The following is a 115,343-nucleotide window of genomic DNA, read 5'->3' on the forward strand; positions in this document are numbered from 1 at the left end:
CGCATCATCCTCAACATCAGCTATCGGGTCTACCGTTACAACAACCGTAGCAGTCTGAGTAGAAGTCGAGCCATCTCCATTGGTTACAACAACCGTATAATCAAAAGTATCCGTGCCATTAAAATCAGGATCCGGAGTATAAGTCACCGTACCATCAGCCTCGATAGTCACCGTTCCATTGGCTGGATTGGTTACCTCAGTCACTAATGGATTAGTAGCTTCAAATGTATCATTATCTAATACATCTATATTTATAGGACTATCCTCATCTGTGCTTGCTGTATCACCTGTAAGATCAAGGCAAGCAGAATTATCATTCTCATCAGCATAAGCAGTTGTCGTGTTTTGAGTTCCTACAGAAGGAATTCCCGTCACACTATCAACACCACCTAAGAGCTCTCCATTGCCATTAACCTGAATTAAAGTAAAAGAACCGTCTCCTTCGATTGCATCAAAACACCCATCACCATCACTGTCTTCATCTAAATGATTAGGTATTCCATCTCCATCTGTATCAATACCTGCACAAGTAGGTCCACTAGTTTCGTTAGCCAATACAACAGAAAGGCTAAATCCACCTATAGATAATCCATTTGTTAAACGGAATTCAACTACATCTCCAGGAGATACATTTTCAGATATTACATCTCCTGAGGGTAAATTGCTTGTAAATTCATTAATAGAATCAACTAAAATGCCGTTTATATATAATTCCACCCAATCATCTACGTATGATCCTGGTGCTCCTATAGTTATAGTTCCTGAGTTTTCAACAGTTCTTTTGTATATTAAAGACCAAACTCCACTATTAGATGTTGTAAAAGGAATTATTGTTGTTAAAGCTACTCCTGATGCAGTAACACTAGGTGTAGGGTCTTGATTTCCTACAATATTCTGATCATCAAATGAGTATGTTACAGCATTTGCTGTATAAAATCCATGAGAGCTTAATACTGGCGTTCCTCCTGAAACACCATCTGCTCCATATGATGGTCTATCAATAGGATTTGTAGCATTAGGCACTGCAAAATGGCCATCATATACAAACACTTCCCATGCTCCAACTGGAGGATTAGCTAAAACAGTTCCAGAAACTAAATTTGGACAACCCTCATTAATATCCAAAATCCCATCATTATCATCATCCTGATCACATATATTATTAATCCCGTCTGCATCTGGATCATTTGTTGTTGGCGTACCTACTACTGCTCCATCAGTACAAGGATCTACAACTGTTAATGTTGCTGATTCAATTAGTCTTATACATTCATTGTCATCATGTGTGACGACTACAAAGTACTGATTCCCATCATCGGCCAAACTTACATTAAAGGTAAGATTTGGATTTGTTTCCCCTGCAATAGGAGCTCCTCCTGCATCTGGATTTCCTAGATACCATTGATAGTTAACTCCAATATTTGCGTTACCAGATGTTCCGTATACTGGTGTTCCATTTGCATAGCTAGTTGCCTGATTCCCTGTAGCTGTAACGCTAAAAGTTACAGATTCTCCATCATTTATTGTTTGACTAGATGGAGATGTATTTATTAATACTTGTGTAGCTTGAGTGACACCTGCTGTTGTATTTTGTTGTTGAGAAGTACCAGAAGAGTTTTCAGGAATACCATTTGCATCTACCTGTCCTTCATCATCATCTGCAAGATTATCTGAAGTTGTCAGGTCTGATTGTTCAAATACTCCTGCGCCTTCTACGGCATCAGGACATCCATCACCATCACTGTCTTCATCTGCACAATCAGGAATTCCATCATTATCAGTATCAAAAGGAGCAACTATAGAATATCTAAAACTGTCTATTCCATGAAGATCCTCACCTGTAGTAACGCCTCCTGAGAACGTAGAATTTCTACGTATTTCTAACTGAGATACCGTCACAGGGCTTATAAAGCCAAAGAAAGATTCGATATCCTGTCCTGCAATAATATTACCTAAAGCATTACCTGAACCATCACTAATTTGAAAAGTACCTGTAACACCTGCTCCAACAGCAGTATTAGGTCCTATTCTATAAACAAGGTTACCATCAATAAATAACTCCCAAGTATCTGTATATGCTGCCGCTCCATGATCGAAAAAATCTATCAGATCAAAACCAAAACTATATACAGGTGTTGTAAAGTTTATAAATGTTGAAAATTCAAGATTATTATCTGTTTCAAGATCTGCTGCTCCAGGCGTGATACTTAATCCAGATCCTGTAGCTCCAGAAATAAAAGCCCCATTAGTTGTCGCTGCAATGACATAATCATTTGTAATAGGATTTACTGCATCATTAGAACCCGTTACTGTCCCATTAGAAAAGGTTGCTGAACTAAAATTTAAATCAGACACAATTGTTCCTCCTGTAGCGACTACAGTTGCATCCCATCCAGATTCTGAAAAGCCTAATCCATTAGTATTTCCTGCAATTGTAAAAAATTGTCTGGATGCAGCATCAGAATAAAATACGGCGTCTGGCTGAACATTTCCTCCTGTTGGGGCAACTATTGGACATTCTATAATATCTAAAATTCCATCATTATCATCATCTTGATCACAAGAATCTGGAATATCATCATCATCATTATCTGCTGTATCATCAAAACCTTCACAGACATCTACATTATTTAATACCCCATCATTATCAGTATCTGCATCTACTGTCATTCCCCCTATTAGTAATGATTGTTGACCTGCATTACCAACTCCTGTTCTATATGTAACTGTTAGTATTTTTATTTGTTGACCGTTTGAACTCCAAGTCACTTGACTCTCTACATCGTCCCAACCTAAACCACCGCTCGTTCCATTTGTGGTATTATAATCGGCTGTTGCTGTTTGAGCTACATTATTAATAACAATAGTACTTGCTCCACTAACTAATGTTCCAGTAAGAGGTACATTGGCTCCTAATTCATCTACTGCAGTTATCTCAACAACGTCGCGCCATCTTCCAGCAACACCATTATTTTGCCAATCAATATCTGCTGTTAAAAATTCAGTTAACCCAACTGGCATTGAAAAATCGAAGGTAAACGAAGCTTCCTCACCTAACGTCATTGCGTTGGTATCGAAAAGATTTTCATTATTATCCAACCACATTGTTAATCCACCAGGAGCAAATAGTCCAGAAGTACTATTTCCACCATTTTGCGTACCGTTATAATATACATTATCAGTATCAACAACATCTATATCTACTGTAATATTTGTTGAACAATCAGTAAGCACATCATTACCCGTATTTTGACCAGCCGCCCAAACTAGTTGATTTCCGGTAGCTGCTCCACTCCAGGTAAATTCGGTTTCTCCATTAACGCATTGGGCAACAGCGTTACTAGATAAAATCAGGAATAAGCCAAATAAAATAAATGGTAATTGGTGATGTATAAACGAGAATCTTGTAATGATTTTCATACGCTTCTTCTTTTATTTCTTGATCTTAATCAAGAATATCTTTGGGTTGGGATTAATCTATATGTATGGGTACTCAAATAAGTTACTAGTAGGGAGCTAGTAACATATGTATGTGTGTGTTTTGAAAAGAATAGGAAACTATTTATCAGCTTATTACAAACTGACACTAAAGAATAAACATAAGCCTCAACCGTACATATAAAACACAAGACTACACGTCTTATGCTTCTCAACATTCTAAAGAAAATAACCATTGTTATAGCAATAAATGCTATGAACAACGTGGAGGTAGTTTTTTTCATAGGGCATTCAAACTTTAGGGGCTCTTAGTATAACATACTAAGGAGTGATGATTTGAATTTGCGAGCTAAAATAATATTCGCATTTTAAATGTACTTGTAACAAATTATTCTTATTAAAATAATCGCTAAAGTACACAAAAGTATCGATGAAATGCATAGTGTTGTATTTTTTTTTGTAGGAAATGCATAAATATTGTACGGAAATACCGTAATTTCAGGCAAATAGCACTTTTTTAAAAAGTTTAAAAAATCTAATTTTTACCGTAAAAATTGAAGATAATTGCTACAAAAACACAAGTGATTGACTTTAAATAAGTTAGATAACCTAATCTATTTGATTTGTTTTTTAATTACGAAGACAGTCAAGAATACGTTCTATTTATTATAGAATAGAATTAAAAATCTATACAGTTTTCATAATACACTACGCATCAAAATACTATGGATTAAAAATACCATATAACAGATATTAATCTAAAAAAGGCATTTCTATAGCAGGCACCTCTTCTGAAGAAAAAATTAAAATTAAAGCATTAAGAGAGCTTCAAAAATTAAAAACAAACAAGTTATAAGTCACACCCAAAAAAAGAGCATAGGCATGCTTAAAAAGAGTTAGTTTGGAGACGATTATAACAATGCGTTATTAAAATAATACATCGTTATAAATTTTATTTATGATACGCTTTCGCGAAAGCGCAAAAAGAATTATTACTTAAATAAGTTCCAAATATCATTTCCAAAAATAACAAGCATAAGTCCCATCACTATTACAAATCCTATAATCTGACCACGCTCTAATGTTTTTTCTGAAGGTTTTTTCCCAGAAATCATTTCGTATAGTAAAAACATAACGTGTCCACCATCTAGTGCAGGAATAGGTAGAATATTTACAAATGCAAGCCATACAGAAAACATAGCCGTAAATGACCAAAACTTATACCAATCCCATGTTGGGGACATCATCTCGACAATTCCAATAGGTCCTTTTACATTCTTATATCCTTGAACTTCTTTATTAAAGATCAATTTGAATTGCTTAACTTGTTTCTTAAGAACTCCAATCGTTTGAGTCCAAGCTTTTGGTATTGCAGCAAACACTGAATACTCATCCTTTACAGCAAACTTTTCTGCTTTTGGTAAAACTCCAAGGTTTTTATCATTTGGAACAAATGTGGTAATCGTACTCACACTACCATTACTTTGATATGTAATATGCAAAGAATCTTTATTAGTTCGCGCAAGGGCAATTTGTTCTTTTATATCAGACCAAAATGGGGTTTGCGTATTATTTATAGAAGTAATAACCTCTCCTCCTCTAAAACCGCTAGAATAGGCTATTGTCGTGTCTGCTACTTTATGTAATATATTACTCCTATCTGTATCAATAAAAGGGCTTCCCTTTTTATCATTATTAAGGATTAATTTTTTCCCTTGATCACTTATAGGAAAACTTACTTCCTTACCATCTCTACGTACTGTTGCTTCATCTCCTAATAATACATCAAACAATAAGTCAGAATTGAATTTCTTAACAGGTTTTCCATCTATAGATAAAATTTGATCTCCATCCATAAACCCTAATGCTTCTCCTTCGGTGGTAACATCAATCCCATACTTAAGATTACCGGCAGGTGTATACACATCTCCATACACAACAAGCATTGTACTATAAATTGCCCAAGCAAGTAATACATTTACTGTAACTCCCCCAACCATGACTATCAATCGTTGCCATGCTGGTTTTGATCTAAATTCCCAAGGTTCTGCAGGTTTTGCCATTTGCTCTTTATCCATACTCTCATCAATCATTCCCGCAATTTTCACATATCCTCCTAAAGGCAACCAACCTACTCCGTATACAGTCTCTCCTATTTTCTTTTTAAAAAGGGCAAACTTCACATCAAAAAATAAGAAAAACTTTTCTACTTTAATTCCAAACCAGCGTGCTGGTAAGAAATGACCAAACTCGTGTAAGACCACTAAAATAGAAATAGAAAGAATGAATTGTGATATCTGTATAAATAGCTCCATGGCTGTTGTGTGTCAAAATTTAAAACGCACAAAAGTAACCTTTTCACATGGCATAATAAAGCAATTAAAGACTTGTCGGTTTCTTTTCACTTTTTTTTAAGGGAAAAAGACTCATCAACTCAATTTCCAGTTGTAATTTTGCAGAAATTGCTCCTATGTTACAATTTTTCAAGCGATATAAAATTTTAATTATAACAATGACTGTATTATCAGTCATTATAATGACATTAATATATAGTCAGCTTAAACCTCAACCAAGACTAGCATATATAAAAGCCAAAGATTTAAATCGTGCTTTAGTAGATTCTACGTTACAAGACAGTAAAAGAAAACAACGTATAGGCGATTTTTCTCTTATTAATCAAAATAACGATACTATTACTCAAGATTATTATAAAGGAAAAATTTATATCGCAGATTTTTTCTTTACTACTTGCCAAACTATCTGCCCTATCATGACGGAACACATGGTAGAAATTCAACAAGAACTTAAAAATGATCCTGAAATAAAATTACTTTCCCATTCTGTCATACCAACTTATGACACTCCAGAAATACTTAAACAATATGCGACACAAAAAGGAGTAGATGATAATCGCTGGAATTTAGTAACTGGTTCTCAAAAAGAGATATTTACGCTTGCGCGAAAACACTATCTCGCAGTACAAGATATTCCAGGCACTGAAGATGATCTTGATATGGTACATACAGAAAATTTTATGCTCATAGATAAAAAAGGATACATTCGAGGATATTATGATGGAACAAAAGATGAAGCTATTCTAAACTTATTAAAAGACATTGAGGTTTTAAAAATGGAATACGAACCAAAAAAAGGATGGTTGGAAAATTTATTAAATTAATCATATTGAAAGTCAATTAATTCTTTTAACAAAAAAATATCTTTCCCCTTTAAGCTAAATGCTGTATTTTTGTCTTGTTTAAATTTAATCTAAATAAGCATTGAATAGAACTGTTGCTGATTTACAGAAAGGAGAAAAAGCTATTATCAAGGATATAGCTACAGACGAGGTTCCTCTAAAGCTCTTAGAGATGGGGTGTCTTCCCGGGAATGAAGTAGAGCTTTTACAACTAGCTCCTTTTGCAGATCCTATGTATATTAATGTAAATGGAAGCCATCTTGCCATACGTAAAGAAACTGCATTGCACATTCAAATAGAAACGTCATTATAAATTATGGCAAAGCAACTCAATGTAGCGCTTATAGGAAATCCTAACACAGGAAAAACATCTGTCTTTAATCATCTTACTGGACTTAATCAACAAGTTGGGAACTACCCAGGAATTACTGTAGAAAAAAAGGAAGGAATCTGTAAATTAAAAAGAGGTGTAAAAGCTCATATTCTTGACTTACCTGGCACCTATAGCCTTAATGCTTCTTCCCTTGATGAAAATGTTGTTATTGAATTATTACTCAATAAGAACGATAAAGATTTCCCAGATGTCGCTGTTGTCGTCTCTGACGTAGAAAACTTAAAACGAAATTTACTTCTCTTTACCCAAATAAAAGATTTAGGCATTCCTACGATTCTAGCCATTAATATGGCAGATCGTATGAAACGCAAAGCAATTAGCTTAGACATTGCCGCAATGGAAGAGCGACTTCATACAAAAATTGCTCTTATAAGCAGCCGAAAAAACCAAGGAATTGACTACCTAAAACAACTTATTACAGATCATAAAACGATCTCTACAACTCCTTGTGTAAATGCCTCTGTTATTGCCCCAGAGTATTTTGACAGATTACGTAAAGCATTCCCTAACCAAGACCTTTATAAACTATGGTTAGTAATTACTCAAGATGTAAATTTTGGAAAAGTCGAACGTAACGAGATGAATACAATAGCTTCGTTTAAAACCGAATCTATAAGCAATCTTAAACGTCTCCAACAAAAGGAGACTATCATACGCTATAAGTTTATCAATGAAGTTTTAAAAGAAACACAAACCATTGATACTGCAAATGCAAAAGATTTACGATCTCGTTTGGACCGTGTCCTTACCCATAAGATATGGGGATATGTGATTTTCTTCTCCATATTAATGCTCATTTTTCAAGTGATTTTTAACTGGTCTCAATATCCTATGGATTTTATTGACGCTAGTTTTGCCTCTTTAAGTGAATGGGTTAAAAACACATTACCAGATGGAGCGCTCACAAACCTTTTGGCCGAGGGTATTATAGCTGGCCTAGGAGGAATCGTTATTTTTATTCCTCAAATTGCATTTCTATTTTTATTCATATCAATCCTTGAAGAAAGTGGTTATATGAGTCGTGTTGTATTTCTTATGGATCGTGCGATGCGACGTTTTGGTTTAAGTGGCAAAAGTGTTGTTCCGCTTGTTTCTGGGACTGCTTGTGCCATACCAGCTGTGATGGCAACTCGAAATATAGAAAGCTGGAAAGAACGATTAATTACCATATTAGTCACCCCTTTTACCACCTGCTCGGCGAGGCTTCCTGTATATCTTATTATTATAGAATTAGTCATCCCTGACACTGAGTTTTTAATATTTAATGTACAAGGACTCACATTAATGTTATTATACTTTATTGGATTTGCAACCGCCATTGGATCTGCATGGATACTCAATAAAATTTTAAAGATCAAAAGCAAGTCATTTTTTGTTATAGAAATGCCTAATTACAAATTGCCCTTGTTTAAAAATGTTGCTATCAATGTAGTAGAAAAAACAAGATCATTTATTGTAGATGCTGGTAAGATCATTCTTGCCATCTCTATTGTATTATGGGTACTAGCGTCCTATGGGCCAACAAAAGATTTTTCTAATGCAGAAGCTATTGTAACGGCACGTATGGAAGATGGCGCTTTCGCGAAAACGGACTTAGAACAACAAATTGCTTCCTATCGACTAGAGAAAAGTTATATAGGCCATTTAGGTAAATTTATAGAACCTGCCGTAGAACCTTTAGGATATGATTGGAAAATAGGAATTGCCTTAATTACTTCTTTTGCTGCCAGAGAAGTTTTTGTAGGAACACTTGCTACCATATACAGTGTAGGTGATGATGAAGAAGAAACTATTAAAAATCGAATGGCGAGCGAGGTACATCCCGTCTCCAAAAAACCTAGATTTAATTTTGCCAGCGGCATTTCTCTATTATTATTTTATGCATTTGCCATGCAATGCATGAGTACACTTGCCATTGTAAAACGGGAAACAAATAGCTGGAAGTGGCCTATGCTACAACTAGGAGTAATGAGTGGTTTTGCGTATCTTGTAGCTTTGGTAGCTTATCAACTTTTAAAGTAAAGAAAGTATATTATATACGACTAGTTAAAGACCGTTTTAAATTATAACATACCATGGATCAAATTCAAAATATCATCGTCTTAACTATATTCTTAGTAGCTGTAGGATATTTAATCACAAAGTTTGTCTGGACTCCCTCATTTCTAAAGAAGAAATCAAAAGGTGGGTGTGGAGATGGAAAATGCGGTTGCTAGATGGGAATTATATTTGTAATCATAGGGTATTTTTTTGATTACAAATCTGACAAAGAAAACTTCTTTAAAGATCTAGCTATAGGACTTGGTTATTTTATTGGGAATTTTATCCTTGCGATGATTCTCAATCAAGTATTTCACATCTCTTTACTGTATTGCATTTTTGGTTTTGGGATAGAAATCATCTTACTTTTTGCACTAAAAGCATATGTGCAAAACAAAACAAATTAACTTTTTTAGGCTTGCAATTCTAAATAATACACACGTTTCTTTATAGCCAAGCTTGTTTTTGGATAAGGAGATAAGCGCAACGCTTTTATAGCTATTGTTTCAGATTTATATATAAAAACATTTTTACCAGAAGCATCAAAGATGAATTCTTTTTCGACAGGAGCTGTATCTTTTTCTTGAATAAGAACTTTTATTTTGGCTTGCCCTGCCCACACACAACTCACATCTTTAGGACACCTAGAATCTTCAAGCACTTCAAGAAATGTAATCTCAACTGTATTAATTTCCTGACGTTCGCCTAGTTCAAGTTTAATTTCTAAACGATCTACTACTACTGAGGTATCTGATGCTATATTTTGTGCTTTCGCGAAAGCGCAAAAACAAACAAGAACTATAAACAAATTAAAGATTTTCATATGGTGTGTACTTTAACTTAAATACGACAAAAAAGATTCTGTGTTACACAATCACCCTCTAAAGAGGAAGAAATCATCTTTCATGTGTTCTATTTTCTCATCTTTATTAGTCACTATATATTCTAAAGCTAGGTCTGTAAATTCTTTCCCTTTAGATGTAAGTGTTACAATACTATTGGTAATTGTAATCATATTATTTTTCTCAGCAAGATTTAACACTGTTTCCGACCGTACTCTTTGCCAATTAATATGCTCCTGCAAATGATTAATATGGCGTTCACTTTCTTCTGTATGATTATTTAAATGTAATAAAAACGTAAGTAACGAAACTTCTGTACGTTGCTGTCTTTGTCTATACATAACGGCAATTAATCCTTTACTAGGCGCAAATAGATATACCATTAAAAAAACAATTCCCAACACGGTAGTCATAGATCCAGAAATAGATGCATCCAGCAAATGCGCTACCCAATATCCAGCAATCGCCGAGCCTACTCCAAAAATAATAGAGAGCACTATCATCTTTTTTAGATCTGATGTTAGTAGATATGCTGTGGCTGCTGGAGCTATCATTAATGCCACTACAAGAACGGCTCCCACTGCATCAAAAGCGCCTACTACAGTTATAGACGATATGGACATTAATCCATAATGTAATACCACTGGAGAAAACCCTAGCGCAGAAGATAAGCCTGCATCAAAAGTACTCACCTTTAATTCTTTAAAAAATGCAATTAAAAGTCCTATTGTAACACTTAAAATAACACCCATCACCCATAAAGATTTTGGTCCTACATCTGCACCAGCAATCAAGAGTCGATCAAAAGGCGCAAAAGCAAGTTCTCCTAGCAAAACAGCATCTACATCTAGGTGCACATCATTTGCATTTTTGGCAATAAGTATGACCCCTATACTAAACAATGCTGGAAACACAAGTCCAATGGCTGTATCTTCTTTTACCAATCCTGTTTTTTGAATAGCTTCTACCAGAATCACTGTAATCACTCCTGTAACAGCCGCAAGTAAAATAAGCCATGGAGAATTTAAATCTTCTGTCAAGAAAAAACCTATAACAATCCCAGGTAAAATAGAATGACTTATCGCATCACTGATAAGTGCCATTTTACGCAGTACCAAAAATACTCCAGGAATAGCACACGCTATCGCTACGACTGCTGCGATTAATTGTATTTCTATTTGAGGTGCAGACATTATTCTTGTGTATATAAATTTTTGGCAGCATCGTACCCTTCATGGGTTAATGACCATTTCTGACCTTGTACTTCTACCCAATTTTTCTCTTCCATTTTTTTTAATGACCCTTTAGTATATCCTTGAAAGTTATTTAATATCTTAATGGCGTGAGGGTGTGATATATCTTCATGATCCTTCGCAATATCAAACATAAATTGCAATGTTTTTTGAAGCTTTAAATCTCTCCTGTTTTGCCAGAATCTAATTTGTTTAAAAAGGATCCCTCTTCCTGGAGAGAAAATAAATGAAAACAACACAAATACTGCTGCAACAAGTACAATGACTGGTCCTGTAGAAAGATTATTTTGGCTTGCACTTATAGCGGTTCCAAATACTCCCGAAAAAGCACCAAAAACAGCAGCAAGAAAAATCATAACGCTTAATTTATTTGTCCATTGCCTGGCAGCGGCGGCTGGAGCTAACAACATAGCACTCATTAAAACAACGCCTACTGTTTGGAGTCCTAATACTATTGCCAACACAATAAAAAATGTAATCAAAACATCTATAAATCGCGTATTAAATCCTAACGTTTTTGTATAGTCTGCGTCAAAAAGTAAAATCTTAAACTCTTTCCAAAAAAGCAACATGATCACTAGACATATTCCAGTTACAATAGCCATAAGCATGACATCCTTCTCTACCAATGTCGCTGCCTGTCCAAATAAATACTTATCAAGTCCTGCCTGATTTGCATTGGGTTGCTTTTGAATAAACGTAAGTAACAACATCCCAAATCCAAAAAATAAAGACAAAACTAATCCTAACGCTGTATCACTTTTAAGGTGTGTTTTTGTAATCATCCCTCGTATCCAAAATGTTCCTATAAGTCCACTTATCAATGCCCCAATAAGCAACAGGTTTGTATCCTTTGTCCCAGTAATAATAAATGCCAATGCAATACCTGGTAATGCCGCATGAGATATAGCATCACCCAATAGACTTTGTTTACGAAGTACAGCAAAACTTCCCAACATGCCACAAATAGCACCAAGAATAGCAGTACCTAACGTAATAGTACGTAAGGTATAATCTGTAAATACTAAACTAAAATAGTCTTTGATATCCATTATTTATTTACTGCCACTTTATAGTTAATTCCGTACGTCTTCGTTAAATTATCATCATTAAAAATATCTTTTACAGGTCCTGTTGCAATTTTTTTTACATTTAAAAAAGTAACCCAATCAAAATATTCAGGTACTGTTTGTAAATCATGGTGTACTACAATAACTGTTTTTCCAGCTTTACGAAGCTCTTTTAAGATATTTATAATTGCTATTTCTGTTGTAGCATCTACTCCCTGAAAAGGCTCATCCATAAAGTATATTGCTGCATTTTGCACTAAGGCTCTTGCTAAGAATACACGTTGTTGTTGTCCCCCACTCAACTGACTAATCTGTCTATTCTTAAATGGCAACATTCCTACTTTCTCTAACGCTTCAAGAGATGCCTTTTTCTCTTTTTGACCTGGTCGCTTTATCCACCCTAACTTCCCATAGGTTCCCATCATGACAACATCAAGAGCTGTCGTAGGAAAATCCCAATCTACACTCCCTTTTTGTGGCACATATGCCACAAGCTTACGTTGTTTCTCGTAAGGTTTATCATATATAGTAACACTTCCCGCAATAGGATCTATGATACCTAGTATTGATTTTATAAGTGTAGATTTACCAGCTCCATTAGGTCCTACAATAGCCATTAATACACCTTCAGGAATTGTTAAGTCAATATCCCACAATACAGGCTTATAGTTATATGCAACTGTCAAGTCATCTACACGAATGGCTATTTTCTCTTTCATACTAATTATTTAAGTGAGTTTACAATGGTGTTGACATTATAAGTAAACATCCCAATATAAGTACCCTCTACCGTACCAGCATTTCCTAAAGCATCACTATATAAAGAGCCTCCTATGATGACTTCGTGGTCTTTTGCTTTTACAGCTGCTTCTAGAGCTTCAATGGTTCGTCTTGGTACAGAACTTTCTATAAAAATAGCTTTTACATTATTATCTATTATAAATTGAGATAAACGTTGTACGTCTTGCACTCCAGCTTCTGTAGCTGTAGACAAACCTTGCAATCCTACCACATTAAAATCATAACTCTTTCCAAAATAATTAAAAGCATCATGAGCCGTCACAAGAATACGCTTCTCTTTTGGCAACGTTTCTATAATTCCTTTTATCTCTTTTTCAAGCGCATCTAGCTTCTGTATATAAGCTTCTCCATTTGCGCTGTAATTTGCGCTATTATTTGGATCTTTTTCTGACAATGTATTCACTACAGCAGTCACAAATTGTTTAAAATACTGGATATTAAACCAAACATGTGGATCATAATTTGAAGCAAAATAATCCGATCCTATCAATGTCTTTTTATCCAGACGTTCTCCTAATGCAACTTGTTCTTTTGTAGCAGAATGCATCTTCTCAAAAACCTCTACAAGTTTTCCTTCTAGGTGAAGTCCATTATAAAATATAATATCTGCGCCAGTAAGTTTGGTCACATCGCCTGCACTTGCTTTATACAAATGCGGATCTACTCCAGCTCCCATAAGTCCCTGTAACTCTATCATATCTCCTCCTACATTCTTCACAAGATCTGTAATCATAGACGTTGTAGTCACTACATTAAGTTTTCCACTTTTTGCTGCTGTATCATTTTTACAACTTAGTACGCTTAAAGCGAAAAGGAATATTACTATATATTTTAATCCTGATTCTTTCATCATTTACTTTTTATCTATTCTAAAACTTACTCCAACTGCCAGCAACAAATCCTGACCATCTGTAATACTTTGCCCTATAGTAGCATCTAGCTGCACAAGAGGGGCAATAGTATATGTAAGTCCTGCATCCCAAAAATGGTTTGCACTACTATCTTCTGGCAAATCTCCATATAACTCTACATAAGCTCCTAGTCTTCCTGTAATTGCATACCCGTATACAAATGTATAGATGTATGAAAATGCTGCAGTTTCTCCCCCTAGTTGCCCACCTATATTATACGCAATACCTGAACGCTCACTTAAGGTATGATTAAATGCAAATCGGAAATCAGCACTAGTAAATTCTGGCTTAAAATCTGAACTTGCAGTAAAAGGTAAAAAGATATGTCCGATAAGGCCTATTTCTGGAAACCATTCATTTTCTTTTGCGATAGCCACTTTTGCACCAAATAATAATGGAGAGAATCCACTAGCTACATCATTAGACTCTATTCCGTTAGTAGTCGTTTGAACTTCTTCAAAATTCCATCCTACTCTTAATTCAAGGTTATTAAGAATACCATAACGTAATAAGGTTGTATTATATCCAAATACTTCTTCCTTAAATTCATTTTCCTCAAACGTAGTTGTAAACGCACCTGTTTCTACCTGTAAACTTCCTACAGACACTGTTGTAGGAGATTCTGTAGCATCTGGACGATCGGTAACAAGATCGGCTTTAGGTGTTAAATTTGCTTCTTGGGCCGATAATTTTAAAGATAAACCTAGAAGAAATACTAATGTAATTGACTTTTTCAAAAAATTGATTTTAGATTGTTTTATTAAACTTGTATGTATAAATTTTCTGCGATTTTTTTTGATATAAAAAACTGTTCGCGTTTTACTTGAATGATCATAGATCCATCAAAAAATTCTTTCCCAAGTACTTTTATCTTCGTTCCAATGGCAATATTTCTTTTATCTAGATATTGCAAAAACTCGCCACTTGTTTCTCTCACTCCTACCAAAATTCCATGCTGTCCTTTATTCATTTCAGAGAGTACCTTTTTTTCGGTTCTCTTTATGTTTCCGTCTTTGTCGGGAATGGGATCACCATGAGGATCATAATCAGGATGGTCTAGAAATTTATCCAGACGTGTGATTAATTCTTCAGATTGAATATGTTCTAATTGCTCTGCAATTACATGAACCTCATCCCACTGAAAATTGAGTTTTTCTACTAGAAATACTTCCCAAAGTCTATGCTTACGTATCACAGCTACAGCTACTGCAGCACCTGCTTTTGTAAGTGTCGTTCCTTTATATCTTCGGTAAGAAACTAGCTCTTTATCTGCCAGTCGCTGTATCATATCTGTTGCAGATGATGCTTTGGTGTTCATCATTTGAGCAATAGCGTTTGTAGAGATTGCACCCTTATGTTCTTGTTCTAAATGAAAGATACATTTAAGATAATTTTCTTCTGCTCTCGTATACATAAGGCAAAAGTAAATTAATTATGTCGGGTTGTAAAAAACTTATTTTAGATTAGACTAAAAATATTAATTTACGGAACTAATTCTTTTACTTTTTCATACACAAGGTCTCCTTCCCAACCTCTGTATAGTAAGTAATTGGCTAGTTTTTTTCGTTTTTTATATTTGTCTTTTTCTAGTGAAAGCTGCTCATATCGTTTTCGCGAAAGCGTATTAAAAGTAGTATAATAGTCTTCTTCTGAAATTTCTAAAAGAGCCGTTTTAATATTATAAGAAGAAATCTGGCGTTGTTTTAACTCTCTTACTATACGTTGTTTTCCCCAAGATTTATGATTAAATTTTCCTCTAACAAATGCTTTGGAAAAACGTTCTTCATTTAAAAAATTATGCTCGATCAAATGCCCTATCACAATATCAATAGCATCTGGGATCATGCGCATTTCTTTAAGTTTTGTACGCACTTCTTTATGACAACGATCTTGGTACACACAATAGCGTTCTAATGCACGTTTTGCTTCTTCTAGGGTATATACTTTTATCGAGTTTTGCACAGCTTGCAAAGTTACTATTTTAACATGGTTTACGCTTATATGCTTTCGCAAAAGCGCATAAAAAAACCCCATTCCTTTATAGGAACAGGGTTTTTAATTCTATGTTTTAATTTCTTTACCGCTTTGATCTGTAAAGCGATATTCAAGATACGTGTAAGCGTCTCTGGGCATTATTTTTACCCATTTTTTGTGTTCTAAAAACCATTTAGAACGTATAGATGGAAATCCTTTGGTTAGAAAAGCTGCAACAAAAGGGTGCGCATGAAGCGTTACTTTTTTATTGCCGTTTTTAAGAATTTTGTCAAGTTTACCTTCTAATTTTTGCACCATTACAATAGGCGCTTCTATCTCACCGCTAGATCCGTTAGGATTAATCTCTCGGGTTTTGATATTCATCTCTGGTCGTACTCGTTGCCTTGTTATTTGGATTAAACCAAATTTACTAGGCGGTAATATTTTATGCTTTGCTCGATCGTCCTTCATTTCATCCTTAAGATGATTAAAGAGTTTTCTGCGATTGTCTGCATTATTCATATCGATAAAATCGATTACAATAATACCTCCCATATCTCTAAGACTTAGTTGGCGTGCAATTTCTGAGGCAGCGATCATATTTACTTCTAGCGCAGTGTCTTCTTGACTCTTTGCTTTATTTGATCTATTACCACTATTTACATCTACCACATGAAGTGCTTCTGTATGTTCGATAACAAGATAAGCTCCTTTGCTCATTGAAACGGTTTTTCCGAAAGAAGTCTTAATCTGACGTTCTATACCGAATTTTTCAAAAACTGGCGTTGGATTCTTGTGCAATTTTACAATGCTCTCTTTTTTGGGAGCAATCTCACTTAAATATTCTTTGATTTGATAATAGAGCGTTTCATCATCTACAGTAATTCCTGTAAAGCTATCATTAAAGATATCTCTTAATATAGAAGATGCTCGGTTCATTTCACCAAGCACTTTACTAGGATGATGTGCTCCTTGAATTTTTTTACTCATGGTAGCCCATTTGTCTACCAAACTTTGCAGGTCTTTGTCTAGTTCTGCAACCTTTACTCCTTGTGCAACTGTGCGTACTATAACACCAAATCCTTTAGGACGGATGCTTTGCACTAATCGTTTAAGACGCGCTTTTTCTTCTTTGCTTTCTATCTTTTGTGAGATAGAAATTCGGTCAGAGAAAGGCACGAGAACAATATATCTACCAGCTATGGAAAGCTCACTGCTTATCCTTGGCCCTTTTGTAGAAATAGGTTCTTTTGCGATTTGTACAAGTACACTTTGTTTAGACTTTAAGACATCGGCTATTTTTCCGTTTTTGTCTATGTCTTTTTCAAAAGGAAAGTTTTTTAAAGAATAGTCTTTTAATTTACCTGTGCTTACACGTTTTATGTAACTTAGAAGGGTTGGAAGTTTAGGACCTAAATCATGATAATGCAAAAAAGCATCTTTTTCATAACCTACATTTACAAATGCAGCATTTAGACCTGAAACTGTTTTTCTAATATTTGCGATATATACATCACCTACATTAAACTTATTTCCATCTTCTTCTTTATGAAGTTCTATAAGTCTTCCATCTTTTAGTAAGGCAAAATCAACTACTGAGGAACTAGATCTTATAATTAATTCTTTATTCACTCTTTAGTAATTTTTATTTATGATGTCATTTTTTAGGACATCATAAATGAATTATACAATAATTTATCACAGGTATGATACGTATACAATTAATGTATACAAAATGTAATAAATACGTTGTAACATAATAAACTCCTCAAGGTATAAGGGATGTATGTTACGATGTCAAAGAACTTAAAATTATACGTTAGATCTTAGATCACATAACTAAAACGTTGTGTATATAAAAAGAGGTATACCAAAAACTAAGAATCACTGTATTTTATTATTTAATCATAGTGATTGTACTATGCCAAACCAAGTGAAGCTATTCTAGCTACGCACTTTAATATCTCTGTACCAAAGCTTTAATTATCATGTATAATTCAAAAGAAAAAGTAGTCTAAGACTACTTTTTCTTTTTGTGACGGTTTGCTCTACGTCTCTTTTTACGTTTGTGCGTTGCTACCTTGTGTCTTTTTCTTTTTTTACCACTTGGCATAAAATGATTCTTTTATTAGGTTACTTAATTATACAGAAACGTTCGTTTTCACACCTTCTACAAATACTTTAGCAGGCTTGAACGCTGGTATGTTATGAGCTGGTATTTTGATAGTGGTATTTTTAGAAATATTCCTACCGGTTTTTTCTGCTCTGGTTTTAATAATAAAGCTACCAAATCCTCGAAGGTAAACATTGTCTCCTCCTTCCAAAGAAGTTTTTACCTCGCTCATAAACGATTCGATAGTTGCTTGTACGTCATTCTTTTCGATACCTAATTTTTCAGATACCTTTGCTACAATATCAGCTTTTGTCATTTTAATAATTGTTTAGGGGTTAAAATTTCAAGTTCGCAAATATAAGCATTAAAAACTCAAACTTTCAAGCATAATGTTTTAAATTATAAGAAGATAAGTATATATTTTAGCAGAAACCTCTATTTTAAATTGGAATTATCTAATAAACTCATATCGTGGTATTTAGAAAACAAGCGTGAAATGCCTTGGAGACAAACCACGGATCCATACTACATTTGGCTCTCAGAAATCATCCTTCAGCAAACTCGAGTAGCTCAAGGATTACCCTATTATTTAAAGTTTACAGAGGCATTTCCGACGGTAAAAGATTTAGCCAATGCTTCTGAAGAAGAAGTGCTAAAATTATGGCAAGGACTTGGTTATTATTCTCGCGGAAGGAATTTACATACTGCCGCAAAATATATCATGGATGAATATAATGGTGTGTTTCCAAACACTTATGAAAAACTTCTCGAATTAAAAGGAGTTGGCGATTATACCGCTAGTGCTATTGCAAGTATTAGTTTTAACAAACCCACTGCTGTTGTTGATGGAAATGTATATAGAGTCCTTTCTCGCATTTTTGGGATTGAAACCCCTATCAATAGTACTTTGGGCATAAAAGAGTTTAAAAAGCTTGCTCAGGAGCTCATAGACGCTAAGCAACCTGCAAATTTCAATCAAGCGATTATGGAGTTTGGAGCCATACAATGCAAACCTCAAAATCCATATTGCTTACATTGCATTTTTAATGATTCCTGTGTTGCCTTACAAAAAAATAGTATCAACAAGCTTCCTGTAAAACTTAAAAAAACAAAAGTCAAACATCGACATTTACAATACCTAGTATTTCGTTCAAAAGATGGAAGGACAATGCTCCATAGACGTTCTGGAAAAGGGATATGGCAAGGTTTATATGAATTTCCAGTAATAGAAGGTGCGTTTGAAGATATACGCTTTCGCGAAAGCGAACTATTCCTAAAAAAAACAGCGTCCTATACTATCTACCAGGTACAACAATACAATACAAAGCCTATTGTACACAAACTATCACATCAACATCTACACACTACTTTTTGGGTTATAGATGTAGATAAACTTCCCGAAAATGCTATTATCATTCCAGATATTAAATCATATCCTGTTCCAGTACTTATTGAAAAATTTATAGATGCCTATTTCTAATCCAGAATCGTTTTAATTTGTTTTCTATACGCAGAAGGACTCTGTCCTGTAAAGGCTTTAAATTTTTTATTGAAGTGTGAAAAGTTATTAAATCCACTTTCATAACATACATCTGTAATACTTATAGCTTTCTCTGAAAGCAACTTAGAAGCGTACACTAACCGATATTCATTTACAAACTGTGTAAATGTTTTATTCGTTATTTTTTTAAAATAACGACAAAAAGAAGGAACCGTCATATGTGTTAATTGTGACATCTGCTCTAGAGGGATTTCTTCTTTAAAATGGGTTTTCACATGATTAAAAACCTGATTAATTCGATCATTATCATTTATATTTGATAATAGGGTAAAGCCATCTGCATTAAGAATTCTAAATTCTTTTGTAGTAGCAAGTCTATTAAGGATATTTAAAAAAGATAATAATCTCTCACAATCACCCTGTTCTTTCATGCCCTCCATAAGAGCACCTACTTCTGTTTTTGTGACTCCTGAAAATACTATACCCCGTTTTGAAACTTGTAACAATCTTTTAATATTGGACATTTCTGGTATATTAAAAAAATGATCTCCAAGAAAATCAGGCTTCATTTGTATTACAGTTTCAAACTTATTACCTGTTTGATCATCTGTAAATCCACAATGCGGCAAATTACTTCCTACTAAAATCAGAGTCCCCCACGTATAATATGAAAGATTACTTCCAACTAATCTTCTTCCTGTACCTTCATTCACATACACCAGTTCTAACTCAGGATGGTAATGCCACACCGTATTATCATTTCTATTTTCTCTATCAAATTTTTGATATAAAAAAGAATTTCCAAAATTGGGAGTAATAGATTCTAACGTTGGTCTTTGTAAAATCATATCAAGCTTTTTATGCATAAAGTTAAAAACGCTTTAGCAGTTAAATCATTAGAAATTTACCACAAATATGTGCTAAATTAACATGATGGCGATCTATAAATTCAACAGCAGGTAATTTAGCACATTAATTTGAAAATAATGCAATAGAATTACGTGCATTTCGAGTGTATGTTTGCATCATAATAAATTAGTCATCAATCATTTAAATTGAATATTATGAAAAACACTTTTAAATTACCACTGTTATTTATACTTCTAATAGCAAGTGTACGTGTAAATGCTACAAGTTTTGAAACATTTACAAAAACAGAAAAAACAAACGCTACAAATATTACTGATGATTTAGTAATAAGAGAAAAAGATGAAAAAGTTTCAGTTATCCTTTTAAACTTAGACTTAAATCCCGTAAAAATTATCATTAGAGATGGTTTAGGACGTATTGTTTTTTCTGAAACAATTAATGATAAAACCATTCACAAATCATTCAACTTTAAAAATGCTTATAAAGGAAATTACCGTATTAAAGTAAAAAATGGTGTAACCACTTACAATAAAGAGATAAAAATCATCTAACCATTATTTTTTTATTTACAAATTTTAGTTTGCTTAGTAAGGTCTCTGTTAGAAAATTCTATATAGAGACCTTTCTTTTGATATTATATTTCTTGCCTTTAAAACTAAAAGTATTGCAATACTGGTTTATCTATAAGTTTATAGATTACGGCTTAATATTTTCTTATATTTGATATTATGGCAGGCACTATAAATAAAGTAATACTTATTGGTCACACTGGAGACGAAGTAAAAATGCACTATTTTGAAGGTGGTAACAGCATAGGACGCTTCCCTCTAGCTACTAATGAAGAATACACCAATCGTACTACTGGTGAACGTGTAAGCAATACTGAGTGGCATAATATTGTTGTAAGAAATAAAGCTGCCGAAATATGTGAAAAATACCTCAAAAAAGGTGATAAAGTATATATAGAAGGTCGCCTTAAAACGCGTAAATGGACAGATGACAAAGGTCTAGAGCGTTACAGTACCGAAATACAATGTGTGGACTTTACATTTCTTACTCCAAAAGGAGAAGGACAGCAAACTCCAAACACTCCAGCTGTGCAATCGCCACAGCAACCTGAACAATCTCAAGGAACAACAGCTACTACTCCACAAACAGGAGGTGAAGATGATCTTCCTTTTTAATACTACGTTTAACAAACCTGAATACGATTGGACCCTGGCCCTGAACCCTTATTTATTGCAATATCAACACTAGATAGCACTACCCTTATCAGTATTATTATATTACTGATTTTATTAACATGTTCTGCTCTTATAAGTGGCGCGGAGGTCGCTTTTTTCTCACTTACTCCTATGGATCTTGAAGATCCTGAAATAGCTAGTAAAAAAAATACTAAATTAAAAATAGTTACAAAGCTATTAAAGACTCCCAAAAAATTACTAGCTACTATTCTAGTCGCAAACAACACGATTAATATTGCCATTGTACTTCTTTTTGCTAATATTGGAGAAACACTTTTTGATTCTATTCAATCTAAATTTCTAGGAATTCCAGTACGTTTTATTTTAGAAATTGTAGTCATTACATTCTTAATATTACTATTTGGAGAAATACTTCCTAAAATATACGCGAGTCGTAACAACAAAAAATTTGCAAGTTTTATGGCATACCCTCTACGCTTTTTTGATGTGATTTTCACTCCTTTAAGCGGTCCTATGCGATATATTACGTTACTAATACACAACAAATTAGGAGATCAAAAATCCAACTTTAATGTAGATCAATTATCACAAGCCTTAAAGCTCACTAGCGAAGAAGACACCACAAAAGAAGAGCAAAAAATTCTAAAAGGAATTGTTGCCTTTGGAAATACTGACACAAAACAAGTAATGCGACCTCGTATGGATGTTTTTGCCTTAAATCAAGAAGACTCATACACGACAATACTTTCTCTTATAACAAATAAAGGATATTCCCGTATTCCTGTGTATAAAGACAGTATAGACACGATAACAGGTATTTTATACGTCAAAGATTTATTACCACACTTATCAGACACAGATTTTGACTGGGTATCATTAATACGAGAGCCTAATTTTGTGCCAGAAAATAAAAAGCTAGACGATCTCCTTGCCGAGTTTAAAGAAAAGAAAAATCACCTTGCCATTGTTGTAGATGAATACGGCGGAACTAGCGGAATTATTACCTTAGAAGATATTATAGAAGAGATTGTAGGTGATATAAGTGATGAATTTGATGATGAGGACATCATTTATTCAAAAATTGATGATTCTAATTATGTATTTGATGGCAAGACTTCATTAAAAGATTTTTACCGTATCATACATATTGAAGATGATAGTATTTTTGAAAATCAAAAAGGAGAAGCCGAAACAATCGCTGGCTTTATTTTGGAAATATCCGGAGGGTTTCCAAAAAAGAATGAAGTAATAAATTACAATCAATATACGTTTACCGTAGAAGCTATTGACAAAAAACGCATTAAACAAATTAAATTTACCATACGATCTTGAGCATCCGATTTTACATATTTCTCCTAAGCAGTTGCATCCTTTTTATTTCTTGCGATAGTGATGTGCTTCCTAAACCTGAAGCTTTTTTAAGTCTTGAATATCCTAAAGCAGATTATGCAACCATATTCTCTGAATGTAATTACGGTTTTGAAAAAAACAATGTAGGCACAGTATATTTTAAAAATAACTGCTCTGCCGTTATAGAGTATCCAGCATTAGATGGCACTCTTTTTCTAACATATCGAAAAGTCAACAATAACATTAATTCTTTGTTGCGAGATGCACAAAAACTCACTTATGAACATGTGATTAAAGCAGACGATATTATTGAAGAAAAATATGTTAATGAGCAACAAAATGCCTACGGTATGTTCTATGAAGTAAAAGGAAATGCTGCCTCACAATCTCAGTTTTATGTAACCGATAGTGTACAGCATTTTATTACAGGTTCTATCTATTTTAATGCAAAACCTAATTACGATAGCATCTATCCTGCTGCTGTATACCTTAAAAATGATATACGCCATTTAATGGAAACCATTTCTTGGAATGAGAATTAAACTATAACGAACATATCTTTTCTTTTTTCCCTATTCTTTTATCTAAAATATCCTCAACTTTGTGTACCTAATTTTTTGCTATGCAAAACAGTACATTAAAGTGGATTTACCTCATTGTTTTATCCATTATTTGGGGAAGCTCTTTTATTCTTATTAAGAAAGGGCTTGTAGGGCTCACACCTATCCAACTTGGAGCTTTACGTATTCTATTCACATCATTTTTTTTATTACTTATAGGTTGGAAAAGTCTACGTACTATTAAAAAACAAGATTGGAAGTGGATTATCATTTCTGGAGTGTTAGGAACTGGACTCCCTGTATTCCTTTTTGCATATGCCGAGACTGAAATAGATAGTGCCATTGCCGCTATTCTCAATTCTAGTGTCCCTTTACTTACACTTTTATTAGGATTGACAATATTTGGCGCACGCTTCTTAAAACGTCAACTAGCGGGTGTTTTAGTAGGTTTAGCTGGAGCAACAGCACTTATTCTTATAGGCGCCAGCATTAACCCTTCTCAAAACTATTGGTATGCATTACTCGTTATTCTCGCTGGAGTTATGTATGCTTTTAACGTCAATATTATAAAGCGTTATATGCAAGATATATCTGCTATCGCAATTGCTACTGGAAACTTTATTTTCTTAATTCCTCCAGCGCTTATCTTATTGATATATTCTGATTTCTTCAATCAAGAAATATTGAATTCACAAGAAGTTCAAGTATCAGCAGGATATGTTATAATATTAGCTCTTTTTGGAACAGCTATGGCAAAAGTTATGTTTAATAAATTAGTACAAATAAGCAATCCTGTGTTTGCTTCTTCCGTAACCTATCTTATGCCTATTATATCTGTCATTTGGGGACTTCTAGATGATGAAAAGTTTACTATCATGCAGCTTTTCGCATCTTTAGTAATTATAGCTGGCGTATACCTAGTGAATAAGAAAGCAAAGGCTCAAAAAAAGAAAATTATTTAATCTCAATCTTATCTCCTAAAAATTTAGGTTTCACATGAAATAAAATATCCAGAAACACTTTTGTTCGCGCAAGATATTCTCTTACCTGTACTTTAAATCCATATCTTCTGGATACATCTCGAGCATTATACCCAACGGCTTCTATGTCATGTTTTTCAGCGAGATAAATAGCACGCTCATTATGAAATTCTTGAGATATAATTGTAATCTCTTCTTGTCCAAATATTTCTTTTGCTCGAATCACAGAATCCAATGTTCTAAACCCTGCATAGTCTAAAAATATTTTCTCAGAAGGGATTCCCCTCTTAATAAGCTCTTCTTTAAAATCTGTAGGTTCGTCATAGCCTTTTGTGCTATTATCACCACTCACCAATACAAATGAAATTTTCCCTTCTTTATACAACGCTACTGTTGCCTCTATTCTATACTTAAAATACAGATTTATACGACCATTGACTAACGTTTTTGCTGTACCTAAAACAAGCCCTACTTTATTCTTCTTAATTAAAGTTACATTAGAATACGTTTTACCTTTTGCAAATGACTCTATAGAATAATTTGAGACAAATACCACCAACAAGGGCAAACAGAATAGTACCAGAAATATTTTTATTTTTTTATGTAATTTCATACGGTCTTAAGTAAGTAATTTAAAAGATACAATAACTCTTATAAACAGAAAGCGATTGTTTTACAACAACCGCTTTTCATCCCTAAACAAACTATCAAGAATATCTTAACAGTTTACAGATAAGAGAATATCTCTCTTAGTATTTTTAAAAATAGCAACCTAGCCTAGTGGCGGTTGTCCATTCATAATTTCTTCATTTGCATATGATTCAAACTGCTTAAAGTTTTCTTTAAATGACTTAGCTAGTTTATGAGCAGTCTCATAATATCCTTCATCATTATTCCAAGTTGCTCTAGATGAAAGCACTTCGGTAGGTACTCCTGGACACGTACGCGGTTGTGCCACTCCAAATACAGAGTGCACGTGGTAATTGTCTGCCGTAACTTCTGATGGCAATTCACCATTCATTGCTGCAGAGATCATAGCTCGTGTATATTTTAATTTCATACGAGACCCTACGCCGTAAGGTCCACCAGTCCAACCTGTGTTAACCAACCATACATTCACATTTGCCTCTTTCATTTTTTCGCTCAACATCTCTGCATATTTTGTAGGATGTAAAGGCATAAATGGCGCTCCAAAACAAGCAGAAAAAGAAGGTACCGGCTCTGTTACTCCTGCTTCTGTACCTGCTACTTTTGCAGTATATCCACTTATAAAATGATATGCTGCTTGCCCTGGTGTCAATTTTGAAATTGGAGGCAACACCCCAAATGCATCTGCTGTTAAAAAGAAAATGTTTTTAGGATTAGTCGCAAGTGAAGGCACTTGGATATTATTTATATGGTCAATAGGATAACTTACACGTGTATTTTGAGTGATAGAAATATCTTCAAAATCAACATTCCCATCTGCATCCATAACGATATTCTCTAAAATTGCCCCAGGCTTTATAGCATTATAAATATCTGGTTCATTCTCGGCAGAAAGATTAATCACTTTTGCATAACACCCTCCTTCAAAATTAAAGATCGTGTTTTCGGCAGTCCATCCATGCTCATCATCTCCAATTAATTTACGTTCCGGATCTGCAGAAAGTGTTGTTTTTCCAGTTCCAGAAAGTCCAAAAAAGATAGCAGTTTCACCATTATCACCCACATTTGCAGAACAGTGCATAGGCAACGTGTTTTTCTCTACAGGAAGTATAAAGTTTAATGCAGAAAAAATACCTTTTTTTATCTCTCCAGTATATCCTGTCCCACCTATAATAATTGTTTTTTCTGTAAAGCTTAAGATTGCAAAATTAGATTGACGTGTTCCGTCTACTTCTGGGTCTGCAAGAAAACCAGGAGCATTAAGAATGGTCCATTCTGGATCAAAACTTTTCAACTCTTGATCTGTTGGACGTAAAAACATATTATACGCAAACATATTTGACCAAGGATATTCGTTAATCACACGAATATTAAGTCTATAATTATCATCTGCACACGCATAACTATCTCTTACGTATAACTCCTTTTCAGAAAGATACTCTGTGATTTTTGTTTTCAATTTTGTAAAAGCATCAGCTTCAAATGGGAGGTTAATAGACCCCCACCACACTAATTCTTCGGTTTTTTCATCTTTTACAATAAAACGATCCAGTGGTGATCGTCCAGTAAACTTTCCTGTATTCACAGCAAGAGCTCCACTAGAGACAGTTTTCCCCATGTCATTCTTCACAGAAATATTATGTAACTCTTGAGGTTCTAATTGGTAATGAGCGATTGCGTTGTTGATTCCATAAGGTTTTAACGAAATCGTTTTCGTAACTGAAGTATCAGAAGCCATAAAAATGGTATTTGTTGTGTTGTTTTAATGTGCAAATGTAAAAAATACCTTAGAGTTCAACGGCATATTTATATTATTTCTGACCCTTCATTTGTAAGAATTTAACAATAAGGACTCCCCAGCCCGCAATTAACAAGGTTCCCCCTATTGGAGTGATCAATGCAATCTTTGTAAAATCAAATCCTGTAAGTGCATTTGTCGCAAGTCCGTAGATAGATCCTGAAAAAAACAGAATGCCTACAGTAAGCAAAATTAGTACTGTCTTTTTTGTTTTTTCGCTTAAAGCGAAAGAAGCCACCAATAGAAGCAATAATGCATGGTACATTTGATACTTTACACCCGTTTCAAATGTTGCAAGCGCTTCGGCATCTAGTGATTTTTCTAACCCATGGGCTCCAAAAGCACCAATAATAACTCCTAAAAGCCCAAAAACACCTCCTGTAAATAAAAGTCGTTTGTTCATAAAATTTATTGTTGAATAGTGATTCAAATAACTACATTCGTATTCTACAAATTTACAACCAAATGTCTACAAGAACTATCTTAGTTATAGGAGCCGGAAAATCGACTTCACAATTAGTAAACTACCTACTTAATAAAGCAGCCGCAGAACATCTAGAAATCATCATAGGAGATATTTCCCTAGAAAACGCACAAAAACTCGTTGGAGATCATCCCAAAGGGAAAGCTATTGCTCTTGATGTTTTTAATGAATCACAACGTGCAGAAGCTATTCAAAATGCAACTATTGTTATTTCTATGCTGCCAGCTCGCTTTCATATCGAAGTGGCTCGTGATTGTATCACCTACAATAAATCTATGGTTACTGCCTCTTATATTTCTAAAGAAATGCAAGAATTAGACGAAGCTGCAAAAGAGAAAGGGCTCATTTTTATGAATGAAATAGGTCTTGATCCTGGTATTGATCATATGAGCGCTATGCAAGTTATAGATCGCATACGTGACAATGGAGGAAAAATGATCCTTTTTGAAAGTTTTACAGGAGGACTTGTCGCTCCAGAAAGTGATACTAACTTATGGAACTATAAATTTACTTGGAATCCTCGCAATGTAGTGCTTGCGGGACAAGGTGGCGCAGCCGAGTTTATTCAAGAAGGTGCTTATAAGTATATTCCTTATCAACGTCTTTTTAGAAGAACAGAGTTCTTAGAAATAGAAGAATATGGCCGTTTTGAAGGTTATGCAAATAGAAATTCTCTAAAATACAGATCAGTTTATGGGCTTGATGATATAGACACGCTATATCGAGGCACTATACGACGTGTTGGCTTTTCAAAAGCTTGGCATATTTTTGTGATGATGGGTATGACCGATGATAGCTATACACTTCAAGAAACTGAAAACATGAGCTATAGAGATTTCTTAAATTTATTTTTACCATACTCTCCTACCGATTCTGTAGAGTTAAAACTACGTCATTACCTTAAAATTGATCAAGATGACTTACTCTGGGATAAACTCATTGAACTAGATATTTTTAATCCAAACAAAAAACTAGGTCTTGTTAATGCAACACCTGCAAAATGTTTACAGCGTATTTTAGAAGATAAATGGACGCTAGCTCCTGAAGACAAAGATATGATTGTGATGTATCACAAATTTGGATATGAACTAAACGGTAAACGTAAGCAAATAGACGCTACTATGGTAAATATAGGAAACGATCAAGTCGAAACTGCTATGGCAAGAACAGTAGGACTACCTGTAGCAATGGCTACTCTTCGTATCCTAAATGGGGACATTACAACTCCTGGCGTACAACTTCCTATACAGAAAGAAGTATATACTCCCATCCTTAAAGAATTAGAAGAATATGGAATTACCTTCAAAGAATACCAAGTACCCTATTTAGGATATAACCCTAATAATGTTGGAGGATAACCCAGATTTAAATTACATCTGTTGTTTTAAAAAAAGTTTTAGTACTTTGAGTTGCTAAAAACAACTCGAAATGAATAAGTTATTCTTCTTTGTTATTCTAATTGCTCAACATGGCTTTAGTCAAGTTGAGTTCAGAAATGACGAATCATTACTTTTTGATCAAGAGACTATTTATGGAAACAGTGTCCTCGGCCCAAGTATTTCATTCTTTGATTATGACAATGATGGATGGGATGATATTACCATACCAGCATCTTCAACTCGAGATTTTCAGTTCTTCAAAAATGTAGCAGGAAGTTTTGAGAAAGTAAATCTACCTATTAGTAGTAATGGTATACAAGCTAGACATGCTATTTGGGTAGATTATGATAATGATGGAGATCATGATTTTTTTGCAACAAGTGATTTAGGGCATCTTTGGTTATACAGAAATGATGGAGGGAATGTCTTTATTGATATTACAGATACATCAGGTTTACCAAGTACAGATATTCCATACTGGGGGAGTTCTTGGGGAGATTATGATAATGATGGAATCTTAGATGTTTTTATAAGCATAAGAGATGCAGATCAAATACAAGGAAACTTACTTTATAAAGGAAATGGAGATGGCACTTTTATCAATGTAACAGTAAGTGCAGGTATAAGTCCTGATGGATTTATTACATTTTGTTCTTCTTTTTTTGATTATGATAATGACGGAGATCAAGATGTGTATACCGCAAATGACAAATGCACAACTCCAAATACACTGTATAGAAATAATGGAGATGGCACTTTTACCGATGTGAGCATAACCACTGGAACAAATCTATATATGAGTGCTATGTCTACAACTATAGACGACTTTAATAATGATGGTTGGTTAGACATTTATGTGACAAATTTTTACCCTCCTTTTGAAGATGACGCAACGGTAGGGAATGCTTATTTATTAAATAATGGAGATGGCACTTTTAGTAATATTGCTCTAGAAAACGGAACTCGCTTTGACAGTATTGGATGGGGTACAGTTTGCATAGATGCGTCTAATGATACATACAAAGACCTATACGTAAGTGGTAGCGTAGATGGTGATGACGGAAGACTTTCTAATGCATTATATATTAATGATGGCCTAGGTAATTACAACGTTGCAACAGAGAGCGGATTTGAAGACGATGATAAAATAAGTTACTCTAATGCCGTAGGTGATATTGAAAATGATGGCCTTCAAGATATTGTCGTTGTTAATGCAGAAAATGCACCTGTCTCATTATGGAGTAATAAAACAGTTACAGACAATAACTGGCTTAAAATTAAATTACAAGGAACTACAAGTAACCGTATGGGCATAGGCTCAAGAATAAAAATAGGAGAAGATGATAATATATACCACGGATATACATTATGTGGCGAAGGATATATGAATCAAAATAGTAGTGCTGAGTTTTTTGGAATAGGGCAAGCATCTAATGTAGATTACATCGAAATCCATTGGTTAAGTGGTATGATTGATCGTATTGAAAACATTACCGCAAATCAAACAATTACTATTGTAGAAGGTTCAAATCCATTAAGTACGGAATCTTTTAATACTACTAACTTTAGTGTATATCCTAATCCTGCAACTCTTAATATCAATTTCACATATACTAGTAATCAACAGATAATAACAGCTTATATTATTGATATACAAGGAAAAGTGATTAAAGAAAGAAACCTTGACACACTTGATCAAGAACAACGTATAGATGTCTCTGATATAGCCTCTGGCGTCTATTTTTTATCTCTTAGTGAAGAAGACAAAACAACAGTTAAAAAAATAGTTATTCAATAAAATATAGCATTCTTAATTTATACTATAATTGTTTTCATTAAATAGCATATTTAGTAGCTTGCGTATCTATTTATGATTGTAGAAAAAGACACCTTACACACACTTCTTAAAACTCATTTTGGGTATGATTCTTTTCGAGATAATCAGCTTGAAATTATTCAAGACATTATTTCTGGAAAAGATGCTTTGGTTATTATGCCTACTGGAGGAGGAAAATCAATGTGTTTTCAGCTTCCAGCATTAGCATTACCCGGTACTGCGCTTGTAATTTCTCCTCTTATTGCTCTTATGAAAGACCAAGTAGATGCTTTAAAAGCACATGGTATTAAAGCAGCTTATTACAATAGCACACAACCCTCTGAAGAAATACAACGTGTTACAGAAGACCTGCTCCAAGATAATCTAGATCTCATATATGTAGCGCCAGAAAGTTTGCAATTACTAGACAGTACATTACAAGAAGCAACGATAAATCTAATAGCTATAGACGAGGCACATTGTATCTCATCTTGGGGTCATGATTTTAGACCAGCCTACACACAATTAGGGTATCTAAAAAAACGCTACCCTAACACACCTCTTATTGCACTTACTGCAACTGCAGATACCTCAACACAGGATGACATTGCAGAACAGCTTACGATTACAAATGCAAAAAGACATATCTCTTCTTTTGATAGACCCAATTTATTTCTAGATGTACGACCAGGTCAAAACCGCATACAACAGATTCTTCGGTTTTTAGATAATCATCCTTTTGAAAGTGGTATTATTTATTGCTTAAGTAGGAAAAGCACAGAACAACTCGCTCAAAAATTACAGGCAGCAAATCATACTGCAAAAGCATATCATGCAGGACTCAATGCACAAGATCGTGCTCAAATACAAGAAGATTTTGTAAGTGATAAAACACCTATTATTGTTGCAACAATAGCCTTTGGAATGGGTATAGACAAGAGCAATGTACGATGGGTCATTCACTACAATATGCCTAAAAATATTGAAGGATATTATCAAGAAATAGGACGTGCAGGACGTGATGGATTACCTGCTCATACGGTACTTTTTTACAGTTATGCAGATACAATCCAACTACGCAAGTTTATAGAAAATAGTGCAAATATAGAATACCAAACGGCAAAACTAGAGCGTATGCAACAATATGCAGAAGCTTTGAGTTGTCGTAGAAAAGTACTTTTAAACTACTTTGGCGAATTTCTGATAGAAGATTGTGGCAACTGTGATATTTGTAAAAATAATCCTGAGTATTTTGATGGTACTATTCTAACACAAAAAGTGCTTTCTGGTGTTACACGCTTAAAAGAACAAGAAGCATTAGGAACCTTAATAGATGTATTACGTGGATCTCAAAATGCTGTCATTTATGACAAAGGATATCAACATATCAAAACCTATGGTCTAGCAAAAGATGTTGCTTGGAGAGACTTGCAACAATATATTATACAAATGATTAATCAAGGGCTGTTAGAAATACGCTTTCGCGAAAGCGGAAGACTTCTCCTCACCCCACTCTCTAAAGAAGTATTATTTAATAATAAAAAAGTACAACTAGCAAATCTTACTCAGCCTGTTGTTGAAGTAGTAAAAGAACGAAAACCTAAAAAGCCCAAAGGCACTTTATTTGAAAAACTACGTGAATTACGTAATGAATTGGCTCGGGACGAGAACGTACCTGCTTATATTATTTTTAGTGATGCCAGTCTTAAAGATATGGAAAATCAAGAACCTACTACAGAAACAGAATTTCTTCAGATAAGTGGTGTAGGTCAAGCAAAATTAGAAAAATATGCTGTAGGCTTTCTTAAAGTTATCAACGCACATATTGCAAAACCAAAGCCACAGAAAAAGAGCAAAACTTTTGAAGAAACTCGCAAACTCATAGAAGAAGGACTCTCTTTAGAAGAAATTGCAGAAGCAAGAAATCTTACCTTAGGATCTATACATAATCACATTATGAAACTTCATGAAGAAGGCATGGAGTTTGATTTTCATCAGTTTATCACATCACAAGAAATTGAGCAAATTAAGCTCGCTCAAAATAAAGTAGAAAGTCCAACTAGCTTAAAGTCCTTTTTTATATTTTTTGACGAACAAATTCCATATTGGAAAATTAAAATGGGCCTCTATTTACTACAAAAAAACAAAGAATAATTACTATCCTATTCACCAATTATACCTTTTTTATATTAAAAATTAGTATACTCGCCGAAAATATTTTAAAAAACACACAGTAAGTGTCGCCCGAAGTAAGTTATCCTTTTTAAAAACTATAACCAGATGTATCATTTATTTATTTTTGGTGAATCTTAATTATCAAACTATTGAAAACACTCACTAAATATTGGTTTTTAGAAGAGTTTAATCTCTTTAAAAAATTAGGCATTGCCACTATGATGCTTATCTGCAAAGTTTTGGAAATGGAAAATATAGACAAAGGGTCTATTATCAACCTTCAAAACTCTGATAAAAAAAATGTTTTCTTCCTTAAAAAAGGATCTGTAAAGATTGTCGATAAGTCTACACACACTGTAAAATATGTCGTAAAGCGAGGTAATATTTTTGGAGAGCTTGCGCTTTATGATGAAAAAATGGCATTAGAAGAAGTTGCTTATGCTCTGGAAGATTGTATTATTTGTTATATAGAAGCAGATCAAATGGAGGAGCTTATGCAAAGGCATAAGTCTCTTAAAAATGGTGTCTTAAAAATTTACGGAAGACGTATTAAACGCTTAGAAAGAAAACTTCACGATTTAGTATATAAAGACAGTACCGTTCGTATTAAAGAATTTATAGCAGACTATCTAAAGCAATTTGGAGAGATTGATGAACAAGGGAATCTTGTTGCAAAAAATCTACTTACTCATAAAGACATTGCTGGTCTTACGAGTACATCTAGACAAACCGTTAGTAATATTTTAAGTTCTATGCGTAAAGATGGGGAAATTGAATATGATACAAAGTTTATTACAAGACTTAAGGAATAGGTTAGAGCTAGGAGTTAAGAATAAGTAAATGACAGTAATAGCTATAGGGTTAATTATAGCAAGTTCTATTTTTGGATATTTTTTTATTTTCTGATGAAAGGAACTTTAGAACACTTCGACAGATGCAGGAACTACAACCAATTACCACATGAAACTAACCAAAACACTAGGACATCTAGGACTTGTTGCGTCGTTATTAGTAGGTTTAGGTGAATATTTTTTACATTACTCACCAGAAATTCTAGGGAATTCTGACAATTACAAATTTTTTAAATTTGTTCCTTTAGATAATTTGACAATAGGTCATTTCCTGGCTGTTATTGGTCTTCCATTATATTTTGCGGGTTATATTCATATTTATAGAATGCTAAAATCTGGCAACGAATCTTTAGCTAGAACTGTCTTAGCTATAGGTTTTATTGCTTTTGCTGTAGGAGGCATTTGGATAGGATCTCGCGCTACTATAGGAAATATTGTACATTTAAAAGATAAAATAGATACCTCTACATACCAAACCCTTCTTGACCACTATACAAGTCACATGGAAATACTTGTTCAAGCTCTTAGGGTTGTTATCGCTGTACTATCTGTGTTTTTTGCAATAACTATATTAAAAGGAGGAACTTATTATAAAAAATGGATGGCTATATTTAATCCTATTAGCATCCTTATCCTATTAGTAATTATAGGAAAGATAGTACCATCTATAGGAAAACACATGCTACCTATTTTAATGAACGTAACACACTTTATTTTATTTATGCTTTCATTATACCAGTTAAACACTTACCAAAAACGAATGCACAATGATTAAAAAAATAATGAAATTCATAGGAGTTATTATTGTACTTCTCCTGATTGTTGTTATAGGGTACTTATGGAGTGATGCCAATATAGATAAATATGATGTATCTATAGAGGCAAGTAAGATTCCCGTTTTTGATGAGGTCGCTTTAGATTTTCAACATATTTACAATAGAGATGTTTCCCTACCTATAGCTCCTGCAGCGTTAATAGATATTGATAACGACAATATAGATGAAGTGTTTTTTGGAGGAGGATTAGATCAAGAAGATGCACTATTTGCTTTTCGCGAAAGCGGGTTTGTAAATATCTCGTCAGAAGTACAGCTTCCTAAAAAAGGGACAGCAGCAACTTCTTCTGGAGTGATCTCTGCAGATATGGATAACAATGGTTTTTCAGATCTTATTATTGGGCGAGAAGATGGACTTGTCATCTATTATAACACTCATGGAAAATTTACAGCTCAAAAAATAGCAACCCCTATTAATTCTAAATCAAATCCTGCAGGAATTACTGTAGGAGATATTGATAAAGATGGGGATTTAGACATCTTCCTTTCTACATATCTCAAAAAAGAACTTATGGAAGGGCAAACTATTTTTGAAGATTACACATATGGCTCTACTAGTGAATTATTAGAAAACAATGGCGACAACACATTTACGAGTATTACAAAACAAGCAGGTTTAGATTATATACATAATACATTCCAAGGAGTATTTGTAGACATTGATAATGACACTTGGCTAGATCTTGTCGTAGTATATGACACGGGAGAAGCACGTACTTATAAAAACAATGGAAATAGTACGTTTGCCATGAAGGAGAACCCACTTACAAATAAATTTGCATACCCTATGGGGCTTGCTGTCGGAGATTACAACAATGATGGACTTGTAGATTTTATGTTTTCAAATACGGGAAGCTCACTTCCAAGGGCATTAGCCAAAGGAGATATAAAAGATGCTTCCAAGTTTAACGAAAAATGGATCTTATTTAAGAATGAAGGGGATTTTAAATTCTCTGATGCTGCCGAAGAAACAAAGATTGCAGATTATGAATTCTCATGGGGTTGCACCTTTGCCGACATGAATAATGATGGGCTTCAAGATCTTATGGTCGCAGAAAATTATGTAGATCTTGTCACTACAAAGTTATTTAGGTTACCTAGTCGTTTTCTTATTCAAAAAGAAGATCACACATTTGTGCCTACAGAAAAAGAGAGTGGTGTTGTAAACCCACATTTTGCTATCACTTCGTTAGTAAGTGATTTTAATAAAGATGGATATTTAGATATGATTTGGGTGAATATAGACACCCCTTCTCTAGCTTATATAAATAAAGGGGGCGATAATAATTACTTAAATATTGATCTCGGTGAGAGTGTTTATGTACAAGGCGCCAGTATACAAATCCAAACTCCTACAAAAACATTAACCGAATACTTGGTAACCGGAGAGGGACTTGCAAGTGATCAAACAGCTTTAGTTCATTTTGGACTAGGCAAAGAAACTAGCGTTTCAAAAATAGAAGTTCGCCTAACCAATGGTCAAAACATTTACCTAAACAATCCAAAAATAAATACTTTAATTGACCTTAAGGATGCTGTTAAAAACAGCAATAGTGTAGAAATAACAGATCAAGAAGAAATATAAATAATAGCAACCTAACAACTCAATGAACTTTCTTACAAGAAGAATAAGCTCAAAAAAACAAACGGCAGAATTAACAAAAGGTATTTGTCCAAACTGTTGGGGAGATCAGGAATACGAAAATGTAGTACGTGAGAAGTATAAAGACCCACAGATTGATGTAAATAATCATGAAGCAAATTATGCTTTTGTTCAAGATTTTATTGTGACTCATCTTAACGGAATTAAATTAAAAAGTACAACCACAGGTAGACAATGTCCAAGTTGTAGGTCTATTTATAAATAGTAAATCGTGTTGGTAATTTCTACCCCTAGAATTACCGATAATTAATGCAACATCATTGCATATTTCTACTGGAAGAGTACCTACTCACTTTTCCATAAAGGATATTTATTTTTTAGATTTAAATAACACATATAGAACTGAAAGAAATGACATTAAAAAAAATTACAAATCTTATAATAACACTCCTTCTTTTTGTAGGTGTTTGGGGTGCCGGAGGTCTTGTAATAGATGAGATACAGACAGGAAATGGTTGTCCAAAAATATGGATAATACCAGCATGCCTTATTATCTTGATTTGTTTCTTAATCCCACTAATTGTACATCTCTTAAAAAGATACACTCCTTTGTATTTTATTTTTACAGGGCTCGCCGCTTCTATTGCAATCATTGCTTCTATTATGCAATACACAGGAAATGGATCTTGTCCTAAACTTGATGGAGGCACTCCGATGTGTTATCTTTCATTTATACTATTCACCACACTAATTATTTTAAAAATAACCAATCACAAACCAAAAACTCAGAAATAATGAATCTAAAAAATCATATTCATAAAGTGCTCTTTTGCCTTATACTATGTATAACATCGTATACCTATAGCCAAGAGAAAGAAGTTTCTGTATATATCACAGGAAACACAAATACTCCTGGAGCTGAGACTACACTACAAAACATTGTAGACGATGCTTCTGAAGAATCTATGCTATTACTCTTAGGAAATGCTACTCCAAAAACAGGATTTAATGATCAAGCAAAACCTAGTATAGATCAGCAACTTAAAACAACATCATCATTTAAAGGGAAGGTTATTTTTACATCTGGAAATAATGAATGGCAAGACCGAGGATATAAAGGCGTAAAAGCCTTTGAAAAGTACATCCAAAAAAATAGTGATGCAAAATTTTATCCAGACAAAGGTTGTCCAATTAAAAAGACAGATCTTTCTGATAACGCTGTTCTTATTACAATAGATTCTCAATGGTTTCTAGAGAACTGGGATAAGCAAACTTATCTTAATGAAGATTGCGATATCAAAAACAGAAATGATTTCTTTTTAGAATTTGAGAGCCTATTAAAGAAATCGCAAACTAAAACAAAAATTATTGCAATACATCATCCGATGCTCTCACTATCTAAAGCTGGATTTTTTGCAAGAACTGGTGGATTTTCTCAGGAAGATTTTCAACATACGCAATACAGAAGTTTACGTAATAGATTGCTTACACTAGCACAAGAGAATGAAAGAATCTTATTTGTTTCTGGTAGTGACAAAAATTTGCAATACATCAATGATTTTGGAGTACCACAAATCGTAAGTGGAGCTGCTGGAGAAACTAAGAAGGTTCAAAAAGTGGCTACAGGTAGTGGTAATTTCGCTTTAAGCGAAAAAGGATATACACGCCTAGATATAGGTGCAAATGGAAGTGTAACTGTACATTTCAAAAATCAAACTGGAGTATTATTTACCACCACTCTTTTTAAAGAGATAGAACAAACAGCTTCTATAACACTTGAACCAAAAAACACTTACCCGGAAAACAAAAAAGCTTCTGTATATTCAAATGACGAAACTAAGAAGAGCAAAGTTTATAAAGGATTATGGGGAGATCACTATCGCGAGTTTTACAGTAAAGAAGTAAATGCTCCTGTTGCATTTTTAGACACTTTAAAAGGCGGTCTGACTCCTGTAAGAGCTGGTGGAGGACATCAATCTAAATCTTTGCGTTTAGAAGATAAAAATGGAAAAGAATATGTGATGCGTGCTTTACGCAAAAGTGCCATAAAGTTTTTACAATCTACTGCATTTAAAGACACCTATGTAGAGGAAGACCTCGAAGGCAGTTTTGCCGATACTTTTCTACTTGATTTTTACACAACAGCGCATCCATATACAGCCACTACGATAGGAACACTTTCTGATGCTGCAGATGTATACCATACCAATCCTGCACTTTACTACATTCCAAAACAGGAAGCGTTAGGGACTTATAATGCAGATTATGGAGATGAATTATACTTAATTGAAGAACGCGTATCCTCTAGTCATAAAGATTTAAAAAGTTTTGGAACGCCAGATAAGATACTAAGCACTAGTGATGTTTTACAAGAGATTCATAAAACAGGAAAAGAAATCGTAGATGAGCCTTCTTATATCAGAGCGCGCCTTTTTGATATGCTTATTGGAGACTGGGATCGTCACGAAGATCAATGGCGCTGGGCATTATTTAAAAATGCAGACGGTAGCGAAATTTGCAAACCAATACCAAGAGATAGAGATCAAGCATTCTCTGTTTTTGATGGTAGCCTATTAGCCTTTTTAAGGTTTGCAGTTCCTAGTATTAGAATGATGCAGTCATTTGATGAAGAATTAAAAAGCCCTAGTTGGTTTAGTTTTGAACCTTATCCATTAGATATGGCTTTTATTAATCAATCTAATTGGCAAGATTGGGAAAAAGAAGCCATGGCATTACAAAATGGAATCACAGACGAAGTGATCGAAAATGCATTTACGCATCTTCCTGAAGAAGTAAAAGGTCAAACCATAGAAGAGATCAAAGGAAAGTTAAAAGGAAGACGTGGTAATATCGTTTCTATTGCAAAAAAATACTATGACTTTATAAATAAACATGAAGTCATTACTGGAACACAAAAGGGGGATACCTTTGAAATCACAAGACTTCCTGATGGAAAAACAACCATCGATATCAACAGAAAAGATGTGGGAATATTTCACAGAACATTTTCTAGTGATGAGACCAAAGAAATCTGGATTTACGGACTAGATGGTAAAGACACTTTTAAAGTAACTGGAAAGGGTGACCGTCTTATTAAGATTAAAGTTATGGGAGGGAAGAAAAACGACACCTATGATTTTGAAAATACGAAGAAAATAAAAATCTATGATTACAAAGGAAAAGAGAATACGATTTTAAATAACGCTTCAAAAAAATGGCTCGTAGATAGTTATGAAATCAATAACTATGATTACAAAAAACGTAAGTATTCTGTAAATCAATTTTTACCAATCATCGGATCTAATCCAGATGATGGTTTTAGAATCGGTTTTGTAAATAATTTTACAACCTATGGCATACAACGTAATCCATTTACAACAAAGCATACTATAAGTGCTTCTTACTATACAGGTAACTCTGGATATGATGCAAGTTATAATGGAGAATTTGCAAACATATTTCATAACTGGAACTTTGGAATTGAGTTAAAATATAACAGTCCTAACTTTGCACAAAACTTCTTTGGATTTGGTAATAGTACAGAGTACGATAAAGATCTAGTAGACCTAGATTTTAATCGTGTACGTATACGCCAATTAAAAGGAGCTTTAGCTTTAATTTGGAGAGGAAATAACGGTGGTTACTTTAAAATCAAACCTCTTATAGAATCTTTTGAAGTAGAAAACACATCAGATCGTTTTATCGCTACACCAGGTATAGGAGGAGTAAACGTTCTTACATTTGAAAGTCAAACCTATGCTGGAGGAGAAGTCTCTTACGGGTTTAAAAACAAAGACAACGTAGCTTTTCCTACCTATGGTTTTGACACAGAAATTACAGCAGGTTATAAAGCAATTGTTGATGGAGGAAATGATGACAACAAATTTGGATATGTAGCGTCTCATATTGCCTTTGATTATAAGATTTCTAAAAATGGTAACTTAGTGTTTGCTACAAAGCTAGGAGGAGAAGCTATTCTTGGTGACAACTTTGAATTCTTTCACGGAGCTAGTCTAGGTGGGAATCATAGTTTAAGAGGCTTTAGAAATGAACGTTTTATCGGAAAATATGCCTTTTATCAAAACACTGATTTGCGATTAAAATTAGGAAAATTTAAAAGTAGTTTCATTCCATTAAGCTATGGAGTAACTGGTGGATTTGATTATGGAAGAGTTTGGGAAGGCAATGAAACTTCAAATATCATTAATGAATCTGAAACTATAAATACGAGTGCAGGAGGATCTTTCTGGATAAGTGGTCTTGATACATTTACAGCAAATGTAGGATATTACGGCAGTGATGATGGCGGACGAATTGTATTTGTATTAGGATTTGCATTTTAAAGGAAAAGTATAAACAATAACAACAGTATAAAAACATATGAAAAAACCAATTTCAATTGCAAAAGTTTCTCAATTAGTAAATAAAGAACCTGAGCATGCACTCGTAAATGGCCTTGATTTAGTTATTGTAAAGTTTGATGATGATATTTCTGTTTTATATGGTCGTTGCCTCCATAGAGGTGCTTTAATGTCTGATGGTCATGTAGATGGACACAACCTTATTTGTGGTGTTCATGGTTGGGATTATAGAGTAGATTCTGGAGTATCAGAATATAACAATAAAGAAGTATTACATAAATTTTCTACAAAAATTGAAGGTGATGATTTACTTGTAGACGAATTTGAAATCGACGCATATCTTGTAAACAGCCCACAACCTTTTAATCGTGATGAATATCTAGGTGCTTATGCAGACACACATCCTGAAGAGACAGAGCCGTATACAAATTATATAAAAGAACTTGCTCAAAACGGACTTAAAAACATAGGGCATCACGGATTTTCTGCTTCGATGGGAGTTGATAGAAACACCCTTCCTAAGTGGAATGATATTCAGTTTTTACCCGCGCAACTGGCCTCTAGACCTTTACTCGATGAAGATGATGTTGCTACTAAGGTTGTCATCGGTAAAAACGCAAAAAAACCACTTCATTTAGACATCCCTCTTTTTGTAAGTGATATGAGTTTTGGAGCTTTATCTCGTGAAGCAAAAATTGCGTTATCAAAAGGAGCTGAACTTTCAGGAACAGGAATCTGTTCTGGAGAAGGTGGAATGCTTCCTGAAGAACAAGCTAATAATTCTAAATATTTTTATGAACTCGCTTCCGCGAAATTTGGATTTACGTGGGACAAGCTAGATAACGTTCAAGCATTTCATTTTAAAGCAGGTCAAGGAGCAAAGACAGGAACAGGAGGACATCTTCCTGGCGCCAAAGTAAGTAAAGAAATTGCTGCCGTTCGTGGTCTTAATGAAGGTGAAACCGCCATTTCCCCGGCTACCTTTCCAGATTTTCATGGCGTAGAAGATTTTAAAGCATTTGCTGCCCAAGTAAGGGAACGTACAGGTGGCATCCCCATTGGATTTAAACTAGCGGCTAGTCATATAGAAAAAGACATTCAGTTTGCGCTAGATGTAGGTGTAGACTATATCATACTCGATGGTCGTGGTGGCGGTACAGGATCTGCTCCTACTATCTTAAGAGATCACATCAATGTACCTACGATACCTGCTTTGGCTAGAGCTAGAAAATACTTAGATAAAGTAGGCGCTTCAGATGTAACATTAATCATTACAGGAGGATTACGTGTTGCCGAAGATTTCGCGAAAGCGTTAATGCTAGGAGCCGACGCCATTGCTGTATCCAACTCTGCATTACAAGCCATAGGTTGTTTAGGAATGCGTGCATGTGGTAGTAATAATTGTCCTGTAGGAATTGCAACTCAGAAAGAATCATTACGCAGTCGCTTGATTATAGACAGCTCTGCAAAGCAGCTACACAACTATTTTGACGCAACAAACAACTTGATTAAAGTAGTAGCGAGAGCCTGTGGATATGATGATATAACTAAGTTTAATCACGAGGACTTATCTACGTTTAATAGAGATATGTACAAATTAACAGGTATTAATTACGCAGGTATTTAAATTTATGAAAGATCAATTACACATTGCAGCGCAATACTTAGCAGCTGCAAACATGAGTTTTTTAGAAAAGAAAGCTGATGACAGTCATACCAACTTAGGTTTTAACACAGATACCATGTGTATGGAAACCTATGACTTATCCCCTTCTGGAGATAAATTATCTTTAAACTATAAACAGTTTTCATTAGAGTGGACTTCGCAAAGTGGTGCTACTTCTCTTTCCCTTGACGGGAAAACACACGGAGATATACTACAATGGTTACAGGAACGCGCACAAACACATCTTTCCAAAAACTATGTCTATGAGTTTCATTATGATTTACCCTATACAATTGATGCTGATTATACATTTAAATTAACCGATGTTAGGCAACTAGAACACTTACGTAACTTAAGAATTCTTGCTCAACATACCTTAGAACGTATTATAAACAAGAATGCTTTAAACTCGCCTATTCGGATATGGCCTCACCATTTTGATACAGGAATCTACGCTTCTTTAGGAGAAGGGTCTGATGTTTTTATAGGCATAGGAATGGCTATTCCCGATACCATATCTGATAAACATTATTTTTATATCAGTGCGTACAAAAACGGAAATGCTATACTACCTGCTTCTTATAAAGATTTAAGTATTGGGCAATGGATTGATCAAGGTTTTAAGGGAGCTATTCTCCCTGCGACAAACCTTGTAGAATCTGAGTCTGTTCAATTTCTTCAAGAAGCCATAGACCAGTATAAAAAGTAAATACATGACATTCGATAACCTCTCTAAAATTTTGACTCTTAAAGGTGGCATACTCATAGCCATCTTTGTCATTCTTTTTATATTGATTGGGTTACTAATCAAAAAGAGAGTTCAAAAGAATAAGCCAGTTATTGCGCCTAGAATTATGCGTTATCTATTACTGCCTACCACTTTTGTATTTATCCTATGTGTCTATATATTGGGGCTTTCTCGCACAACGATCATAGCAAAATTTACAGAGACTATTCTCGTTATTTTTGGAATTGCATTTTTACTCAATATGATAAGTCATCTCTTCTTTTCTGAAGGGAATATCATTACAGGAAAAGAAACCATTCCAAAACTGGCGAGAAACATTATTCAATTTCTATTAGTAGTATTTGCTAGTGCTTTTGTCTTATCACATATCTGGAGGTTTGACCTAGGGAATCTATTAACAGGGCTCGGTGTAAGTTCATTTGTTATTGGTCTGGCGTTACAAGAACCATTAGGCAATCTTTTTAACGGAATCGCATTACTAGCTGCAAAACCTTTTGAAAAAGGAGATTGGTTAGAAATTGGAAATGAAACAGGTCAAGTTGTTGATTTTAGTTGGAGTTCTGTAAAAATTGTTAATCGTTTTAACGAGCTTATTATTATTCCAAATAATGCACTTGCCAAAGAACATATTAAAAATCTAAGTAGACCTAGCCCTGTTCATGCAGAACTCGTCACTGTTGGGTTTTCATATGACGATGACCCTATTAAAGTAAAAAACATATTACTAGAGGTTGCAGCTTCTACAGAACATATATTAAAAACACCAGAACCTGCATCTCTCTTAATTTCATATAAAGATTTTTACATTAACTATGGGCTTAAGTTTTACATTAAAGATTATGCAGATCAGATATTGCTTAAAGATCAAATTATGACACGTATTTATGCAATTACCAAAAAAAGAGGGTTGACTATTCCATACCCTATTCAAGATGTACACATAAAAACACAATCGTAATGGAAAACTGGTATATCCCTATTACAATCATTCCAGGTATAGGATTATTAATCCTCTCTACCTCAAATTTAATGGTCACATTAACTACTGAGATCAATACACTCATCCATAGTACTGATGAAAATGATCTGATTATTAATAGAAAGTTGGTGCAATTAAAATTACTAAATAGAGCTATGGTGCTCTTTTATATCGCTATTTCTTGCCTAGTAATAGCTGCTCTTATTGGAGGTATTAGTTTAAAAATAGGCACAGAAGCAACCTTAGCATTGTATGTAATTATTCTTGGGATTATTATGTTGCTTTTTGGACTCTTCTGGCTCATTAAGTATTCTTATAGAGCAGTAAGCATACGACAAGATCAATTTAAAATAAAATTCAATAAAAAATAAAACGCATGGCTACAACTAAAAAATGGTATAGAGTTCTTGAAAACAAAAAAGTATTACCTGAAGGACGTGTCCAAACGGTAACTGCTGGACACCAAGGTATCTGTCTAACACATTTTAAAGGAAAATTTTCTGCATTGGATAATAAATGCCCACATCAAGGTGGACCATTAGGAGAAGGATCTATAGAAAACGGTATGTTGCGTTGTCCTTGGCATGGTTGGGATTTTGATCCTTGTACAGGAACTCCTCCTGGAGGATTTGATGATGGTGTAAAAACATTTGAAGTAAAAGAAGATGGTGATGAAATTTTTGTAGCTGTTGAAGAAGAGATAGAACATGAAGATACTATCTCTGATGTTATGATACAGACCATGGTAAATTGGGGTGTAGATACAGGTTTTGGAATGGTAGGTCATTCTAATCTTGGTGTTGCCGATGCCATGAGACGTTTAGAAGAGCAAGGCAAATTTCAATTTTTTGGGATTCGCCATGAAGGCGCTGCTGCCTTTGCTGCTTCGGCATATGGTAAATTAATGGGAAAACCTGCAGTATGTTTTGGAATTGCAGGACCTGGAGCTACTAATATGTTTACAGGAATGTGGGATGCAAAAGTAGACCGTGCTCCCCTACTTGCAATTTCTGGTCAAGTAAATACGCAAGTGCTAGGTACAGGAGCTTTTCAAGAAGTAGATCTTGTAGGTGCTTTCCAAACCGTAGCTCACTTTAATCATAGTGTACAACAAAACTCTAAACATAGCGAGCTCATGAGCCTTGCTATAAAAAGTGCATTGCTTAATAGAGATGTATCACATATTACCTTTCCAGATGAAGTGGCTTTTATGCCAAAAACTAAAGGTGAGCAAGCACAAACACCAGAAGGTAGAATCACACCTATGAATATTTCGCCGCCAAGGCAAATGGTAGCAAAGGCAGTAGAGATGCTTAAGGATTCAAAAATGCCTGCTATTATTGTAGGTCATGGAGCACGTTTTCATATGGAAGCGATTACCGCTTTCGCGAAAACATTAAATTGCCCAGTCATTACCACATTTAAAGCAAAAGGTCTTATTGCAGACAACCACGAACTAGGCTGTGGTGTTCTAGGAAGAAGTGGTACTCCTATCGCTTCTTGGTTTATGAATGAAAGTGATTTATTACTCGTGTTTGGAGCATCGTTCTCTAACCATACTGGAATTACTCCTAAAAAACCAATCATTCAAGTAGATTACGATCCTACAGCTTTAAGTAAGTTTCATAAAGTAGATGCTGCACTTTGGGGAGAAATCTCTGAAACACTTAGTATTCTTGAAGAAGACACCAAAGGAAAATTAAATACGGTAGATAGACGATCAGAAATTGCCGATCGTTGGGCGATTTGGAGAGAAGAAAAAGCAAGTCGATTAAAAGATGAAAGTGAAATAGGATTAAGTTCTATTGCGGTATTTGAAGCGATGAATAAAGTCACTCCAGACAATGCTGTAATCGCTGTAGATGTAGGGAACAACACCTATTCTTTTGGACGTTATTTTGAACCAAAAAATCAATCTATTTTGATGTCTGGATATTTAGGATCTATTGGATTCTCATTACCAGCTGCTATGGGAGCTTGGGCTGCACAAGGAAAAGAAAGACCTATCTGGTCGGTTTCTGGAGATGGTGGCTTTGGGCAGTATATTGGAGAAATGATGACACTTGTCAAGTACAATATGAACATCAAGCACGTATTGTTAAACAACTCTGAAATTGGAAAAATCTCTAAAGAACAAAAAGCAGCAGAACTAGATGTTTGGAAAACATCTCTGCACAATGCAAACTTTGCAAAATATGCAGAGAACTGTGGTGCTTTAGGAATTAGAGTTACAAAAAGAGAGGAATTAATTCCTGCTTTAGAAAAACTAAAAGCGCACAATGGACCTGCTCTATTAGAAATAATTACAGATTCAGGTTTAATATAAAAATCATGGAAACAATAGCCCAGATTATTCCGACTATCATTCTCATATATCTTGCGATAGGCCTCGTATTTGGAATCTATTTCTTTATACGAGGAGCGGCGCAGATGGATGAACTTATAAAAGATAGTAAATGGACCGTTAGACTTTTATTTGTTCCTGGAGCTATAGGACTTTGGCCTATTTTACTTTTAAAACTAATAAACATTTCAAAAACTAAAGTATGACTTCCGGATTACGAAAAGCACATAAGATCATTTGGATCGTTTTGGGACTCTTAGGGGCTGTACTTATTGTGTTATCTATTAATAGTGTAAAACAACCATTTCTTACAGATAGTGATGCTTCTATTGCAACAATTACAGAAGGAGTTCACACCATTGAAGATAACACCCAGTTTTATATGAGTATAGAAGAACAGGCAAACTCTAATAAATTACAAATTGTTCTAAAGACACCTTTAAAAAGTGCATCTACTGTAGTGTACACACTAACACCAGATCATAAAAAAGGAGCTTTTCTCGGAACTATAGATAAAAAAGGATTGTATGCTTTTGATATCGATAAATCGATAAAAAAGATTCAGTTATATGATGGGATAAAAAATAACGAAATACGAAATATAGATCTTTCATGGGAGTAAATTATCAGCCTGTGCTTTGGAGTAAGCACAAGAAGACGTACGACAAATGGATCGTTATTGGAATGTTCCTATATCTTATTAGTTTTATAGGAATCACGTTAATTACTAATAGCGAGACGAGTGCAGAAACATTAATTATTAGGGCCTTTGGAACGTTAGCCATTGTCCTATTACATATTATATTAAGCATTGGTCCATTAGCAAGGTTGAATCCTAGATTATTACCTATCCTTTATAACAGGAGACATCTAGGTGTAAGTATGTTTATTGCGGCATTGATTCATGGAGGGTTTTCGCTCTTTCAGTTTCATACATTAGGAAATGTAAATCCTATATATGCCCTATTTACTTCAAATATGGAGTATACATCTTTTACAAATTTTCCATTTCAAGTACTAGGTTTCTTTGCGTTGGTTATTTTCTTTTTAATGGCCGCAACAAGTCATGATTTCTGGCTTAAAAATCTTTCTCCAAAAACTTGGAAAAGATTACATATGCTTGTGTATATAGCCTATATACTTGTTGTCCTTCATGTATTTTTAGGAGCTTTCCAACAACAGCCATCTATTACTGTTATTGCATTTTTAGGGCTAGGCTTTCTTACGATTACAGCATTACACATAACAACAGCCTTTAAGGAATCAAAAGTTGACAAGACTAAGGCAACTCATCAAGAAGAAGGATGGGAATATGTATGTGATATCGATGAGATTCCTGAGGATAGAGCAAAGATTTTCATTGTTGGTAATGAGCGTATTGCTGTTTTTAAATACGATAATAAGTTATCTGCCATTGCAAACGTATGTAAACATCAAGGAGGTCCTTTAGGAGAAGGTAAAGTAGTAGACGGTTGTATCACATGCCCTTGGCATGGATATCAATATTTACCTCATAACGGGCAGTCTCCTCCTCCATTTACAGAGAAAGTTGCTACCTACCGATTAAAAAATTCAAATAATAGCATCTATGTGCTTCCAGAAGCCTTGGCAGAAGGAACTGAAGTCGAACCTGTCACGTTTTAATTAAATACTATGAAAGAAGAAGATGATTTTTATATTGGGTATCTAGATACAGTATCTCCCAAAACAAAGAAAGGATTAAAGTCATTTGTACTTTTTGGGATACTACTATTACTAGGAGGTGCATTGATTTTTGCTTTTTCTCAAAACAAATTCAAAAACAGCTCTTTTGAGCTAACAACCAGTACAAAGATTACTGGTGTATATCACGAAATGCCATATCCTATGCTTCGTGTAAAGACAGCTGACAATGTGTATCAGAATATTTTGCTATTAGGTTTTGGTAAAATAAGTGCCAATCCCTTTTTACAAAAAATAAGAAATGAAGCAGGTCCATTATCTGGTAGTGTATTAAGCATTGAAGGAAACCTTATCTATTACAATGGAAAAACATTATTACAAATCACAAGTGATGAAAAAGTCTCATTAGTAGAAAAAGCATCTGCAGATAGATTACCTAAGACAAAACAACTTGTTACTGGAATGGAACTAAAAGGAGAGATTATCGACCCTAAATGTTATTTTGGAGTGATGAAACCTGGTAAAGGGAAGATACATAGAAGTTGTGCTACATTATGTATCTCTGGGGGTATTCCTCCAGTTTTAGCCACAACCGATGAGAATAATATTTCTGAATATTACTTACTTACTGATCTCGAAGGCAATCCTATTAATGAGCAAATATTGCCCTATATAGGAAAGCCATCCATACTTACTGGTGATGTTGTTCAAATACAAGATTGGTACCAGTTACGTATCAAGACAGAAGATATAAAAGACCTTGATTTACCCTCTAAAATATATTAATGTTAAGTACACTTTCGCGAAAGCGTACTTAACAAGAAATGACACTTAAAACCATTAACTAAACATCTGAAGTGCTACTTCTAATGTTAACCACAATTTAAAAACCTTAAAACTATGTTCGAGTCATTCAGTATTGTTTTTACGATTGCCGTACTTTTTAATTACATAAATAGTAAATGGATTAAACTCCCTACTACTATAGGATTGTTACTTCTTAGTTTGGTTTTAGTAACCATTGTTTATTTAAGTAAATCTATTGTTCCTGATTTTTATCAATTCTTTTGTGATATTATTATCAATGCAGATTTTAAAACACTACTTCTTGATGGTATTTTAAGTTTTATGTTATTTGCGGGAGCATTACACGTTAATTTTGGGGCGCTTGCTGAGCAGAAAAAATCAATCCTTTTATTTGCAACGATTGGTGTGCTTATGTCTACATTTATTGTAGGAGGGCTTGTATTTGGAGTAGCCATGCTTATAGGGATAGAGCTTCCATTCATTCACGCATTATTGTTTGGTGCTTTGATATCTCCTACAGATCCTATTGCAGTTATGGCGATCTTAAAGAAAGCAAATATTGCAGAGAGTTTAGGTATTAAAATAGAAGGAGAGTCTTTGTTTAATGATGGTATTGGTGTTGTTGTATTTTCTGGAATCTTATTAATCGCAACAGCTACTGGAGAACATGGTCAGTCAGAAATAGGAGCTGAGATAGGCACCTTATTTCTTGAAGAAGCGGTAGGGGGTCTACTTTATGGATTGTTAATAGGGTTTATAGGTTTAAAGCTAATTAAAAGTTTAAAAAACAATTCAAATCTAGCAGTGATGATAAGTCTCGCTGTTGTTTTAGGAGGGTATACAATTGCATCTATGATTCACGTATCAGGACCACTTGCTATGGTTGTTGCTGGATTACTTATAGGGAATAAAGTTCATATCAATGATAATAAAAATGAATTACAAATGTCTCTTAATGAATTCTGGGAAATCTTAGATGATGTTTTTAATGGAATTTTATTTGTATTAATAGGACTTGCTATCCATTTATTAGAGTTTAATCTCAACTATTTAATACTTGGTATTATCACCATTGTTATCGTATTATTATCTAGGTTTATCTCTGTATTTATACCATACTCTCTATTAAAACATGAAGAAGAAAAACCTATAAAGACAATAACTATTTTAACCTGGGGAGGCTTAAGAGGTGGTATCTCTATTGCTCTTGCCTTAAGTTTAAGTAAGTCGCTTTCTAGCGAACTAATTGTGTACATAACCTATGTTGTTGTTTTATTTTCTATCATTGCCCAAGGATTGAGTATTGGAACGCTTGCAAAAAAACTATACAAATAATTACTATGTCTCAACATTTAAAAAAAGTATCATTCCTTTTATTATTTCTAAGCAGTTTTACATACGCGCAACTATCAGATCTTGCAAGAATAGAATATGTAGGACTACCTGAAAGTAGTAAAGACGGATCTGCCTTTGACAGATACCGCCTTGCAATTAATTATCCTATAAAAATTAAGGAAGACACCTATCTTTTTGTGGGATTAGATTACAGTTATATTTCTTATAGTATAGATGAGAGTCTTATCAACTTTAATCCTCAAGAGATTGATGAATTTCAATTATTAGATCTTAATATAGGATACACCTTTAAGGTAAATGATGATTGGCGTTTTGGAGCTAGAATTCAACCTGGATTTAGTTCTAATTTAAAAGCAAGGAATCTATCTTTTGAAGATGTTATTATCTCTGGAGATGCTGTCTTTATAAAAGACAAAAAAGACAACGACATCCCATATCGATTAATCTTAGGTATTTCTGTTTCTGGAAAAGGTGGATTTCCGTTTTTACCTTTTATTAGTTACTATCGTAAATTTCACTCAAAATGGTCCTATAATGTAGGAGTTCCTAAAATGAATTTACAATTCCACGCTTCTAAAAAAAACAGAATAAAATTAGTCGCTAGACTTGATGGTTTTAGATCTAATTTACAACGTGGTATCGCTGTAGGTGAAAGTCAAGAAATAGCGAGTAGATTCAGGCAACAATTGATCCTTGGAGGTCTACGTTATGAATACAAATTTACAGATCATATAGAATTATATATTAATGGTAGTTATGTAATAAGTAATACCGTAGAGTTGAGAGATCGCTCAAGAAATACACTTACTGAGTTACCAGAAGTGAACAATTTTTATATTAAAAGTGGGATTAGGTTTAAGCTATAATCATATGGAAGCATCAAAAAAAGAAATCGAAAAAGGAAAAGACAACATCTTAATGTCTGATCTTGGTATTAATAAGGAGGAATTAAAAAACCTCAAGAAAAAACTTTCCAAAATTGAGCCTCGACCAGAAAAAGGAGTCGAAACGTTATTTAGATTGTTATCAAAAAATCAATACACGCTTAATGCGATGATTGATAGAAAATCTAATATTTTAATTTCTATAAATGCACTTATCCTATCTATCGTTTTAGGAACGGTATTAGACCAACTAGGCACAGATCCTCATTTAATTTATCCTGCAATTTTAATCTTAATGACCAATCTTGTTTCTATAGGATATGCAGTTATCGCAACCAGACCAGAAAAAGAACACGGAAGCAGAGGTACAAATAATCTTATGTTTTATGGGAATTTCCATGATATGGAGGAAGAAGATTATGTAAACCAAATCTCTAATTTAATGCATCAAGGCGATGAGCTTTACAAGACCATTGCAAAGGACACCTTCTATTTAGGAAAAACGATTAATAGAAAGTTTAAACTCTTACGATCTTCCTTTACTATTTTTCTTATTGGAATCATCTTATCTGTAATTGCTTTCTTATTATGCCATCTTCTTTTTGGAGGGTATTTCAGATAAAAGACTTCACTTTCTAAACGATTTCCTTTTTAAAAAGATAGTTAAGGGTTCATTCTTTTTCCGTAGATTTAATCCCAATGAATGCATTTACACTTTCTAAGAAAATAGGGTTTCTAGTGGGGCCATTACTGTGTATTCTACTATTAATTTTACCATTTGACATTATAAATCCTGCAATAGATCGCGTAATTGCTATTGCCGCTTGGATGATTATATGGTGGATTACAGAAGCAGTATCTATCTCGGTAACGGCATTAATTCCGCTTGCTTTATTTCCGTTACTAGGAATCGGAGATATCAAAAGTGTGGCTAGTAACTATGCAAACCCAATTGTCTATTTGTTTTTTGGAGGTTTTGTTATTGCGTTAGCACTAGAAAAAGTACAACTGCACAAACGTATTGCACTTTCTATTCTTAAGATCACCGGCACCAAAGCAAATGGAATTGTATTAGGATTTATGATTGCCACAGCACTGATGAGCATGTGGATTTCTAATACAGCAAGCACTGTCGTTATGCTTCCTATCGCTGTCTCTGTAATCCAATTACTGATGGATGATGCTGATGGATTTACTAAGAATGATAAAAACTTTGCACTTTCTATTATGCTAGGAATAGCCTTTGCTGCAAATATTGGAGGAATGTCAACTTTAATTGGAACTCCTCCTAACTCAGTGATGCTTGCTTTCTTAAATGAAAATTACCCAGAACTTGACATTGGTTTCTTTCAATGGATGAAAATGGGTGTTCCTTTTGCAATACTGATGCTAGCAATTACCTACTTCTGTATCACTCGTATTTTCTTCCCAAATAGACTTGGTCAAATAGGAGGTTCTGGAGATATTATCCAAAACGAGCTCAAAAAATTAGGCAAGATGAATCGTGGCGAAAAGATCGTGCTTGTTATTTTTCTATGTACTGCTATCTCATGGATGTTACGTAGCTACCTCAACACACTATTACCTAATATCACACTTACAGATACAACCATTAGTGTGATTGCCGCACTTGCTATGTTTATCGTTCCTCTTGATTTAAAAAAGGGAAAATTCCCATTAGATTGGAAAGACACCTCTAGATTACCTTGGGGAATTTTAATTCTTTTTGGTGGCGGTCTCGCACTTGCATCAGGTCTTAAAGATGCTGGGTTTATTGCGATGATAGGGGATTATATTTCAGGGCAAACCGATTGGAGTATGTGGGTTGTTACTGCTGTTCTTATTTTCTTAATGTTATTTATGACAGAGCTTATGAGTAATGTTGCACTAGTAACGATACTTATTCCATTAGTTATAGGAATTGCCATTGGGATGGATGTGCCAATTTTACAACTGGTAGTTCCTGTTACATTAGCCGCTAGTTGTGCCTTTATGCTTCCTATGGCTACACCTCCTAATGCCATTGTTTTTGCCAGTGGTCACGTACGTGTAGGTCAAATGGCTCGTATCGGAATTGTATTAAACTTAATTTCTGTAGGATTGCTTTTTGCAATTGCTTATTGGGTTGTACCACTGCTGTTTTAGGTAAAATTAATCACATTTTAAGTATTTTCTTGTGTGTAGATAATTCCCCATGATCCATCTGTGCGATATATAACCCTGCTTTAAGCCGAGTAATATCTACCATCATATCTGGAGTATCTATTTTAATAATCTGTGTTATTCTTCCCGACACATCTATTATTTTTAATGTTCCCTGTACATAATTCCTTAACCCTGTAATTTGTATTATTGAACTACTTGGGTTAGGACTTACTACAATACGCTCTTCTTCAAAAGAGTCAACTCCTAAAGGATTTTCTCCTTCAATCATGGTCAAGTGACTATTGATTTCTGGATTATAAATTATATCCACTTGACCACTTAGCCAGCGCACTTTGATATAATCAATTTGTGTAGCAATTCCAATTCCAAAAAATTCATATGAAGAGTTTTGCCCTAAATATCCTTCTCCACAAAGCGTATAATTATATTGTTTTTCTCCATTGACAGATAGCTCTATAAAAGAACCTATTCCTTGTCTATTACTCTCTGTTCCTTCTAGTTTAACTTTGATCCAGTTATTCTCATGAACAGATTCATTTTTCCACAAAAAGATATTATCGGGTAAACAATTTAAAACAGCAATATCATACTTTCCATCGTTATCTACATCTCCTATAGCGTTACCATAACTGATAGAGACATCTTCTTCCAATCCTATATTTTCTGGTATGGTATATAATCCAAAGCCATCATTATCATAATAAGCAGCACTCAATTGGCCAGAATCTACATTGGTAACACTGGCGCTTACATATAAATCTAAATCTGCATCATTATCTGCATCTAAGAAGACAGAACTCCACGCTACAGACTCAAATAAGGTTCCATTTTCATAAGCAACATCTATAAAAGTACCATCTCCATTATTCTTTAGAAAGGCATTTCCTTCCTGTGTATTTGCAACATAAATATCTAACCAGCCATCCTTGTTATAATCCCCTATTGTTGTAGACATAGCATCAATCGCTATAGCTGCTCCAGCAGCTTCTGCTACATTTGTAAATGTGCCATCTCCATTATTATGGTATAAGATATTCTCGTTTTGAATTTTATCGTTGGAGATATAAATATCCTGCCAACCATCATTATCATAATCTATCCAAGAACTACAAAAAGAGAGTGAGTTTTCCTGTATCAGATTTGCTGTTATTGAAACATCTGTAAATGTGCCATCTCCATTATTTTTATAGAGCGTATTAAATTTACTGTCACTATCAAAAAACCTAGAAACCAAAAACAAATCTAAGAATCCATCCTTATCATAATCTCCCCAAGAACCTCCAAAAGATTTATGCCCTGGGTTTGACAACCCTGAAGCATCTGTAATATTCACAAAAGTTAGATTACCTATATTTTCATAAAACCGATTATCCCCAGTACTTTGATTACTTGTTGCAAAAAAATCATAATCTCCGTCATTATCAAAATCAACCCATTGCACCGATTTGGTTTCAAAAAGTTCATCATTTATTCCCGACAAATTAATAAGCTCAAAAGTGCCATTGTTATTTTTATAAAATTTTACAGGCAACCCAGTATTAGAAGAAACGGTCAGGTCATCCCAACCATCATTATCAAAATCAAAAAAAGAAATCCCTCCACCAAAATTCTCATTCCCATCCGTTCCCCAAGAACTATTTGACAACCCCAAATCTTCGCTTTTCTCATCAAAAAAAACCTGAGCTTCAGATACAGTGAAAACTAAAATGAGCAAAAGACTGAGAATATATTTTACATTTTTCACAGGATATAAACAATTGATTACTCTATAAATATAATCATTGTGTATTTAAGTAAAAACATCATAACTCACCCTTTATATTGTAATTGCATTTCTAGGAGGTTATATACGCTTTAGCGAAAGCGTATAATTACTACTACCTCACAATAACTTTAATTGTAAAAATAGCAACGTATGATTTTTTACAATCATTGACACTTCTTTTGCATTCATTTGACATATATATTTTGAAGCTCGCGTAGCTTTATAAAAAATATAAATCATGAAGAAAACGTACACCTATAAAAATGTAGAAAGAAGAAAAATTACACTCTTTTTAATCCTTATTATGTGTTCTATCTTTGCTTTTGGTCAAGACTCCGAACAAGTACATTTAATCGACCTTGATAGCACTTGGGGAAAAGAAATCTTTCCATTCCCTATCCGTTTTGCACAGGATATTAACTACCAAGGCGTAGAAGAAGCTCGATTTCCTCCAGAAGGTTGGTCTGATGAAAATCATCAAAACTTTTGGTCCTATGCTTTTGCTTGGGATATACATCTAAATAAGAAAATAACCGAAAATGAATTAGCCTCAGATTTAGAAAAATACTTTGATGGACTCGTAGGAACAGATGTTATAAAAGAACTAGGAACTTATAAAGCGATAGCACTATTTACAGAAATAGAAAGTGATGAGACAACATCTTTCTTTAAAGGAAAAGTCAAAACCTATGATCGATTTACTACTAAAAAACCAATCACTTTATATGTTCTGGTAGAAAGTCATTATTGTAAAAAAGAAGAGAAGTCCATCATTCTATTTCGGTTTTCTCCTAAAGACTTCACACATGATGTATGGAAAACCTTAGAAACCGTTAAGCTTAAAGAACCTATCTGTAATGATTGATGTGTTTTAAAAATGGAATTAGTAAATGATTTATTCTTTTACCACAGTGATTAAAAAATCACCGCCAAAATCTTGAATATCTTTGGGTTCATCGTTATACACAGCTGAGTTTAATGTAAAAACAAATTGAGAACAAGGGCCTCCTGTTTCTGACCTTGTCAGATTCAACACAAGAGTGTCGGTTTCTATATCTGATAAATTTATTTCAAATGTATTATCACCATCTTGCCCATAAATACCTAAAGCGATAAGATTTTCTATTCCTGGAACACCCATAAAAACAACACCTGATGATGTATATCCATTTGTCACATCATCTATCGTAATATTATCGGCAATATAGGTTTGATTTGCAATAAGGTTTTCTCCCTGCGCATTCACGACATCTATAAAAAGATTACTAAATATCGGTTCTGTTAGACAAGCTATTTCTGGATCATTATCATCACTATTGCAAGAAAACAAGAGCACAGAAAATAAGGCAAGCGTATATAGATGTTTCATAAAAATGACTTTCTTATAAGACGTCATTCTGCAGTTTTGGCTGTGTATATGTCTATTTTAGTCTCGGAAATAGGAATCTCTCTAGAAGTTGTTGACATCAAGTGTAACACATGAAAAAACAAGCAGAGAAATAAATATATAGGTATGTATATGATATATTTCATAAGAATGGCTTTTAAAGAAGATGCATTTTTAGCGTTTTGGTTGCGTGTAAAATCTCTTTTTTTTAACATTTTTTATGTTAAAATTAATAACACCTCTATTTCTTTTTTATGCTTTCGCGAAAATATACACAGATTCATTACGATAATCTCAAAAATTGAAATATCTAATGATCTTTATAAACCCTCATTTTCTCCACATTCCCGTTTCTTCTAGAGGGGGAAATGCTTTGCTGTTTTTGATTCAAAAACACCTATAAAATAGCTTCTCCTCTTTTTGAGAGGAGGTAGCTGTATCGAGGCAATGAGATACAGACGGAAGGGAGATAACACTTCCTAACCCCTAAAGGAAATTTACTACTCTTACAACACTCTAAAATAGCATGTTACTCTATTTTTTTGAAGATATTAAAAAGGAATAAAAATCCCCCTTTGGGGGTTAGGGCGGATCACTCTTTTTCAAAATCATCTATTATTTGTAAGAGGTTTTGGGCTTGAGGAATATCTGGATACTTTAATAATAGCTCTCTAGCTTCTTTTAAATTTTGAATATTTTTTTTAGATAAATAAACACCTATAAGTAATGTTTTTGCATACTCAATCTCATACACCTGTGGAGATTCTTTAGCTAGCTCTTTGTAAAGTGTGTGAGATTCTTCATACTTTTCTACTGCTAATGGAATTTCACCCATATTCTTATATAAAATAGTCAAATTGTTTAACGTTTGAGCTACATCTGGTAAATACCTTCGAGAATTCTCTGTAGCCAAATCTCTACGTATCGCTAAAGACTCTTCATATTCAGATAATGCCAACGAAAATTCATTCTTATCCTCATGTAAATTAGCCAAATTGTTTAACGTTTGAGCTACATCTGGTAAATACGTTCGAGGATTATCTGTAGCCAAATCTCTACGTATCGCTAAAGACTCTTCATATTCAGGTAATGCCAATTCAAATTCATTTCTAACCGAATGTAAAATAGCCAAATTGTTTAATGTCGAAGCAACTTTAGGCAAATACGTTCGAGGATTCTCTGTAGCCAAATCTCTACGTATTGCTAAAGACTCTTCATATTCAGATAGTGCCAACAAAAATTCATTCCTAGCCTTATGTAAAATAGCCAAATTGTTTAACGCTTGTGATACATCTGGCAAATACGTTTGAGGATTCTCTGTAGCCAAATCTCTAAGTATCATTAAAGATTCTTCATATTCAGATAATGCCAATTCAAATTCATTCCTATCCTTATGTAAAATAGCCAAATTGTTTAATGTTGTAGCAACTTTAGGCAAATACGTTCGAGGATTCTCTGTAGCCAAATCTCTAAGTATCGCTAGCACTTTCTCATACTGTTGGATGGATTCTTCAATAAAATTAAATTCTTGTAAGAAATATCCAAAATTAAAATAAACCTCATAAGAAGGATTTAATTCAATTAAATCTTTATAAAATTGTGTTGCTTCTTCATACGCAAATATGGCTTTTGAAGATTCAATTAACTCTAATAGTAAAGTAATCCTGTCTTCTTTTTCTTTTTTATTATACGCTTCGTAAATCGCTGTTAATGCATCTGGTCTTCGTTGTTCAACAGCTTCTTTAATTTTTTCTAATACCTCTGCTAAATACGTATTTCCTCTGGATTGTAACTCTTTAATTTCTTGAGAGAGTTCTTCTGTTCTCTCAAAAATCTTTTTAGTAGCTAGTAGTAAGAGCGCTTTTTCTTTTTCTTTTATATCTCTTTGAGAATACCATTGCTCTATTGCCTCTTTAACGGTTTCTTCTCCGCTACCAAAAGGCAACCTATTTAGCCAATCGCCTATATCACGAGGATCTATACCTCCTTCTTTAATCAAGGTTTCAATTCCAGATAGTTTGTCTTCTATTCTTGAAAAACTAGCAACAGTTTCATCATGCTTTTTTTGATCTATAATTAGTCGTAAATAGTCATACGCTTGTGTATGCTCTACTAATCGTTTTTCAAAATACTTTATAAAAGCAAATGTCTCTTGATTCACAACTTGTAGAGTAATCATATCACCCGCTTTAATATGTGACTGCAATAATGATTTAAGTTCGCGCTCTTTTTGTTCTCGTACGCTTTCATTTACAGACCAATCTTTCAGTGCTTTATTAAAAGCTAACTTTATTTGCTTATCTACACCTTGTGTACGAAACTTATTGATGTTTGGGTATATTTCTAAGACAATACCCGCAGCAATACTAATAGCAAAAGAAGAAAGTGGTTCCATAGTTAAGTTGGCAAAGGGTTTTTATAAACCATTAATATACAACTATATGTCTTTTTATAGCGATTTTGTTACAGACCTGTATATGGGTTTATGATTCGTCCTAGAGTAACTGCTCCCCTCCGTCTGTATCTCGTTCCTCGATACAGCCACCTCCTACTTCGACAGGCTCAGCACAGGCCTCAATAAGAGGAGGTGCTTATTCCCCCTAACCTCCAAAGGGGGAATCTTCTCTTCTCAAGATCCTGAATCCAGAATTACAAAATAGAGTACTACTCTATTTCTAATACATCTGTTATGTGATCTCTCCTTTCATTGAAATGCCTATTGGCAGTATTACTAAGATGCTTTAAATCAAAAAACAAAAGCTTTTCTCCCTCTGGGAGAAACGGGAATGAGGGAAATAGGGAAAATTCTTCTTTAGAAGCTTAGAGGGATTCCATTTCCATTAAAAACCGAGTGACTTTATCCTCTGGCATTTCACAGGGTTTTAACAATTCGGAGGTGGTTGTGAGGTAATAATTCAAACTTATAAAATCGTTGCCTTGGAGTTCTTCAGCATATATTTTATAGGACTTTCCGTTGGTAAAAGTCGTTTTAGTAAGACCGTATTTCTTGTCTTCAAACTGTACCGTACTGTATCCTTCTGGAATATTCTCTATGATATGAAGTAAGGAGTCTTTCATAAAATCTTATCCCTTTAAAATGCCTAATACATGATCTTTATACTTTCCTCCTATCGGGATTTCGATTTGCCCAATCTCGATATCTTGTTGCGTAAAGGCCGTAACATGGTCCTGGTTTACAATATACGATCGGTGTACACGTAAAAAACGATCTTTAGGAAGTTGTTCTATAAAATGACTAATCCGTTCTTTGATCACCAGTGTTTCTTTAACCGTATGGATTTTAAGATAATCCTTAATACTCTCTACATACTTGATCTGTTGCAAAATTACTTTGATATGCTTCTTATTGACCTGTACAAAGATATGTGCTGGCAAAGTAGTCTCTGAAGCTTCAGAAATATCCGATTGCTGATTTGTACCAGGTGTTTTCAGCCGACTTACAGCACTAAAAAAACGCTCAAACGTAATGGGTTTCAGTAAATAATCTTGTGCTTGCAATTCATAACTTTCTATCGCATATTCTCGATAGGCAGTGGTAAAGATCACTTTAGGCGGTTGTCGTAATGATTTTAAAAACTCAATTCCCGTAAGTTTAGGCATTTGGATATCCAGAAACAACACATCTACTTGATGTTTGGTTAAGAAATCGGCAGCAAGGAGTGCATTTTTAAAGGATCCTAAGTGTTCTAAAAAAGGCACATCTGCAATATGGCTTTCTAATAAAGAACGCGCTAAAGGCTCATCATCTACAACAATACAACTAATCATCTTCTCAAATTGTGTTTATACGTAAAGCTACGCAATACCATCCGTTTTCATCAATTACTTCATATGAATAATCATCATATAATAAGGATAATTGTTTCTTAACATTAGAGACTCCTATCCCTTTGGTGTATGCAGTTTCATCAAATTGTTGCGTGGTATTTTTTGTGTTTTTTACTGTAAAATATAATTGCGTTTCTTCCTGTTTCAGATCAATATGAATCTTTGGAACATCCACACTTCCACTTGCGCCATGTTTAAAGGCATTCTCTACGATGGATAACAAGATAAGTGGCCCTATCTGTGTTTCAGGACTTATAGGATTCGCGCCCGCCTGTCCTGCCGGTAGGAAAGCGATCTCAATATCATCTCCATAGCGCAAACGTTCTAAGGCAATATAGTTTTCTAGTAATACCACCTCTTTTTCAAGTGATACCAATCTATCATTGCACTGATACAACATATAATCTAACATAGACGAAAGTGTTGCTACGGTCTCAGGTGCTTTATCCGATTTTTGGAGCGTGAGCGCATATAAGTTATTAAGCGTATTAAATAAAAAATGTGGGTGAATCTGGGCTTTTAAAGCACCAAGCTCTGCTTTATTCTTATCTCGCTCTAGCTGAAGCAATACTTTCTCGCTTTTGTTTTTCTGAGTAATAATACGATCTATGGTCATCGCAAATGTTGCCATTAATAATGGGAGTAAATACCCATCTATCAAAAATTCCCAATCACTAAAAATTTGTAGGAAAGACTCTTGTACAAAAGGAGGCTCTCTAAAAATAGGCTCATACACATATACTGTAAACACGCGATCTAAAGCACTTCCTATATAAAAAAGAACTATAGAAAAAACAGAAAATAATATATATTTCTTTGCTTTATAGTAATATTGCAATAATACATAATTAAATATATATGCTGTAATCAAATACCCAGGTAAATGCTTCAAATTCTGAAATAAAATAACAGTTAAAGATTCCTTATTCCCGTCTTGAAAAAACTGTATAAACGCAAAACTAAAGAGTAAAACTCCCCAGAATAGGATATGATTTATAAGTGTTTTTTTAGCCTTCAATGGTATGTGGTTATTATACTTAATTATCTGTTTTATATCATAAAGCAGTGCTGTCGTCATTCTGAATTTATTTCAGAATCACAATACGCAATGATCCTGTTTTTACAATGTGAACCTGAAACAAGTTCAGGTTGACGTTTGCCTCAGTCTACGCTGTGGACATCAAACATCAATCAAGCACAGTAGGTTGTATTCCAGAAACTGTAATTCCGTAACGTGTCAAGGTTTCTGTTTTCTTTTTATTTCCTGTAATCATTGTAATAGATGTTACTTCTAAATGTTTCAAAATTTTTGCTGCTGCCGAGAAATCACGATTGTCTTTTTGAAAACCTACTGCTTCATATGCTTCGGCTTGTGGCATCCCTTCTTTCTTAAGTGGTAGCGTATTAAGTAATGCATAATGTCCATTCCCTTTCCCTTCTTGCTCTAGCCAAATCACAATCCCTTTTCCTGCTCGTTCTATCAATTGTTGTGAGATTTCCATTTGCTCACGACAGTCACACTCTATACTATTAAAATGATGTGCAAAAACGCAGGATGAATGTACACGACATAATACTTCTTCTCCCTCTTTTACATCTCCCATCACAAGGGCATGTGATTCTTTAATCCCATCATAAAAAAGGATTTCTCTATAGGTGCCGTATTTGGTTTTTATAGTTCCTTCGGCTAATTGTACGATCATCGTTTCAAAAGTATTTTTTATTCTAATCAAAATTACAGCTATTCGACCAAATCAGATCTGCCGTAGACCAAAAAGTGGTTATCGAAGACGAATCCATTTGTCTACCACTACGGACTCTATATTCTTCTATTCTTGACCTTGGTCTATTTTTTAAAATCTACATATCGCTTTACTTCATCTTTGGACTATCAATTCAAAAAACCACAGTAATGAAAAAATTTAAACTCAATAAAATAGGGCGTCGTTTTTGGAGAACTATATGCGTTTTATTCACGCTTTTAGTAATCTGGAATATATACTATATCTCTACGTTTACACGCTTTCGCGAAAGCGCACCCATTACTACAGCCATTAGTCATCCTGAATATACATATCAAATCAAAGAAGCTACTGCCTTACTTCAAGATATTGGAGAACAAAAAGAGTTCCCTTCATTCTCTATCGCTATAGGGCATCAAGGAAAAGTTGTTTGGTCGGCAGCAGTAGGATATCAGGATATAGATGCAAACATTCCTGCTACTTCAAAAACACAATACCGCATAGGAAGTACCTCAAAAGCAGTGACCACAACTGGGGTTGCTCGCGCAGTCGATAATCATAAAATACAACTGAATGCTATTATAGGTGATACCATTACAAATTGGACAAAAAAGGAATGGGATTTTAGTATGCAACAACTCTTAAGTCATACAGCAGGCATGGGAAATTACAAAGATTTTGGCTATGACGCTGGAAAATATACGTTGTGTAATTGTTATGAATTTAAAACTGCTTCAGAAGGGCTAACTGTATTTGATCAGTACGATTTAATTTTTGAACCAGGAACATCATTTGCCTATTCTACTTTTGATATTAATCTTGCGAGTGTTGTTCTTGAACAAGCGGTGAGTACTCCTTTTTTAGAGTATATGGAAACACAGGTATTTCAACCCTTGGGCATGAAATATACCTATGGAGATCACGACAAACCAAAGACAGAACATTTTGCTACCTTTTATAACACTGAAGATGGATATTATCGTGAGTACAGAAGTTTCGAGCAGGTATACGATATCAATTTAAGTTATAAGTGGGCTGGTGGCGGCTTTATCTCAACACCCACCGATCTTGTAAAAATGGGAAATGCATATCTCACAGATGATACCTTCTTAAGTCAAGAGACCAAACGTGCATTCTGGACACCTATGAAACTAGACAATGGTGAAGTTAATGAGCAATTGTACGCATTAGGATGGCGATCATACTTAGAACATAAAAACAAAAATTTCTTAGATGGAGAAACTCCAATCTGGATGGTACATCACGGAGGTGTGAGTAAAGGATCTCAGAATTTCTTGCTCTTATTTCCTAATTATGATCTTGTGATTGACGCATCTATCAACACGAATGTTGAAAATTTTGGAACCTTCTCTAATGAAGTATATAAAATAGCAAATGCATTTCTTAAGACTATAGAAAAAGAAGAGATCTCACTTTATCAAGAAATCAAAGAACACATGTAAAAAAACATCTTAGCATTATGAAAATCCAAACTTATTTATGCCTACTATATAGTGCCTGTGTTCTATTGATTAGTCAGAACCTTTACTGTCAATCCCCTAATACACAACAATTACAGACCGCTATAGATGCTGTTATATCCAAAAAAATGAAGCAATATGATATTCCTGGACTTTCTATTGGGATTGTTTCTCAAGACACTATTATGTATACAAAAGGGTACGGTGTAAGAAGTATCTATACTAGAAATCCAGTGACAGAAAACACCGTGTTTCATACAGCTTCTATTAGTAAGCTATTTACTGCAATTGCTATTATAGATCTTGAACAAAAAGGGTGCTTACACCTAGATGATACACTTATAAGCGTTGCTCCTGAATTGAGATCTGAAGATAAAAAAGTGAATACTATTACCATACGACAGCTACTAAATCATACATCTGGCTTGGGTGATATTTCTAATTACCATTGGGGTAATCATAACCAATCTAACAATAGTCTCAAGAATGCTTTACTAAAACTAAACCTAGAGCTTAAACAAAAGCCTTCTACTACATATTCATATAGTAACTTAGGATATAACATTCTAGGGTATGTCATTGAAAAAGTAACAGAGCAACCTTTTGAAGATTATGTTCAAAAAGAGATTTTGAATACGATTGGGATGTCTCATAGTGATTTTAGGTATTTTAATATTCCCGATCATCTACGTACGTCTCCTCACTCTAAAAGCTGGTTTAACAAAACGTACATTAGAAAAAACTATCCATACACTAGAGAACATGCACCAAGTAGTACTTTAAATGCTTCGGCGAGAGATATAAGTCTATGGATGATCTCGTTTTTAAGCGACTTAAAAAATCCTTCAAAAACAAGATATCAAAATATGACCTTACCATCATTTGAACCTTATCCATATATAGGTCTTGGTTTTCAGTTATATGATATTCATTCAAAAAAAGCAATAGGCCATTATGGAGGTGATAAAGGTTTTAGAAGTTTTTTAATCATGATTCCTGAACAGGATATCGGAATTGTTCTTCTCGCAAATTGTGATTATAATGAAGATTTTAGGCAAGAGATCGTATATGAAATTGCATCATTAATGATTTATTAACTCTATCTATTTCTAATAAATCAAGATGATCTCAGAAAGTGAGAACACGTATTAAACCCGTATAATTACGCTACTTTCATAATACACTTACCGATATCTTTACCCATGTTAACCCCAAATTAATTAAAGAACGTACTTATGAAAATTACAATTACAAACAAATCTGCTATTACCGATCCATCACAAATCTTCCTCTTATTAACAGGAACTGGTTTTAAAGGAAGCGGCATTACTGTAGGAAAGTCTACGACATTGGCATCCTTAACAAATAATTCTTTTGACCTCACTCAGATTGATAGCGGACGTTTATATATTTCTTACTATACGGCATTACCTACAAATCCAGCGCCTACATCAAATAATTATTATGGATACATAGAATTGACCTTAGGGACAGATAATGTTGTATGGACGGATCTTTCATCGGTAGATACATTTGGAGTTCCGATTGCTATGGAGTTAGGAGCTACAAAATTGGGGTATTCAAAATCGCATAATACCATTGTCCAAGAAATAGCTACGGCTTTAGGAGGAACAAATGGTACTGCCGTGCAACGTAAAAATGGAAAAGGAAATACAAAAGTAGTGGGAGCTAATGTACTGTATATGAATCAACCATCATACGATTCCTATTTGAAAACATTAAAAGGGAAATCATTAACTATAAAAAATGTAAAAGACAGTCCATTAAAATATGATTTTACAGGAACCTTCAAAACTGATGGGAGCATCTCATTAACCTCGACAACACCAAAACTCACTTTCGAAATCCCTGCAGCCGACTTAACTAATAAAACAATTTATCTAAGTAATGGTAATTGTATTTATAATGGTAAAAAGAGAAATGCCATGAGTCCAAATGATACCTGCGCGGCCGTATATAGAGATATTATGGTAGGTATTAATGAAGGCTACTTCTCAGCAACAGGAAAAAATGATAGCTCGTTGTTTTCTAACTTGACACCTTTTGCAAACGGACATGGAAATGTATATGCAAAGGTTATTCATGAGGGATCCGATTCTTATGGATATCCGTTTTCAGATAAGAATTTAAAAACACTAATTAAAGTTCCTGTAACTAGTGCTTCAAACTTAAAACTTACTATTTTGACTGATGATGCAACAAGTTAGACTCATTGTAAATTAGCGTGTATTTGACGCTTAATTTTGATATTAGTATCGTTTATATCATATTTGCATCTGAATTTAAAAAAGACAAAGTAACCTATGAGTTTATTCCACGTACATATCACGGACGCCATTTTTGGGGTTAGGAAACCAATTTTTAGGTAGAAAACTTTAAAGAGATATAACAAAAAGCGTCCAGGCAACTGGACGCTTTTTTTGTTTTAAACGGCAAAACACTATTTTTTTAGACACCATTCAAAAAAAATAGTAATGTATCTCAAAAAAGTTTCTGCTTCCGATGTTTTTTATGCTAAAAGCTAAAACGAAGGAAATCAAAAGGTTGTAGTCCAGGAGTTATTTTCGCGAAAGCGAACAGGATATTCTTTGCTTATTTTTAAACATAAATAACTGATAATCAATAAAATAAATTAAAATTTTATTTGTGTAATTCAAAAAACCATTTCATCTTTGCATCGCAATTGTAACAAAAACGAATTGTTTAATCATTTAATAATCGAAGTATATATGTTTATATCAAAAAAAACATACGATATCCTAAAAAGCGTAAACGCTACTGGATATCTTCTTCGAGACTTCTACACCGTATAGCTTTAACACAAAGCAACACTCTGAGGTCCGAAGAACAGTACATGTTTCGGGCTTTTTTTATGCTTTTTCACTAGCAATGAGAAGCGCATCACAGAGTGATACCAAATAAACCCTAAAATAAAGCTGCTAATTTGTTTCTATCGCACTCATATTTCATAATAAAATAGAACCGTAGCTATCGCTATGCTTAGATTTTCTTATTCATCTGAAAACGATATAATTCAAATCATACAAGCATCATTTTAGAATTCATTTGGTATAACATTTCCCAGAAACTAATAGTAATTTAAAATTAACTCTTATGAAACTTAAAAACCTTATTCCATAAGATTCTAGAATTGCCAAGCATATTCCGGAATCGAAAATCAAAAAAGTATCAATAAAAATACTGATTTATGAGACCGGCACATATCAAATGCCAGCGATTAAAAGAAGTACGCCGTATACAAAATAGATTATGGGCTATCCGAAAGGAAATACAAGCATTAGGATATACAAAAATAGATACTCCTATACGCCACGGATGGCACAAAGAACTTGTCATTACAAAAAAGATAGAACGCTATAAAAATCAAGACATTCTTCTTGAAATTATTGAAGTTCTTAACAAACATGTGTGGGGACGCACAAAAAAAGAGGCAGAAAGAAAGTGGTCAAAAAGAGTATCACAACACCTCATTGTAAAAGAAGTTCCTACTATTTGTAAATGGCAGTTCAAGAAGTTAAGCGATAAAGCAAAAAAACTTTGTGTCCCTTTTAAGTATTACATAGACAAGCATAAAACAGAAATACGCTTTTATATAAAACTACCTAAAGGAGCCTACCGTATTAAATACACGCGAGCGTACATCACACATAGACGCAACACAGATCCATTATTAGAGCAAGAACAATCCTTCTTGGAAGGAATGCTCCTGCAGCATGGATACTATGAAGCTGTCGAAAAATTAAATCCATGGAGATCAAGATGGGACTGCTACGATAGAAGAAGCAGGAACTATATCCGCTCAAAACTAAAAGGGTTGAGAGATTGCGAGATCCAAGATATTATTAATGAAGAACTATCATGGGAAAAAAACTAAGCGGAAAAGACCTAATCAAATTAGGCTTTCCAAAAAATAATAGCATAAATATCACTTTAGGACAGATTAATAGATACCATAAACGGCTTAAAAAAGAACAAATATTACAACAAGCCGCTTTAGTACTAGCAAATCCAGAGGAATATATAGGAGATGGCGTATGGGGTAAAATAGCAGAGAGTCTTACAGATCCAGTGATTGTAAAAAAACAAGTGCTACGATCTACGAGAGTTCCACATATGATTTATGGAGAAAATGGGATAGACGATCAAGCAAAATACCAACTATACGACGCTCTTAAATTACCAATAGCCGTAGCGGGCGCATTAATGCCAGATGCACATAGTGGATATGGATTGCCTATAGGCGGTGTGCTTGCTACAGACAATGCTGTGATTCCTTATGGCGTAGGTGTAGATATAGGATGTCGTATGAGTTTAACACTCTATCCTATTAAAATATCATACCTCAAAGGGAAGAAACATCAACTGGCAAATATCCTTTCAGAACATACCAAATTTGGCATGTATGAAACGCATGACAAAAAACATGATCATGAGATTTTTAGTCATCACGCATTCAAGGATATTCCTTTAGTAAAAAGGCTTAAAGACAAAGCCTATAAACAACTAGGAACTTCTGGTGGCGGTAATCACTTTGTAGAGTTTGGAAGTGTTTCTATTACAAATTATGAGAACGAATGGAATTTAAAACCAGGTGAATATCTAGGATTATTATCACATAGCGGTTCACGAGGGTTGGGTGCAAATATTGCAAAACATTACACCTACCTCGCTACCAAGCAATGTCCCTTACCGAAGCATGTACAAAATTTGGCTTGGCTAGATCTAGACACACACGACGGGCAAGAGTATTGGATGGCCATGAATCTAGCTGGAGACTATGCACAAGCATGTCACGATAATATCCATGCGAGAATAAGCAAATTACTCGGTGCACGGCCACTTGTCAATATTGCAAACCATCACAATTTTGCTTGGAAAGAGCAGATAGATGGAGTAACACGTATTGTACATCGTAAAGGAGCAACACCCGCTGCCAAAGGTGAATTAGGGATCATCCCTGGTTCTATGACAGCACCCGGATACATTGTAAGAGGTCTCGGAAATCCAGGCAGTTTACAGTCGGCATCTCACGGAGCAGGACGTTTACATTCCAGACGTAAGTGTAAAGAAAAATTTACTCAAAGTGCTATTAAAAAAGAGCTAGCCACACATGATGTTACCCTTATAGGCGGTGGTATAGATGAAGCGCCTATGGCATATAAAGACATCAAAAAAGTGATGGCAAATCAACAAGAATTGGTAGAAGTGTTAGGCACTTTTACACCAAAAATTGTTCGAATGGACAAGTAAAAAATGACTTTAATTCCAAATAGTGTATTAGAACTTCGTAATGAGGTTTGAAAGTGCAAGAAAAACAAGTGCTTTATTGATTTCAGCATAGTCTTTACTATGGTTAAATTAAAAAGTACAGCAAAGCGTTTGATTTTGAAGTGATTTCAAAACGTAATAGATTTTCTAATGCATTATTTGGATTAAGGGCGTTACGCTGTCCTGCCTTCATCGGCAAAACAGCGTCGGGCTTTTGTTACAATTCCTCGCTTTGCTCCCTTCATCGGGAGCAAGCTGTGGGATTTACACGACAATCCCTAACGCATTACTAAGAAGATTAATAACAAATAGAAACAATGGACAAACTCATACAAATTACAGCTGGCAGAGGCCCTTCAGAATGTAACTGGGTCGTTGCTCAAGTCTTAAAGGCCTTTATCATAGATCTTAAAGACCATAAGATTACGCATACCATCATACAGAAAGAACAAGCAGGAGTTACAGCAGTACAGTCAGTCATTTTGAGTCTCTCTGGAAAAGAACTCGATGCCTTTCTATCCAATTGGATAGGTACCATACAATGGATTGGAAAATCACCGTATAGAACCTATCACAAACGTAAAAATTGGTTTATAAAATTACAAGAGTTACCACAAGTAGCTACTACATCTTTTCACGAGAAAGATGTCAAGTATCAAGCTATGCGTAGTACAGGACCGGGAGGACAAAATGTAAACAAAGTAAACTCAGCCGTGCGAGCTACACATATTCCTACAGGAATACAATGTGTCGCTATGGATAGCAGATCGCAACATCAAAACAAGAAGTTAGCCCTACAACGGCTCAAAGCAAGATTGCAAACACACCATCTTGAACTTCTTAAAGAGCAAGCTGTATCCAAATGGGAACAACACCTTCGTGTAGAACGAGGAAACCCAATACGAATCTTTGAAGGAAGAGATTTTAAACATCAAAAAAAGAACAAGAGCTATGCCTCAAAAAGGCAAGCACTTAAAAACGATTTAAAAAACGAATCATGGGATTAACAATAGCAGATCAGTACTATTTAAAAGCTTCAGGATCTATGGGGTTTTTTCATAGTGATTGGGAAGGACTATGTGAGTCTCTTAATTATGCATTATCCTATGAAGAGGCACATGCACCTTCATTATGCTTGCTTGGTAAAATACAGGCAGAGCAATTAGGAAATTATGAAGAAGGATTTTCATGCTTTGATAAAGTCATTGCTACAAATCCTGATTATAAAGAAGTATATACCACGTATGCCCGCATATTAATTTGGGCAAACGAATTAGAACGCGCAAAAAAAGTAGTTGACTTTGGGCTGACACAAAAAAACAAAGACAAAGCACAATTACTATGGCTTATCGGGTATATGCATGAGTGTAAAGGAGAATATAAAACGAGTCTTACACTACTTAAAGAAGCAAAAAAAGAGACCTACGACGAGTATTATTTTGATTTTCTAGATGATGAGGTAAAACGCATTAAAAAGAAAAGAAAACTCAATGCTCCTAAGAAGCTAAAGAAGAAGAAGTCCAAAAAGAAAAAGAAGATTTCTTCAAAAAAGAAGAAAAAGAAATAATCGCATACAATCTCCTCGAGGGTGTTTGCAAAAAAATAAAGATATGAACCAAGCCATTGATAAATATATATGCAAAGCCTTAGACACCTATGATTATAATCTGAGTGAAGCTGTAGAGGCTATAGATTATGCACTAGCGTATGATAAAGAAAATCCGATAGCATTATGTCTTATGGGACAGATCTATACAAACAATATCAAGAATTATACACTAGCAAAAGAATGCTTCCAAAGAGCTTTGGCACAAGATATGCAAGCAGTCTATATCTATCCTAAATACATTCAGGTGTTGTTACATAATGAAGACTTTGAGGAAGCACAAAAACTCATTGATTTTGCACTTACCGTAAAAGGAACTGATAAAGCGGAATTGTATTTAAAAAACGCATTGTTATTAGAACAAAAAAAGAATACACAGAAGCATTAGAGAAGATTGAAATCGCAAAAGAGTACACGTATAACAATGATTATATGAGTGAGATTCAATGTGAAGAAATTCGAATAAAAAACAAAAAAGAACAGATGGATTCCCAAGAATGAGAATCCTTTAAAAAATAGAAGATATGGGAGCACCACATAACAAAAAACGATACGGTGAATTGTGGCCAGACTACAGAATAAAACCAGCTTTAATAGAACTTAATTTCTTGAGAGAATTTGTGGTTTTATCAGGAGGATGGGCGTGGCATTTTTTATCACCAGAAGGGCATCAAGAATTCAAGCACGCACACGATCATAAGGATATAGATTTATTTATAGCTCCTCAAAATATCGCCGAAGTGATGTGCATTTTACAAGAACGTGGCTTTAAAAAAGTATGGACGCGCTATGATCACTTACCAAGTGATGAACAGTTTAGGCGTTATGAAAAAATAGAAGAACACGCAGGAAAACTCTTTAGAATTACGATTGATTTTTTTGTCCATAAAAATGTACCTCAACGCACTGTAAAAGGTTGGACAATCGTCGACCCTACATTTTTATTAGGATTGTATAGCAATATACATTCTAGTGATAAGTGCTGGGCAGTACAAGCGGCATTGCATTTACTCAAAAACGATATCGATCCGTTGGATCGGGAAGAGTTAATCACCATGCCTAGTTAAATTAAAAATCATGGCAATTCACATACTGAATTTGTCATATAAAAACATAAAACAATGAATACAACAGATAACATATTAATTATAGACCTAGAAGCTACATGCTGGAATGGTCATATCCCGCAAGGGCAGGTAAATGAAATCATAGAGATTGGCATTTGCATTTTAGATGCTCATACGGGTGAGGTCACAAACCCCAAAGGGATTTTGATCAAACCAGAACGCTCTACAGTAAGTCCATTTTGTACAGAGCTTACCACGATCACACAAGAATTATTAGATCAAGAAGGTATCTCTTTTGAAGATGCCTGTGACCTGGTACGTGATGAGTATGAAGGCCATTATAATACTTGGGTGAGTTATGGCGACTATGATCGTAACATGATGCAACGACAATGTAAAATCAGAAATATAGACTACCCATTGTCTCAAGATCATATCAATGTGAAGCGATTATTCTCCGAGATTAAAGGTCTCCGTCGTAAAGTCGGAATGAAAGGAGCTTTAAACATCCTAAACATTCCATTAGAAGGCACACATCACAGAGGGGTGGATGATGCCAAGAATATTGCAAAAATCATGGATTGGTGTTTGGGGTAACCTAATCGCATTTTTTGTAATAAAAAAACCGCTGTTCATATATGAATGGCGGTTTTGTTTTATAATATATCTTACTTCTAAAGTTTCTGTATACGCTTTCGCGAACCTGCCTGACGGCAGGCAGGAGCGTACTAAACTTCCACATCATATTGATCTACTGCTGTTTTTAGTTTGTGATAAATGCGTTTGCGAAGGAAATTAGGTTTTAGAACTTCAATACTATCTCCAAAACCAAGAATAAGACGTTCTAACTCAAAATTGAGGTGTACTTTAATTTCAAAAACGACCCCTAGATCTGTTTTATCGATTTCCTTTTGAGAAGGATGAAAAGGTTTTGTACTTACATAAGGTGCATTTTTAGCATCTATCCTGAAGATCACTTTTTGTGGTTTTACATTTTCTGCAACGGTCACTCCAACAACATCTTGATAATAAATATCTCCATCTACTTCATTATCTATATAAGGGATATTTTCTTTGATCTCGATGCCTTGCATACGATCTAATGCTAGTGTAATATATTTTGATTTGGAAAGGGCTAACATAAACCAACGATTATTAAATTCCTTTAATAATTGAGGGTGTACTGTCATTTGGCTTGCCTTTCTTGCTTTAAAAGATTGATAGGTAACCTCTATCACTTTTTTATGCTGAATAGCTTCATAAATAATATCGATATATTCCAGCCCTTTTAAACGTTCATTTTTTTCTAAATGAATAATGGCTCTATGGTTTTCTTGAGAAGAATACACAGAATCTTCTAGGCGTTGCAATACCCCATCCATCTCTTTGAACAACGAGAAATCCTTAAACTGTCGTAAAATCTGAATAGCTTCATTCATCACTTTTATATCCTTGTCTGTCACAGGAATATTCATGATACTATACTCATCTTCGATATATTGATAGTATTTACGTTGGTATACCTCAATAGGGGCATTATAGCCTAATTTGTCGCTACGCATTGTTTGGATATCCAACTGTACGGTACGTTTACTCACATAGACATCTTTTCCTTCATATTCATATAATGCATCAGAACAGGCATCTATCAAGTCATCTAGTGTCCACTGACGAAACTTATTACGCAAGCATTGATCTATGGTTTTATATCGGATAAGTGCATTTTTATTGGCAGCCATATGTTAATTTTGATCTTTTAATAGTTGATCTACAGATATAATCACTTCAGAACATTCTTTGCAATAGAGTGATTTGGTATAAGAAAATCGCAAGTTTTGGAAATAGTCACGCATCCAGTAACACCAGCGTTCTTTATTTTGTTTTATTGCTCTTTTATGTAATTCTTTTAATCTTTTTGAAGGAATGTCTTCATTAAATCCTGCCGCCGTTTTGATATATACAAACAGGCTTTCTTCATCTAGATTTCCTGCTTTATATGCCTTTTCTAAAATTTCTAAAGTCAAATCATAACGACTCCAATTATTAAAAAACAACGCTAAATCTGTATCATCTTTAATTGAAAGGGATTTGTTTTCAAAATAATTTGTTATAAAATCAAAGGAGGTAAGAATCTTTTCTCCTTCATTGATTTGTCCATAATAATCAATAATTGCCATATGAAAATTAAGAAATAATGGAGCGACTTCTTTATCTGCGGTATAGCTTTCAAAAAAAGATTCTAATTTTCTAGGGTGCATTACTTTTGCTAGACGTTTTGAACTAGTATCCCAATCGTCTACTAACTCCTTTGTTGTAATCGTATAGAGATTTAAAAGGTTTTTTTGAGCATCTTCAGAAAGTAACTCAGGTTCTTTTAGCCATTTTCTAACAAATCGAATAATATCATCTACTTTATATTGATGTATGTCTCTCAACAATAAAGCGGCAGTATTTTGAACCAGTTCTTCTTCATAAAACAATCTATCTAATATAAATTCTTTTGTTAACAAAGAAGCTTCTTCTTTATGCTTATAAAGTAATGCAAGTGCTTTATTAGCTCTTTCTGTATCATTTTCTAATAATGCATTAATTAGATTATAATAAGGGTGTAACGTATCTTCTTTAGACCAAGATCCTTTCCAATAAAGCACTGCTTTTGAACTGCGTTGTTCTGAAAGAAAAGTATTCCAGACATCTTCATCACTATGTTTATTAATATATGCACGTTTGGTCACTTGGTCTTGCTCTATAAGATCGTCAAGTCCCATAATCTCCATTTGAAAATCATTTAGTTCCCAATTCTCACTTGTTTGAATATCCCATTCTTTTATAGGAACTGTTAGCTCTCCCGTAAGGTGGCCTTTAATATGTTGAGCTCGTTGTTTATGAAGGTTTTTATTATGTGATTCATTTCCATCTACAGAAGCATAACTACGGATATCAATCTTGTATAATTTATTGGTGTTTTTATCAATCTCAGGAAGTCTGTATGCTATAGTAGCATCTGTTTTAAATTTATAATACACTTCTTGTACCTCTTTTATTCCTGTTGTTTTTAGCGCTATTTTAGGTGTGTAAATAATAGGAGGTATCTTCCTAAGCGGGTAATCTTTACGTGGTATTCTAGTGGGAATTGTATAGCTACATTTTTTATCCGATTTTATAATAACAATACTTGCGCTTAATGATTTATCCCTAAGATGTTCTGGAACTTTACCTAATGATACAATTAATCGAAAATCACTTTTTGCTGTATTACTTGCAAAAAAAACATCGCGATAAATAGGTTTTAAAAGTACTCCATCATAGATGGGGGATGCATCTAGTTGATTTGAGTTTCCACAGATAAGTTGTTCTTCTGCAATTAAATCAATAGCAATACCATCACGTATATTAGAGATTACTTTTCGCACTGTTTGAATATCGTGATAACGTAAAATAATTTCATCTCCTTCAATCCTAACACTATTTCCCATATTGGTTATGAGATTACTTTTATTACCTATTAACCCTACACATTCACTATCGCTAGAAGTAATTCCAAAAGCATCTTCAGATAACTGTCCTGGTATAATAGCACCTTTTTTGGCAAAGACATGTGTTGCATAAATACGTTTAGATTTAGGATCATAGGTAAATGCTAAATCCCCATGATCAAATACATCTGAAATCATATTTGCATAATGTCCTGGAGAATTTTTCCAAGAACGATACATCTCTATGGCTATTTTTTTTAAAGATTCTTTATTTATAGGCGTACGAATAGGTTTTGAATATAAAATATTTTCGCCTATTGCTTCATAAATAGCACTGTACTTCTCTACACGATTTCTAGGTGTTTTTAAAGCTCCATTTCCTTTTTCTTCATGAGACAGGCGTTGTTTTTTAACCATATAATCAGAGTGCCATTGGGCTGCTTTAGCCAAATCTTCATGCCTGCTTAAGGGTTGGCGTTTTTTAATTTTCCTATGCTCATTTACTCGTTCTGTAATAAGTACCGCAAGTTTCTCTTTATGAGATGGACTTAATTGTGCCATCATTGCCACAGAACTGAGGAAGAAGAAAAGAAGAAGTATTTTTTTTATCATAGGGATGTACAAGACAAATAATGAGCCAAGTGATATGATTTCCAATATTTTTTTGAAAAAATAAGAAATAATTTCTACTACGCAAAAAGATTGCGCAATATACTAGAATATTTGCCCTGTAATTAACAACAAAATACAAGAAGCAATGAAATTTAATGTATTTACAAAATCAAAAAAAGAAGTAAAAAACTTTCAAGGAGCTAAGGCATATAAACTTACTCCTAAAATGGAACTGTACACTGCTGTTGTTAATTCTACACTAGAAAAAACAACCTATGAGAAAGGCAATGATCGGTTAAAAAGAATTATAGCATTAATTCATAAAAACGACCCTTACTTTGTAGCACAACTAGCTGTGTATGCACGTCAAAAAATGTATTTACGATCTATCCCTATTGTACTTGCAGTAGAATTATCAAAAATACATAGTGGCGATAACCTAGTAAGTAGAACAGTAAATGGTGTTATTCAAAGAGCAGATGAAATCACAGAATTGCTAGCCTATTACCAAGTAGCCAATAAAAGAGTGGGTACAAAAAAATTGAACAAGCTTTCTAAGCAAGTTCAAAAAGGTATCGTGATGGCATTAAACAAGTTTGATGCCTATCAATTTGCAAAGTATAACAGACAAACAGAAGTTTCTTTTAAAGATGCAATCTTTTTGACACACCCTAAGGCAAAAGATGATGCACAACAAGCTATTTTTAATCACGTGATTCAAGATACGTTAGAAGCACCATATACTTGGGAAGTAGAACTATCAAGAGTAGGTCAACAAAAGTTTAAAAACGAGGCTGCAAAACAAAAAGCGTTTACAGCACAATGGGAAACACTGATTGATAGTAAGAAATTAGGATATATGGCTTTAATGCGTAACCTAAGAAATATCTTAGAAGCAGATGTAAGTGCAACGCATATTGGTAAAGTAGCAGATACACTTACAGATCCATATCATGTAAAAAGGTCAAAGCAATTTCCTTTTCGTTTTATGGCAGCATATCAAGAGTTAATGCAGGTTAAGTCTTCATATACACCTTATATTTTAGGCGCTTTAGAAAAAGCAATTAAGTTAAGTGTAGAAAATATAAAAGGATTTGCATTAGATACTAAAGTTGTGATTGCTTGTGACGTATCGGGATCTATGATGCAACCTATCTCTGCAAGAAGCAAGATACAAGCCTATGATATTGGTCTTGTTTTGGGTATGTTATTACAGCATAAAAGTGATAATGTAATTACGGGTCTTTTTGGAGATATCTGGAAACGATACATTTTACCAAAAGGTGATGTATTGTACAATGTGATGAAACTAAAAAGTATCAATGGTGAAGTGGGATATTCTACAAATGGTTATAAAGTTATTAAAGATTTGAATGCTAAAAAACGAATTGTAGATAAAGTCATGATCTTTACTGATTGCCAATTATGGAATAGTGGTCATTACAACTCGGATGCACATATTGCAAATGAATGGGCACAATACAAGCGTATTGCTCCTAATGCAAAATTATACATCTTTGATTTAATGGGTTACGGAAATGCACCTTTAAAGGTTGAACATAATAACGTACACTTAATTGGTGGTTGGAGTGATAAAATTTTTGAAGTGTTAGATGCTATAGAAAATGGTGCGTCTGCGATCAAGCATATCCAAGAGCAATCCTTATAAATATATAAAGCTCACATGTAAATGGTGTGGGCTTTATAAAAGTTCTTTGAAAAAAATATTAAAAAAACAAGTGCCGTAAAAAAAGGTTACTTCGTAACTATAACGGTCCTAAGGTAGCGTAACACGGGTGACTGTGCTAGCGAAGTCGGGTTAAAAACCGACAGGGTGAATATTCTTAAGGAATATATAAGTCTCTCTGAGATGTCAAATCACCGGTTCACTGTCCTTCGGGATAAGAACGACGCTCTTAAAAGAGCCTCTCCTTTTTTGCTTTTTGCCTTGTTTTATTTAATAATCATACTATATAAAGTAAGCGTCGTAGATAAGTAATACTTCGTTTGATGCAATGTCGGGGTCATAGGTTCGAATCCTATCTTCCTCTCTAAAATTATATTCAGGGGAAGTAGCTCAGTTGGTAGAGCATGACACATAACATACTTTTCGTTTGTTACCTTACTTTATTAAAACATATATTTAGTAAAAACAAGTGCCGTAAATTAAAGATACTTCGCACTTCTAATGCCGTGGTTGTGGGTTCGAGTCCCACCATTCTCACTATATAAAATAATGTACAAATGAGAGTGTAGCTCAAGATGGATAGAGCACGTAAAACATGCTTTAGTTGCCTTTTGCCTTGTTTCTTACTATAAAAAATTAAAGAGTGCCGTAAAAAATTGTTACTTCGATAAACTTCAAATTTATACTATAAAAAATGACATTTTTTGATCATTGCCTCTTTACAATAAAAACAAAAAGTAAGCGCCGTAGATCAAAGTTACTTCGCACTGAGGATGCCGTGGTTGTGGGTTCGAGTCCCACCACTCCTTCTAAAACACACAACAAGAAAAGGAGTGTAGCTCAAAGAGGTAGAGCACGATTATAATTTCTTTTATCGTTTGTTGCCTTACTTTAAAACATATAAAAAACACTAATGCCGTAGTCATAAAATACTTCGTCACCAAAACGGATGGGAGGATTAGTCCATTGAGGCTAAACTGGGTTCGATTCCCAGCAGACATGCCCACATTACTTTTATTACGATTTTTGCTTAGTGTTTCTTTTAATTCCGCTTTCGCGAAAGCGTATAAAACTTAAATAAAGTGCCGTAAAACAGTCATACTTCGGCTAGAGCGCTCATTACATAATGAGAGGCGTGGGTTCAACTCCTACTCTTATATTCATATAAGATAGCTCAGGATATTAACTTGACTGTTTGTCTTTTTGCCTTTATTTTTCTTAATTTTACACAGTTCTTTGAAAAACCATACTCCATAGTTTTTGAATTATACCAGCTATAAACTGGTATTCATGTTTAATTTAAATACTATAAAAAATGAATTGGAAAATTCAAAAGCTATTGAATGGGGAGACCATCGTCTCCAAAGAACCTGGTAATTCTATGTTGCCTATCTTAAAATCAAAACAAGCTGTTATTCTTGAACCCGTACATTGGGAAGATTGTGAAATAGGAGATATTGTTTTTTGTAAAGTAAGAGGCAATTGTTTTACACACCTTGTAAAAGGAAAAAATGTAAAACGAGGATTACAGATCGGTAATAACCGAGGTCACATCAATGGATGGACCAGAAATGTATATGGCAAAGTAATAGAGATATTACCCACGCTATAGTTGTAGCGCTAAAAAGCGCTTTTTTTATGTCTTTATTTTTAGTACGCAAAAACCTTGCGCAATACTATTTCATCTTTGTACTATACATAAATACAACTCATGGAAACAAGACTTCAACTCATAGAAAAAGAACGCGACGTTGCAATCAATTTTGCGTGTGAATCGGGAAGTAGAGCTTGGGGGTTTGCTTCTCCAGATAGTGACTACGATGTACGATTCTTATATACAAAACCAGTGCCATGGTATCTTTCTGTTTCAGAAAGACGCGATACCATAGATATCATGGATGGCGATTTTGATGCCGTAGGGTGGGAACTTCGCAAGAGTTTAATACTCCTTAAAAAGTCAAATATCCCAGCATTAGAACACCTGTTTTCACCTATCATCTATAGATGCGAAGAAGATACACTTAGTGAGTTACGGGCTATCGCCACAGACTGCTTCTCTCCTATCGCTTCCATGTTTCACTACCTAAGTATGAGTAAGAAATATGAAGAAAAAATAGCAGTAGATACTGTAAAACTCAAAAGCCTTTTTTATGCATTGAGAACAGCCATGGCGGGAAAATGGATATTAGAATGTGGGACTCTGCCACCAGTACGCTTTCGCGAAATGCTATCCTTAGTCACAAAAGATATCGCAGATGAGATAGAGGATTTGATGTGCATCAAGTCTAAAAACTCCGAAAGTTATATGCATGCTCGACCTGAGAAAGTATGCGACTTTATATCAGAAGTGATCGCAACCAATGGAAAGTACGCAAAAACACTTTCGGGAGGAAACCCAGATACAGAACGTATCAATTATTTCTTGTATAAAGCAATCACAGTCAAATAATAAAATATAAAGCTGTCTAAAAAACATAATGCGCGTCAAACTGAACTTGTTTCAGTTTCTCAATAAACTTATACGATTCTGAAACAAGTTCAGAATGACGTATTAAGTTGTTTTTCAGGCAGCCTTATTTCTAAATTCAAATCAACGTGTCAAAACAAACAGGATATAAATATCATATTGAGCAAGCGCTTATCAAAAATCATTGGGAGATTGTTGAAATAGACTCTCGAGGTGATTGTTGGTGGGAATCTGAATATTGGATTGTAAAATCAATCTATAATCTTGAACTTTCCGTTTATATTAGCTTTACTATAGATCCTATGCCACATACATATCCACATATTTATGATATCATAGCTTCAGATAATAGAATACCTGAAAAACCAGAAATCGCTTCTATTTGTATGACAAAAAGAAAGTTCAATATAAAATTAAAGCAATTCATTATCGATCTTAATATCTTTAGAAATACCGTAAAATATCAACATGAAAACAATAGCAGATCTTAAAGCATCCGGTTGCATCATTTTTGAATGCATTAGTGGTAGTAAAGCCTATGGACTGGATACTGCTACATCAGACACAGACATACGAGGGATTTTTATCCTTCCTAAGGATCTGTTTTATGGGATGGAATATGTAGAGCAAATCAATGATGCAACTAACGATATTGTGTATTATGAGTTACGTAAATTCATCTCCTTACTTTCAAAAAATAATCCAAATATCTTAGAATTACTAAACGTACCAGAAGATTGTATCTTGATAAAAGATCCACTGTTTGATCGTATCATGATGGACTATTTCTTGTCAAAATTGTGCAAAAACTCCTTTGCAAATTATGCGTATACACAAATCAAAAAAGCAAGAGGACTCAATAAGAAAATAGTTAATCCAGTAGCCAAAGAACGTAAAACCGTACTTGATTTCTGCTATGTTAGAGATGGTAAAGTATCCCTACTGGTAAAGGAATATCTAGAGAAAAATAGTTTACTAGATACTCATTGTGGCTTGGTCAACATCCCACACATGAAAGATTGTTACAATCTCTTTTATGGAGAAGATAAAGGCTACCAAGGAATTGCTAGAGCAAACGCAAATGAAGTATGTCTAAGCTCTGTAGCTAAAGAAGAGCAACCTATCGCCCTACTCTATTGTCATGTAGATGGGTATTCTGCCTATTGTAAGAAATACAAAGAGTATTGGGATTGGGTATCCAAAAGAAATGAAGCTCGGTATGAAAATAACGTAGCACACGGAAAGAACTATGATACCAAAAACATGATGCATACCTTTAGGTTGTTACATATGGCCAAAGAGATTGCAGAAGATGGAACGATCCAAGTGAGAAGACCAGATCGTGATTTTCTATTAGGGATCAAACAAGGAGATTTTGAGTATGATGATTTGGTTTCTAAAGCCGAAGTTTTAAAAGAAGAACTAGACACATTATATAACACTTCTAACTTGATGGAAAGACCAGATGTAGATGTTGTTAATGAATTATTAGTGAGTGTTAGAAATGAATTTTATGAAAAATAATTGATTTAATTTCACTACGCAAAACCATTGCGCAATACTGTTTCATATTTGCTCCAGTAAACACAAAGAATAGAAAAAATGATTACAGGAAAAACATTAATCGACTTAGGATTTAGATCTGGAAAATGGTTTCCAGAAGCGATTACACATATCAATGAAAATGGACTTGAAGAAGAAGCGATGCTTGCCTATTTAGAGCAATATAAATTGCCTCCTATACAAGAGTTACACGAGACTGCTGTTGAATTTAAAATCAATATCAAAGCAGAGAATGAGTTGGAGGAAGATAATGTGAACTCTGTAATCAATACCATGCAAGAGCTTATGAAAACGCCTACGGTGGTAGACGGTTCTATCATGCCAGATGCGTGTCCCTCAGGACCTAAAGGAACCATTCCTGTAGGTGGTGTGGTGGTAACAAAAAATGCCATTCATCCAGGGATGCATAGTGCCGATATTTGTTGTTCTGTCATGCTAACTGATTTTGGAAAAGCAGATCCAAAATCAGTGCTGGATGCTGCGCATGCGAGTACACATTTTGGTCCTGGAGGAAGAGATCGTAACGCACAATATAGAATCCCAAAAGAACTCCTAGAAGCCTTTGAAGGAAATTCAATTTTAAAGGATCGATACATCATTCAATCAGCTAGAGGACATTTAGGAACACAAGGAGATGGAAACCACTTCTTATTTGTAGGAATCTCTGCAAAAACAGGAAACACCATGATGATCACCCATCACGGATCAAGAGCGCCTGGAGCCAAATTGTATAAAAAAGGAATGCAAATCGCTGAACGTTTCAGAAAAATCCTTTCGCCAGATACCTTACGTCAAAATGCGTGGATTCCTTTTGATACAGAAGAAGGACAAGACTATTGGGAAGCATTACAAGTGATGCGTGCGTGGACAAAACAAAACCACGAATGTATTCATGATGCGACGCTAGAGAAACTAGGTCTGGAAGCAGAAAACCGTTTTTGGAACGAACATAACTTTGTTTTTAAAGATGGGGATTTATTTTACCATGCCAAAGGAGCAACTCCGCTGGACGCTAAGTTCATGCCTGATATTACGGGTCCGCGTTTGATCCCATTAAACATGGCAGAGCCAGTACTTATTGTCTCAGGTGATACGACAGCAAACAATCTAGGTTTTGCACCACACGGTGCAGGAAGAAATGTGAGTCGTACGTTTCATAAGAAGACAAAAGCAGCGATGACCAATGAAGACGTTTTTGCTCAAGAAACAGCAGGTCTAGACGTCCGTTTTTTCTCTAATGAGATTGACGTTTCAGAATTACCAAGTGCTTACAAAAGTGCCAAAGCTGTGAGAGAACAAATGGACGAGTTTGGTCTAGGTACTGTGATAGATGAAGTGATGCCTTATGGATGTATTATGGCAGGGGATTTTGATAAAAATGCCCCTTGGAGAGTCAAAAGAAGAATGAAACAAGAAGCTAAAAAATAAAAAATATGGCAACTAGAAAAGGAACATTGTATTGAGTTAAAAACTTAATACAGAAGTCAAATGAAATCTTATGACAACAAAAAGATTTACAATTTTAAAACAAAGCACAAAAGGAAAAGAAGAACAAGAAGTGCTCAAATATGGTGGAAAACGGGAAGTACATGGTATCTTAGAAATAAAAGACAAGAGTACAGATGTCGATGTAAAGAAATCCTTAGAAAAAAATTGCAAAGACAAGACATTGAATTCCCTTTATATCGTAAAACACTGTGGTGGGAATCTTAAATTAACTAGAAAGTGGATATTATAAAAACCATACAAGCAAGTATATCGTTCCTTCCTGAAACATGGAAGGAGCAGTATGCTTCTTTTCTGGAAGATGCGTCTTTATACGCTTTCGCGAAAGCGTTACAAACCTACTCACAACAAGGAATTCCATCAGATTATGGATTACCGTATTTTAATGAAGAGGTCACGCCAAACCCTGAGGTTGTATTGGCGCATTTTAAACCACTCATGCAAGCATCAGAAGCAACGCCAGAGCAATGGGCAAAAGCAATAGAAGCGACTCCTTTTGAGCATCTATTAATCTTAATCGGTCAACGATGGACCTCAGCAAGCATCAAAAATGTACGTGCCATTCCACCGTTACAACAGACATTATTAGATAGTTGTTTTGCACCGTATAATGATCAAATTAGTATGGTAACACGAGCCTGGGAAAAACACATGGGACGATCTACCGATACCTTTTGGGGTATTGCCAAAGGAAATCCAACGCAAAAAGAACAAGCCATTAGAAAACAAATCACTGAAATGATCCAGACCAAAACCTGGTGGAATATATTTTATCATTACAAACATGAACTTGTCTATGAAATCAGAGTGCCGAGCGGTCACGGTATCCGATGGAATAAAAACGGAACACAACTCATTGGGTTTTTAGAACCTTTTTTATAAGTCAAAGTACGCTTTCAAGGGGCATAGCAATGCAGAAGTTTATGCTGAGCTAAGTCGAAGTACGTAAGCGTACCCTACAAGCATTAAATTCATACATTATGAATCAAGTAGAAACAACATATACATATACACAGGAGGAATGGAATCATTGCCTTAAGGTGCTTGATGTGTTAAAAAATGATCCATTTGACAATCCCGATAATCAACGTTTTGGAACCTTGATCACAAAGATTTACAAAGCCGCAAAAAAAGGCAATCGTAAAGAGAGTTATGCGGCAAAGAAAGTACACGATTTAGATATTATAAATGATAGTGAGATCTCAAAAAATGCACTTTCTAATCATACGGTGTATGATCAAGAAAAGCCAGAGAATGATCCTGTATCTACACGTTTAAAAATTCCAAAAAATTGCTACTGTTGTAATACGTCTTTTGTAGTATCACATTCATTTTACAATCGCCTCTGCCCTACTTGTGCAACGATTAATTATGACAATCGATTTAAAAATATTGACTTATCAGGAAGATGTGTTATTCTTACAGGAGGTCGTGTAAAAATAGGATATGCTACAGCACTAAAATTGTTACGAAGCAACGCAATAGTTACTGTAACGACTCGTTTTCCTGGACTAGCGCTTGCTCAGTTTAAAGAAGAAAAAGATTATGATACTTGGAAAGAGAACTTGACGCTGTACGGATTGGATTTACGTAATTTAAAGGCTGTAGAAACGTTTGTAAAAGATTATAAGAAGCAACACGAATCTCTAGATATTCTCATCAATAATGCGGCTCAAACAATCAAATATACCGATCAATATTACAGTCCATTAATCGCTGAGGAGAAGAATCAATTGGCTCTTTTAAAAGACACAAAAAGGATCACGTCTAATGCGACACCAATTACAAATCATACACTATTAGAACATGATGAGCATCAGGAATTTGTATCCTTAAATCGATTTGGACAACCTGTAGATAATCGTACTAAGAACAGTTGGAATTCAACACTAGAAGAAGTTGATATGGTAGAACTTTTGGAAGTAAATCTTATCAATCAGATCTCTCCATATTTTCTGATTAAAGAATTGACACCGCTCTTAAAAGCGTCTACATTTGATAAGAAATTTATTATTAATGTAACCTCATCAGAAGGGTTGTTTAGTTATACAAACAAGACGATATTTCATCCGCATACCAATATGACAAAGGCGTCTTTAAATATGCTTACAAGAACTTCTGGCGCCGAGTATGAAAAATATGGTATCTATATGAATGCTGTGGATGTAGGATGGGTTTCTACAGGAGCTAAAGAAGAATTGCGTAAAAAGCAATTTGAAAAGGGATACATTCCTCCTTTAGATCCCGTAGATGGTGCTGCACGAATTATGATCCCTATCATTGAAGGGATACAGAATATAAACAATCCGGTAGGAGTGTTACTTAAGAATTATAAAATAGAGAATTGGTGATTTTACGCTTTCGCGAAAGCGTATACACAAACATTTAAAAAAGCAAAGAGCGGTAGCTCAGTTGGAAGAGCATCAGATCTGCAATCTGAGGGTCGTGACTTCGATACTCACTCGTTCTTTGTAATTTTAATGAAACTTTTTACGCTCCTGCCTGCCGGCGAGGCAGGTTCGCGAAAGCGTAAACATAACATATATAAAAAGCAAAGAACGGTAGTTCAATGGAAGAATACCTGCCCGTCACGCAGGGGGTTGTGGGTTCGAGTCTCACCCGTTCTTTGTGATTTTAAACTAATTTTTTACGCTTTCAAGGAGCATCGCGACGCAGAAGTTTATGCTGAGCTTGTAGAAGTACGAAAGCGTATAAAAGAAGAATTCAATGAGAACAATAGAGCTTAATGAAATATCAGATTTTAATTGGATTGAAGAAGGGGCAAAATTAGCTCTTAATTCTAATCTGATTTGTCTTACAAAACCAGAATTTGAGAAAAGTGATTATTCTCCACTTCAGTGGTTTGGCACAAATATCATTCAAGAACTTGCAAAAAAGGGTAGTACTGAAATTTGCCCTTTCTATGGAGAACATATAAAATCAATTGATGATTATTGCTATCAACTATCAAGGAGTATTCCTTGGGGGTTTGAGATGGGAAGAAATAACAACGCTATTTATGATGTTCTTTTGAATTTTGAAACTGAACCAAAGAATCGAATTTTTATTTGGCACGATTGCCAAATCTTATTAAAAAAAGACAGAAATCTCTTTAAAAACATATTTGAAAGTATGATCGTTGCGGGATACTTAAACTCTATAGGAGAATCGACTCACAACTATAGAGTAAATCAAAAAAATATATTTCTATTTCGCGACACGAAAATCAACGAATTGACAGAGTTGTTAGAACAAGAATATTATACTCCTAAAATTTCACTTAAAGAGAAATCTTATATGAAACATGCATTTGAAATTTTGGAAATAGAATAAACAACCTTCAAGATGACAAAAGAAATAATACATACTTGGAATAAAGAAAAAATCATATTAATCATTAGTGATGACGGGTATTGTAATTGTCCTGTATGTGGTGTAAAAGCGATATACAAAGATTGGCGACCTTATGACACAGAAGGGAACCCTTCATATGACATTTGCTCCTGTGGTTTTGAGTATGGGTTTGATGATTCAGGAGTTCCTCCTTATGACAAAAGTTGGGAACGGTATCGGGATGAATGGCTACTTGGTGAGATAGAAAATGAAAGACCTCCAAGACTTACTTTACTTGAAAAGAAAGAACAACTTAAAAACATAGGGGTCGAAATAATCCAAGGATCAAGTAGAAAAGAAAAACGTAACATATCAAAAAATAAACATCGTTAAAAAAGAGCGTTTAAAATATTTTTTGTCTATTTCAATTTAAAAAGTACCTTTGAGCCATCTTTTAAAACAAAAGAAATGAAAACGATTATAAACAACAGAAACATCATTGCATGTAACGGAGCTATCAGGACTGTGTACCTAGGTAGTGTAAGAATCGTATCCTAAACTGAAAATTTCTATATTCTATATATGAGGCTTTCTTTTGGGAAGCCTTTTTTATACTACCTATTTACAGATCATCAAAACAATAGTGTCTGCTCTATATAGAGTGGTATAAAACAACCTCTTATGTGTATCTTAAAATTTATAATAAAAAGCACATTCCGAAAATTTCGGGAGAGGTAACCTATTGTTTAAAAACAAATGCTAAGCCTCTCCGTGTGAGAGGCTTTTTTTATGCACAACAATTAAATGATAATAGAATGAAAAAATATAGAAAACTTAGAAATATAGGAATTATAGCTCACGTAGATGCTGGTAAAACAACTACTACAGAACGTATTCTTTATTATACAGGAACCATACATACTCCAGGAAATATAGACGATGGAAACACCGTCACAGATAGTGATCCACAGGAAGCAAAAAGAGGAATTACCATTTCTTCTTCTGCAATTTCTGCAAATTGGACATATCAAGAAGATGATTATCAAATCAACATTATTGATACTCCTGGACATATTGACTTTGCTATTGAAGTAGAGCGTTCATTACGTATTCTAGACGGAGCAGTTGCGTTATTTTGTGCTGCTTCTGGCGTTGAACCACAATCGGAAACGGTGTGGAGTCAGTCCGATCGTTATCAGATTCCTAAACTCTGTTTTATTAATAAAATGGATCGTATAGGTGCCGACTTTTTTAAAGTCGTACATGATATTGAACGAGAATTTAATGTTACCACATTGGTCACTCAAATCCCTATTGGGGATGGAGATGATTTTGAAGGTATCATAGATCTCATTCAACAGAAAGCGTTGTATTGGAATGCAAATGATCTTGGACATACGTGGGAGGAAAAAGAAATTCCTGAAGCGCTTGTTCAAACAGCTCAAGAATGGAGAACTTCTTTACTTGAAACAATTGCAAGTCATGATGAATCTATTTTAGAACAGTACCTAGATGATAAAGAGATCTGTCCTTCTGAAATAATAGAAGGTATACGTCGCATGACAATAGCGAGAAAAGCAGTTCCTGTACTTTGTGGGTCATCCTTTAAGTACATTGGAGTTCAACCATTATTAAATGCGGTTGCACAATTTTTACCTGCCCCACAAGATTTGGAATATGTAGAAGGTATTGACCTACTTACAAACACCAAGGAACAAAGGGCACGATTAGATAGTGAGCAACTATCTGCTTTTATTTTTAAAGTGGTTACAGATAATTATGTGGGAAGTCTCGCAATGGTTAGAGTTTATTCTGGAAGCATTGAGGTAGGACAATCTATTCTAAACTCAAAAACGGGAATCAAAAACCGAGTGAGTCGAATTTTAAAAATCCATGCCGATAAGTATACGGAATTACAAAAGGCAAATGCTGGAGATATTGTCGCTATAATAGGATTAAAAAATGTCAAAACGGGAGATACATTAACTATGTTAAACGATCGTTTTGTATTAGAAGCTATTGAAGTTTCTGATCCTGTGATTAGTATCGCTATAGAGCCAAAATCTAAAGATGATGAAAAGCATTTTGGGACAGCTATTGCCAAGATTCTTGATGAAGATCCTTCTTTAAAGATGTCGTATGATCAACAAACGGGTCAAACAATTCTTTTAGGAATGGGAGAATTACATCTAGATGTTCGTTTAGAAAAATTGCGATCAGAGTTTGGTATTGCAATAAACAAAGGAAATCCTAAAGTCTCTTTCAAAGAGCTTTTGACAGAAACGGTACAACATACCGAACTCTTAAAAAAGCAAACTGGAGGTAATGGTCAATTTGCGCAAATTGAATTTACCATAGGACCGCGATTAGACACAGACAAAGGATTAGATTTTGTAAACGAGATCAAAGGAGGTGCAATTCCTAAAGAATTTATCAAGAATGTAGAAAGAGGATTCTTAGAAGCTATGAACACAGGAGTCATTGCTGGCTATCCTTTAGAATCTATGCGTGTTGTTCTTCTAGATGGGAAGATTCATGAAGAAGATTCGAATGCAATAGATTTTGAAACCGTGGCTAAGATTGGTTTTAAGCAAACTGCAATACTGGCAAAGCCGCAATTATTGGAGCCTATCATGCAAGCTGAGATTGAATGCCCTGAGGAATATCTAGGTAATATCACTTCAGACATTAATAAGAAGCGAGGTATGATTACAGGAATCAAGGACAACGGGATAAAACGAAAAGTAAGTGCCGAAGTCCCTCTTTTAGAAACATTTGGATATATCTCAAATGTAAGAACCTTAACGAGTGGTCGAGGATCTGTTTCTTTAACACTTTTAAAATATCAAAAAGTAACAGCAACAGTTCTAGATCAGATCGTATGTTAATCTTAAAAACGTCATGCATGTCATGGCGTTTTTTTATTTTTAGAAATTATGACTACAAGAAATAGAGGAAAGGAAGGACGTGATGACCTTCTATTTGGAGATTCAAAAATGCAACTTACAATAAAAGAAGCGGTCATAGATGTGTCTTATCTTCTCTCTCGAGGTTTTTCTGAAAAATCCTCGATACAACTTGTGGGTAATCGGTATAAATTAAATGCTCGTCAACAAAAAGCAGTCCAAGGGATGAGTGCTGCATCTTCACAAGTAATCCTACGCAAAAATTCAAACATACCTATAGATCAACTTAAAGATCAAACAGTCATTATAGATGCATTTAATATCATTATTATTTTAGAAAGTTTCTTTTCTGGAGCTTATGTATTTAAAGGTGTAGATGATTGTTATCGAGATGTCTCTAGTGTACACGGCACGTATAAACGTGTACTACAAACGCAAGAGGTTCTTATCGCAGTGGGCGATCTTTTAGAGGACGCACAGGTCAAGGAAGTTATTTGGGTCTTTGATCAGCCTGTAAGTAATAGTGGACGTATGAAAACGTTGCTGGGTGAGCTTTCGCGAAAGCGTAATTATCCATGGCATATAGTGCTAGATTACAATCCAGATAAGGTATTGGCTCAAAGTGATCATATTGTAGCGAGTTCTGATGCTTGGATTCTCGATAGAGCACAACGATGGTTTAATCTCTCAGGAACCATTATAGAAACACGTCAATCTACAGATACCAATATGATTCTTTTACCTTAAAATTGTATTTTCAAAATCTACTGAAACTACTGATTGTCAACCTGTTTATCTTACGTTTTGGGTGTGAAATAGTCTAGATTTGATGTATAAACATTATAAAAAATCTAGTTATGAGAATACGTAAAATCCCTTTGGTTATAGGAATTATTGCTCTCTTGGTAAGCAGTTGTGCAAGTCTTTATGATCATTATACTTATACCGAAACGATTGCCACCAAAGTACAAACATTAAGTCTGATGGATCAAAGTGATGAGCCATATACTGCTCACAAAACAGAAGTTATTGCTTTACAGAACCAGCTTCAAAAATTGCTTGCCTATGAAGAAGGTAAAGCCAAAAACGATATTACTGTACGCATGTGGAGGTTGATGAATGATGATGAAAAACTTATAGAGAGTTATTTATCATTATGGGAAGAAAAGGGAACGCTTAGTCCTTTATTTATAGGAGAAGCAAAACCACAAATAGAAGAAGCCTTTAATATTTTAATAGCCTATGAAGAAAAAAAGGACAAAAAAACAGCAACGGCTCTCACTGATTTTATTGACAACATAAAAAAATAACACTATGGATTTTGATAAATTAATAAAAGAATTGAAAGATGAGATTGTAGCACTTGCCAAAGAAAAATTTGATGAGCAGGGCAATGAGATTGTTCAAGATATGCAAATTTATCTTGAGCATTCTAAAGAAAAATTACAGCGATGGGCAGTCTTATTTCAAGACAAGAAAATAGATAAGGATGAGTTAGTCTGGTTATTAAAAAGTCAGAAAGATCTCCTATTATTAAAATCATTACAGAATCTAGGAATAAGTAGTATCAGTCTTGGTCACTTTAAGAATAAGATTGTAGATACCGTACTTTCAAAAATTGTCGAACAAGTATAAAAAGTAATATATAATAGTTTGTAAAAGGGAGTACATCTAGGTTAGATCTACTCCCTTTTTATGCATTATTAGCATCCCGTATCTTGATACTCTAAACTTCCATTTGTTGGACAAGGATCATCACAAGATTGAGTTATAAAAATAGGAAATTGTTGACCTGCTGGCACAAACACACATGCGCAACAATCACCTCCAAAATTTGGGAAGCCAAACCCTCCATTAATAGATTTTTGTTCTTTGTTACTTAATTCTTCAGCTCCGTTAATGTTTGAAATGTTTTTTAACATAATGATATATTGGTTTAAAATTAGAGTGTATAGATATAAACTATAATATCTCTATCCAATGAGTTGATCACTATTTTAAAGTATCTAGGGAGGTACTTTTTAACATTTTTAAGCTAAGTCACAAAGGTCTTTTTTTTGTGGTTTAGCTTAAAAAATAAATATATACACTTACATGTTTCTCTATAACATACAAGTTTTTAATTAATTACAAAACGTCATGGTGTCTCATGACATTTTTTTTTGCTCTATAGTAAGGACAAAAGTTGTCTATTTAAAATTTTTGGCAATCAAGAATCGTACACATCTGCATATCAACATGTTATGCATACATAGTATTATTACACAAAATAATACGATCATCATTTGATTTATGTAAATGATCGATCAAAAAAACAATATTTTCTCTTTTTTCTGACAGCACATCCATAAAACACCTTTAAAAAAAAGGGTATTTACCCTTTCTATATCAAGTACTTACGCTCACATTCTAAGCTCATTCATCTGGTAATTTTATAATTCTAAATAAAGCACCATTCTTTATTTAAGATTCATATACCAGTCACAATGATTTTCGAAACACTACAAGTTATTAAAGAAGAAGTGAACTCTTATTTTAATGGGAGCATTGTTTCTTTAGAAAATATTGCAATTATAGAAACTGATCCTGATGGCGGAGGAGACAGTAGTGATGTCATTTTATCGCTCATTAATATGCAAGAAGAGTTTACTTTAAAAAATGTCCCTAATCATTATATAAATAATACAGAAGTAAACTACAAAAACCCAAGAGTTAATTTAAATCTATACATCCTTTTTAGTAGTATAAATACACTCTATGACGAATCTTTAAAAAACCTTACCAAGGTCGTTGAGTTTTTTCAAGGAAAAAAAGTGTTTACACAAGACAATACAAGTTTTAAGCGCGAAGGAGATATGATTAATGTTGGCGATTTTGAATTTGTAGTAGATCTCTATACTCCAACATTTGAAGAACTCAATTTTATATGGGGTACCCTTGGTGGGAAACAATATCCATCTGTCATATACAAGGTTACTTTACTTGTAATAGAACGAGATTTTGTCTTTGAAAAAGGAAGAGTAGTATCAGGATTAAACAGTGGATTAAAAAATAGGTAATATGTTTTATAAAGCGCTTTTAAATATCAATATACATCACGGCTATTTTTTAGATAGTGGAGAAAACAAGTTTCTTCCTATTCAAAATAATGATGACATTTTAACTGATGATGAAAAAGAAAAAGCGCTTATTCAATACACTATTGATGACTATCTTAAAATAGTACCTAGCAAAGCAACTCGGGATATATGTAAAAACCACCGTATGTTATTACGTCCTCATAAAGAAGGTTTTCGATTATTAATCGAAACACTAGAAGACCAAACTAAATATACTCCATTAATACCACTCGACAGTGATGCCACACTCACTTTCGAACTACAAACGAAAGACGTCTATTTTAATAATTACACAAAGTTAACCGATAGTTCTACAAATAGATTATATCTATTTTCTAATGTCGTCCCTGAAGATCAAGCTCCTGTTTTTGAAAATGTTTTTAAAAATAATGGAGGAACTATTAATAATCGATTTCTATTAAAAGCAAAGGCATCAAGAGATCTAATAAGAACTATAGCAGCCGAAGAAGATAATCTTCAAATTTCTACTACAGGACAGTTTTCTATCTCAAATATCATTAGGCTCATAGAAGAGGATGATACCTTAACTGAAAATCAAAAAGAAAATCAAGTTAAAAAAGTGCTTAATGATCTTATTCAGGAAAAAAAGAAGAGAGGGGTTATAGGATATATACGATTTACAATACAAGGAGACGACACAAATCATCTTATAGAGTTTGATGACAGTGATCCTGATAATATAGTACAGTATACACTAGAAGTCACTCCTGATTTTACCCTAAGTTTTATAAACAAAAAAACCTTTTGGAGATATATCAGTTTATCAGATGATGTAACCCTCACTACAAATAACAAAAAGTGGTCTGCTAAACACGGTTTTATAGAAGTTAAAACAGAAGATTTTGATGCTGAAGATATAGAACCAGCAGATACAGATCTTGAAGACTACGCCTTTCCCAACCCTACAGTCACATCGGTAAAGAAAGAAGGCGACGATTATTATTCAGAAATATTTATTTAAAACAAAAATTAAACAATTAAAATTATGACAACGTACAAAACACCAGGAGTCTACATAGAGGAGATCGTAAAGTTTCCTCCATCTGTAGCCCAAGTTGAAACCGCTATTCCGGCTTTTATTGGTTATACGGAAAAGGCTACAAATAAGATCAAAGGAGATCTTAAAGGAGTCCCAACTAGAATTACCTCTATGTTGGAGTATGAAACTTATTTTGGTTTTGCAAAACCAGAAACTACAATTGATGTTACTATTACAGACACCTTAACTGATGGGGCTTCAGAACGTTCTATTATTGTTGATCAACCAGCTTCGAGAGAACCATTTTTAATGTATTATTCATTACAAATGTATTTTGTAAATGGTGGTGGACCTTGTTATATTGTTTCTGTAGGACGTTATGGAGATGATCTAGATACTGAAGATTCTCAAATTACATCCATAAACAATTCAGATCATTTTGTTAAAGGTCTTGCCGATATACGTAAAGTAGATGAACCAACCTTACTTTTATTTCCAGATGCTACTGCATTAAGTACAGATGTAGAATTTTATAGTTTATACAACAATGCTCTTAAGCAATGTAAAGAACTTCAGGATCGATTTACAATTATAGATACGAAGTCTTATGATGCAGATAGTCCTACAGATGCAAATATCCAAAGTTTAAGAGACGAGATAAGTTCTGAGAAAGACTTTTTAAAGTATGGCGCTGCCTATTATCCTTTTTTAAGAACTATACTAAACTATAGATTTAAAAATGAAGATGTTACTATAACACACATTGACGAAGCTAATCCAAGTGCTCAAACCGTAATAACAGCAAACTTAAATGCGATGGATGCTACTGCTGCAGTAGCAAGTATTTCAGACAAAACTGGACCTACAGATTTAGCTGGTTCTTTAGCAAATGTATATAACTATTTATATAGTGATAATGATGCGCCTAATGAAGGTATAAACATAGCAGAAGGAGGTACTCCTCCAGATGATGTTAAAAACTATAACTCACCTAGACCATTAGTATTACACGGGCATCTTACTACGCTTTTAACTGATTTAAATGCTTTAATTGATCTTAAAAAAGGTGCCAATGTAGAAGCAAACGCTGCTATATCTGCGCTTTCGGATGAAATACCATTAATTGATGTTTCTCCTATTACGGGGGCATTAACCGCATTTAACAATTTATTTACGGCAGATGACACTATAGAGTCAGTTACAAAAGAGTTAGAAAAGCTAACTACAAATCTGAAAAAGTTCATTGATGAAGCTAATGATACTAAGATTCAAAATGTTGTAGAGAATAATACATCAAACATTCTTCAAGAAATAGAAAAACTTATCACAGTCGGTGCACCATCTGCACCAGTGCCACATACAAATGTTACTGTATTTGATGGTGTTGTAGCAGCTTGGGATGCATTAGTAGCAACAATTATTGATGATGATTTTGGAACACCACTAGATGATGATATTGCAGAAAATGTAAATCAAGATACAAATAACGGAGCGCTTCATGGTAGAAGTTTAGCTGCTATTGAGCAATTAGATAACAGTGTTTACAATCAAATTCTAACAGAGATAGGGAATTTACCATTAGAATTACCACCGAGTAGTGCTATGGCTGGTATTTATGCTCGTGTTGATAGTGATAGAGGTGTTTGGAAAGCTCCTGCAAATGTGAGTTTAAGTTATGTGATTGAACCTTCTGTTCAAGTATCACATGATGATCAAAGAGATTTAAATGTAGATACCGTAGCTGGTAAGTCTATAAATGCTATTAGAGCATTTGTAGGTAAAGGAAATCTTGTATGGGGAGCTAGAACTCTTGCTGGAAATGATAACGAGTGGCGATACATATCTGTACGACGTTTCTTTAATATGGCCGAAGAGTCTATTAAAAAGGCTACAGAACAATTTGTTTTTGAACCTAATGACAAAAATACTTGGGTACGTGTAAAAGCAATGATAGATAACTTCCTGACACAACAATGGAGAGCAGGAGCATTAGCGGGACCTGCACCAGACAAAGCATTTTATGTAAATGTAGGGTTAGGAGAAACAATGACTGCACAAGATATTTTAGAAGGTAATATGATTATTGAAATCGGAATGGCTGTCGTACGACCAGCAGAGTTCATTATTCTAAAATTCTCTCATAAAATGCAAGAAGCATAAATAATCACAAACAAATAATTAAAAAATAAAATATCATGGCAACATATCCATTACCAAAGTTTCACTTTAAAGTAACCTTTGGAGACACAGAATTTAATTGCACAGAAGTATCTGGATTAGATTTTGAGCGAGAAATGATCGAATATAGAGCAGGAGCAGACAATGTATACTACAAGACAAAACAACCTGGTCTAGAGAAGTACAGTAATATTACTGTAAAGAGAGGAACTTTTGCAGATAAGAGCAAAGAGTTTTATAGCCAGTGGGTAAAGACGGTATATTTCCAAGAAGGAGAAGAAGAATACCGTGGAGATCTCACGATCAGTATGCTGGATGAAAAGCATGAGCCTATCATCACGTGGAAAGCAGAAAATGCATACATCACAAAAATACAATCTACAGACTTTAAAGCAGATGGAAATGAAATCGCAATTGAGACTGCAGAATTTGTACACGAGAAACTTTCAATAGCATAGTATGGCGACCTATTATCCTCCCATAGGATTTCATTTTACAGTCGAGTTCTCTGGAATTTCGAACAAAGAAAATGATCATCAATTTCAATCGGTTTCTGGTCTATCTGTAGATCTGGAAACCGAAGAAATTGCCGAAGGTGGAGAAAATAGATTTAAACATAAGATACCTGTGAGAACCAAATATCCAAATTTGGTCCTTAAAAGAGGATTACTTATAGATTCTGGAGTCATTACCTGGTGTAGAAATGCATTAGAAAAATACCAGATTGAACCTATAAATCTTACAGTTAGCTTACTAGATGAACTGCACGAGCCATTACAGACATGGAAAATCACACACGCATATCCTGTAAAATGGAGTGTTGGTGATTTTAATGCCGAAGAAAATAAAGTGGTTATTGAAACTCTCGAATTATCGTATAACTATTTCAATATACTATAACCTGATGCCTATAGAAATTAAAGAACTCTATATTAAAATTAATGTAGATGAAGAAGCTAGCACTAACCGTCAACCAAATACCGGAGAAGGTAGTCAAGATACCGCTGCAATTATAGCTGTGTGTATAGAAGAGGTTATGGAAAAGCTTAAAGAACAAAAAGAACGCTAAGAAATCATGAGCGAAGGAAAGTTACAGAAACTAGTCATACGGTGTTATACAGATGAACGATTTGATGATGAAATCTCACAATATACTGCCTTATTAAATCCTGAAAAATATTCAGAGTCATTTAAGGCAGAATATAAAGTAGATCAATCTCCTGGCGCAAGTAGTGATGCTCCTCAATACACAAGGTCTTTACCTTCTGAGTTAGACTTAGAATTTCTTTTTGACAGAACGGGTGTCATCATTCATTATGGAGATGATCCAGAATCTAGTTCTGACGATACAGTATATAAGGACCAAGGAAATGGAATCATAGAAGATATAGCAAACTTTAAAAAAACAGTATATGATTATAATGGAACAAAGCACAAACCTAATTACTTAACTGTAACCTGGGGTGCTTTATTATATAAAGGCGTTCTTACAGAGTTAGCTATAGAATACAAGCTTTTTAAGGCAGATGGCACGCCTATTAGGGCAATAGCAAAGGCAAAATTCATCTCTTTTGAAGATCATAAGAAAAGAACGTCAAAAGAGAACAATCAATCTCCTGACTTAACACATTATCGCATTGTAAAAGCAGGAGATACATTGTCTTTAATGACTCATAGGATTTATGGTGATCCTAAGTATTATCTGGAAGTAGCCAAAGTAAATAACCTATCCAATTTTAGAAAACTAACTCCTGGTCAAGAACTATTTTTTCCTCCATTGACAAAAACATCATAAATGAATAATAGCGGCGTCATACAAACATCAAAAAGCCCAGATCTTGTAACATACAAGGTTTTAACGGAAGGCCAAGAACTTTCTAACGTTTACCAAGTAAAAAGTATTATGGTAAAGAAGGAAGTAAACAGGATTCCTATGGCTCAAATTGTGCTAGTAGACGGCGAAGCCTCTGAAAGAGATTTTAAACTAAGTAATGAGGATTTATTAATTCCTGGGAAGAGTATAGAAATTACAGCTGGATATCACTCTGATGAAGAAACTATTTTTAAAGGAATTATCATCAAGCACAATCTTAAAATACGTTCTAAAGCAACGCATCTTATTATTGAATGTAAAGATGAAGCTATAAAGATGACGATAGGTAAAAAAAGCTCCTATTTCTATGAAAGTAAAGACAGTGAGGTTTTTGAAGAATTACTAGGCAAATATTCTTTAGACAAAGAGGTTGAAGCAACAAATTATGCACACCCAGAACTTGTACAATACAATGCTTCAGATTGGGACTTTATGATTGCAAGGGCAGAAGCAAATGGAAAATTATGTTTTATAGATGATGGAAAGGTTACTATCGCAGCACCAGATATTGGGCAATCAGAAATAGAGACTGTTACTTTTGGAGCTTCTATGTTAGATTTTGATGCGGAGATTGATGCTAGGCATCAAATTAAAAAGGTATCCTCTTATGGATGGAATCATGCAGATCAAGAGCTCTTAGAAATAGATGGCAAAGATCCCTCTGTATCATTAAATGGTAACATTACTACAAGTGACTTACAGGCTATTATAGGGTTAGAAACCATGGAATTAAGACATGGAGGTGCAATTACTGATACAGAACTTCAAGATTGGGCAGATGCAAAATGGTTATTTCAACAGCTTGCAAAAATACGTGGCCGCGTAAAATTTCAAGGAATTCCATCGGTAAAACCTAATACTATTTTAAAGCTTGAAGGTGTGGGAGATCGTTTTAATGGAAATGTATATATCACAGGGGTAAGTCATACCATTTCTGAAGGAAATTGGACTGTAAATGCTCAATTTGGATTAAATCCTGAGTGGTTTTCTGAGACTTTTGACATACATACAAAACCAGCATCAGGGCTATTGCCTGCTATTGCAGGATTGCAAGTAGGCGTGGTATCGCAATTAGAAGAAGATCCTGATGGAGAGGAGCGCATCTTGGTTCAAATTCCAATTATTAATAATGAAGAGCAAGGGATTTGGTGTCGTGTAGCATCTCTAGATGCTGGCGAAAACAGAGGTGCCTTTTTTAGACCTGAGCTTGATGATGAGGTAATCATAGGCTTCATTAATGAAGATCCTAATAATGCTGTTGTTTTAGGTATGTTACATAGTAGTGCAAAGCCTGCTCCATTTACGGCTAGTGATGATAATCATGAAAAAGGATTTGTCACCAGAAGCGAAATGAAAGTAGTTTTTGATGATGATAAAAAATCAATCAATATATCTACTCCCGCTGGTAAACTCATCTCTCTAGATGAAGATGCAGGCACCATTGTTATAGAAGATGATAATAGCAATGTAATCACCATAGATGGCGATGGTATCTCTATGGAAAGCGCTGGAGATATTGCTATAAAAGCATCTGGAGATGTCACTATAGAAGGAACAAACGTAGGGATTACTGCAAACGCAGAGTTTAAAGCAGAAGGGTCGGCTGGAGCTGAAGTCTCAACCAGTGCTATTGCTGTTTTAAAAGGGTCATTAGTACAAATAAATTAAGAAAATAATAAATCATTTTATGCTTTCGCGAAAGCGTAAAAAAAGAAATTAAAATATGGGAGCACCCGCCGCAAGAATAACAGATATGCATGTATGCCCTATGGTAACAGGAGTCGTTCCTCACGTAGGAGGTCCTATTTTACCAGCAGGAGAACCTACAGTATTGATAGGTAGTTTACCTGCCGCAAGAGTGGGCGATATGGCAACTTGCGTTGGTCCTCCTGATAGTATTGTCTTAGGATCTACATCTGTACTCATAGGCGGAATGCCAGCTGCAAGAATGGGGGATTCTACAGCACACGGAGGAACAATCATTTTAGGAGAACCAACAGTATTAATAGGGTAATTATGGATATTAAAAATTCATTTTTAGGAACAGGATGGGCTTTCCCTCCAGAGTTTGTAAAAGAGCAAAAGCAAACGAAGATGACTTCTAATGAGGAGGACATCAAAAGTAGCTTGCATATTTTACTCACTACACGGTTAGGAGAGCGTGTTATGCTTCCTGAATATGGTTGTAATCTAGAAGAATTATTATTTGAGTCTCTTAACAGGACACTTATTACTTACACTGTAGACTTAATAAAAACGGCTATTCTTTATCACGAACCTAGGATAGACGTGCTTAAAATAGACATCTCAGAAACAGATCCTTTAGAAGGAAAGTTAGTTATCTCCTTAGATTATATAGTGAGAGCTACCAATTCAAGAACTAATGTAGTATTCCCTTTCTATAAAGAAGAGGGAACCGATATATAAGCAAGACGATGGGCAAATGTAACGACATAGATAAAGTATTAAAAAGAAATGGTACAGGTCAAGAAGAGCGATTTATAACTCAATTAAATCCTTCCAATTTTGAACTGAATGATTTTGATGTTGAAGATTGGATACTTTTTACATATAATTTTGCCAAGCATGTTAATTATTTTGATACTTCAAATAGCGCTATTGCTCAAGGGGATTGGCAAGATTTCTTTAATTGTTTTGATTTTGAAAGTGTCGAAATCCCTTTTCGTGAAAGCAGAACATATACTCGACAAAAAGAGCATATCACAAAAGTCCTATCTTCCTTTAAAGAAGATGGAAGTTTGACACCACATCTTACATTATTTGTTTGTTTTTTACAACTTTTGGAACATTCAAAAACTAGGTTTAATGATATTACAAAACGACATTTAGATTTTTATTATAAGAATATCTTACAGGTAGATAAAAAGGCAGCAACACCAGATAATGTTCATGTCATTTTTGAACTGGCAAAAAAAAGTACTCAAGAACTTATTGTTACCAATACGCAATTAAATGCAAAACAAGATGCTAATGGAAATCCGTTAATCTATACCACTGATGAAAAACTTATTGCAAATCAAGCAAAGGTCGCCTCTATTAAATCGGTTTATAATGATGTCTCTCTTCAAGAGATAAAAGCAAGTCCTGTAGCCAATACACTAGACGGATTTGAAGAACCTCTTCCTGAAGAAGAGCCATACTGGCTACCTTTTGGGTATACTTCTGCCGAAAAAGATTTTACAGAATTACCTAATGCTTCTATAGGATTTGCAATAAGTTCCCCCTTATTTAATCTTCAAGAAGGTACTAGGACTGTTGAAGTGACATTAAGCTTTGATACAGAAATCATTACTACAGATTTTAAACTTTCGGAAATTAAGGTTCCAGATATCAAAGATATCATTAGTGTGTATGGCAGTGGGAATGGAAAATGGATAGGGCCTGTTGTCTTAAAAACAACGTCTGATTCTATTACAGGCATGAGCACAAAAGTAGTAGACAATAATACATTGGTTCTCTCTTTCCAACTTACCAAAGATCTCCCTGCTCTTATAAATTACGATCCAGAATTTTTATTAGAAGGATACGACACGACTTCTCCTGTTGTTAGATTCTTAATAGATACTTCAAAAAAAGATGGAACATCCATAGGGCATAACTTTTACCGTTCACTAATTAATAGAACATTAAACTCAATTACCATAAAAGTAGATGTTCAGGAGGCTTCTTCTGTTCAAATAGAAAATGACAATGGTGTTTTAAAAGCTAAAAAGCCATTCTTTCCATTTACACCAACACCTATAAAAAACAGCAACTTTAGTATTGATTATAAGGAAGCTTTCGCGAAAGCGTGGAAAAAAATAAATATCGATTTCTCATGGAAGAATACTCCAGAAGATTTTGAAGTTTGGTACAATGCATATAAGAATAGTGCGATTCCTGGTCAATCGGGAAATGACAACATTGTTGCTGATGAACTTTACTTTACAGCGACAAAAGAAATTTTAAATAAAGAGGATTGGAAACCTATTGCAGGAACACAAGATTTATTCAAGAGTGTGCCAGATGAGAATGGTGATTTCTTGAGGTATGATTGTGCGATTGAAATAGATAATAATGGTTTTGAAATAGATAAAACAGGTCCTATACGTTTAAATTTAAACACTTCTTTTTTACATGATTTGTTTCCTAAATTATATGCTTCATCGCTTATAGGAAATACGACAAGTACTATCGTTTTAAATGAGAATAACGTTCCTACATCTGTCAGTACAACAACAACTGAGGGAGAGATTCCTAACCCTCCATACACACCTATAGCCGAAAATATTACATTAAGTTATACTGCCGAGGAAACTAGACTCATACAATCACAAACATTACCTATAGATACAGTAACGCCTCTTGCTCTTTTAAATAATAAAGACACTTATAATCAAGAAAGAATTAGGCTCTACCATATACACCCATTTGGTCAATGTGAAGAACATAATTACTTAAAAACTACAAAGCAAGAAAAAGGGATAAAAGACGCATACGATAGCGCAAATATTAACTCTTATTTATTGCCAACGTATTGTCATGGTGGGGAGTTATTTATAGGACTCGAAGATGCAAGTGCTCAACAAAACATAGCACTCCTAGTGCAAGTTTTAGAAGGAAGCGAAAACCCACAAGCTGTCTCTTTTAGAGAAAAGGAAGAAATACAATGGGCCGTTCTTTGTCAAGATAAATGGAAGAGCTTAACAAATGATATTCTCTCAAATGATACAGATAACTTTTTGCGTTCTGGTATTGTTAAGTTTTCTATTCCTAGAGAAGCAACACAAGACAACACTCGATTACCTAAAGGATATATTTGGATTAGAGCAAAGATGCATAAAGCATACGATGCTGTATGTAAAGTCATTAATCTTCATACACAAGCAGTACTTGCCACTTTTGAAAACAACACAAACGAGTTATCTCATATAGATGAAGGGTTGCCGGCAGAGACTATTGCAAAATTAATTACCCGTATCCCTCAGGTAAAAGGAGTCACACAACCATATACTTCTTTTAATGGAATTCCAGAAGAATCTGACGTGCGGTTTTATAGACGAATTAGTGAGCGTTTAAGACATAAAAACAGGGCAATTACGCTTTGGGATTATGAGCATTTAATTCTTCAGGAATTCCCAGAGATATTTAAAGTAAAGTGTTTAAATCACACCTATATAGAAGCAGAAAATGACACTTCAAAAGACAATTATATCGCTGCTGGACATGTCACTTTAATTGTCATCCCTGATAGTGTGAACAAGAATGTTTTTGACATCTATCAACCACGTGTAAGTAAAGGATTAATAAACAAAATAAAGGAGTTTTTAAATCAATACAACACATTACATGTTACTGCCGATGTTATTAATCCTAGATATGAAGAAGTTAAAGTGACACTAGAAGTTGAATTTCTTGAAGGTAATGATGAGCGTTTTTATAGTAAACAACTTGAGGAGGATATCAGAAATTTTCTTTCTCCATGGGCTTTTGATACTACTCAAGAAATCGTTTTTGGAATTGACCTTCACAAGAGTGTCTTAATAGATTATATAGAAAAACTACCCTATGTAGATTATTTACAAAATGTAATTATAGAAAAAGATAAAGTGGTCATGGATAATGTGGTTACACCCTCTACTCCAAGATCCATTTTAGTATCTGCAAAGTCGCATGCTATAAGCACCGTATTAACCACATGCAAGGGTAAAAAAATACAAGAAAAACTAATATGTCAGTAACAAATACACATACCGCAATACCAAAAAATGTTGCTACTAATGACGACTTAGATTTTCATTATTTAAGAAGTTTAGGAGTACAATATATAGAGGAATTAGGAGGCAGTTTATGGACAGATTTTAACTCTCATGATCCAGGAATAACGATGCTAGAAATGCTATGTTATGCCATTACAGATCTAGGAATGCGAATTGATCTCCCTATTAATAATTTACTCGCGTCAGAAAATAAAGGTGAGCAATTATCAAATCAGTTTTATCGCGCATCGGAAGTTTTTCCAACAAAACCTGTAATTCCAGAAGATTACAGAAAATTATTTATAGATCTTGAAGGCGTACGAAATTGCTGGCTTAGAATTGCCGAAAGAACTGTATATGCCGATTGTAAAAATGATGCTTTATCATATGATGAATTTGCATTTTCAGAAATTCCAGAAGCATTCCAAAAAAATTATAATTTAAAAGGACTTTATACATTATTAGTAGATTTTGAAGGTATAGATGAATCCTTGACTAAGGAAGAAAGAGCTATTGAGATTAATAAGATTCGAGATCTTATTCTTGATAAATATCATCAAAATAGAAATCTTTGTGAAGACCTCATCGAAATTAAAGAAGTTCCTGAACAGCCTATATCTGTATGTGCAAGTGTTGAGGTTCTTCCAGAGGCAGATGAAGAGTTAATTCACGCAAAAATTCTAACTGCGATCAATGATTATTTTTCTACAACGCTCCGTTTTTACTCTATAAAAGAAATGCTTGATAAAGGGTATTCACCAGATCAAATATTTGATGGCCCTTTTTTACTTGATAATGGATTTATTGATTCTGAAGAATTAAAGGAAGCAGATTTACGTAGTGAAGTCCGTTTATCTGATATTCTAAAAATCATTATGAATATAGAAGGTGTTCTTCATGTAAAAGACATTTCTATAGGTCATTGTGATCCAAACAAAGAACTTTTAAATGAATGGGTTATCTGTATTGAAAAAGACACAAAACCCATTTTATGTGATAAAAGCACTTTTAGTTATAACAAAGGGGTATTGCCTTTAAATATAAATAAAAAACAAGTAGACATTTACTTAGCACAGTTAAAAGAAGATGCTCTTATTGATAATTTAATTCCTGAAGATGAGAGGGATCTTGATTTTCCAGGAAGTACTTTTCTCTCTCCAGAGAGTTATACAACTTTACAAAACGATTTTCCAGAAACGTATGGTATAGGACAAACTGGAATAGCCGCTAGAGCTACAGATGAAAGAAAAGCTCAAGTAAAACAATTAAAAGGGTATTTGCTCTTTTTTGATAAGATACTAGCTAGTTATTTCAAGCATTTAGGAAAAGTAAGACAATTACTTTCTATAAATGGAGGGCTTGAAAAAACATACTTTACACAAGCTATCGAAGATCTTAAAGGTTTTGACGAGCTTGTAAAAGATTATCCAACTGCTGGTACAGAAATAGATAATACGATTTTAACACAAACGCTTTTTGGACAGCAGGATAATAATATAGTACGTAGAAATGAAATTTTAGATCATTTACTTGCTCGATTTGCAGAAAAATTTGGGGATTATACATTTTTAATGAAAGCCTTATTTGGTACTGCAACCAATGAAATTGTACTAGCCAATAAAGAAGATTTTTTAAACGATTATGTCACTATAAGTTCAGAAAGAGGGAGTGCTTTTAATTATTACAAGCAACCAAAAGAAAATCTATGGGATACCGATAATATTTCAGGAGCTCAGAAAAGAATCGCTCGCTTAGTCGGTATAAAAGAGTATAACAGAAGAACTTTAAGCGACTCTTTTGTAGACATTTATTCTTTAGTAAATGAAGCTTCAAAAACAGTGTTTAGATGGCGCATAAAAGATGAAAATAAAAATATTCTTCTTTCTGCCACTGAAGCTTATAACACAACTTCTGCAGCAAGTCAAGAGCTATATTTAGCAGTTTTACATATTATTCAAACTTCTGAAAAGGAAGTAGAGAATACTTTTAAAAATGGAGATATAGATGATGCAATCATTGGAAATATTAGAGTACATAAATCAAACAGTGGGAAGTATTCTTTTGATATCATTAATCTAGAAAAGCCAGAAAGTAGTAAAGATTACATTATAGCAAAACAGTTTAAGTATTATGATAGTGTAATAGAAGTTAAGGAAGCCATTCTGAACATCATCTCTTTTATGAAGTTCAAATTTACCGAAGAAGGCATTTTCCTTGTAGAACACATTTTATTACGCCCCGAATATCCTCAAAATATTGAAACCCCAGAAGATACTGAGGTTGTAGAAGATGCTGAGGTTCCAGAAGAAGTTGAAGTTCCAGAAGAAATTGAAATTCCTCCCTTCCTTCCTATTTGTACAGACAATTGCGAAGATAATTGTGGTATAGATCCATACTCATATAGAGTGAGTATTGTCATACCTGGGTATACCTATAGGTTTTCAAATCCAGATTTTAGAAACTACATGGAAAATATAATCAAAGAAGAATTACCTGCTCATATACTTCCAAAGATCTGCTGGATAGGACATCGCGAAAATGATTTGGAAAATATAAAGGAGCAGTACTTACAGCAATTAGAAAATGAAAAAAATACAGCTCTTGAACAGTTAGATGAACAGATTACAGTAATACAAAATGGAGAACTAACCCAAGAAGAAAAAGATATCCAAATAGCTGCCTTAGAATTACAAAAAAATGAAGTGACTCTTCTTATAGAGAAAAGAATTGCAGACTATTTAGAAAGCATTGAAAATCAAACAAATGACCTTGTTGAGTTTGAAGATGCATATCAAGCGTATCTATTTGAAAAAACATCATTAGGACAAGAACAACCCGATGAATTAAAAGACCTTTTAACGGCCATAGGAAATCTGAATACAATCTACCCGGTAGGTCGCCTCTTAGATTGTGATGATGAAAGTGATGAATTAGAAGGAAAAATCATATTGGGACAAACAAATATAGGAACACTATAAAAAATATTAGGATGAACACAAAGCTAGCTACCATAACGACACAGTATAGTAAATTTAGTGATAATCAGGTCCTGACAAAGGGACAACTAAATGAGTTTTTAGATTACTTTGAAGATCAAGATCACTTATCAAGAATAGGTTTAAGCGGTGTTGGAATTGTATGTGGTTTTCATATTGCATACAATGCTTCCTTAAAAGAAATTAAAATAAGCAAAGGGTATGGAGTTACCACTGATGGAGATTTACTGGCATTAGTAGAGCCTCAAAAACCTTCTGAAGGAGAGCCTTTAAATAGAGGGTTACAGCTTATAAAAGAAGCTTTTAAAACATATACTCACTATCGCGTTTTTGATGATAGCAATGCAAAATACACGCCTTTCTTTTATAATGAAGAAGAGCAAATAGATCTTTTAGAAATTTTCCCAGGAGAAGATATAGATACTACAAATACATCGTATACTAACTTAAAGGAATTATCTCAAACGTTATTAGATGACAAAGTTGTCTTACTCTATTTAGAAAACTACCCAAAACAAGGGGACTTATGTACCGCTTTGGATTGTGATAATCAAGGTATAGAACAAATTGCTAGATTACGCGTACTGTTAGTTTCTAGTGATGATGCAAGAACAATAACAGGATATGATGCGATCTACAATGAGCATGACTGGAATGAATACTATCTCGCTCTACCAGAAATAGTAGTAAAGAGGGACATTCTTACCTGTGCAAACACAAAAGAATATACCGTCTTAAAAGAAAACTATTACAATCTTATTAAGGATAATGAGACATTAGCAGATTTAGGATTAGGACTAGATGCTATTTTAGAAAAATTTAATAAACCTTCTATATCATCTAGCATTTCTACTCTCTTTGACATAAGTCCTTATGCTGTCTCTCCTGATATTCAATATAGGTATGATTTATTAAAAGATTTAGTAAGTACATATACTGAAATTAAAGAATTATTGCTCCACATTAATGTACACTGTTGTCCATCTATAGGTTCGTTTCCAAAGCATTTATTATTGGGAAGATTAAAAGAAAATCAAGCATATTATAAGTCATTAAGACATCGTTTTTATAAATCTCCTATTATAGGTCATGAAGATGATAATCTTCAAAGAGTACAACATTTATTAAATCGAGCTCTTCTTTTAGTAAACAACTATTTAGAAGAAGAAAAAGGTGAAGACATTAAAATAACACCCTCTCAGGCATATGGTTTTTTAAGTAATAAAGCTATTCCTTTTTATTATAATGTAAGTGATAATTTATTAGATCATTGGAGTCATGACAAGCACAAAAACTATGCTCAAAAAACAAATCTAAGCTACCACACAGGAAATTTATCTACATCACCTACTATTAAGGAGCCTCTTTTGTATACCATAGATAATTATAATTTTTTAAGAATAGAAGGTATACAAGGTAAATCATATCAAGATGCATTAGATCAGGTTTTACAATTAAAAGAAGACTACGGATTAAATTTTGACGTCAAAACATTGTCTATAAATGCAACCACAAAAAGTATAGATCTTGCAGACTATCGCTGTGAGTTTGAAGACTTAAATGTATTACTCAAAGCCTGGACGACAGAACAAGAGTGTATTCTTGCTTCCATGGCTAGTTTCTTTTCTGGATTTAGCACAGATAAAGTAGGTGTTAATATAAAAGAAATTGAATATACACAAGTAATTAGTATTGCAGATGCAGAAGTAGAAATTGCTCTTCCTATCCATGAGACTATAGCAATTGATGCTATTGAAAGACCCAAAAGCAAAATTACTAGTGATAAAAAAACTGATAAGGAAAACATTTTTGGAAGGAATAGTAAAAAACGTTCTACTTACAAAAAGAATGTTATTGATAACAGTCTAGCTGATGAAGAAAAAACAATAGGCCCTGTTATGAAAAGAGTCTTTGAAGAAAACAAAAAAGGGTCTGTAAATGACATTAAAAATGCTGCAAAATCAAAAATACAAGCGCTCTTATCTACAAATGAATGGCTTGCTAAACCCACTGTACGCGACTTTGTTTTAAACGATGTTGTTGATCTTTTATCAGTAACATATATATTATCCGAGAGAATACCACAATCTATATCACAAATAGACACGGGTAATATTAACACGTATGAGTTAACACTAGACGAGGTTTGTTTACTCGTAAAACATCTAAAAGTCACATACCAAAACATAGAACTAGGAGATACACTTAAAGACATCTTAGGGCTATTAATTAATCAGCTTTCTTTTGTGTGTTGTTCTGGTGAAAAACTAGCCATTCTTCTTGATGAAATCGAAAATAGAAAAACAGAAATATTAACTCAAATTCAACTTTCTGAATTCGTTAAAAAACATCCAGGACTTAGACATCAAGCTGGAGTTATTCCTGGAGGCACATTTATAATGGCATACTTAACTGAAAATGCCGCAGATAAATCTACGTATCAACCAGTTCGCATGGAACTTAACTTCTTAGAACAACCCAATATAGATGATGATGGCACCGATGGAGACGAAGGGATTATACAACTTTGGGATGATAGAATAAGTACAAGGTTTGCATTTCTTCATAAAGTTACAAATGGAACACAAAATCCTAGAAATGAGATTGTAATGATTGGAGATTCTATAGAAGAAACAGTATCTAATCTTGCTGAATTTCTTAATAATATTTGGCAGGTCGCTGGTTTCTCAAACAAATGTCAAGCTACTACAGATAAGGAAAAACTTATTATAGAAATTATTGACCAAAGGGTTAGACGAAAAGAACATTTTATTCAGTTTTATAACCCAGCAATTGTAGAAACAAACAATAAAATCTTTTTTGACGAGAATGAAATCATTGCTAGAAACGTCACACTAAAGAATAGAGTCATTGCAGATTTTTCACTTCCATATATGTGTTGTTCTGATTGTGCTCCTATTAATTTTATTGTACCAAAAGAACCTATCACTTTAAGTCTTCCTGTATCACATATTTGTTTGGATGATACTACAATTCCTATTCCATTTACAGTAACTCCAGCAGATGGAGAGATAAAAGCTGTTGTAGAGGAAGGTATCTCTGGTGGAATAACCCAAAATGAAGAAGGGGCATACTTTTTTGACGCAAGTCTTCTTGATCCAAGTTTATATGGAACAGAAATTAGCTTTACTGTTAATGATGAAGAAACAACTACAGTTATTACTGTATATCAAACGCCGCAACCTATTATTTTACCTCTAACTGAGGATTTTATTTATAATGATACTAGAACTGAAGTAGAAGTGTTTTTTGATGTCTCTGGAACTGGAATTAATGCAAGCACTGAATTTGCTTGGGACTTTGGTGACAATACTCCTATTGATTCACAAAGACCAAATTCTGATCATATAATAAGTCACATATATACACTTCCTATTGAACCAAACAATACTGCATTTCCAAGAGTAAGTGTTACAAATGGACTCTGTACAAATGATATCATTCTAGAGGGGATTGTATTTCAGGATCTCATAGAGCCATCTTTAACAATACAAGGCTCATATTGTTTAGATACTCAAAGAGAATCTAATGTTGAAATTCCTTTTACAAATATAAGTCCTGAAAATGGCCTTATAGAAATCGTTGGAGGAGATGAGGATGGAATATTTATCAATCAAGATGCGAGAAGTTTAGTAATTATTCCAGGAGTTTTTAATCGATTTAATGAGCCTATTGCTTTTACAATAAGTTCACTTCCTACAACAGCTCAAATAACTATTTTCCGTATGCCTCAAGTAAGTATTGTACATGATGAAGGTAGTTTCTTCTGGGAGGATGGAATACTAAAGCAGAATTACTTCTTTGATGTAGAGTTTCTAGATGAAATAGATCCTAGTTCTTTAACATATGAATGGCTTATTAATGAAGACACTGTCAGTACAGAAAGATCCTTCACGCATCAATTTATAATGACAGATGAAAATTTTGATCGATCATTTCATGTAGAACTTTTTGTAAATAGTGCTAGTGGATGTGGTGTTAGAGAAACAGTGCCAATTACCATAGTATATCCATCATTCTCATTAGCATTACCAAGAGAATCTTTTTGTACAAGAGATGAAGAATCCTACCCTATTACATTCTCCCCTGCTCTTTCTGGGACAGAAATAATAGGCCCTGGAGTAAGTCAGAATGATGACGATAGCTATGTATTTACACCTATTGCTACAGAGATTACAACATCACAAGAAATCAATTTAAATATTGTAGGAATAACAGAGCCTCTAACCGTATTTTTAGATAGTGGGCCTGCTGTTAACTTTACAGTCGTTATTACACCAGAAGGAAGACTTCTCATAGAAAACACTTCTGATATAGGAGCAGCTCCATACGTTTGGAATATTGCAGGACAAGAAATTGTGAGGCAAAATAGAGCTGGATTTGATCTTGATGTAAACTCTTTTGAAGAATCTGTTATTGATATCTCACTGACTGTACACGGACAGTGTGGACCTAATACTCTTATAAGAGAAAATATAACCATACGAGGAGACATTGAATTTGCATTAGAATTACCAGGTGGAAATAGGGATTATTGCAATACAGATGATACTGCATATCCTATAACAATTATTCCTAACATACCAGGAACTGAAGTAGAAGGAGATGGTGTAGACCAAAATAGCGATGGTAGTTTTGTATTCATCCCTGTAAATACTGGAATAACATCATCAGGACCTGTAGATATTCGTGTTGTTGATCACGATACCGTACTTACTGTACAAATACATGAACCTCCAACAATAAACATAGCGCAAGAACCTAGTAATCTCCAGATTACAAGACCTCAGAACACACTAGATGTCACATTTACAGCAAGTCCTAATATTCCTGGAGCCACATATACATGGACTTTTGGAGATGGAGCTATATTAATAGGAGATTCTGTTCCAAAAACATTTACAATATCTAATGATATTGAAGAAGTCTTCTCGACATCAGTTACGCTAGAAGTCTCTGGAACGATCTGTACAATTGAACCTATTAGTCGACCTATAGACATTGAAATAAATCTTCCTAATTTCACAATAGAAATAGATGAAGGGAATAGAGATTTCTGTATTGAAGATGAAGAGTGGTATCTTATCACTATTACACCAGATATACCAGAAACTGTAGTAGAAGGAAATGGAGTATTCCCTAATGAAAGCGATCAATATTTCTTTAGACCTAATAGCCCTGGAGTAACACCAGGACCTGTGCAAATTACTATAAATGATGTGGTTTTAGCAACAGTACAAGTACATGAACAACCAACAATAACTGTAGCACAAGTTCCTAATAATTTACAAATTACTAGACCACAGAATACACAGGAAGTTACACTGACTGCAAGTCCTAATATTCCTGGAGCTACATATACTTGGGATTTTGGAGATGAAACTTCTGATACAGGGGTTTCGGTTTTAAAAGAATTTACTGTTCCAAATGAATTTGAAGGAGATTTTCCTATCTCAGTGATTCTAAATGTTTCTGAGACTATATGTGATTTTCCTACTATTACTGACTCAGTAATTATCACAGTCATTACTCCTTCTTTTGAGCTAGATCTAAATAACGGGAATTTAGATTTCTGTGATGATGACGATTTCCCATACCCTATTACAATTACCCCTGATAATATACCAGGAACTACAGTACAAGGTTTAGGGATACGATCAGATGGTAATGGTGGTTTCGTATTTAGACCTGATTTAGCAGGAACGGGGTCTAAAAATATTTCGATTGGTGAAGCTATTTTATTAACCGCAAATGTCATTCCACATCCAGTAGCTAATTTTACATTTAATCCTCCTAATCCTGGTGTCACAGTATCTAATAGATCAAGAACAATCACATTTACTGCTTCAGGAGCTAGTTCTATTATAAATAATTTTCCTGATGCTCAGTTTATTTGGAAATTTATAGATGTAAATACTCAAGAAACAATAGATGAACGTGAAGGAGTTTCTGTTAATCCAACATTTACAGTACCTCTAAACGTTCAAGGCAGTTATAACATAACAGCAATATTAAATATTGAGGGAACACTTTGTGATCCTAATCCAGAACCAAAACCTGTAGTGATCACAATAAGTCCTGATCCAGATACTGGAGAACCTAGAAGTTGTAATGAGATTGTAGATGAAGCTATTATAGCAGATGGAGACTCTATAAAGGATGACCCAGTTTCTAGTGGTGAGATTGGTCAATCTATTGTACGTCCAACAAAAAGTCTTTATGGTACTGTTATCGGAAAAATAAATATGTTTATAAGTGGAGGAAATAATGATCAATTAAACGGATTGTTTTTCCCTCTTATTGAAACAACTGCAAACACATTATTACAATTTGAAGAACAACAAGAAGTACAATTTCTTACAAAATATTTAAAAGTTCAAATAAAATTACTCTTTCATATTCTGCATTGCCAAAAGGATATAAGCGATTCCGATAAAAGCGTTATTGAATCTACAATAGATCAAATTGAAATAGCGCTTAATAACCTTAAAGATAAATTATTTGACATCGCACCAAATCCGGAAAAACCAGATGAAGGAACGTTGAGACAATTCTTAATAGATTGTCAAAATGGTGAAGAAATAGCAGATTTTGTTAAAGATAGAATAACTAGTCTAATCGATTTAATAAGAGTAGATTAATGTTATTAGAACAAGAACATATTATTAACAAGGTATTCCTTGATGTAGAGACCAATAATGTCACTGTGGCTCATACACTCAAGGATCGCCTTGGTGTGTTCTTAAAAGAAGATATCCTTCCCTATCTAGAAAACTATTTTAAAAGTATAGAACAAGAACTTCCGACTGAAATTGTACAAATTAATCAGTTACATCTCGAGATTCAAGCAAATGATTATAATGATTTTGAAGCCTTAAAAACAAACGCTAAAGAAAAGCTTGTAGAAAAAATAAACAGCATGTTAAAAACACCATCTCAAGAAAAAGAGATGGTACTTATAAATACAAAACAAGGCAAAGAGCGGTCCCTGTTATTTTTTATAGAACACGGATCTACCCCATGGTGGGAAACAACAACAGGTCAGTTTCAATTTACAATAACAGATATTGAAGAGGTTTCAGCAAGTGCTAGTTTTTCAAATAAACTCCTTCAGCAGCTTAAAATTCCTGCAAGTAAAAAACGATGTATACATCAGTTTACAGATAAAGAATTACAAGTATTACTAAAAGCAGCTTTTAAAAATTCAAAAGAAGTAACGTTCCTCCGTGATGAGATCATCGATTTATTTAAACGTTTAAGTCCACTATCAAGAGTATTTATTTGGTCTGAAATGATCACCTATTTACAATCAAAAAACGAAACAGCATTTATCATACAGTTACATAAAGGGCTCACTAAAAGTACAAGTAGTATAGATAAGAGTGTATACGCTTTCGCGAAAGCGGTCTTAGCAATAGTACAACAGGTATTCATCATAAAGAAAGAGAGTGTCATAACACTATTACAAGAAAAAATCAAAAACACTTCTCAGAAAGAAGATACTTTACTCGTACATCTCATTTCTATGTGTTCTAAAATAGGACTTACACCAGAGGTAAATCATCTATTAGCATCTATACAACAAGATAATCACAAGGTGTATAAACAGCTTCAAGAAAGCGCAACAGAAACAAACAATGCAACTACCTCTTTTAAAGAAGATCAGGCATCTTTAACAAAGACAGAAGACATACAAACAAAAAGTGCTCCTGAAGAAACAACTCAAGAGTTGCAAGAAGATGAGATTCCTATTACCAAAAACCAGCTAGGAGTTCAAAATAAAAATAAAGGTATTGATGAGATTTCTTCAGAAAATACTGCTATTAAAAAAGAGGGAACACCTAGTAAATTACAAGAAGATATCGATACAACAACTACACAAGATATTCAGAGTAAAAATGGCCTGATTACTAATAATAATATTAGAGATGTACAAGAAGATCAAAAAGTAACACATCCAGATACAATCAAAAAAGAAGAAGGTATAATAGATCAAAAAGAACCTCCAACTAATCAAAAAACACAGCAGCAACAGCTATTAGAAAAAAATCAAAAAGAACATTCTTTAAAAAATATATTAAAAGAAAAAAACATAGATAAAGATCAAAAACAGAAACAATCTTTAGAAAACAACAAAAAAGAACATTCTCTAGAAAATATATCAAAAGAAAAAAGCACAGATAAAGATCTACAACAGAAACAACCGTCAGAAAACGGTAAAAAAGAAAGCCTCCAAGAAAACATATCAAGAGATATAGATATAGCGTCACAAACAGAAAGCTCTGAAAGACAACAAGAGATAATTTCAAAACCACTTATGGATACATATATAAAAGATATCATCTCGCATGAAAACCCAAACCTTCATAATTCGGGGACCCATTATGTTAAAAATGCTGGACTTATTATAGTACATCCATACCTATCCCATTTTTTTAAGAATTGTGGTTTACTAGATGACAACAATACAATTACAGATCAAGAAGTAGCAGTACACGCATTGCACTATCTAGCAACAAAAAAAGAACAGCAAATAGAAAGTTATATGGTTTTTGAAAAATTCTTATGTGGCGTTCCTATTCAAAAAACGATACCACGACACATTGTACTTTCTGACTATATAAAAGAACAAGCAGAAGAACTCCTAGAATCTGTTATTGAAAACTGGGGAGTGTTTAATAATGCTTCTACAGATTTAATCTGTCACGAATTTTTACAAAGAGAAGGAAAGTTAAGTTTTACAGAAGACAATCCTAAAATAGTTATCGAACGAAAAACGCAAGATATATTGGTAGACAAACTTCCTTGGGGAATAGGTATATGTAGGCTCCCATGGCTTGACCAGTTAATATTTACAAATTGGTAGTACATCAAAATTAAAAAAGAAAAACGCACACTATAAAACAGCAAAGGATTATGAGAAGGAAACATCAAAAACCGCCACCAAATCAAGTACTAGGAGGGGATTCATTCTTCAAACCAAAAGTCCAAACAAAATTGGCAATGGGAAAGCCTGGCGACACTTATGAGGTAGAAGCAGACCGTATGGCAGATCAAGTAGTTAATAAAACTGGATCTGGAGATGCTGTTCAAAAAATGGAAGGTGAAGAAGAGGTTCAACAAAAACCACTAGCCGCTAGTATTACTCCTTTAGTTCAAAAAATGGAGGAAGAAGAACCAGTGCAAGCTATGAAGGAAGAAGAACCTGTTCAAAAAATGGAAGAAGAAGAGCCTGTTCAAAAAATGGAAGAGGAAGAACCAGTTCAGAAAATGGAAGAAGAAGAGCCTGTGCAAAAAATGGAGGAAGAAGAGCCAGTGCAAGCTATGGAAGATGAGGAAGTCCAAACAAAAAAAGGGAATGCACCTTCAGCAAATTCAAATATAGAAGGGCAATTACGAAAAGGAAGCGGTGGCTCTAAAATGGATTCTAAGACACAAACCGAAATGGAATCTGGATTTGGCGCAGATTTTAGCAATGTAAATATCCATAACGATAGCGAAGCGGCACAAATGAGTCAAGATATAGGTGCCCAAGCATTTACACATGGAAATGATGTGTATTTTAATGATGGGAAATACA

100 protein-coding genes and 2 tRNA genes (1 of these 102 running past the window's edge) are annotated in these 115,343 nt (G+C 34.2%); 76 read left to right on the forward strand and 26 right to left on the reverse strand.

Features of this window, described 5'->3' with window-relative positions:
- Together ABJD27_RS19710 and rseP are read right to left on the reverse strand one after the other, a co-directional pair.
- On the reverse strand, positions 1-3,420 hold a 3,420-nt coding region (locus ABJD27_RS19710), incomplete at its 3' end, for an Ig-like domain-containing protein (RefSeq protein WP_348202091.1).
- 1,010 nt (positions 3,421-4,430) lie between these two features.
- Positions 4,431-5,753 (reverse strand): RIP metalloprotease RseP, encoded by a 1,323-nt coding sequence (gene rseP / locus ABJD27_RS19715; RefSeq protein WP_348162185.1) that lies wholly within the window; start codon positions 5,751-5,753, stop codon positions 4,431-4,433.
- Between the two features lie 197 nt (positions 5,754-5,950).
- Between rseP and ABJD27_RS19720 the strand changes: the two genes are divergently transcribed.
- From ABJD27_RS19720 to ABJD27_RS19740, 5 genes are all read left to right on the forward strand, one after another.
- Entirely contained in the window at positions 5,951-6,616 is a 666-nt protein-coding gene (locus tag ABJD27_RS19720; RefSeq protein ID WP_348162183.1) for an SCO family protein, read from the forward strand.
- 100 nt (positions 6,617-6,716) lie between these two features.
- Positions 6,717-6,947, forward strand: a complete 231-nt coding sequence (locus ABJD27_RS19725) for a FeoA family protein (protein WP_348162181.1) — start codon at positions 6,717-6,719, stop codon at positions 6,945-6,947.
- A gap of 3 nt (positions 6,948-6,950) precedes the next feature.
- A complete protein-coding gene (feoB, locus tag ABJD27_RS19730) occupies positions 6,951-9,050 on the forward strand; it encodes a ferrous iron transport protein B (RefSeq protein ID WP_348162179.1) in 2,100 nt (699 codons plus the stop codon).
- Between the two features lie 53 nt (positions 9,051-9,103).
- Positions 9,104-9,244: a FeoB-associated Cys-rich membrane protein gene (locus ABJD27_RS19735; RefSeq protein WP_348162177.1), complete on the forward strand. Its 141-nt coding sequence runs from the start codon at positions 9,104-9,106 to the stop codon at positions 9,242-9,244.
- On the forward strand, positions 9,245-9,475 hold the full coding sequence (locus tag ABJD27_RS19740) for a hypothetical protein (protein WP_348162175.1): 231 nt from the start codon (positions 9,245-9,247) through the stop codon (positions 9,473-9,475).
- 5 nt (positions 9,476-9,480) lie between these two features.
- Here ABJD27_RS19740 and ABJD27_RS19745 read toward each other — a convergent pair whose 3' ends face one another.
- From ABJD27_RS19745 to ABJD27_RS19790, 10 genes are all read right to left on the reverse strand, one after another.
- Positions 9,481-9,891: a hypothetical protein gene (locus tag ABJD27_RS19745; RefSeq protein ID WP_348162173.1), complete on the reverse strand. Its 411-nt coding sequence runs from the start codon at positions 9,889-9,891 to the stop codon at positions 9,481-9,483.
- Between the two features lie 51 nt (positions 9,892-9,942).
- Entirely contained in the window at positions 9,943-11,103 is a 1,161-nt protein-coding gene (locus ABJD27_RS19750; protein WP_348162171.1) for a metal ABC transporter permease, read from the reverse strand.
- A complete protein-coding gene (locus tag ABJD27_RS19755; protein ID WP_348162169.1) occupies positions 11,103-12,215 on the reverse strand; it encodes a metal ABC transporter permease in 1,113 nt (370 codons plus the stop codon). The genes ABJD27_RS19750 and ABJD27_RS19755 overlap by 1 nt, the downstream gene beginning before the upstream one ends.
- Positions 12,215-12,952 (reverse strand): metal ABC transporter ATP-binding protein, encoded by a 738-nt coding sequence (locus tag ABJD27_RS19760; RefSeq protein ID WP_348162167.1) that lies wholly within the window; start codon positions 12,950-12,952, stop codon positions 12,215-12,217. Before ABJD27_RS19760 ends, ABJD27_RS19755 begins: the two co-directional genes overlap by 1 nt.
- A 5-nt stretch (positions 12,953-12,957) precedes the next feature.
- On the reverse strand, positions 12,958-13,884 hold the full coding sequence (locus ABJD27_RS19765; protein ID WP_348162191.1) for a zinc ABC transporter substrate-binding protein: 927 nt from the start codon (positions 13,882-13,884) through the stop codon (positions 12,958-12,960).
- A gap of 3 nt (positions 13,885-13,887) precedes the next feature.
- Positions 13,888-14,682 carry a transporter gene (locus ABJD27_RS19770; RefSeq protein WP_348162165.1) on the reverse strand — a complete coding sequence of 265 codons (795 nt, stop codon included), beginning with the start codon at positions 14,680-14,682 and terminating at the stop codon, positions 13,888-13,890.
- 23 nt (positions 14,683-14,705) lie between these two features.
- Complete coding sequence (locus ABJD27_RS19775) at positions 14,706-15,359, reverse strand: metal-dependent transcriptional regulator (RefSeq protein WP_348162163.1); 654 nt, start codon at positions 15,357-15,359, stop codon at positions 14,706-14,708.
- Positions 15,360-15,427: 68 nt separating this feature from the next.
- Positions 15,428-15,907 (reverse strand): regulatory protein RecX, encoded by a 480-nt coding sequence (locus tag ABJD27_RS19780; RefSeq protein ID WP_348162161.1) that lies wholly within the window; start codon positions 15,905-15,907, stop codon positions 15,428-15,430.
- Positions 15,908-16,006: 99 nt separating this feature from the next.
- A complete protein-coding gene (locus ABJD27_RS19785; protein WP_348162159.1) occupies positions 16,007-17,551 on the reverse strand; it encodes a ribonuclease E/G in 1,545 nt (514 codons plus the stop codon).
- Positions 17,552-18,060: 509 nt separating this feature from the next.
- A complete protein-coding gene (locus ABJD27_RS19790) occupies positions 18,061-18,348 on the reverse strand; it encodes an HU family DNA-binding protein (RefSeq protein WP_348162157.1) in 288 nt (95 codons plus the stop codon).
- 129 nt (positions 18,349-18,477) lie between these two features.
- Here ABJD27_RS19790 and mutY point away from each other — a divergent pair, with 129 nt between their 5' ends.
- A complete protein-coding gene (mutY, locus tag ABJD27_RS19795) occupies positions 18,478-19,512 on the forward strand; it encodes an A/G-specific adenine glycosylase (RefSeq protein ID WP_348162156.1) in 1,035 nt (344 codons plus the stop codon).
- Here mutY and ABJD27_RS19800 read toward each other — a convergent pair.
- Positions 19,509-20,381 (reverse strand): AraC family transcriptional regulator, encoded by an 873-nt coding sequence (locus ABJD27_RS19800; protein ID WP_348162154.1) that lies wholly within the window; start codon positions 20,379-20,381, stop codon positions 19,509-19,511. The genes mutY and ABJD27_RS19800 overlap by 4 nt on opposite strands.
- 216 nt (positions 20,382-20,597) lie before the next feature.
- Between ABJD27_RS19800 and ABJD27_RS19805 the strand changes: the two genes are divergently transcribed.
- The 5 genes from ABJD27_RS19805 (at position 20,598) to ABJD27_RS19825 (ending at position 24,480) form a co-directional block, all read left to right on the forward strand.
- Positions 20,598-20,954 (forward strand): hypothetical protein, encoded by a 357-nt coding sequence (locus tag ABJD27_RS19805; protein ID WP_348162152.1) that lies wholly within the window; start codon positions 20,598-20,600, stop codon positions 20,952-20,954.
- A 177-nt stretch (positions 20,955-21,131) separates the two neighbouring features.
- Complete coding sequence (gene ssb / locus ABJD27_RS19810) at positions 21,132-21,587, forward strand: single-stranded DNA-binding protein (protein ID WP_348162150.1); 456 nt, start codon at positions 21,132-21,134, stop codon at positions 21,585-21,587.
- Positions 21,588-21,614: 27 nt separating this feature from the next.
- Complete coding sequence (locus tag ABJD27_RS19815; RefSeq protein WP_348162148.1) at positions 21,615-22,940, forward strand: gliding motility-associated protein GldE; 1,326 nt, start codon at positions 21,615-21,617, stop codon at positions 22,938-22,940.
- On the forward strand, positions 22,937-23,500 hold the full coding sequence (gldD, locus tag ABJD27_RS19820) for a gliding motility lipoprotein GldD (protein WP_348162146.1): 564 nt from the start codon (positions 22,937-22,939) through the stop codon (positions 23,498-23,500). Before ABJD27_RS19815 ends, gldD begins: the two co-directional genes overlap by 4 nt.
- Before the next feature lie 80 nt (positions 23,501-23,580).
- Complete coding sequence (locus ABJD27_RS19825; protein WP_348162144.1) at positions 23,581-24,480, forward strand: DMT family transporter; 900 nt, start codon at positions 23,581-23,583, stop codon at positions 24,478-24,480.
- On the opposite strand, the gene ABJD27_RS19830 is transcribed toward ABJD27_RS19825, so the two are convergent.
- The 3 genes from ABJD27_RS19830 to ABJD27_RS19840 form a co-directional block, all read right to left on the reverse strand.
- On the reverse strand, positions 24,473-25,111 hold the full coding sequence (locus tag ABJD27_RS19830) for an ElyC/SanA/YdcF family protein (RefSeq protein WP_348162142.1): 639 nt from the start codon (positions 25,109-25,111) through the stop codon (positions 24,473-24,475). The genes ABJD27_RS19825 and ABJD27_RS19830 overlap by 8 nt on opposite strands.
- 159 nt (positions 25,112-25,270) lie before the next feature.
- The gene (pckA, locus tag ABJD27_RS19835; RefSeq protein ID WP_348162140.1) at positions 25,271-26,884 is read right to left on the reverse strand and encodes a phosphoenolpyruvate carboxykinase (ATP); all 1,614 of its coding nucleotides are present in this window, start codon (positions 26,882-26,884) and stop codon (positions 25,271-25,273) included.
- A 73-nt stretch (positions 26,885-26,957) separates the two neighbouring features.
- Positions 26,958-27,347: a DUF423 domain-containing protein gene (locus ABJD27_RS19840; RefSeq protein WP_348162138.1), complete on the reverse strand. Its 390-nt coding sequence runs from the start codon at positions 27,345-27,347 to the stop codon at positions 26,958-26,960.
- A 50-nt stretch (positions 27,348-27,397) separates the two neighbouring features.
- Between ABJD27_RS19840 and ABJD27_RS19845 the strand changes: the two genes are divergently transcribed.
- The 22 genes from ABJD27_RS19845 (at position 27,398) to ABJD27_RS19950 (ending at position 53,039) form a co-directional block, all read left to right on the forward strand.
- On the forward strand, positions 27,398-28,786 hold the full coding sequence (locus tag ABJD27_RS19845; RefSeq protein ID WP_348162189.1) for a saccharopine dehydrogenase C-terminal domain-containing protein: 1,389 nt from the start codon (positions 27,398-27,400) through the stop codon (positions 28,784-28,786).
- Between the two features lie 70 nt (positions 28,787-28,856).
- Positions 28,857-30,605, forward strand: coding sequence for an FG-GAP-like repeat-containing protein (locus ABJD27_RS19850; RefSeq protein ID WP_348202092.1), 1,749 nt, complete (start codon positions 28,857-28,859; stop codon positions 30,603-30,605).
- 72 nt (positions 30,606-30,677) lie between these two features.
- Positions 30,678-32,777, forward strand: coding sequence for a DNA helicase RecQ (gene recQ, locus ABJD27_RS19855; RefSeq protein ID WP_348163548.1), 2,100 nt, complete (start codon positions 30,678-30,680; stop codon positions 32,775-32,777).
- 170 nt (positions 32,778-32,947) lie between these two features.
- Complete coding sequence (locus ABJD27_RS19860) at positions 32,948-33,610, forward strand: Crp/Fnr family transcriptional regulator (RefSeq protein ID WP_348163551.1); 663 nt, start codon at positions 32,948-32,950, stop codon at positions 33,608-33,610.
- 148 nt (positions 33,611-33,758) lie between these two features.
- Positions 33,759-34,424 (forward strand): DUF6796 family protein, encoded by a 666-nt coding sequence (locus ABJD27_RS19865; RefSeq protein ID WP_348163554.1) that lies wholly within the window; start codon positions 33,759-33,761, stop codon positions 34,422-34,424.
- A complete protein-coding gene (locus ABJD27_RS19870) occupies positions 34,417-36,069 on the forward strand; it encodes a CRTAC1 family protein (RefSeq protein WP_348163557.1) in 1,653 nt (550 codons plus the stop codon). The genes ABJD27_RS19865 and ABJD27_RS19870 overlap by 8 nt, the downstream gene beginning before the upstream one ends.
- Positions 36,070-36,091: 22 nt before the next feature.
- Entirely contained in the window at positions 36,092-36,352 is a 261-nt protein-coding gene (locus tag ABJD27_RS19875) for a hypothetical protein (protein ID WP_348163560.1), read from the forward strand.
- Positions 36,353-36,498: 146 nt separating this feature from the next.
- On the forward strand, positions 36,499-36,882 hold the full coding sequence (locus ABJD27_RS19880) for a hypothetical protein (protein ID WP_348163563.1): 384 nt from the start codon (positions 36,499-36,501) through the stop codon (positions 36,880-36,882).
- Positions 36,882-40,430 (forward strand): metallophosphatase, encoded by a 3,549-nt coding sequence (locus ABJD27_RS19885; protein WP_348163566.1) that lies wholly within the window; start codon positions 36,882-36,884, stop codon positions 40,428-40,430. The genes ABJD27_RS19880 and ABJD27_RS19885 overlap by 1 nt, the downstream gene beginning before the upstream one ends.
- A gap of 37 nt (positions 40,431-40,467) precedes the next feature.
- The gene (locus ABJD27_RS19890) at positions 40,468-42,075 is read left to right on the forward strand and encodes a glutamate synthase-related protein (protein WP_348163569.1); all 1,608 of its coding nucleotides are present in this window, start codon (positions 40,468-40,470) and stop codon (positions 42,073-42,075) included.
- Between the two features lie 4 nt (positions 42,076-42,079).
- The gene (locus tag ABJD27_RS19895) at positions 42,080-42,823 is read left to right on the forward strand and encodes a hypothetical protein (protein WP_348163572.1); all 744 of its coding nucleotides are present in this window, start codon (positions 42,080-42,082) and stop codon (positions 42,821-42,823) included.
- A gap of 4 nt (positions 42,824-42,827) precedes the next feature.
- Positions 42,828-43,820, forward strand: coding sequence for a mechanosensitive ion channel family protein (locus ABJD27_RS19900; RefSeq protein WP_348163575.1), 993 nt, complete (start codon positions 42,828-42,830; stop codon positions 43,818-43,820).
- Positions 43,820-44,212, forward strand: coding sequence for a hypothetical protein (locus ABJD27_RS19905; RefSeq protein WP_348163578.1), 393 nt, complete (start codon positions 43,820-43,822; stop codon positions 44,210-44,212). The genes ABJD27_RS19900 and ABJD27_RS19905 overlap by 1 nt, the downstream gene beginning before the upstream one ends.
- Positions 44,213-44,217: 5 nt before the next feature.
- On the forward strand, positions 44,218-46,167 hold the full coding sequence (locus ABJD27_RS19910; RefSeq protein WP_348163581.1) for a thiamine pyrophosphate-dependent enzyme: 1,950 nt from the start codon (positions 44,218-44,220) through the stop codon (positions 46,165-46,167).
- 5 nt (positions 46,168-46,172) lie between these two features.
- Complete coding sequence (locus tag ABJD27_RS19915) at positions 46,173-46,391, forward strand: hypothetical protein (protein ID WP_348163584.1); 219 nt, start codon at positions 46,173-46,175, stop codon at positions 46,389-46,391.
- The gene (locus ABJD27_RS19920; RefSeq protein ID WP_348163587.1) at positions 46,388-46,807 is read left to right on the forward strand and encodes a hypothetical protein; all 420 of its coding nucleotides are present in this window, start codon (positions 46,388-46,390) and stop codon (positions 46,805-46,807) included. The genes ABJD27_RS19915 and ABJD27_RS19920 overlap by 4 nt, the downstream gene beginning before the upstream one ends.
- Positions 46,798-47,829, forward strand: coding sequence for a Rieske 2Fe-2S domain-containing protein (locus tag ABJD27_RS19925; RefSeq protein ID WP_348163590.1), 1,032 nt, complete (start codon positions 46,798-46,800; stop codon positions 47,827-47,829). The genes ABJD27_RS19920 and ABJD27_RS19925 overlap by 10 nt, the downstream gene beginning before the upstream one ends.
- Before the next feature lie 9 nt (positions 47,830-47,838).
- Entirely contained in the window at positions 47,839-48,633 is a 795-nt protein-coding gene (locus ABJD27_RS19930; protein ID WP_348163593.1) for a hypothetical protein, read from the forward strand.
- Between the two features lie 114 nt (positions 48,634-48,747).
- Positions 48,748-49,989, forward strand: coding sequence for a sodium:proton antiporter (locus ABJD27_RS19935; RefSeq protein WP_348163596.1), 1,242 nt, complete (start codon positions 48,748-48,750; stop codon positions 49,987-49,989).
- A 5-nt stretch (positions 49,990-49,994) separates the two neighbouring features.
- Positions 49,995-50,876, forward strand: coding sequence for a DUF6268 family outer membrane beta-barrel protein (locus ABJD27_RS19940; RefSeq protein WP_348163599.1), 882 nt, complete (start codon positions 49,995-49,997; stop codon positions 50,874-50,876).
- Between the two features lie 4 nt (positions 50,877-50,880).
- Positions 50,881-51,516, forward strand: coding sequence for a Pycsar system effector family protein (locus ABJD27_RS19945; protein ID WP_348163602.1), 636 nt, complete (start codon positions 50,881-50,883; stop codon positions 51,514-51,516).
- Positions 51,517-51,593: 77 nt separating this feature from the next.
- Entirely contained in the window at positions 51,594-53,039 is a 1,446-nt protein-coding gene (locus ABJD27_RS19950; RefSeq protein ID WP_348163605.1) for a DASS family sodium-coupled anion symporter, read from the forward strand.
- Between the two features lie 10 nt (positions 53,040-53,049).
- Here the strand turns inward: ABJD27_RS19950 and ABJD27_RS19955 are convergent, their stop codons facing one another.
- Positions 53,050-54,774, reverse strand: coding sequence for an FG-GAP-like repeat-containing protein (locus tag ABJD27_RS19955; RefSeq protein ID WP_348163608.1), 1,725 nt, complete (start codon positions 54,772-54,774; stop codon positions 53,050-53,052).
- Positions 54,775-55,063: 289 nt separating this feature from the next.
- Here ABJD27_RS19955 and ABJD27_RS19960 point away from each other — a divergent pair, with 289 nt between their 5' ends.
- Complete coding sequence (locus ABJD27_RS19960; protein ID WP_348163611.1) at positions 55,064-55,690, forward strand: hypothetical protein; 627 nt, start codon at positions 55,064-55,066, stop codon at positions 55,688-55,690.
- 30 nt (positions 55,691-55,720) lie between these two features.
- Here the strand turns inward: ABJD27_RS19960 and ABJD27_RS19965 are convergent, their stop codons facing one another.
- The 6 genes from ABJD27_RS19965 to ABJD27_RS19990 all read right to left on the reverse strand — a co-directional run bounded on the left by ABJD27_RS19965 (position 55,721) and on the right by ABJD27_RS19990 (position 61,794).
- Positions 55,721-56,194: a hypothetical protein gene (locus ABJD27_RS19965; protein ID WP_348163613.1), complete on the reverse strand. Its 474-nt coding sequence runs from the start codon at positions 56,192-56,194 to the stop codon at positions 55,721-55,723.
- 610 nt (positions 56,195-56,804) lie between these two features.
- Positions 56,805-58,607, reverse strand: coding sequence for a tetratricopeptide repeat protein (locus ABJD27_RS19970; protein WP_348163616.1), 1,803 nt, complete (start codon positions 58,605-58,607; stop codon positions 56,805-56,807).
- Between the two features lie 425 nt (positions 58,608-59,032).
- Positions 59,033-59,290 (reverse strand): peptide methionine sulfoxide reductase, encoded by a 258-nt coding sequence (locus tag ABJD27_RS19975; protein WP_348163618.1) that lies wholly within the window; start codon positions 59,288-59,290, stop codon positions 59,033-59,035.
- A gap of 6 nt (positions 59,291-59,296) precedes the next feature.
- Positions 59,297-60,001: a response regulator transcription factor gene (locus ABJD27_RS19980; RefSeq protein ID WP_348163620.1), complete on the reverse strand. Its 705-nt coding sequence runs from the start codon at positions 59,999-60,001 to the stop codon at positions 59,297-59,299.
- 4 nt (positions 60,002-60,005) lie between these two features.
- Entirely contained in the window at positions 60,006-61,079 is a 1,074-nt protein-coding gene (locus ABJD27_RS19985; RefSeq protein ID WP_348163623.1) for a sensor histidine kinase, read from the reverse strand.
- Between the two features lie 169 nt (positions 61,080-61,248).
- The gene (locus ABJD27_RS19990; RefSeq protein WP_348163626.1) at positions 61,249-61,794 is read right to left on the reverse strand and encodes a GTP cyclohydrolase; all 546 of its coding nucleotides are present in this window, start codon (positions 61,792-61,794) and stop codon (positions 61,249-61,251) included.
- 179 nt (positions 61,795-61,973) lie between these two features.
- On the opposite strand from ABJD27_RS19990, the gene ABJD27_RS19995 reads away from it, so the two are divergent.
- The 10 genes from ABJD27_RS19995 (at position 61,974) to ABJD27_RS20040 (ending at position 71,864) form a co-directional block, all read left to right on the forward strand.
- Positions 61,974-63,266 (forward strand): serine hydrolase domain-containing protein, encoded by a 1,293-nt coding sequence (locus tag ABJD27_RS19995; RefSeq protein WP_348163629.1) that lies wholly within the window; start codon positions 61,974-61,976, stop codon positions 63,264-63,266.
- Between the two features lie 17 nt (positions 63,267-63,283).
- Positions 63,284-64,381, forward strand: a complete 1,098-nt coding sequence (locus ABJD27_RS20000; protein ID WP_348163632.1) for a serine hydrolase domain-containing protein — start codon at positions 63,284-63,286, stop codon at positions 64,379-64,381.
- A gap of 138 nt (positions 64,382-64,519) precedes the next feature.
- Positions 64,520-65,512: a beta-1,3-glucanase family protein gene (locus tag ABJD27_RS20005; RefSeq protein WP_348163634.1), complete on the forward strand. Its 993-nt coding sequence runs from the start codon at positions 64,520-64,522 to the stop codon at positions 65,510-65,512.
- A gap of 1,001 nt (positions 65,513-66,513) precedes the next feature.
- On the forward strand, positions 66,514-67,200 hold the full coding sequence (locus tag ABJD27_RS20010) for a hypothetical protein (RefSeq protein WP_348163637.1): 687 nt from the start codon (positions 66,514-66,516) through the stop codon (positions 67,198-67,200).
- Positions 67,185-68,576, forward strand: coding sequence for an RtcB family protein (locus tag ABJD27_RS20015; protein ID WP_348163640.1), 1,392 nt, complete (start codon positions 67,185-67,187; stop codon positions 68,574-68,576). The genes ABJD27_RS20010 and ABJD27_RS20015 overlap by 16 nt, the downstream gene beginning before the upstream one ends.
- 335 nt (positions 68,577-68,911) lie before the next feature.
- Complete coding sequence (gene prfH, locus ABJD27_RS20020) at positions 68,912-69,601, forward strand: peptide chain release factor H (RefSeq protein WP_348163643.1); 690 nt, start codon at positions 68,912-68,914, stop codon at positions 69,599-69,601.
- Positions 69,592-70,161, forward strand: a complete 570-nt coding sequence (locus ABJD27_RS20025; protein ID WP_348163646.1) for a tetratricopeptide repeat protein — start codon at positions 69,592-69,594, stop codon at positions 70,159-70,161. Before prfH ends, ABJD27_RS20025 begins: the two co-directional genes overlap by 10 nt.
- 43 nt (positions 70,162-70,204) lie before the next feature.
- The gene (locus ABJD27_RS20030; RefSeq protein ID WP_348163649.1) at positions 70,205-70,588 is read left to right on the forward strand and encodes a hypothetical protein; all 384 of its coding nucleotides are present in this window, start codon (positions 70,205-70,207) and stop codon (positions 70,586-70,588) included.
- Between the two features lie 136 nt (positions 70,589-70,724).
- Positions 70,725-71,267: a hypothetical protein gene (locus ABJD27_RS20035; RefSeq protein ID WP_348163652.1), complete on the forward strand. Its 543-nt coding sequence runs from the start codon at positions 70,725-70,727 to the stop codon at positions 71,265-71,267.
- A gap of 54 nt (positions 71,268-71,321) precedes the next feature.
- Positions 71,322-71,864: a 3'-5' exonuclease gene (locus ABJD27_RS20040; RefSeq protein WP_348163655.1), complete on the forward strand. Its 543-nt coding sequence runs from the start codon at positions 71,322-71,324 to the stop codon at positions 71,862-71,864.
- Between the two features lie 131 nt (positions 71,865-71,995).
- Here the strand turns inward: ABJD27_RS20040 and ABJD27_RS20045 are convergent, their stop codons facing one another.
- Together ABJD27_RS20045 and ABJD27_RS20050 are read right to left on the reverse strand one after the other, a co-directional pair.
- Positions 71,996-73,006 carry a WYL domain-containing protein gene (locus tag ABJD27_RS20045; RefSeq protein WP_348163658.1) on the reverse strand — a complete coding sequence of 337 codons (1,011 nt, stop codon included), beginning with the start codon at positions 73,004-73,006 and terminating at the stop codon, positions 71,996-71,998.
- Positions 73,007-73,009: 3 nt separating this feature from the next.
- Positions 73,010-75,355: a CAP domain-containing protein gene (locus tag ABJD27_RS20050; RefSeq protein WP_348163661.1), complete on the reverse strand. Its 2,346-nt coding sequence runs from the start codon at positions 75,353-75,355 to the stop codon at positions 73,010-73,012.
- Between the two features lie 145 nt (positions 75,356-75,500).
- On the opposite strand from ABJD27_RS20050, the gene ABJD27_RS20055 reads away from it, so the two are divergent.
- The 17 genes from ABJD27_RS20055 (at position 75,501) to ABJD27_RS20135 (ending at position 90,452) form a co-directional block, all read left to right on the forward strand.
- Complete coding sequence (locus ABJD27_RS20055) at positions 75,501-77,024, forward strand: TROVE domain-containing protein (RefSeq protein WP_348163664.1); 1,524 nt, start codon at positions 75,501-75,503, stop codon at positions 77,022-77,024.
- A 1,333-nt stretch (positions 77,025-78,357) separates the two neighbouring features.
- Complete coding sequence (locus ABJD27_RS20060; RefSeq protein ID WP_348163667.1) at positions 78,358-78,654, forward strand: hypothetical protein; 297 nt, start codon at positions 78,358-78,360, stop codon at positions 78,652-78,654.
- A gap of 99 nt (positions 78,655-78,753) precedes the next feature.
- The gene (locus tag ABJD27_RS20065; RefSeq protein WP_348163670.1) at positions 78,754-79,491 is read left to right on the forward strand and encodes a nucleotidyltransferase domain-containing protein; all 738 of its coding nucleotides are present in this window, start codon (positions 78,754-78,756) and stop codon (positions 79,489-79,491) included.
- Positions 79,492-79,637: 146 nt separating this feature from the next.
- Entirely contained in the window at positions 79,638-80,000 is a 363-nt protein-coding gene (locus ABJD27_RS20070) for a hypothetical protein (protein ID WP_348163673.1), read from the forward strand.
- Entirely contained in the window at positions 79,978-81,033 is a 1,056-nt protein-coding gene (locus ABJD27_RS20075) for a nucleotidyltransferase domain-containing protein (protein WP_348163676.1), read from the forward strand. The genes ABJD27_RS20070 and ABJD27_RS20075 overlap by 23 nt, the downstream gene beginning before the upstream one ends.
- A gap of 78 nt (positions 81,034-81,111) precedes the next feature.
- Positions 81,112-82,500, forward strand: a complete 1,389-nt coding sequence (locus ABJD27_RS20080) for an RtcB family protein (protein ID WP_348163679.1) — start codon at positions 81,112-81,114, stop codon at positions 82,498-82,500.
- A gap of 70 nt (positions 82,501-82,570) precedes the next feature.
- Entirely contained in the window at positions 82,571-82,810 is a 240-nt protein-coding gene (locus ABJD27_RS20085; RefSeq protein WP_348163682.1) for a hypothetical protein, read from the forward strand.
- A complete protein-coding gene (locus tag ABJD27_RS20090) occupies positions 82,798-83,460 on the forward strand; it encodes a hypothetical protein (protein ID WP_348163685.1) in 663 nt (220 codons plus the stop codon). Before ABJD27_RS20085 ends, ABJD27_RS20090 begins: the two co-directional genes overlap by 13 nt.
- Positions 83,461-83,558: 98 nt before the next feature.
- The gene (locus tag ABJD27_RS20095; RefSeq protein ID WP_348163688.1) at positions 83,559-84,929 is read left to right on the forward strand and encodes an SDR family oxidoreductase; all 1,371 of its coding nucleotides are present in this window, start codon (positions 83,559-83,561) and stop codon (positions 84,927-84,929) included.
- A 46-nt stretch (positions 84,930-84,975) separates the two neighbouring features.
- Positions 84,976-85,048 (forward strand) — tRNA-Ala (locus tag ABJD27_RS20100).
- Positions 85,049-85,133: 85 nt separating this feature from the next.
- Positions 85,134-85,205 (forward strand) — tRNA-Asp (locus ABJD27_RS20105).
- Positions 85,206-85,305: 100 nt separating this feature from the next.
- The gene (locus tag ABJD27_RS20110) at positions 85,306-85,911 is read left to right on the forward strand and encodes a hypothetical protein (RefSeq protein ID WP_348163691.1); all 606 of its coding nucleotides are present in this window, start codon (positions 85,306-85,308) and stop codon (positions 85,909-85,911) included.
- A gap of 12 nt (positions 85,912-85,923) precedes the next feature.
- Complete coding sequence (locus ABJD27_RS20115; RefSeq protein WP_348163694.1) at positions 85,924-86,304, forward strand: hypothetical protein; 381 nt, start codon at positions 85,924-85,926, stop codon at positions 86,302-86,304.
- A gap of 422 nt (positions 86,305-86,726) precedes the next feature.
- Positions 86,727-88,799: an elongation factor G gene (gene fusA, locus ABJD27_RS20120; RefSeq protein WP_348163696.1), complete on the forward strand. Its 2,073-nt coding sequence runs from the start codon at positions 86,727-86,729 to the stop codon at positions 88,797-88,799.
- Between the two features lie 48 nt (positions 88,800-88,847).
- On the forward strand, positions 88,848-89,564 hold the full coding sequence (locus tag ABJD27_RS20125) for a DUF434 domain-containing protein (protein WP_348163698.1): 717 nt from the start codon (positions 88,848-88,850) through the stop codon (positions 89,562-89,564).
- Positions 89,565-89,674: 110 nt separating this feature from the next.
- A complete protein-coding gene (locus ABJD27_RS20130; protein ID WP_348163701.1) occupies positions 89,675-90,127 on the forward strand; it encodes a hypothetical protein in 453 nt (150 codons plus the stop codon).
- Between the two features lie 4 nt (positions 90,128-90,131).
- Entirely contained in the window at positions 90,132-90,452 is a 321-nt protein-coding gene (locus ABJD27_RS20135) for a hypothetical protein (RefSeq protein WP_348163704.1), read from the forward strand.
- 68 nt (positions 90,453-90,520) lie between these two features.
- Here ABJD27_RS20135 and ABJD27_RS20140 read toward each other — a convergent pair whose 3' ends face one another.
- Positions 90,521-90,739 carry a hypothetical protein gene (locus ABJD27_RS20140; RefSeq protein ID WP_348163707.1) on the reverse strand — a complete coding sequence of 73 codons (219 nt, stop codon included), beginning with the start codon at positions 90,737-90,739 and terminating at the stop codon, positions 90,521-90,523.
- 564 nt (positions 90,740-91,303) lie between these two features.
- Between ABJD27_RS20140 and ABJD27_RS20145 the strand changes: the two genes are divergently transcribed.
- The 15 genes in view from ABJD27_RS20145 to ABJD27_RS20215 are tightly spaced (at most 55 nt apart) and all read left to right on the forward strand, a layout consistent with a single transcriptional unit that may run on beyond the window.
- Positions 91,304-91,876, forward strand: a complete 573-nt coding sequence (locus tag ABJD27_RS20145; protein ID WP_348163710.1) for a DUF4255 domain-containing protein — start codon at positions 91,304-91,306, stop codon at positions 91,874-91,876.
- 1 nt (position 91,877) lies between these two features.
- A complete protein-coding gene (locus ABJD27_RS20150) occupies positions 91,878-92,918 on the forward strand; it encodes a hypothetical protein (RefSeq protein ID WP_348163712.1) in 1,041 nt (346 codons plus the stop codon).
- Positions 92,919-92,942: 24 nt separating this feature from the next.
- Positions 92,943-95,096, forward strand: a complete 2,154-nt coding sequence (locus tag ABJD27_RS20155; RefSeq protein ID WP_348163715.1) for a phage tail sheath C-terminal domain-containing protein — start codon at positions 92,943-92,945, stop codon at positions 95,094-95,096.
- 35 nt (positions 95,097-95,131) lie between these two features.
- Positions 95,132-95,572: a phage tail protein gene (locus ABJD27_RS20160; protein WP_348163718.1), complete on the forward strand. Its 441-nt coding sequence runs from the start codon at positions 95,132-95,134 to the stop codon at positions 95,570-95,572.
- Between the two features lies 1 nt (position 95,573).
- Positions 95,574-96,014 carry a phage tail protein gene (locus ABJD27_RS20165; RefSeq protein ID WP_348163721.1) on the forward strand — a complete coding sequence of 147 codons (441 nt, stop codon included), beginning with the start codon at positions 95,574-95,576 and terminating at the stop codon, positions 96,012-96,014.
- 4 nt (positions 96,015-96,018) lie between these two features.
- A complete protein-coding gene (locus ABJD27_RS20170) occupies positions 96,019-96,183 on the forward strand; it encodes a DUF5908 family protein (protein WP_348163724.1) in 165 nt (54 codons plus the stop codon).
- A gap of 6 nt (positions 96,184-96,189) precedes the next feature.
- Positions 96,190-96,909 (forward strand): LysM peptidoglycan-binding domain-containing protein, encoded by a 720-nt coding sequence (locus ABJD27_RS20175; RefSeq protein ID WP_348163727.1) that lies wholly within the window; start codon positions 96,190-96,192, stop codon positions 96,907-96,909.
- On the forward strand, positions 96,910-98,655 hold the full coding sequence (vgrG, locus tag ABJD27_RS20180) for a type VI secretion system tip protein VgrG (RefSeq protein ID WP_348163730.1): 1,746 nt from the start codon (positions 96,910-96,912) through the stop codon (positions 98,653-98,655).
- A 55-nt stretch (positions 98,656-98,710) separates the two neighbouring features.
- Positions 98,711-99,001 carry a PAAR domain-containing protein gene (locus tag ABJD27_RS20185; protein ID WP_348163733.1) on the forward strand — a complete coding sequence of 97 codons (291 nt, stop codon included), beginning with the start codon at positions 98,711-98,713 and terminating at the stop codon, positions 98,999-99,001.
- A 2-nt stretch (positions 99,002-99,003) separates the two neighbouring features.
- Positions 99,004-99,414 (forward strand): GPW/gp25 family protein, encoded by a 411-nt coding sequence (locus ABJD27_RS20190; RefSeq protein ID WP_348163736.1) that lies wholly within the window; start codon positions 99,004-99,006, stop codon positions 99,412-99,414.
- Positions 99,415-99,422: 8 nt separating this feature from the next.
- Complete coding sequence (locus ABJD27_RS20195; protein WP_348163739.1) at positions 99,423-102,728, forward strand: baseplate J/gp47 family protein; 3,306 nt, start codon at positions 99,423-99,425, stop codon at positions 102,726-102,728.
- Positions 102,719-105,724: a hypothetical protein gene (locus ABJD27_RS20200; RefSeq protein WP_348163742.1), complete on the forward strand. Its 3,006-nt coding sequence runs from the start codon at positions 102,719-102,721 to the stop codon at positions 105,722-105,724. Before ABJD27_RS20195 ends, ABJD27_RS20200 begins: the two co-directional genes overlap by 10 nt.
- Before the next feature lie 11 nt (positions 105,725-105,735).
- A complete protein-coding gene (locus ABJD27_RS20205; RefSeq protein WP_348163745.1) occupies positions 105,736-112,404 on the forward strand; it encodes a hypothetical protein in 6,669 nt (2,222 codons plus the stop codon).
- Positions 112,404-114,629: a contractile injection system tape measure protein gene (locus tag ABJD27_RS20210; protein WP_348163748.1), complete on the forward strand. Its 2,226-nt coding sequence runs from the start codon at positions 112,404-112,406 to the stop codon at positions 114,627-114,629. The genes ABJD27_RS20205 and ABJD27_RS20210 overlap by 1 nt, the downstream gene beginning before the upstream one ends.
- 50 nt (positions 114,630-114,679) lie before the next feature.
- On the forward strand, positions 114,680-115,343 hold the beginning of the coding sequence (locus ABJD27_RS20215; RefSeq protein ID WP_348163751.1) for a DUF4157 domain-containing protein. It continues 1,433 nt past the right edge of the window; only the first 664 of its 2,097 coding nucleotides appear in the window; the start codon lies at positions 114,680-114,682; its stop codon lies beyond the right edge, outside the window.

Origin of the sequence: Dokdonia sp., from assembly GCF_039945015.1 — a bacterium.
Lineage (GTDB): Bacteria > Bacteroidota > Bacteroidia > Flavobacteriales > Flavobacteriaceae > Dokdonia.

What these genes read in the sequence shown, in the direction of transcription:
- ABJD27_RS20140 (WP_348163707.1), bottom strand. Translation starts at nt 90,739, where the DNA reads ATGTTAAAAAACATTTCAAACATTAACGGAGCTGAAGAATTAAGTAAC.
- ABJD27_RS19735 (WP_348162177.1), top strand. Translation starts at nt 9,104, where the DNA reads ATGGATCAAATTCAAAATATCATCGTCTTAACTATATTCTTAGTAGCT.
- pckA (WP_348162140.1), bottom strand. Translation starts at nt 26,884, where the DNA reads ATGGCTTCTGATACTTCAGTTACGAAAACGATTTCGTTAAAACCTTAT.
- ABJD27_RS20045 (WP_348163658.1), bottom strand. Translation starts at nt 73,006, where the DNA reads ATGGCTGCCAATAAAAATGCACTTATCCGATATAAAACCATAGATCAA.
- rseP (WP_348162185.1), bottom strand. Translation starts at nt 5,753, where the DNA reads ATGGAGCTATTTATACAGATATCACAATTCATTCTTTCTATTTCTATT.
- ABJD27_RS19965 (WP_348163613.1), bottom strand. Translation starts at nt 56,194, where the DNA reads ATGAAACATCTATATACGCTTGCCTTATTTTCTGTGCTCTTGTTTTCT.
- ABJD27_RS19800 (WP_348162154.1), bottom strand. Translation starts at nt 20,381, where the DNA reads ATGATTTTACAAAGACCAACGTTAGAATCTATTACTCCCAATTTTGGA.
- ABJD27_RS19975 (WP_348163618.1), bottom strand. Translation starts at nt 59,290, where the DNA reads ATGAAAGACTCCTTACTTCATATCATAGAGAATATTCCAGAAGGATAC.
- ABJD27_RS19950 (WP_348163605.1), top strand. Translation starts at nt 51,594, where the DNA reads ATGAATGCATTTACACTTTCTAAGAAAATAGGGTTTCTAGTGGGGCCA.
- ABJD27_RS19895 (WP_348163572.1), top strand. Translation starts at nt 42,080, where the DNA reads ATGAAAGATCAATTACACATTGCAGCGCAATACTTAGCAGCTGCAAAC.
- ABJD27_RS20150 (WP_348163712.1), top strand. Translation starts at nt 91,878, where the DNA reads ATGTTTTATAAAGCGCTTTTAAATATCAATATACATCACGGCTATTTT.
- ABJD27_RS20165 (WP_348163721.1), top strand. Translation starts at nt 95,574, where the DNA reads ATGGCGACCTATTATCCTCCCATAGGATTTCATTTTACAGTCGAGTTC.
- ABJD27_RS19790 (WP_348162157.1), bottom strand. Translation starts at nt 18,348, where the DNA reads ATGACAAAAGCTGATATTGTAGCAAAGGTATCTGAAAAATTAGGTATC.
- ABJD27_RS19970 (WP_348163616.1), bottom strand. Translation starts at nt 58,607, where the DNA reads ATGGAACCACTTTCTTCTTTTGCTATTAGTATTGCTGCGGGTATTGTC.
- ABJD27_RS20135 (WP_348163704.1), top strand. Translation starts at nt 90,132, where the DNA reads ATGGATTTTGATAAATTAATAAAAGAATTGAAAGATGAGATTGTAGCA.
- ABJD27_RS19945 (WP_348163602.1), top strand. Translation starts at nt 50,881, where the DNA reads ATGGAAGCATCAAAAAAAGAAATCGAAAAAGGAAAAGACAACATCTTA.
- ABJD27_RS20130 (WP_348163701.1), top strand. Translation starts at nt 89,675, where the DNA reads ATGAGAATACGTAAAATCCCTTTGGTTATAGGAATTATTGCTCTCTTG.
- ABJD27_RS20095 (WP_348163688.1), top strand. Translation starts at nt 83,559, where the DNA reads ATGAATCAAGTAGAAACAACATATACATATACACAGGAGGAATGGAAT.
- ABJD27_RS19870 (WP_348163557.1), top strand. Translation starts at nt 34,417, where the DNA reads ATGATTAAAAAAATAATGAAATTCATAGGAGTTATTATTGTACTTCTC.
- ABJD27_RS20205 (WP_348163745.1), top strand. Translation starts at nt 105,736, where the DNA reads ATGAACACAAAGCTAGCTACCATAACGACACAGTATAGTAAATTTAGT.
- ABJD27_RS19995 (WP_348163629.1), top strand. Translation starts at nt 61,974, where the DNA reads ATGAAAAAATTTAAACTCAATAAAATAGGGCGTCGTTTTTGGAGAACT.
- ABJD27_RS20185 (WP_348163733.1), top strand. Translation starts at nt 98,711, where the DNA reads ATGGGAGCACCCGCCGCAAGAATAACAGATATGCATGTATGCCCTATG.
- ABJD27_RS20200 (WP_348163742.1), top strand. Translation starts at nt 102,719, where the DNA reads ATGTCAGTAACAAATACACATACCGCAATACCAAAAAATGTTGCTACT.
- ABJD27_RS19875 (WP_348163560.1), top strand. Translation starts at nt 36,092, where the DNA reads ATGAACTTTCTTACAAGAAGAATAAGCTCAAAAAAACAAACGGCAGAA.
- ssb (WP_348162150.1), top strand. Translation starts at nt 21,132, where the DNA reads ATGGCAGGCACTATAAATAAAGTAATACTTATTGGTCACACTGGAGAC.
- ABJD27_RS19905 (WP_348163578.1), top strand. Translation starts at nt 43,820, where the DNA reads ATGGAAAACTGGTATATCCCTATTACAATCATTCCAGGTATAGGATTA.
- ABJD27_RS19830 (WP_348162142.1), bottom strand. Translation starts at nt 25,111, where the DNA reads ATGAAATTACATAAAAAAATAAAAATATTTCTGGTACTATTCTGTTTG.
- vgrG (WP_348163730.1), top strand. Translation starts at nt 96,910, where the DNA reads ATGAATAATAGCGGCGTCATACAAACATCAAAAAGCCCAGATCTTGTA.
- prfH (WP_348163643.1), top strand. Translation starts at nt 68,912, where the DNA reads ATGGACAAACTCATACAAATTACAGCTGGCAGAGGCCCTTCAGAATGT.
- ABJD27_RS19775 (WP_348162163.1), bottom strand. Translation starts at nt 15,359, where the DNA reads ATGTATACGAGAGCAGAAGAAAATTATCTTAAATGTATCTTTCATTTA.
- ABJD27_RS20015 (WP_348163640.1), top strand. Translation starts at nt 67,185, where the DNA reads ATGGGAAAAAAACTAAGCGGAAAAGACCTAATCAAATTAGGCTTTCCA.
- ABJD27_RS19920 (WP_348163587.1), top strand. Translation starts at nt 46,388, where the DNA reads ATGACTTCCGGATTACGAAAAGCACATAAGATCATTTGGATCGTTTTG.
- ABJD27_RS20030 (WP_348163649.1), top strand. Translation starts at nt 70,205, where the DNA reads ATGAACCAAGCCATTGATAAATATATATGCAAAGCCTTAGACACCTAT.
- ABJD27_RS20210 (WP_348163748.1), top strand. Translation starts at nt 112,404, where the DNA reads ATGTTATTAGAACAAGAACATATTATTAACAAGGTATTCCTTGATGTA.
- ABJD27_RS19755 (WP_348162169.1), bottom strand. Translation starts at nt 12,215, where the DNA reads ATGGATATCAAAGACTATTTTAGTTTAGTATTTACAGATTATACCTTA.
- ABJD27_RS19900 (WP_348163575.1), top strand. Translation starts at nt 42,828, where the DNA reads ATGACATTCGATAACCTCTCTAAAATTTTGACTCTTAAAGGTGGCATA.
- ABJD27_RS20170 (WP_348163724.1), top strand. Translation starts at nt 96,019, where the DNA reads ATGCCTATAGAAATTAAAGAACTCTATATTAAAATTAATGTAGATGAA.
- ABJD27_RS20115 (WP_348163694.1), top strand. Translation starts at nt 85,924, where the DNA reads ATGACAAAAGAAATAATACATACTTGGAATAAAGAAAAAATCATATTA.
- ABJD27_RS19740 (WP_348162175.1), top strand. Translation starts at nt 9,245, where the DNA reads ATGGGAATTATATTTGTAATCATAGGGTATTTTTTTGATTACAAATCT.
- ABJD27_RS20060 (WP_348163667.1), top strand. Translation starts at nt 78,358, where the DNA reads ATGAATTGGAAAATTCAAAAGCTATTGAATGGGGAGACCATCGTCTCC.
- ABJD27_RS20125 (WP_348163698.1), top strand. Translation starts at nt 88,848, where the DNA reads ATGACTACAAGAAATAGAGGAAAGGAAGGACGTGATGACCTTCTATTT.
- feoB (WP_348162179.1), top strand. Translation starts at nt 6,951, where the DNA reads ATGGCAAAGCAACTCAATGTAGCGCTTATAGGAAATCCTAACACAGGA.
- ABJD27_RS19890 (WP_348163569.1), top strand. Translation starts at nt 40,468, where the DNA reads ATGAAAAAACCAATTTCAATTGCAAAAGTTTCTCAATTAGTAAATAAA.
- ABJD27_RS19850 (WP_348202092.1), top strand. Translation starts at nt 28,857, where the DNA reads ATGAATAAGTTATTCTTCTTTGTTATTCTAATTGCTCAACATGGCTTT.
- ABJD27_RS19885 (WP_348163566.1), top strand. Translation starts at nt 36,882, where the DNA reads ATGAATCTAAAAAATCATATTCATAAAGTGCTCTTTTGCCTTATACTA.
- ABJD27_RS19825 (WP_348162144.1), top strand. Translation starts at nt 23,581, where the DNA reads ATGCAAAACAGTACATTAAAGTGGATTTACCTCATTGTTTTATCCATT.
- ABJD27_RS19960 (WP_348163611.1), top strand. Translation starts at nt 55,064, where the DNA reads ATGAAGAAAACGTACACCTATAAAAATGTAGAAAGAAGAAAAATTACA.
- ABJD27_RS19840 (WP_348162138.1), bottom strand. Translation starts at nt 27,347, where the DNA reads ATGAACAAACGACTTTTATTTACAGGAGGTGTTTTTGGGCTTTTAGGA.
- ABJD27_RS20110 (WP_348163691.1), top strand. Translation starts at nt 85,306, where the DNA reads ATGAGAACAATAGAGCTTAATGAAATATCAGATTTTAATTGGATTGAA.
- ABJD27_RS19980 (WP_348163620.1), bottom strand. Translation starts at nt 60,001, where the DNA reads ATGATTAGTTGTATTGTTGTAGATGATGAGCCTTTAGCGCGTTCTTTA.
- ABJD27_RS20190 (WP_348163736.1), top strand. Translation starts at nt 99,004, where the DNA reads ATGGATATTAAAAATTCATTTTTAGGAACAGGATGGGCTTTCCCTCCA.
- ABJD27_RS20050 (WP_348163661.1), bottom strand. Translation starts at nt 75,355, where the DNA reads ATGATAAAAAAAATACTTCTTCTTTTCTTCTTCCTCAGTTCTGTGGCA.
- ABJD27_RS20025 (WP_348163646.1), top strand. Translation starts at nt 69,592, where the DNA reads ATGGGATTAACAATAGCAGATCAGTACTATTTAAAAGCTTCAGGATCT.
- ABJD27_RS20195 (WP_348163739.1), top strand. Translation starts at nt 99,423, where the DNA reads ATGGGCAAATGTAACGACATAGATAAAGTATTAAAAAGAAATGGTACA.
- recQ (WP_348163548.1), top strand. Translation starts at nt 30,678, where the DNA reads ATGATTGTAGAAAAAGACACCTTACACACACTTCTTAAAACTCATTTT.
- ABJD27_RS19940 (WP_348163599.1), top strand. Translation starts at nt 49,995, where the DNA reads ATGTCTCAACATTTAAAAAAAGTATCATTCCTTTTATTATTTCTAAGC.
- ABJD27_RS19720 (WP_348162183.1), top strand. Translation starts at nt 5,951, where the DNA reads ATGACTGTATTATCAGTCATTATAATGACATTAATATATAGTCAGCTT.
- ABJD27_RS19765 (WP_348162191.1), bottom strand. Translation starts at nt 13,884, where the DNA reads ATGAAAGAATCAGGATTAAAATATATAGTAATATTCCTTTTCGCTTTA.
- ABJD27_RS20010 (WP_348163637.1), top strand. Translation starts at nt 66,514, where the DNA reads ATGAGACCGGCACATATCAAATGCCAGCGATTAAAAGAAGTACGCCGT.
- ABJD27_RS20065 (WP_348163670.1), top strand. Translation starts at nt 78,754, where the DNA reads ATGGAAACAAGACTTCAACTCATAGAAAAAGAACGCGACGTTGCAATC.
- ABJD27_RS19880 (WP_348163563.1), top strand. Translation starts at nt 36,499, where the DNA reads ATGACATTAAAAAAAATTACAAATCTTATAATAACACTCCTTCTTTTT.
- ABJD27_RS19865 (WP_348163554.1), top strand. Translation starts at nt 33,759, where the DNA reads ATGAAACTAACCAAAACACTAGGACATCTAGGACTTGTTGCGTCGTTA.
- ABJD27_RS19750 (WP_348162171.1), bottom strand. Translation starts at nt 11,103, where the DNA reads ATGTCTGCACCTCAAATAGAAATACAATTAATCGCAGCAGTCGTAGCG.
- ABJD27_RS19925 (WP_348163590.1), top strand. Translation starts at nt 46,798, where the DNA reads ATGGGAGTAAATTATCAGCCTGTGCTTTGGAGTAAGCACAAGAAGACG.
- ABJD27_RS20145 (WP_348163710.1), top strand. Translation starts at nt 91,304, where the DNA reads ATGATTTTCGAAACACTACAAGTTATTAAAGAAGAAGTGAACTCTTAT.
- ABJD27_RS20040 (WP_348163655.1), top strand. Translation starts at nt 71,322, where the DNA reads ATGAATACAACAGATAACATATTAATTATAGACCTAGAAGCTACATGC.
- ABJD27_RS19930 (WP_348163593.1), top strand. Translation starts at nt 47,839, where the DNA reads ATGAAAGAAGAAGATGATTTTTATATTGGGTATCTAGATACAGTATCT.
- ABJD27_RS20160 (WP_348163718.1), top strand. Translation starts at nt 95,132, where the DNA reads ATGGCAACATATCCATTACCAAAGTTTCACTTTAAAGTAACCTTTGGA.
- ABJD27_RS20155 (WP_348163715.1), top strand. Translation starts at nt 92,943, where the DNA reads ATGACAACGTACAAAACACCAGGAGTCTACATAGAGGAGATCGTAAAG.
- ABJD27_RS20080 (WP_348163679.1), top strand. Translation starts at nt 81,112, where the DNA reads ATGATTACAGGAAAAACATTAATCGACTTAGGATTTAGATCTGGAAAA.
- ABJD27_RS20085 (WP_348163682.1), top strand. Translation starts at nt 82,571, where the DNA reads ATGACAACAAAAAGATTTACAATTTTAAAACAAAGCACAAAAGGAAAA.
- fusA (WP_348163696.1), top strand. Translation starts at nt 86,727, where the DNA reads ATGAAAAAATATAGAAAACTTAGAAATATAGGAATTATAGCTCACGTA.
- ABJD27_RS20035 (WP_348163652.1), top strand. Translation starts at nt 70,725, where the DNA reads ATGGGAGCACCACATAACAAAAAACGATACGGTGAATTGTGGCCAGAC.
- ABJD27_RS20000 (WP_348163632.1), top strand. Translation starts at nt 63,284, where the DNA reads ATGAAAATCCAAACTTATTTATGCCTACTATATAGTGCCTGTGTTCTA.
- ABJD27_RS19760 (WP_348162167.1), bottom strand. Translation starts at nt 12,952, where the DNA reads ATGAAAGAGAAAATAGCCATTCGTGTAGATGACTTGACAGTTGCATAT.
- ABJD27_RS20075 (WP_348163676.1), top strand. Translation starts at nt 79,978, where the DNA reads ATGAAAACAATAGCAGATCTTAAAGCATCCGGTTGCATCATTTTTGAA.
- ABJD27_RS19910 (WP_348163581.1), top strand. Translation starts at nt 44,218, where the DNA reads ATGGCTACAACTAAAAAATGGTATAGAGTTCTTGAAAACAAAAAAGTA.
- ABJD27_RS19745 (WP_348162173.1), bottom strand. Translation starts at nt 9,891, where the DNA reads ATGAAAATCTTTAATTTGTTTATAGTTCTTGTTTGTTTTTGCGCTTTC.
- ABJD27_RS20005 (WP_348163634.1), top strand. Translation starts at nt 64,520, where the DNA reads ATGAAAATTACAATTACAAACAAATCTGCTATTACCGATCCATCACAA.
- ABJD27_RS20175 (WP_348163727.1), top strand. Translation starts at nt 96,190, where the DNA reads ATGAGCGAAGGAAAGTTACAGAAACTAGTCATACGGTGTTATACAGAT.
- ABJD27_RS19915 (WP_348163584.1), top strand. Translation starts at nt 46,173, where the DNA reads ATGGAAACAATAGCCCAGATTATTCCGACTATCATTCTCATATATCTT.
- ABJD27_RS20055 (WP_348163664.1), top strand. Translation starts at nt 75,501, where the DNA reads ATGAAATTTAATGTATTTACAAAATCAAAAAAAGAAGTAAAAAACTTT.
- ABJD27_RS19805 (WP_348162152.1), top strand. Translation starts at nt 20,598, where the DNA reads ATGAAAAACACTTTTAAATTACCACTGTTATTTATACTTCTAATAGCA.
- ABJD27_RS19935 (WP_348163596.1), top strand. Translation starts at nt 48,748, where the DNA reads ATGTTCGAGTCATTCAGTATTGTTTTTACGATTGCCGTACTTTTTAAT.